This window comes from Streptomyces sp. NPDC001401, assembly GCF_042895385.1.
Taxonomy (GTDB): Bacteria; Actinomycetota; Actinomycetes; order Streptomycetales; family Streptomycetaceae; genus Streptomyces.
In genome coordinates this window covers 885,708-971,435 of record NZ_JBIAWI010000002.1, presented here as the reverse complement: position 1 = coordinate 971,435, position 85,728 = coordinate 885,708, and the positions used below count along the sequence as shown (strand labels likewise).

At 71.8% G+C, this 85,728-nt stretch carries 77 protein-coding genes and 3 pseudogenes (1 of these 80 cut by a window edge); 34 read left to right on the top strand and 46 right to left on the bottom strand.

Going from position 1 to position 85,728, the window contains the following annotated elements:
* Positions 1-86, top strand: a pseudogene (locus tag ACFY10_RS11925) (IS5/IS1182 family transposase); the annotation flags it as partial.
* A 75-nt stretch (positions 87-161) separates the two neighbouring features.
* Here the strand turns inward: ACFY10_RS11925 and ligD are convergent.
* The 3 genes from ligD to ACFY10_RS11910 are packed head-to-tail and all read right to left on the bottom strand — an operon-like array spanning position 162 to position 4,422.
* On the bottom strand, positions 162-1,100 hold the full coding sequence (gene ligD / locus ACFY10_RS11920; protein ID WP_390664909.1) for a non-homologous end-joining DNA ligase: 939 nt from the start codon (positions 1,098-1,100) through the stop codon (positions 162-164).
* The gene (locus ACFY10_RS11915) at positions 1,097-2,953 is read right to left on the bottom strand and encodes a transketolase (RefSeq protein ID WP_390664908.1); all 1,857 of its coding nucleotides are present in this window, start codon (positions 2,951-2,953) and stop codon (positions 1,097-1,099) included. The genes ligD and ACFY10_RS11915 overlap by 4 nt, the downstream gene beginning before the upstream one ends.
* Positions 2,950-4,422, bottom strand: a complete 1,473-nt coding sequence (locus ACFY10_RS11910) for an NAD(P)/FAD-dependent oxidoreductase (protein WP_390664907.1) — start codon at positions 4,420-4,422, stop codon at positions 2,950-2,952. The genes ACFY10_RS11915 and ACFY10_RS11910 overlap by 4 nt, the downstream gene beginning before the upstream one ends.
* Positions 4,423-4,581: 159 nt before the next feature.
* Here ACFY10_RS11910 and ACFY10_RS11905 point away from each other — a divergent pair.
* Both ACFY10_RS11905 and ACFY10_RS11900 read left to right on the top strand, forming a co-directional pair.
* Positions 4,582-5,704, top strand: a pseudogene (locus ACFY10_RS11905) (enolase C-terminal domain-like protein).
* 109 nt (positions 5,705-5,813) lie between these two features.
* On the top strand, positions 5,814-6,161 hold the full coding sequence (locus ACFY10_RS11900; RefSeq protein ID WP_390664906.1) for a VOC family protein: 348 nt from the start codon (positions 5,814-5,816) through the stop codon (positions 6,159-6,161).
* Positions 6,162-6,165: 4 nt separating this feature from the next.
* On the opposite strand, the gene ACFY10_RS11895 is transcribed toward ACFY10_RS11900, so the two are convergent.
* The 10 genes from ACFY10_RS11895 to ACFY10_RS11850 form a co-directional block, all read right to left on the bottom strand.
* Positions 6,166-8,094 carry a DUF5107 domain-containing protein gene (locus ACFY10_RS11895; RefSeq protein WP_390664905.1) on the bottom strand — a complete coding sequence of 643 codons (1,929 nt, stop codon included), beginning with the start codon at positions 8,092-8,094 and terminating at the stop codon, positions 6,166-6,168.
* Between the two features lie 184 nt (positions 8,095-8,278).
* Positions 8,279-8,860 (bottom strand): GNAT family N-acetyltransferase, encoded by a 582-nt coding sequence (locus tag ACFY10_RS11890; protein WP_390664904.1) that lies wholly within the window; start codon positions 8,858-8,860, stop codon positions 8,279-8,281.
* A gap of 19 nt (positions 8,861-8,879) precedes the next feature.
* Positions 8,880-9,125: a DUF1049 domain-containing protein gene (locus tag ACFY10_RS11885; RefSeq protein WP_390664903.1), complete on the bottom strand. Its 246-nt coding sequence runs from the start codon at positions 9,123-9,125 to the stop codon at positions 8,880-8,882.
* A 59-nt stretch (positions 9,126-9,184) separates the two neighbouring features.
* Positions 9,185-10,957: a CocE/NonD family hydrolase gene (locus tag ACFY10_RS11880; RefSeq protein ID WP_390664902.1), complete on the bottom strand. Its 1,773-nt coding sequence runs from the start codon at positions 10,955-10,957 to the stop codon at positions 9,185-9,187.
* Positions 10,958-11,105: 148 nt separating this feature from the next.
* Complete coding sequence (locus tag ACFY10_RS11875) at positions 11,106-12,029, bottom strand: LD-carboxypeptidase (RefSeq protein ID WP_390664901.1); 924 nt, start codon at positions 12,027-12,029, stop codon at positions 11,106-11,108.
* Complete coding sequence (locus ACFY10_RS11870) at positions 12,026-13,978, bottom strand: prolyl oligopeptidase family serine peptidase (protein ID WP_390664900.1); 1,953 nt, start codon at positions 13,976-13,978, stop codon at positions 12,026-12,028. The genes ACFY10_RS11875 and ACFY10_RS11870 overlap by 4 nt, the downstream gene beginning before the upstream one ends.
* Positions 13,979-13,995: 17 nt before the next feature.
* Positions 13,996-15,300, bottom strand: coding sequence for a M20/M25/M40 family metallo-hydrolase (locus ACFY10_RS11865; RefSeq protein WP_390664899.1), 1,305 nt, complete (start codon positions 15,298-15,300; stop codon positions 13,996-13,998).
* A complete protein-coding gene (locus tag ACFY10_RS11860; protein WP_390664898.1) occupies positions 15,293-16,126 on the bottom strand; it encodes a M55 family metallopeptidase in 834 nt (277 codons plus the stop codon). The genes ACFY10_RS11865 and ACFY10_RS11860 overlap by 8 nt, the downstream gene beginning before the upstream one ends.
* A gap of 49 nt (positions 16,127-16,175) precedes the next feature.
* Positions 16,176-16,931, bottom strand: a complete 756-nt coding sequence (locus ACFY10_RS11855; protein WP_390664897.1) for a dienelactone hydrolase family protein — start codon at positions 16,929-16,931, stop codon at positions 16,176-16,178.
* Between the two features lie 13 nt (positions 16,932-16,944).
* The gene (locus ACFY10_RS11850; RefSeq protein ID WP_390664896.1) at positions 16,945-17,667 is read right to left on the bottom strand and encodes an NADPH-dependent F420 reductase; all 723 of its coding nucleotides are present in this window, start codon (positions 17,665-17,667) and stop codon (positions 16,945-16,947) included.
* A gap of 94 nt (positions 17,668-17,761) precedes the next feature.
* Here ACFY10_RS11850 and ACFY10_RS11845 point away from each other — a divergent pair, with 94 nt between their 5' ends.
* A complete protein-coding gene (locus ACFY10_RS11845) occupies positions 17,762-18,352 on the top strand; it encodes a TetR family transcriptional regulator (RefSeq protein ID WP_390664895.1) in 591 nt (196 codons plus the stop codon).
* Positions 18,353-18,520: 168 nt separating this feature from the next.
* On the opposite strand, the gene ACFY10_RS11840 is transcribed toward ACFY10_RS11845, so the two are convergent.
* The 4 genes from ACFY10_RS11840 to ACFY10_RS11825 form a co-directional block, all read right to left on the bottom strand.
* Complete coding sequence (locus ACFY10_RS11840) at positions 18,521-19,246, bottom strand: class I SAM-dependent methyltransferase (RefSeq protein WP_390664894.1); 726 nt, start codon at positions 19,244-19,246, stop codon at positions 18,521-18,523.
* Between the two features lie 180 nt (positions 19,247-19,426).
* Entirely contained in the window at positions 19,427-21,922 is a 2,496-nt protein-coding gene (locus tag ACFY10_RS11835) for a SpoIIE family protein phosphatase (protein ID WP_390664893.1), read from the bottom strand.
* Positions 21,923-22,075: 153 nt separating this feature from the next.
* Positions 22,076-24,472 carry an MFS transporter gene (locus ACFY10_RS11830; protein WP_390664892.1) on the bottom strand — a complete coding sequence of 799 codons (2,397 nt, stop codon included), beginning with the start codon at positions 24,470-24,472 and terminating at the stop codon, positions 22,076-22,078.
* Between the two features lie 146 nt (positions 24,473-24,618).
* Positions 24,619-25,062: an SRPBCC family protein gene (locus tag ACFY10_RS11825; protein ID WP_390664891.1), complete on the bottom strand. Its 444-nt coding sequence runs from the start codon at positions 25,060-25,062 to the stop codon at positions 24,619-24,621.
* Between the two features lie 177 nt (positions 25,063-25,239).
* Between ACFY10_RS11825 and ACFY10_RS11820 the strand changes: the two genes are divergently transcribed.
* The 4 genes from ACFY10_RS11820 (at position 25,240) to ACFY10_RS11805 (ending at position 28,986) form a co-directional block, all read left to right on the top strand.
* A complete protein-coding gene (locus ACFY10_RS11820; RefSeq protein ID WP_390664890.1) occupies positions 25,240-26,283 on the top strand; it encodes an Rv2578c family radical SAM protein in 1,044 nt (347 codons plus the stop codon).
* Between the two features lie 135 nt (positions 26,284-26,418).
* Complete coding sequence (locus ACFY10_RS11815; RefSeq protein WP_390664889.1) at positions 26,419-28,005, top strand: alpha/beta hydrolase; 1,587 nt, start codon at positions 26,419-26,421, stop codon at positions 28,003-28,005.
* Between the two features lie 61 nt (positions 28,006-28,066).
* Positions 28,067-28,465, top strand: coding sequence for a RidA family protein (locus ACFY10_RS11810; protein ID WP_390664888.1), 399 nt, complete (start codon positions 28,067-28,069; stop codon positions 28,463-28,465).
* Positions 28,466-28,485: 20 nt separating this feature from the next.
* Positions 28,486-28,986: a GNAT family N-acetyltransferase gene (locus ACFY10_RS11805; protein ID WP_390664887.1), complete on the top strand. Its 501-nt coding sequence runs from the start codon at positions 28,486-28,488 to the stop codon at positions 28,984-28,986.
* Positions 28,987-28,993: 7 nt separating this feature from the next.
* Here the strand turns inward: ACFY10_RS11805 and ACFY10_RS11800 are convergent, their stop codons facing one another.
* Positions 28,994-29,569 (bottom strand): adenylosuccinate lyase, encoded by a 576-nt coding sequence (locus ACFY10_RS11800; protein ID WP_390664886.1) that lies wholly within the window; start codon positions 29,567-29,569, stop codon positions 28,994-28,996.
* Positions 29,570-29,970: 401 nt separating this feature from the next.
* Here ACFY10_RS11800 and ACFY10_RS11795 point away from each other — a divergent pair, with 401 nt between their 5' ends.
* The 9 genes from ACFY10_RS11795 (at position 29,971) to pssA (ending at position 40,926) form a co-directional block, all read left to right on the top strand.
* Complete coding sequence (locus ACFY10_RS11795; RefSeq protein ID WP_390664885.1) at positions 29,971-31,776, top strand: 3-hydroxyacyl-CoA dehydrogenase family protein; 1,806 nt, start codon at positions 29,971-29,973, stop codon at positions 31,774-31,776.
* A 142-nt stretch (positions 31,777-31,918) separates the two neighbouring features.
* Positions 31,919-32,749 carry a TetR family transcriptional regulator gene (locus tag ACFY10_RS11790; protein ID WP_390664884.1) on the top strand — a complete coding sequence of 277 codons (831 nt, stop codon included), beginning with the start codon at positions 31,919-31,921 and terminating at the stop codon, positions 32,747-32,749.
* 420 nt (positions 32,750-33,169) lie between these two features.
* Positions 33,170-34,507, top strand: coding sequence for a crotonyl-CoA carboxylase/reductase (ccrA, locus tag ACFY10_RS11785; RefSeq protein WP_390664947.1), 1,338 nt, complete (start codon positions 33,170-33,172; stop codon positions 34,505-34,507).
* A gap of 17 nt (positions 34,508-34,524) precedes the next feature.
* A complete protein-coding gene (locus ACFY10_RS11780; protein WP_390664883.1) occupies positions 34,525-36,573 on the top strand; it encodes a protein meaA in 2,049 nt (682 codons plus the stop codon).
* Complete coding sequence (locus ACFY10_RS11775; protein ID WP_099932428.1) at positions 36,570-37,535, top strand: CoA ester lyase; 966 nt, start codon at positions 36,570-36,572, stop codon at positions 37,533-37,535. The genes ACFY10_RS11780 and ACFY10_RS11775 overlap by 4 nt, the downstream gene beginning before the upstream one ends.
* A 5-nt stretch (positions 37,536-37,540) precedes the next feature.
* Positions 37,541-38,053, top strand: coding sequence for a MaoC family dehydratase (locus ACFY10_RS11770; RefSeq protein ID WP_062716551.1), 513 nt, complete (start codon positions 37,541-37,543; stop codon positions 38,051-38,053).
* Between the two features lie 2 nt (positions 38,054-38,055).
* Complete coding sequence (locus tag ACFY10_RS11765; protein WP_390664882.1) at positions 38,056-39,261, top strand: acyl-CoA dehydrogenase family protein; 1,206 nt, start codon at positions 38,056-38,058, stop codon at positions 39,259-39,261.
* 170 nt (positions 39,262-39,431) lie between these two features.
* Entirely contained in the window at positions 39,432-40,088 is a 657-nt protein-coding gene (locus tag ACFY10_RS11760; RefSeq protein ID WP_390664946.1) for a phosphatidylserine decarboxylase, read from the top strand.
* Positions 40,089-40,110: 22 nt separating this feature from the next.
* Positions 40,111-40,926, top strand: coding sequence for a CDP-diacylglycerol--serine O-phosphatidyltransferase (gene pssA, locus ACFY10_RS11755; protein WP_266525837.1), 816 nt, complete (start codon positions 40,111-40,113; stop codon positions 40,924-40,926).
* Positions 40,927-41,204: 278 nt separating this feature from the next.
* Here pssA and ACFY10_RS11750 read toward each other — a convergent pair whose 3' ends face one another.
* On the bottom strand, positions 41,205-42,323 hold the full coding sequence (locus tag ACFY10_RS11750; RefSeq protein WP_390664945.1) for a glycerate kinase: 1,119 nt from the start codon (positions 42,321-42,323) through the stop codon (positions 41,205-41,207).
* 193 nt (positions 42,324-42,516) lie between these two features.
* On the opposite strand from ACFY10_RS11750, the gene ACFY10_RS11745 reads away from it, so the two are divergent.
* Together ACFY10_RS11745 and ACFY10_RS11740 are read left to right on the top strand one after the other, a co-directional pair.
* A complete protein-coding gene (locus ACFY10_RS11745; RefSeq protein WP_390664881.1) occupies positions 42,517-43,590 on the top strand; it encodes an ADP-ribosylglycohydrolase family protein in 1,074 nt (357 codons plus the stop codon).
* A gap of 26 nt (positions 43,591-43,616) precedes the next feature.
* Complete coding sequence (locus ACFY10_RS11740; protein WP_390664880.1) at positions 43,617-44,111, top strand: NUDIX domain-containing protein; 495 nt, start codon at positions 43,617-43,619, stop codon at positions 44,109-44,111.
* A 12-nt stretch (positions 44,112-44,123) separates the two neighbouring features.
* On the opposite strand, the gene ACFY10_RS11735 is transcribed toward ACFY10_RS11740, so the two are convergent.
* Entirely contained in the window at positions 44,124-44,324 is a 201-nt protein-coding gene (locus ACFY10_RS11735; protein ID WP_390664879.1) for a type II toxin-antitoxin system VapB family antitoxin, read from the bottom strand.
* Positions 44,325-44,400: 76 nt separating this feature from the next.
* Here ACFY10_RS11735 and ACFY10_RS11730 point away from each other — a divergent pair, with 76 nt between their 5' ends.
* Complete coding sequence (locus ACFY10_RS11730; RefSeq protein ID WP_390664878.1) at positions 44,401-45,135, top strand: NAD-dependent deacetylase; 735 nt, start codon at positions 44,401-44,403, stop codon at positions 45,133-45,135.
* On the opposite strand, the gene ACFY10_RS11725 is transcribed toward ACFY10_RS11730, so the two are convergent.
* The 7 genes from ACFY10_RS11725 to ACFY10_RS11695 form a co-directional block, all read right to left on the bottom strand.
* Positions 45,132-46,367: a cytochrome P450 gene (locus ACFY10_RS11725; RefSeq protein WP_390664877.1), complete on the bottom strand. Its 1,236-nt coding sequence runs from the start codon at positions 46,365-46,367 to the stop codon at positions 45,132-45,134. The two genes, ACFY10_RS11730 and ACFY10_RS11725, sit on opposite strands and share 4 nt — an antisense overlap.
* 24 nt (positions 46,368-46,391) lie before the next feature.
* Complete coding sequence (locus ACFY10_RS11720) at positions 46,392-47,816, bottom strand: NAD(P)/FAD-dependent oxidoreductase (protein ID WP_390664876.1); 1,425 nt, start codon at positions 47,814-47,816, stop codon at positions 46,392-46,394.
* Positions 47,773-47,997, bottom strand: coding sequence for a ferredoxin (locus ACFY10_RS11715; protein ID WP_390664944.1), 225 nt, complete (start codon positions 47,995-47,997; stop codon positions 47,773-47,775). Before ACFY10_RS11715 ends, ACFY10_RS11720 begins: the two co-directional genes overlap by 44 nt.
* Positions 47,998-48,108: 111 nt before the next feature.
* Positions 48,109-48,747, bottom strand: coding sequence for a hypothetical protein (locus tag ACFY10_RS11710; protein WP_390664875.1), 639 nt, complete (start codon positions 48,745-48,747; stop codon positions 48,109-48,111).
* Positions 48,748-48,914: 167 nt separating this feature from the next.
* Complete coding sequence (locus ACFY10_RS11705; RefSeq protein WP_390664874.1) at positions 48,915-49,679, bottom strand: DeoR/GlpR family DNA-binding transcription regulator; 765 nt, start codon at positions 49,677-49,679, stop codon at positions 48,915-48,917.
* 42 nt (positions 49,680-49,721) lie between these two features.
* Complete coding sequence (locus ACFY10_RS11700) at positions 49,722-50,204, bottom strand: methylated-DNA--[protein]-cysteine S-methyltransferase (protein WP_390664943.1); 483 nt, start codon at positions 50,202-50,204, stop codon at positions 49,722-49,724.
* Positions 50,205-50,224: 20 nt separating this feature from the next.
* Positions 50,225-51,712: an AlkA N-terminal domain-containing protein gene (locus ACFY10_RS11695; protein ID WP_390664873.1), complete on the bottom strand. Its 1,488-nt coding sequence runs from the start codon at positions 51,710-51,712 to the stop codon at positions 50,225-50,227.
* A gap of 140 nt (positions 51,713-51,852) precedes the next feature.
* Here ACFY10_RS11695 and ACFY10_RS11690 point away from each other — a divergent pair, with 140 nt between their 5' ends.
* The gene (locus ACFY10_RS11690) at positions 51,853-52,998 is read left to right on the top strand and encodes an MFS transporter (protein ID WP_390664942.1); all 1,146 of its coding nucleotides are present in this window, start codon (positions 51,853-51,855) and stop codon (positions 52,996-52,998) included.
* A gap of 69 nt (positions 52,999-53,067) precedes the next feature.
* On the opposite strand, the gene ACFY10_RS11685 is transcribed toward ACFY10_RS11690, so the two are convergent.
* Both ACFY10_RS11685 and ACFY10_RS11680 read right to left on the bottom strand, forming a co-directional pair.
* Positions 53,068-53,955: a M56 family metallopeptidase gene (locus ACFY10_RS11685; protein ID WP_390664872.1), complete on the bottom strand. Its 888-nt coding sequence runs from the start codon at positions 53,953-53,955 to the stop codon at positions 53,068-53,070.
* A 92-nt stretch (positions 53,956-54,047) separates the two neighbouring features.
* Positions 54,048-54,431 carry a BlaI/MecI/CopY family transcriptional regulator gene (locus tag ACFY10_RS11680; protein WP_390664871.1) on the bottom strand — a complete coding sequence of 128 codons (384 nt, stop codon included), beginning with the start codon at positions 54,429-54,431 and terminating at the stop codon, positions 54,048-54,050.
* Positions 54,432-54,567: 136 nt separating this feature from the next.
* Here ACFY10_RS11680 and ACFY10_RS11675 point away from each other — a divergent pair, with 136 nt between their 5' ends.
* Genes ACFY10_RS11675 through ACFY10_RS11660 form a run of 4 tightly spaced genes read left to right on the top strand, consistent with a single transcriptional unit; the run spans position 54,568 to position 58,893 of the window.
* Positions 54,568-56,082 (top strand): hypothetical protein, encoded by a 1,515-nt coding sequence (locus ACFY10_RS11675; RefSeq protein WP_390664870.1) that lies wholly within the window; start codon positions 54,568-54,570, stop codon positions 56,080-56,082.
* Positions 56,079-57,095, top strand: coding sequence for a lysylphosphatidylglycerol synthase domain-containing protein (locus ACFY10_RS11670; protein WP_390664869.1), 1,017 nt, complete (start codon positions 56,079-56,081; stop codon positions 57,093-57,095). Before ACFY10_RS11675 ends, ACFY10_RS11670 begins: the two co-directional genes overlap by 4 nt.
* A 50-nt stretch (positions 57,096-57,145) precedes the next feature.
* Entirely contained in the window at positions 57,146-58,003 is an 858-nt protein-coding gene (locus tag ACFY10_RS11665) for a hypothetical protein (protein ID WP_390664868.1), read from the top strand.
* Complete coding sequence (locus tag ACFY10_RS11660; RefSeq protein WP_390664867.1) at positions 58,000-58,893, top strand: hypothetical protein; 894 nt, start codon at positions 58,000-58,002, stop codon at positions 58,891-58,893. The genes ACFY10_RS11665 and ACFY10_RS11660 overlap by 4 nt, the downstream gene beginning before the upstream one ends.
* Here ACFY10_RS11660 and ACFY10_RS11655 read toward each other — a convergent pair.
* From ACFY10_RS11655 to ACFY10_RS11630, 6 genes and pseudogenes are all read right to left on the bottom strand, one after another.
* Positions 58,874-60,259, bottom strand: a complete 1,386-nt coding sequence (locus tag ACFY10_RS11655; RefSeq protein WP_390664866.1) for a sensor histidine kinase — start codon at positions 60,257-60,259, stop codon at positions 58,874-58,876. The two genes, ACFY10_RS11660 and ACFY10_RS11655, sit on opposite strands and share 20 nt — an antisense overlap.
* Positions 60,256-60,918: a response regulator transcription factor gene (locus ACFY10_RS11650; protein WP_390664865.1), complete on the bottom strand. Its 663-nt coding sequence runs from the start codon at positions 60,916-60,918 to the stop codon at positions 60,256-60,258. The genes ACFY10_RS11655 and ACFY10_RS11650 overlap by 4 nt, the downstream gene beginning before the upstream one ends.
* Before the next feature lie 656 nt (positions 60,919-61,574).
* A pseudogene (locus ACFY10_RS11645) lies at positions 61,575-61,802 on the bottom strand (phosphatase PAP2 family protein); the annotation flags it as partial.
* A gap of 467 nt (positions 61,803-62,269) precedes the next feature.
* The gene (locus ACFY10_RS11640; RefSeq protein WP_390664864.1) at positions 62,270-62,404 is read right to left on the bottom strand and encodes a hypothetical protein; all 135 of its coding nucleotides are present in this window, start codon (positions 62,402-62,404) and stop codon (positions 62,270-62,272) included.
* Between the two features lie 63 nt (positions 62,405-62,467).
* The gene (locus ACFY10_RS11635; RefSeq protein ID WP_390664863.1) at positions 62,468-63,073 is read right to left on the bottom strand and encodes a phosphatase PAP2 family protein; all 606 of its coding nucleotides are present in this window, start codon (positions 63,071-63,073) and stop codon (positions 62,468-62,470) included.
* Entirely contained in the window at positions 63,070-63,735 is a 666-nt protein-coding gene (locus ACFY10_RS11630; RefSeq protein ID WP_390664862.1) for a DedA family protein, read from the bottom strand. The genes ACFY10_RS11635 and ACFY10_RS11630 overlap by 4 nt, the downstream gene beginning before the upstream one ends.
* 119 nt (positions 63,736-63,854) lie before the next feature.
* Here ACFY10_RS11630 and ACFY10_RS11625 point away from each other — a divergent pair, with 119 nt between their 5' ends.
* Both ACFY10_RS11625 and ACFY10_RS11620 read left to right on the top strand, forming a co-directional pair.
* The gene (locus ACFY10_RS11625) at positions 63,855-64,280 is read left to right on the top strand and encodes a BlaI/MecI/CopY family transcriptional regulator (protein ID WP_390664861.1); all 426 of its coding nucleotides are present in this window, start codon (positions 63,855-63,857) and stop codon (positions 64,278-64,280) included.
* 84 nt (positions 64,281-64,364) lie between these two features.
* Positions 64,365-65,318, top strand: coding sequence for a M56 family metallopeptidase (locus ACFY10_RS11620; protein WP_390664860.1), 954 nt, complete (start codon positions 64,365-64,367; stop codon positions 65,316-65,318).
* A gap of 18 nt (positions 65,319-65,336) precedes the next feature.
* On the opposite strand, the gene ACFY10_RS11615 is transcribed toward ACFY10_RS11620, so the two are convergent.
* From ACFY10_RS11615 to ACFY10_RS11600, 4 genes are all read right to left on the bottom strand, one after another.
* Positions 65,337-66,077, bottom strand: a complete 741-nt coding sequence (locus ACFY10_RS11615) for an alpha/beta fold hydrolase (RefSeq protein ID WP_390664859.1) — start codon at positions 66,075-66,077, stop codon at positions 65,337-65,339.
* Between the two features lie 162 nt (positions 66,078-66,239).
* Entirely contained in the window at positions 66,240-67,799 is a 1,560-nt protein-coding gene (locus ACFY10_RS11610; protein ID WP_390664858.1) for a hypothetical protein, read from the bottom strand.
* 52 nt (positions 67,800-67,851) lie between these two features.
* Positions 67,852-69,444, bottom strand: coding sequence for a serine/threonine-protein kinase (locus tag ACFY10_RS11605; protein ID WP_390664857.1), 1,593 nt, complete (start codon positions 69,442-69,444; stop codon positions 67,852-67,854).
* Complete coding sequence (locus ACFY10_RS11600) at positions 69,441-71,177, bottom strand: FHA domain-containing protein (RefSeq protein ID WP_390664856.1); 1,737 nt, start codon at positions 71,175-71,177, stop codon at positions 69,441-69,443. The genes ACFY10_RS11605 and ACFY10_RS11600 overlap by 4 nt, the downstream gene beginning before the upstream one ends.
* 101 nt (positions 71,178-71,278) lie before the next feature.
* On the opposite strand from ACFY10_RS11600, the gene ACFY10_RS11595 reads away from it, so the two are divergent.
* The 3 genes from ACFY10_RS11595 to ACFY10_RS11585 all read left to right on the top strand — a co-directional run bounded on the left by ACFY10_RS11595 (position 71,279) and on the right by ACFY10_RS11585 (position 75,006).
* On the top strand, positions 71,279-71,713 hold the full coding sequence (locus ACFY10_RS11595; RefSeq protein ID WP_390664855.1) for a hypothetical protein: 435 nt from the start codon (positions 71,279-71,281) through the stop codon (positions 71,711-71,713).
* A 6-nt stretch (positions 71,714-71,719) separates the two neighbouring features.
* The gene (locus ACFY10_RS11590; RefSeq protein WP_390664854.1) at positions 71,720-72,805 is read left to right on the top strand and encodes a hypothetical protein; all 1,086 of its coding nucleotides are present in this window, start codon (positions 71,720-71,722) and stop codon (positions 72,803-72,805) included.
* Positions 72,806-73,143: 338 nt separating this feature from the next.
* Positions 73,144-75,006 carry a M1 family aminopeptidase gene (locus ACFY10_RS11585; RefSeq protein WP_390664853.1) on the top strand — a complete coding sequence of 621 codons (1,863 nt, stop codon included), beginning with the start codon at positions 73,144-73,146 and terminating at the stop codon, positions 75,004-75,006.
* A 21-nt stretch (positions 75,007-75,027) separates the two neighbouring features.
* Here the strand turns inward: ACFY10_RS11585 and ACFY10_RS11580 are convergent, their stop codons facing one another.
* The 4 genes from ACFY10_RS11580 to ACFY10_RS11565 all read right to left on the bottom strand — a co-directional run bounded on the left by ACFY10_RS11580 (position 75,028) and on the right by ACFY10_RS11565 (position 79,928).
* On the bottom strand, positions 75,028-75,537 hold the full coding sequence (locus tag ACFY10_RS11580) for an O-acetyl-ADP-ribose deacetylase (protein WP_390664852.1): 510 nt from the start codon (positions 75,535-75,537) through the stop codon (positions 75,028-75,030).
* Positions 75,534-76,943 carry a phytoene desaturase family protein gene (locus tag ACFY10_RS11575; protein WP_390664851.1) on the bottom strand — a complete coding sequence of 470 codons (1,410 nt, stop codon included), beginning with the start codon at positions 76,941-76,943 and terminating at the stop codon, positions 75,534-75,536. The genes ACFY10_RS11580 and ACFY10_RS11575 overlap by 4 nt, the downstream gene beginning before the upstream one ends.
* A gap of 216 nt (positions 76,944-77,159) precedes the next feature.
* Positions 77,160-78,008: an inositol monophosphatase family protein gene (locus ACFY10_RS11570; protein ID WP_390664850.1), complete on the bottom strand. Its 849-nt coding sequence runs from the start codon at positions 78,006-78,008 to the stop codon at positions 77,160-77,162.
* Between the two features lie 105 nt (positions 78,009-78,113).
* A complete protein-coding gene (locus ACFY10_RS11565; protein ID WP_390664849.1) occupies positions 78,114-79,928 on the bottom strand; it encodes a gamma-glutamyltransferase family protein in 1,815 nt (604 codons plus the stop codon).
* A 274-nt stretch (positions 79,929-80,202) separates the two neighbouring features.
* Here ACFY10_RS11565 and ACFY10_RS11560 point away from each other — a divergent pair, with 274 nt between their 5' ends.
* The gene (locus tag ACFY10_RS11560; RefSeq protein WP_390664848.1) at positions 80,203-81,195 is read left to right on the top strand and encodes a phospholipase D-like domain-containing protein; all 993 of its coding nucleotides are present in this window, start codon (positions 80,203-80,205) and stop codon (positions 81,193-81,195) included.
* Between the two features lie 21 nt (positions 81,196-81,216).
* Here the strand turns inward: ACFY10_RS11560 and ACFY10_RS11555 are convergent, their stop codons facing one another.
* From ACFY10_RS11555 to ACFY10_RS11545, 3 genes are read right to left on the bottom strand one after another with little or no spacing between them, the layout of a single operon-like run.
* The gene (locus ACFY10_RS11555) at positions 81,217-82,047 is read right to left on the bottom strand and encodes a class I SAM-dependent methyltransferase (protein WP_390664847.1); all 831 of its coding nucleotides are present in this window, start codon (positions 82,045-82,047) and stop codon (positions 81,217-81,219) included.
* Positions 82,048-82,088: 41 nt separating this feature from the next.
* A complete protein-coding gene (locus tag ACFY10_RS11550) occupies positions 82,089-82,751 on the bottom strand; it encodes a response regulator (protein ID WP_390664846.1) in 663 nt (220 codons plus the stop codon).
* On the bottom strand, positions 82,748-83,851 hold the full coding sequence (locus ACFY10_RS11545; RefSeq protein ID WP_390664845.1) for a histidine kinase: 1,104 nt from the start codon (positions 83,849-83,851) through the stop codon (positions 82,748-82,750). The genes ACFY10_RS11550 and ACFY10_RS11545 overlap by 4 nt, the downstream gene beginning before the upstream one ends.
* A gap of 167 nt (positions 83,852-84,018) precedes the next feature.
* Between ACFY10_RS11545 and ACFY10_RS11540 the strand changes: the two genes are divergently transcribed.
* The 3 genes from ACFY10_RS11540 to ACFY10_RS11530 all read left to right on the top strand — a co-directional run.
* Complete coding sequence (locus tag ACFY10_RS11540; protein ID WP_390664844.1) at positions 84,019-85,020, top strand: carboxymuconolactone decarboxylase family protein; 1,002 nt, start codon at positions 84,019-84,021, stop codon at positions 85,018-85,020.
* Entirely contained in the window at positions 85,017-85,592 is a 576-nt protein-coding gene (locus ACFY10_RS11535; protein WP_390664843.1) for a class I SAM-dependent methyltransferase, read from the top strand. Before ACFY10_RS11540 ends, ACFY10_RS11535 begins: the two co-directional genes overlap by 4 nt.
* 122 nt (positions 85,593-85,714) lie before the next feature.
* Positions 85,715-85,728: the start of a hypothetical protein gene (locus ACFY10_RS11530; RefSeq protein WP_390664842.1), read on the top strand. It continues 646 nt past the right edge of the window; the window shows 14 of its 660 coding nt (coding positions 1-14); it begins with the start codon at positions 85,715-85,717; its stop codon lies off the right edge, out of view.

Here is an 85,728-nt window from a genome sequence, read left to right as displayed (position 1 = left end):
GGGGGATCTTCCGCAGATCCCGATGCAGTCCAAACCGCATGACGTCAATCGCCAAAGCCGTCCTCACCCTGGAGCGGCAACGCTGAAGAAGCTCAGTCATGGGCCCCCTCGAACTCCGCGTGACCCCAAGGGTGTTGGTCAAACATGCAGAATTACGTGCATCACTCACGCACCACGTCGAGCCGTCGTCGCGCCGGCCCCAGGGCGCGCCCCTTGCTCATCACCCCGGCCCAGGGGTTCGTGCGGACCTGTTCGACGGCGTCGGCGATGGTCCAGCGGCGGGCGGTCAGGGCCGGGTCGTCCAGCTGGGCCCAGGTGATCGGGGTGGCCACAGGGGCACCGGGGCGGGCCCGGACGGTGAGGGGCGCGACCGCGGTCTGTGCGTAGGCGTTGCGGCCCACGTCGAGGTAGAGCCGGTCGCCGCGCTCCTTCTTGCGTACGGCGGTGGTGAGCCGGTCGGGGTGGGCCTCGGCGAGGGTGTCGGCGACGTCGCGGGCGAACTCGCGGACCTCGTCGAAGCCGTGCCGGCCGCCCAGTGGCACGACGACGTGCAGTCCGCGCGAGCCGGTGGTCATCAGCCCCGAGGGGAGCTCGATTTCGTCGAGGAGTTCTCCGAGGAGCAGGGCGGCCTCGCGCACCGCCGCGAAGCCGTCACCGGCCGGGTCCAGGTCGAAGACCATCCGGTCGGGCCGGTCGAGGCGGCCGACGCGGGACAGCCAGCGGTGCAGCGTGAGGCCGGCCTGGTCGGCGAGGTACAGGAGGGTGGCGGAGTTGTCGCACACGGTGTGGCAGACGGTGCCGCCTTCCTTGGGCACCTCGACACGGGTGATCCACTCCGGGTAGCTGTCCGGGGTGTTCTTCTGCATGAAGTGCGGGCCGTCGACGCCGTCCGGATGCCGTTCCAGCATCAGCGGGCGGCCGCGCAGGTGGGGCAGCATGAGCGGGGCGGCGGACCGGTAGTAGTCGACGAGGTCGCCCTTGGTGTACTCCTTCGCGTCGCCGTCGCCGCTGCCGTTGCCCGGGAAGAGGACCTTGTCGGCCCGGTGGACCTCCACCGTGCGGCGCCCGGCCCGCACGGTGCGTACGGCGTCTTCGCTCACCGCACGACCGCCTCCTCCACCAGCAGTTTCCCGGCCGCCGCGATCGACTCGGCGTCGATGCCCGCGGCGTGCAGCTGCTGGTCCGGGGCGGCCGAGCCCGGCATCGTACGGACGGCCAGACGCACCAGCCGGGGCACGGGCCGTCCGTCGAGGAACGCGTCCAGGACGGCGTCGCCGAGGCCGCCCTCCTCGTGGTGGTCCTCCACGGTGACCAGACAGCCGGTGTCCTCGGCGGCGCGGCGCAGGGTGCGCCGGTCGACGGGCTTGACCGAGTAGAGGTCGATGACGCGGACCGGGATGCCGTCCCGGTTCAGCGCGTCCGCGGCGGCCAGCGCCTCCGCCACGGTGACGCCCGCCGCGACCAGGGTCAGCCGGTCGTGCGCGGAGGAGCGCAGCACCTTGCTGCCGCCGATGGGGAACTCCTCGTCGGGGCCGTAGATCACCCTGCTCTCCCCACGCGAGGTGCGCAGATACCGGATGCCCTCGCAGCCCGCCATCGCGGCGACGAGCTGCGCGGTCTGGTTCGCGTCGCACGGGTACAGCACGGTCGAGCCGTGCACCGCCCGCATCATCGCCAGGTCCTCCAGGCCCATCTGGGACGGCCCGTCCTGGCCGATGGCGACGCCCGCGTGCGAGCCGACGAGGTTGATGCCGGCGCCGCTGACGGACGCCATGCGCACGAAGTCGTACGCGCGCGTCAGGAAGGCCGCGAAGGTGGCGGCGTACGGCACCCAGCCGCGCGAGGCGAGCCCCACCGCCGCCGCGACCATCTGCTGCTCGGCGATGTAGCACTCGAAGTACCGGTCGGGGTGCTCCTTGGCGAAGAACTCGGCCCGCGTGGAGTCGCCGACCTCGCCGTCGAGGGCCACGATGTCGCCGCGCCCGGTGCCGAGCGCGGCCAGCGCCTGCCCGTAGGCGTCGCGGGTGGCAACCCCTTTCCCGTCGGATCCCTTGTCCCAGCGGGGCAGTTCGAGGTGCCCGGCGCGAACGGCGTGCAGCATGCGGGTGGCGGTCGGCTCGTGGACGTGGATGGACATGTCCCGGGGGCCGCCGAGTTCGGCGATCGCCTCGTCGGCGTCCGGCAGCGGCTTGCCGTGCAGCCCCTCGCGGTCCTGGACGGAGGCGACGCCCTTGCCCTTGAGGGTGCGGGCGAGGATCACGGCCGGCTGTCCGGTCGTCGAGACCGCCTCGCCGTACGCGCGGTCGACGGCATCCACGTCATGCCCGTCCACCTCGATGGTGTGCCAGCCGAACGCCTGGAAGCGGCGGGCGTAGGCGCCGAGGTCGTGCCCGTGCCGGGTCGGCCCCCGCTGCCCCAGCCGGTTCACGTCCACGATCGCGGTGAGGTTGTCCAGATGCTCGTACGCCGCATGCTCGGCGGCCTCCCAGACCGACCCCTCGGCCAGCTCGCTGTCCCCGCACAGCACCCACACGCGGTACCCGCTGCGGTCCAGCCGCTTGCCGGCCAGCGCGATACCGACGCCGACGGGCAGCCCCTGGCCGAGCGACCCGGTGGCCGTCTCGACCCACGGCAGCCTGCGCGGCGTCGGATGCCCCTCCAGCCGGCTGCCCAGCTTGCGGAAGGTGAGCAGTTCGCCGTCGTCGATGGCGCCGGCCGCCTTGTAGGCGGCGTAGAGGAGGGGCGAGGCGTGCCCCTTGGAGAGCACGAAGCGGTCGTTGCCGGGGTGGGCGGGCCGGTCGAAGTCGTAACGGAAGTGGTTCGCGAGCAGTACGGCCATCAGGTCCGCGGCGGACATCGAGGACGTCGGGTGTCCGGACCCCGCGGCGTCGGCCGCGCGCACACTGTCCACGCGCAACTGCTGGGCGAGCTCGACGAGTTCGGCGGTGTTCATGAGTCTCCTTCCACGGGGGTGCCGGGACGTCGCTCGACGGGGCCCGGGGGTTCGCTCGGTTCGCCGCCGGGTCGGTTCTCGGCGGGCTCGGAGGCCGGCTGCCCCTGGGCGGGCTCGCTGCCGGGCCGGCTGTTCGCGGGCTCGGTGGAGAGCTGTGGCTCCGGTCGGCCCGGTACCCGGGCCAGTTCCGGCGACGCCGTGTCCAGCGGGACCGACGCGGAGCGGACGAGCCCCAACTGGACTGCCTGGCGCGGCAGTACGGCGTCCAGGAGCCAGTCCGCGGCGACGCGGACGCGGTTGCCGGGCATGGCCGCGAGGTGGTAGCCGCGGGTGACCGCTCCGGCCAGCGGGCCGGGCAGGGGGACGCCGAGCGGGTCGGCGGCGGCCTTCGTGCCGCCCAGATCGACGACGAAGCCCAGGTCGCGGTGGCGGTAGGCGCGCCGTTCGCCGATCCCGAGGGACGCGGCGACGTTCTCAGCCGCGACCTTGCCGTGCCGCCAGGCGTGCTGCGCGGTCATCGGCGTGTACGTCCCGGGGTTGTTCAGATCCGGTACCGCGGCCGCGTCGCCGCACCCGAACACTTCGGGACGGCCCGGCACTCGGAGGTACGGGTCTACAAGGAGCCGGCCGCGTTCCAGCGGCTGCCCGGTGCTCTCGACAAGCGGATCGGGCCGTACGCCGACGCACCACACCAGCGTGCGGGTGTCGACGAACTCGCCGTCGGTCAGCAGGACTCCGTCCCGCGTGGCCTCCTTCACGGAGGTCCCCATGCGCACCTCGACGCCCCGCTGCCGCAGCACCCGGTCGGCGGTGCGCGAGAGCCGTTCGTGCATCTCGGGCAGCACGCGCGGAGCGATGTCGAGCAGCATCCAGCGCGGCTGCATGCCGTCCCGCAAGGGGTGCCCCCGCACCTGCGCGTCGGTGTACATCTGTCCGTGCGCAGCGACCTCGGTCCCGGTGTATCCGGCGCCGACCACCACGAAGGTGCACCGCGCCGCGCAGCTCTTCGGGTCGTCCGCAGCGGCGGCGAGTTCCACCTGCCGGGTGACGTGGTCGCGCAGGTACAGCGCCTCGGGCAGCCCCCGGAAGCCGTGCGCGTGCTCGGCGACCCCGGGGATGGGCAGCAGCTTGTTGACGCTGCCGACGGCGAGCACGAGCCGGTCGTACGCCAGCCGCCCGCCGCCGCCCTCGGGATCGGTGTAGTGCACGGTCCGCCCGTCGAGGTCGACGGAGTCGGCCTCGCCGAGCACCAGCCGGACGTGCGGCAGGGTGCCGGAGAGGGAGACGGACACCCGGCGGGGCTCCAGGATCCCGGCGGCGACCTGGGGCAGCAGGGGCAGATACAGGAAGTAGTCGGTCGGGTTCAGCAGAGTGACATCGGCCTTGTGCCGCACCAGCCGGGACAGGGTGCGAGCCGTCCGGTACCCGGCGAATCCGGCACCGACGATCACGATGCGAGGTCGACTCACGGCTGGCCTCCCGCGCTGTGCGGACGTCGTACGGAGCCTTCCGCGTCCCCCTGGCAAGGACCCCCAAACGTCGGCCGGTTTCCGCTCCGGGCGCCGGGTACCCGGAGCGGACCAGCCCGGTGCGCAAGCCGTGGTTCGACCAGTCGTGAGGGAACCGCGATGAAACTCCACCGCCCCGTCGTCTCCGTCTACACGGTGCCGACCGACGCTCCCGAGGCCGACTCCACGCCGGCCTGGGACTCCACGACCGTGGTGATCGCCGAGGTGACGACGGGTGACGAGACCGGCACGGGCTGGACGTACGGCCCGCCGGCGGTCGGCGACTTCCTGCGCGACCACCTCGCCCCGCTCGTCGAGGGCCGCTACGCCCTGGACATCCCTTCCGTGCACGACGCGATGTGCCGCTCCGTCCGCAACGCGGGCCGCCCCGGAATCGCCGCCTGCGCGATCTCCGCGGTGGACATCGCCCTGTGGGACCTCAAGGCACGCCTCCTCGAACTCCCCCTGGCCCGCCTGCTCGGCGTCTGCCGCTGGGGGTACCCCCACGCCTTTAAGGCAGTGGGGGAGGGTTCCGGTGTACGGCAGCGGCGGCTTCACGACGTACCACGACACGCACCTGGCCGCGCAGGTGAACGGCTGGGTGCACGGACAGCACATCCCGCGCGTCAAGATCAAGATCGGTGAGAGCCGGGGCCGGGCGGTGCCCCGGGACCTGGCCCGCGTCCAGGCGGCACGCCAAGTGATCGGCCCCGAGGCCGAGTTGTACGTCGACGCGAACGGCGCCTACACCCGCAAACAGGCCGTCCGCGTCGGCCGCGCCCTCGCCGAGCACGGGGTCGGCTGGTTCGAGGAGCCGGTCTCCTCGGACGACCTGACGGGCCTGCGCCTGGTCCGTGACGCCCTGGCGTGCGACGTGACGGCCGGCGAATACGGCTACGACCTCCCGTACTTCGCCCGCATGATCGCGGCCGGCTCGGTCGACTGCCTCCAGATCGACGCGACGCGCTGCGGCGGCATCACGGAGTTCCTGCGCGCCGCCGCTCTCGCCCAGGCCCACGGCCTGGAGGTCTCCACCCACTGCGCCCCGCACGCCCACGCCGCGGCGGCCGCCTCGCTCCCCAACCTGCGCCACATGGAGTGGTTCCACGACCACGTACGCATCGAGGACATGTTCTTCGACGGTGCGCTCGATCCGACGGGGGGCACCGTGCGCCCGTCGGCCGGGTTGGGCCACGGGCTGGCACTGCGGACGGACGAGGTGGAGGAGTACCGGGTCGCCTGACGGCCTGGCGGCCGCGGTGCGTAGGCCGTGGCGAAGTCCGATCAGGACGAGCTCCCGAAACGACTCGGAACTGATCTCCTCGCCCGGCTGCCCCAACTAGGCTCTGCGCATGGACATTCTGGGAGCCACGCTGCGCATCTGCGTCGACAACCTGGAGACCGCGGTCCCCTTCTACGAACGGCTGGCGGGCGGCAGAGCCCTCCGCTTCGAACGCGGCGGCGTCCAGGTGGCCGCGGTCGGCTGCTTCCTGCTGATGAGCGGGCCCGCGGCCGAGCTGGAGGTGCTGCGCAAGATCTCCGCGACGATCGCCGTCAAGGACGTCGAGGAGACCCACCGGGTGCTCACCGAGCTCGGCGCCCACATCGTCGCGGGCCCGGTGCCGACGCCGGGGGGCCGCAACCTGATCGCGATGCATCCGGACGGCATGGTGTACGAGTACGTGGACCGCAACGCGTAGGTCCCTACGCCTCCGGCGGCCGCATACGGAAGTCGTAGTGGGCCGGGAGCGGTTCGTCGGTCAGCCTCGACCACAGGCGGCCGATCGCCTCCGCTCCCTCCCGCAGATCGGCGACCTCGAAGCCCGCACGGAAGACGTCCAGGGCCTCCTCCCGCCGCCCCTCCGCGAGCAGCAGCCCGGCCTCGATCAGCCGGAACCGGCCGCGCTCCCGGGTGGCAGGGTGCAGCCGCTTCCAGACCCCGCGTGCCTGAGCCATGCGGCGCACGGCGAGCAGGGCCTCGATCGCCTCGCGGCCCAGTGCGGCCGTGGCCGCCGTCCAGCGTTCGCCGCCGTCGCGCCGCTCGTGGCACAGGTCGTCGAAGGCGTCGGCGTACCGGTCCGCGGCCCGCTCGTGGTTGCCGCTCTCCTGGTCGGCGACGGCGAGACAGCGGAGCAACGGCCAGAGCGACGGGGCGAGTTCGAGGGCCCGCTCCCAGCTGCGCACCGCCTGTGCCCGGTCGCCGGCGTGCCACTGGGCGACACCCAGGTGGTACTCGGTGAGCGGGGTCGCGGGCGCGCTCTCCAGCATGTCCCGCCAGTGCGGAGCGACCAGCGTCTCGCCGGGCGGCCGCACCCGGCGCGGCTCGGGGAGGGAACCGGCCCGCAGCAGCTGCAGCCAGGGCTCCTGGGCCTCGCCGAGCGTGCCCTCGTCGAACGGCGTGCCGGGCAGCTTCCAGTCCTCGCGCAGCACTTCGAGCGCACCCCAGCCGGAGCCGACGGCGAGGATCTCGCCGGGTTCGGTGTCGGCGTGCGGCTTCCAGGCGGCGTGGGCGGCGTCGACGTCGGCACGCGGGAGTGCGGCTTCCAGCCGCGCTTCCACTTCGTCGGCGGCCTGCGGAGAGCTCAGCGGACCGTAGGCCTCCAACCACGACACGTCGCTCTCTGCTTCCAGCCGTACATGCTCCAGCTGGGTACGGGCGAGCCCGGCCTGGATCTCGCAGTAGCCGCCCGTGCCGGGTTCGGTGAGCCACCGTTGCCAGCGGCGCCCGCCGGGCCCCTTCCCCCAGACGAAGAGCTTGCGTCCGCGCAGCAGGTCGGTGGAGGTCTGCACCAGCCCGTGCCCGTCCTCGTCGAGGGCGGCGATCCAGCGACGGCGCGCATCGGGAAGATCGTAGAAGTAGTCGGCGGCGTAAGGGAGCTGCTGAATCCGAGTGCACGAGGGTGCGGGCACCCTCCGCAAGCGCCGCTCGTACCCGAACTGCCAGGCCTCCTCCGCGGGCGCCAGCACCCGGCGCTCCTCCGGTACGGCGATGTTGGACCACCAGTAGGCCGGCACGGGCCGCTCGTGCGGATTGCGGATGCGGACGCCGACGTACAGGAAGTCGGAGTCCTCCGGCAGCCAGAGGTCGACCTGAAAGGGCAGGTCACGCAGGCGTTCCCACTCCCACAGCCGGAGCATCTCGCCGCCGTCGGGGGCGGGGACGCGGGCGGCGTGCAGCGGGGAACAGGACAGGGTGGTGTGACCGGTGGCGCCGATGTTCCATTCGATGCCGCCGGAGTACCAGGCGCCGTTGAGGGCGAAGTTCGCGGGCTGGAACACCGGGTTGCGGTAGAGGAGTTCGCGGCCGGTCGGCTTGTGGAGGAGGGAGGCGACACGGCCGCCAAGAGCGGGCAGCACGGTGGCACGCAACCGGCCGTTCTCGATCACGAGGGCGTCGAACTCACGGGGCTCGCGCGCCCGCCCGTACCCGTCCCTGACCCGCACCGGCAGCAGGCTGCGCAGGGGTTCGTGGCCCGCCTGCCGCGCCATGTCCCGCGGCAGCTCGTCCCGATCGCGGTCGTCGATGCGGTGAACCTCGTGCAGCAGCCGCAGCGGGGGCAGTGGATTGTCCGGCCCCAACTCCGCGGCGGGCAACGTCAGTACCTCACGTCGGATGGTCGTCACGATCACCATGGAAGCCGCTCACCGGTGAGCTGACCAGGGGACGTACCGGTCAGGATTCCGCAAAGGCCGCAACGCCTGAACGGCGGGAGCTGCAGCGCCCCAAAGGGGCGCGGGGCTGTGTCGATATGCGGCTCCGCCGCGTGGGCGCGACCAGCCACGACGGCGCAGCAGACACCGACAGCCCATCGCGGCACTACCCAAGCCGCGGCCCCAGCGAAGCGCCCCGCATCTCGGCGGTGATCGCCCAGCGTTCGTGGTCCCGCCAGGCCCCGTCGATGAAGATCATCTTCGGCGAGAACCCTTCGAGCCGGAAGCCGCAGGAGCGCGCCAGCGCGATCGACGCGGCGTTCTGCGGCTGCGCGTTGATCTCCAGCCGGTGCAGTCGCATCGGCCCGAACGCGTACCCCACCACCAGGTCCAGCCCCTCCCGCATCAGCCCGCGTCCGGCGGCGTGCGCGAAGGCGCCGTAGCCGAGGGCTCCGCACTGGAAGCCGCCCTCGACGATGTTGTTGATGTTGATGTACCCGGCGATGGCCCCGTCGCCCTGCGCGCCGTCCTTCTCGCAGACCAGGAATCCGGCCTTGGTCGGGTCCTCGATCAGCCGGCCCGCGTACGCGGTGTACGCGCCCGGGGTGTCCGGCGGGAACAGCCAGGGGTGGTGCAGGTCCTTGCTCTCGCGGGCACGGGCGGTGAACTCGGCGGCGTCCTCGTAGGTGAAGTGGCGTATACCCACGCGGGGGCCTTCGGCGAGGTAACCGGATGCGGTGTGCGGCATCCCGCCACCCTACGGCGGACTAACGCCGCCGCCTCATGAAATATGCCCCGAAGAACGAGCCGATGACCGCCGCGGCGAGCAGCGCCGTCGACAGCGGCATCGTGACCTCGGGGATCAGGAGGCGGATCCTGGTGTGACGGGTGTTCTGGAAGATGAAGATCAGGGCGAGGACGGCGAGCAGCAGGACGGCGACCCGGCCGGGCGTCACCGCTGGGCCCCGGTCGCCGCCGCGCCTGGCACCCCGCTCGGAGGTCTTCGGGCTCATGCAACCAGAATGCGCCCGAAGCCCCCCTTACGCACGGTGAGGGCTGCCCGTGGGGCGCCTCATCCGCCGAGCACGGGCAGCTCCAGCACCCCGGTGTTCCCGGGCGCGCTGACCACGGTCACCGGCTTGATCCCGCGGTTGCCGAAGTACGCGTCGTCGCTCGCCGCGATCACGAATTGCAGCCGGTGCCCCTTCTGGTACCGGTGCACGATGCCCGGCAGGGTCACGGTGAAGCTCTTGGTCACGTCCGGCACCCGGACCGGCGCGACCAGCCGGTGCACCAGCGTCTTGGTGCCGTCCGGCGCGACGTCGTACAGCTTGGCGAACAGGACGAGCCGGTCGGCGGCATTGTCGGAGTGCCGGCTCCGCGCGGCCTGCGGGGAGACGACCTGGAGCGTGGCCCGGGGCGCGCCGACGACATCGATGGTGCGGGTGAGCGGTTCGCCGGTCCAGCCGAGGTAGGTGCCCTCGGTGTCGTACGGCGCCGGGTCCTGCACCCCGGCGATCGCGGCCAGCGAGCTCTCCGAATGACTCGTGGGGGTCAGCCGATTGGTGTACGTACGGCTGCCGCGCGCCACCTTCGTGCTGTTGTCGACGAGCTTGCCGTCACCGGACAGGTAGAGCGTCCGGCTGGGGGCGGGGAGGCGGTCGGCCGTGGCGTATCTGTGGGCGGGGTCGGTGATCCAGTCGCGGTAGTAGGCGACGGCCGGTCCGGTGTCGGTGTGCTGCCTGCGCAGATAGCGGTCGAACCAGGAGAGGATCCGCCTGCCGACATAGCTTCTGTCCAAGTCGCCCTGGATCAGGTTGAGTTCACCGTCCGCCGGATCGGTGACGCCGCCGCTGTGCCCCCAGGACTGCCAGATCATCTTGGCGGGTGTGCCCTGGGCCTTGAGCGTCTTGTACGTCGCTGTCGCCTCGTTGAGGTTGAAGAGGCTGTCGACCTGCCCCTGGACCAGCAGGGTGGGTGCCTCGACCCGGTTCAGGTACGACGCCGGGGAGACGCTGTGGAGGTAGGCGAGCAGCGCGGCGGTCGGGCCGGCGCGGTAGCTGCCGGAGTTCAGCGTGCGGATGGCGGCACAGACCTTGGTCACGAAATGCAGACAGGTGAGGGAGTTGATCCGGGACGGGTCGAGGTTCGGCTGCGCCAGCAGCTGCCTCTCGCCCATGAGGTAGAACCCGTTGGTCCACTGCCATTTGAAGGCGCCGGGGACGGTGCCGTCGGCGTTGTTCGGGTCCAGTGCGTAGGCGAGGTTGTTCCACGTGTTCAGGGGGACCAGCGCGTCCACGCGGTGGTCGACGGCGGCCGTCGCCAGCTGGATGGCCCCGCCGTACGAGCCGCCGACCATGCCGACCCGCGGGTCGCCGGTGCCGTCCAGGGTGATGAAGTCGGCCTTGGTTCCGTCGTCGGCGGCGCGTCCGCCGCCCAGGAAGTCGATCAGCCGGGAGGCGGCCGTCCCGTCGATGCCCGGGTCGTCGAGCGAGATCAGGCAGCCGGAGTTGCCGAAGCCGAGCCCGGAGTAGATCAGGGCCACATAGCCGCGCGAGGCGAAGGCCTTGCCGATGCCACTCGTCGAGTTTTCGGACTTGCTCCCGCCGAAGCCGTTGGTGGCGAGCACGGCCGGGGCGCGGTGGGCGCTGTCGACGCCCGCCGGGCGGTACAGATCGGCGTCGACCGTGCAGCTGCGGCCGCCCGCCTGAACGGTGAACTTCAGCGCGGTGACGCTGTATTGGCCTGCTGCGGCCACGGGAGCGGTGAGTGCCTGGGGGGCGGCGAGCGCCGCGCCCAGGGCGAGGGCGAGCGGGGCTCGGGTTCTGAACACGCGTCGGGACACTGAGACCTCCACACTCAGGGGCCTCCACACTCAGGACAGCCCTCCTTACCGACCCGTAAGTTATGACCGGTTGTCATGGTGTGACACGTGTCAACCATGGTCAATCGCCCAGACGAGTGTTCCTGACGGATATTCAGTGAAGACGGTTTCAGCGGAGGGCGGGCCGGTCGAGCGTCAAGGTGCCCGCGTCGGCGTCGAGCTCGGCGGTCGCACCGAAGGGGATGGTCAACGCCCCGGCGCAGTGGCCGAATCCGAACTCCTCGACGACGGGGACTGAGAGGCCGCCGATCCTGTCGACGAGGACGGGACGCAGCGCCTCGTAGGGACCGCACCTGTCCCACGAACCGAGCGCGACGGCGGCGACACCGTCGAGCCAGCCGGTGCGCAAGAGTTGGGTGAGCATCCGGTCGATGCGGTACGCCTGCTCGCCGACGTCCTCGATCAGCAGCAGGCCGCCACGGGCGCCGGCCAGGGCGTGCGGCGTACCGAGGTCGGAGGCGAGCAGGCTCAGGCACCCGCCGAGCGTGATGCCCCGGGCCCGGCCGGGGACCAGGGCGGTGCCGCCGGAGGTGACGGTGCGGACCGACTCGGGAGTGAACAGGGTGGCCCGCAGGTGTTCCTGTGCCCGCGCGTTCTTGATGAAGTCGACGCCCGCGGCCGCCGGCCCGTACAGCGTGACCAGGCCGAGCCGCGTGGCGAACGCCTGGTGCAGCACGGTGACGTCGCTGAAGCCGACGAACACCTTCGGCCCGGCGGCCCGCATCGCCTCCCAGTCGAGCAGGTCGACCATGCGCTGCGCCCCGTATCCGCCCCGCGCGCACAGCACCGCGTCCACCGACGGGTCGCACCAGGCGGCCTGCAGATCGGCGGCCCGGTCGGCGTCCGTGCCCGCCAGGTAGCCGAACTCGCCGTGCCGGTCCAGGACATGGGGTGCCACCACCGGGTCGAGGTCCCAGCCCCGCAGCACGTCGAGCCCGGCCTGCACCCGCTCCTCCGGCACCGGCCCGCTGGGCGCGACGACGGCCACGCGGGCGCCGGGGGCGAGCCGGGACGGCCGCAGGAGTTCTCTCACTTGGTCAGCTCCAGTGTGGGGATACCGCGAGGATTCAGCCCGAAGACCTGGGCGTAGAGGGAGAGTTCGGACTCCAGGACACGGATCATGGTCTCCGCCCGCCGGAACCCGTGCCCCTCCCCCTCGAAGGCGATGTACGCGTGCGGCACCCGTCTGCCCTCCATCCGCGCCAGGAAGCGTTCGCACTGGGCGGGCGGGCAGATCACGTCGTCCAGGCCCTGCAGCAGCAGGAAGGGCGCGGTGATGCGGTCGGCGTGCTCGGCGGGCGAGCGCTCCGCGTACCGTCCGGGCACCTCGGCGAGCGGCCCGACCAGGGTCTCCAGGTACTGCGACTCGAAGTCGTGGGTCTCCCCCGCGCCCCAGCTCGCCAGGTCGAGGACGGGATAGATGATCGTGCCGCAGGCGTAGACGTCGGTGGCCGCGAGGGAGGCGGCCGTGGTCCAGCCGCCCGCGCTGCCGCCGCGGATCGCGAGCCGGTCGCGGTCGGCGGTGCCCTCGTCGGCGAGGGCGAGGGCGACGGCCGCGCAGTCCTCGACGTCGACCACGCCCCACTGCTCGCGCAGCCGGTTGCGGTACTCGCGGCCGTGCCCGGTCGAGCCGCCGTAGTTGACCTCGGCGACACCGATGCCCCGGGAGGTGAAGTAGGCGATCTCCAGGTCGAGCACGAGCGGCGCCCGGCTGGTGGGGCCGCCGTGTGCCCAGACGACGTAGGGCGGCAGTTCGTCGCCGGGCGAGATACAGCGAGGGTTGTGGGGCGGGTAGATGTGCGCGTGGATGTCGCGTCCGGCGGGTCCGGTGAAGGTGCGGATCTGGGGCTCGGGGTAGCAGGCGGGGTCGACGGAGTCCTCGTGCTCGGCGCCGATCACCCGGGCCCGGCCCGTACGGCTGTCCAGCTCGACCACCTCGTAGCCGGTGCGCGGGCTGGCCCCGACACCGACGACCCGCTCGCCGTGCACCGCGAGGGTGGACGCGAACTCGGTCCAGGGGCCGGCCGCGTCGACGACCTCGCCGGTCTCGGGGTCGAGCAGCCCGAGCGCGGTGGCGCCGCGGCCGTGCACGACGGCGATCAGTCCGCTGTCCAGCGGGGCGAACCAGCGCTGCCCGAGCTTCCACAGGGGCCCGCCGAACTCCTCCTCGCGCGGGCACAGCGGCAGGCCGTCGCGGTAGAGGTTCCACCAGCCGGTGCGGTCGCTCGCGTGGAGGAGGGAGCCGTCGGGTGCCCAGTCCGCCTGGGCGATCGACTCGTCCGGTCCCCCGGCGACCGTACGCGTCTGCCGCAGAGTGCCGTCGTCGCCGACGTCGGCGACGAGCAGCTCCGTACCGTCCCACGGCATGCGCGGATGATCCCAGGCCAGCCAGGCCGCGCGCCGCCCGTCGGGCGAGAGGCGGGGACCGGTGACGAACCGGTGCCGGTCGTCGGTGAGTTCGCGTACGGCATCCCGGGCCTGGGCCGCCGCACCGTCCAACGGCACCGCGGCCAGGACGCGGCGCACATCGGCGGGTCCGTCGCCGGTGAACTCCTCGAGCACGCACCACACTTCACCGCGTCCGGGCAGCAACTGCGGATCCACCCAGCGCAGTCCGCCGCCCACGAGCGACACCGGCGTGAGCGGACGCGGGTCGCTTCCGGGCTCGAACCGGTAGAGCCGCTGGTCGGCGAAGTTCACGAACACCACGAGCGGCCGTCCGTCCACGACGGTCCCGGCCCAGGGCTGTCCGCCGTACTCGATGACGCGGCTGCGGACGTTCCACGGTGCGTGCAGCAGCGGTTCCTCCCGGCCGTCGGCGCGCCGCCGCACCAGGGTGCGCCGGCCGCCCTCGGCGGGCCGTGGCTCGGTCCACCACGCCTCGTCGCCCACCAAGCCGACGTACTCGGGGCGCCCGTCGTGCACGGCGGCGAGCGCCGCGTCGATGGGCGAGGGCCAGGAACCGTACGGCAGTGTCTGCACGTTCTCCCCCAACTCGCCTAAGCCGTCCGCAGGAAGCGGTCGAGGACGCGGACACCGAAGTGGAGCGCCTCCACCGGAACCCGCTCGTCGACCCCGTGGAACATGGCCCGGTAGTCGTAGCCTTCCGGCAGCTTCAGCGGTGTGAACCCGTACCCGGTGATGCCGAGCCGCGAGAACTGCTTGGCATCCGTGCCGCCCGACATGCAGTACGGCACCACATGCCCCTCGGGCGCGAACTCCTCGACGGCGGCACGCATCTTCGCGTACGTCGGCGAGTCCACCGGCGCCTGGAGGGCCACCTCATTGTGGTGGAACTCCCACTCCACGTCGGGTCCGGTGAGCCGGTCGAGGGTCGTGCGGAACTCGTCCTCGCCGCCGGGCAGATACCGCCCGTCGACGTACGCGACGGCCTCCCCGGGGATCACGTTGACCTTGTAACCGGCGTCCAGCATGGTCGGGTTGGCGCTGTTGCGGACGGTGGCCTCGACGAGCTTGGCGGCAGGTCCGAGCTTCGCCAGCAACCCGTCCACATCGTCCAGGCCGTCCTCGATGCCGTACAGCGCGGCGAGTTCGGCCAGGGCCGCGCGCACGGTCGGAGTCGGCCGCAGCGGCCACTGGTGCTCGCCGATGCGGGTGATGGCGGCGGCGAGGCGGGTGACCGCGTTCTCCCTGTTCACCTGGGAGCCGTGTCCGGCGCGCCCGTGCGCGGTGAGTCTCAGCCAGCCCGTGCCGCGCTCACCGGCCGCGATCGGATAGATCTGCCGCCCGCTGCCGTCGTGGAAGGTGAACGCCCCCGACTCGCTGACGCCCTCGGTGCACCCCTCGAACAGCCCCGCGTGCCGATCGACGAGGAACCCGGAACCGTCCCGGGCACTGTCCTCCTCGTCGGCGGTGAACGCGACGACGATGTCACGCCGGGGCCGCACACCCTCCCGCGCCCAACTCCGCAGCAGGGCAAGGATCATGGCGTCCATGTTCTTCATGTCGACGGCACCGCGCCCCCACACCACCCCGTCGCGGATCTCCCCGGAGAAGGGATGCACGGTCCAGTCGTCGGCCTGGGCGGGTACGACGTCCAGGTGACCGTGGAGGAGCAGGGTGTCGGCGGACGGGTCGGTCCCCTCGATACGGGCCACGACATTGGCCCGCCCCTTGGTGCGCTCCAGGAGGGTGGGTTCGAGTCCGGCCCCCGCCAGCTGCTCGGCGGCGTACTCGGCGGCGGGGCGCTCCTGGCAGTCGCCGCCGCCTCGGTTGGTGGTGTCGATGCGGATGAGATCGGAGGTGAACCGGACGACCTCGTCCAGAGCCTGCTGGTCAGCCATACTGCTCCTCCACGGCGGCCGAGACGATCGTGGTGACCGCCTTGAAGGTACGGATCCCGTCGTACATCGTCTCGCTGGTGTACGCCACCTTCCGCTCCCCGATCCGGCCGACGCCCGGCACGACGGTCGCGGCCATGGCTAGATGCTCGGCGTCGAATTCGAGGGCCACGGTGAACGGCCCTGCCTGGACCGGCTGGTGACGGACCGCCAGCTGCGCCGCCTCCTTGGCGGCGGCCCGGATGTCGGCTGCGGTCCTGGCCGGTGTGCGGCACACGGCCGCGTACCGCGACACATGGTCCTTGACGGCGACCTTCAGCGCCTCGGGCGCGTACCCGAGGGCGTCCTCACAAGCCACGTCGTCGCCGGTGACGAGCACGACGGGCACCCCGTACTCAGCCACGACGTGCGCGTTGAGCAGCCCCTCACTGGCGCGTACGTCGTTCAGCCACACCCCGGTGATGGAGTTGGCGAGGTAGGTGTGGGCGAGGACGCCTTCCATCCCGGCACCGGCGTGATAGCCCACGAAGGCGATGCCGTCCACGTCGCCGTGCTGCACGCCCTCCACCATGGAGAGGGACTTGTGCCGCCCGGTGAGCATCTCCGTCCGCTCGTCGAGGTGCTCGAGGAGCAGGTTGCGCATGGTCCAGTGGGCCTCGTTGACGAGGACCTCGTCCGCCCCGCCGTCGAAGAACCCCAGCACGGCGGCATTGACGTCCGAGGTGAACATCGAGCGGCACCGCTCCCACTGCGGTGTTCCCGGCAGCACGTCGGCCGGCCAGGTCACCCCCGTGGCACCTTCCATGTCAGCGCTGATCAGGATCTTCATGGTGCGTCACGTTACGCGCCGCAGGGGGAACCGGCCAGGAAGCAGGGGGTCAGAGCCTGCGCCCGAACAGCTCCAGCAGCGCCGCCCAGTGCCGCTCCGCCGCCTGCGCGCCGTACATCGCCGTGTCGGCCTGCGTGAACCCGTGGTGGGCCCCGCCGTACACCTCGCCGCGATGGCGGACCCCGGCAGCGGTGAGCGCCTTGTCGAGGCGGTCGATCTGTTCGGCGGGGTTGGTGGCGTCCTGGTCGGCGTGGCCGAAGTAGAGCTCGGCGGTGATGCGGTCGGCGAGCAGATGGGGGCTGTCCGGGGCGTCGGTGGCGAGGTACGCGCCGTGGAAGCCGGCCGCGGCGGCGACCCGCTCCGGGTAGGTGCCGGCGGTGCGCAGGGTCAGGCCCGCGCCCATGCAGTAGCCGGTGATGCCGACCGGCCCGGCGGTGGTGAAGGGGGACGCGGCCAGCCAGTCCAGGTAGCCGGCGGCGTCCCGCATGGCGCCCTCCGGGGTGAGGGTCCGCGCGGCCGGGCCCAGGGCCTGGATGATCTCCGGACGCTCGGCGGGGTTGATGAAATCGGGCAGTTCGACCACGGGTGCGCGGCCATGGCGATAGAAGACGTTGGGGACGAGGACCGTGTAACCGGCCGAGGCGAGACGGTCGGCCATCGACCTGAGGTGCGGGCGCAGACCGAAGGCGTCCATGTAGAGCAGGACGGCCGGGTGCGGGGCGTTGTCGTCGGGGCGGGCGAGGTAGGCGTCGGCGGTTCCGTCGGGGGTGGGGATGTCGAGGGATGTTCCCTGTACGGCGGTCATGGGAGGGCGTCTCTCAGTTCTCGCGGGTGGCGGCGTCGGTCAGTTCCTTCACGCGGGCGGCGGGGATCGGGACGCCGGGCGTCTCGAAGAACCAGCGCTGCCCCTCCTCCTGGCTCAGCCCCTCCGGCCGCTCTCCCATGTACGGCTGTACGTACACCGGGGTGTCCGGCTGGCTGCGCCAGCTGTCGGCGAGCGTGCCGATGTCCACCGCGTCGTAGCCGAGGAGATCCAGCAGCTCGGCGGCCTCCGCCTTGGCTGCCGGGTCGTCGCCCGCGATGGGCAGGGCACTGCGGTCGGGGGCGCCGGCGGGGCGGGCGCTGGTGAACAGGCGCCGGAAGTCGATGTTGTTGAAGGCCTTGACCACCCGGGAGCCTGCAAGGTGCCGCTGCACCAGGGCGCTGGAGGTCAGCTCACCCGCGTCCAGCTCGGCGAGGCGGCCGTCGCGGTCCGGGTAGTAGTTCATCGTGTCGATCACCGTCCGGCCCGCCAGAGCGTCGGCAGGGAGACGGTCGTAGGCCTTCAGGGGAACGGTGGCCACGACCAGGTCACCGGCGCGCGCGGCCTCGGCGGGCGTGGCCGCACGGGCGTGTGCACCGAGCTCGCCGACAAGATCGGCGAGCGTCTCGGGGCCGCGGGAGTTGCTGAGGACGACATCCAGTCCGGCGCCGACGGCCAGCCGGGCCACCACACCGCCGATCATGCCGCTGCCGATGATTCCAAGGGTCCTGCTCGCCATGGCGCACCTCCGCGTCGTATGTGAAACTGAGTGTCACGCTAGCCACTGAGTTTCGACACTGCAAGCCAGGGTCGGCTGAGGTTAGGATCGGCGAGTGACCGCAGCAGCACGCACGAAGACGAGGGACATCGCCCGGGCCGCCGTGAGGGCCGAACTCGCCCAGGTGGCCTTCGAGTTGTTCCGCCGAGAAGGATTCGACAAGGTCACCCTCGACGACCTCGCAGCGGCCGCCGGGGTGTCCCGCAGCACCTTTCTGCGTTACTTCGGCACCAAGGAGGACGCGGTCCTCGGCGCCTTCGAGGGGCAGGACCGGCGGGTCGCCGACGCCCTGCGCGCCCGTCCGGCCGACGAGGACGAGTGGACGGCCCTGCGGCACGCCCTGGACACGGTGATCGAGCGGTATCACGTGGACCCGGCCGGCTCCCTGGAGACGACCCGGCTGGTCCGCGACACCCCGGCCCTGTGCGCGCGGCACCTGGAGAAGCAGTACAGCTGGCGCCCCGCCCTGTCCGAGGCCCTCGCCGAGCGCGCCGGTGCCGACGCGCCGACGCTCGCCCAGTCGGTGCGGGCGGCAGCCGCCCTGGACTGTCTGAACGTCGCCCTGGACCACTGGCTCGCCTCCGACGGCCGCCTGAACCTGGTCGAGCTGCTGGACGACGCGTTCGCGGCGCTCGCGGCGGGATGATCAGAGTGTGCCGGGCGTGCTGCTCACGACGATCAGGCCGCGGCCGTCAGGGGTGCCGACGACGCCGTTGGCGTTGTTGACGTCGGGCGTCTGCACCACGCGAGCCCATGCAGGCGTACGGCCTGCTGCCGATGGTGATGCCCTCCTGAACCCCGGCCACCACCTTCGTCACATGGTGCGCCCCGCCACCAGCCACTTGGACGGCAGCTCGATCCGCCTGCCGTCGGGGCCGAACTCCGTGGTGGTCAGCGGGAGTTCACCGCTCGCCAGGACGGTGAGGCCGGCCGTGCGCAGATACTCGGGCACGGCGTCGTCGGCCACTTCACCGGGGGCGATGCCGTGCTGGAAGATCGGCGCGAGCTTGGGCGGCGGTCCGGTGGGGCTCTGCGCCAGGCCCAGCAGGACGGGCTTGGCGGCCTCGGAGAGTTCGACGAGGAAGACCCGGCCGCGCTCGCCGACGAGCGCGGCGAGCCCGTCCACCATGGGCTGCCGGTCGTCCGGTTCGGCCTGGTGGAGGACGCCGCGCATATAGACGTTGGCGTCGCCGAGTTCGGCGTGCAGCGTCTCCGTCTCGCTCTTCTCCACGGCGTCCAGCACGCGGTACGTCGCCTGTCCGGCGGGGTCGGCGTGCCGGGCGTGGTCGAGGGCGGCGGCGGACAGATCCGCGCCGACGACGCGCCTGAAGCGGTCGGCGAGGAAACGGGTCTGGGTGCCGTTGCCGCAGCCGAGGTCCACCATCGCCAGGCCGGGATGGGCGAGGTGCGGCTCGAACAGGCTCAGGTGTATGCCGACGGTCAGGGCAGGCTCCGCGTCCCAGAACACGGCCCCCTGCTCCTCGGGGGCCTCACGCCAGAAGCCCTCCCAGGCCTCCCGGTACCGACTCGTCACGCTCATGACCGACTCCCCAGGGTGCGACGAACTGGCCCGCTTCAAGTGACGGGCGAGTACGGTCTATCGCGCCCTGGTCACAGCTACAAGCGCGTGGCGCATTCCTTCACTCCGCATTCGAGGGTCGTACGCCCCCGGGTCCCTCTCACACCCCTGATGTGCAGTCAGCACGCCCCTGTTGTGCGGTCAGCGCCGCGGCAGGGTCAGTTCGAACCAGACGGTCTTGCCCGCCTTCGTACGGCTGGTGCCCCACTCGCGGGCGAGGGTGCTGACCACGCGCAGTCCGCGCCCGAACTCGTCGGTCGGGCCGGCGCTGCGCAGGGTCGGCAGGTCGTGGTCGTCGTCGTCCACTTCGCACAGCAGGGTGTCACCGCGGACGAGCCGCAGGTCGACGGGGCGGCTGTGGGAGTGCCGTACGGCGTTGGTGACGAGTTCGCTGACCAACAGCTCGGCGTTGTGGGCGAGTTCGGCGAGCCCCCAGTGGTGGAGCTGCTCGCGGACGACGGCACGCGCGCGGCCGACCTCTATCGGGTCGAGGGCGAGCCGCCACTCGGCGACGTCGTCCGCGTCGATGCCGTTGAGCCGTGCCATCAGCAGGGCCACGTCGTCCTTGCGGCCGCCGCGTGTGTTGAGGGCGCGGATGATGGAGTCGCAGGCGTCGTCCATGGAGGCGGCCGGGTGGGCGGCGGACTCGCTGAGGGTCGCCAGGCCCACGCCGATGTCCTCGCCGCGCACCTCGACCAGTCCGTCGGTGCACATCACGATGCGGTCGCCGGGCTCCACGCGCACGCGTACCGCTTCGAAAGGCACTCCGCCGACGCCGATGGGCGCGCCCGTCGGCAGGTCGAGCAGCTCGCTGCGGCCGTCCTCGGCGCGGACCAGTACGGGTGGGATGTGCCCGGCGTTGGCGATGTGCAGTTCGCTCGCGATCGGGTCGTAGACGGCGTACAGACAGGTCGCGAGGTAGGTGTCGCCGAGGCGCTGGGCGAGGTCGTCGAGGTTGCGCAGCAACTGCGCAGGCGGCAGGTCGAGCGCGGCCATGGTCTGCACGGCCGTACGCAACTGGCCCATCATGGCGGCCGAGTTGAGGCCGTGGCCCATGACGTCGCCGACGACGAGGGCGGTGCGGGCGCCGGGGAGCTTCACCGAGTCGAACCAGTCGCCGCCGACCCGGCCGAGGAGCGTGCCCGGCAGATAGCGGGTGGCGATGTCGCAGCCCGCCATGCGCGGCGGGATGTGCGGCAGCATGCTGTCCTGGAGGGTCTCGGCGACGCTCTCCTGGTAGGTGTACATGCGCGCGTTGTCGAGCACGAGGCCCGCGCGGGCGGCGAGTTCGGCGCCGGTGACCCGGTCCATGTCGTTGAACTCGACGCGCTCCGGGTGGCGCAGCAGGATCATGAAGCCGAGCACCACATTGCGCGCCTTCAGGGGCACGATCAGCATGGAGCGGTTGTTGATGAGCGGCCGGATGTCACGCTTCTCGAACTGCGAGGCGATGGCGTGGCCCATCTCCTCGCTGATGCGCGGCACCAGGACGGGCTCGCCACTGGTCATGCACTGGAAGAACGGTGTGTGCGCCGGGAAGGGCATGGCCTCGCCGACCGGCACGACGTCGTCCCAGCGGCCGGGTTCGTCGGTGTGCTCGACGGCGACCCGGTGCCACATGGTGGTCGTGTCCGGTACACCGTCGGGGAACCCCTCGCCGGCGACGACCTGTTCGCGCAGATAGGTGCCGGCGACGTCCGTGAAGCGCGGGACGACGGCCTTGCTGACCTCGATGATGGTCGTGGACAGGTCCAGCGAGGTGCCGATCCTCCCGCTGACCTCGTTGAGGAACTCCAGGTGTTCGCGTACGGCCGCGTACTCGAGGTCCTCGGCCTCGTCGGCAAGCTCCTGCGGTACCGGCAGGCCCTCGGCCTCCGCCCGGGCGGCCCGCTCGCGACGTGCCCTGCGCTCGACGCGCCGGGGCACGCCCCAGTCGGGGGTGACGGGCACCCGGTCGTTCTGGCTGAACTCCAGGACCGGATAGCCCAGTTCGAGGACCTGCGAGACGATGCGGGCGCTCTCGTCGACGCTCATGCTGGGCAGGATCTCGGGCAGCCGGCGGGCAAGCTCCTCGGCGCCGGGGAAGTCCGTGTGCAGGGCGAAGCCGGGAGCGATCCGCTCGAACGCCAGGTCCCCTTCGCCGTCGTCGGGTTCGTCCTGGCGGAGTCCGGCGGTGTCGGCGGCGAGGACGAGCAGCCGCTCGTGTCCCGGGCCCACCAGGGGGTACGCCCACCACAGCACGTCCACGCGCGCGTGGACGTCTTCGTGTTCGGGGACGGTGAGGCGGGCGCGGCCCGCCGCCGGGTAGGAGAGCCTGCCGTCGAGGGACGATTCGAGGCCGGGGCCGAGACCGTCGTATGCCGCGTACGCCCCGTACGGGGTGATGTCCTCGTCCTCGGGCAGTGCGCCGGATACGGGCAGCAGGTCCACCGCCGCGCGCCCTATCGCGTCGTCCTTGGGGACTCCGAACAGCCGGCCCGCGCCCCTGCTCCAGTGGGAGACCAGGCCGTCACGGTCCACCACGACCACGGCCAGCGGGACACGGCCGGCCGTGGCGAGCTCGGTCGCCGCGCCGTTCCCAGCTCCGCGGCTGGGAGGTGCGTCCCTCTCGGTGCCACGGTCGGTGCCATATTCCATGGCCCAGGCCCTCTCTCCCCACAGCTCCGCAAGATCTGCGCCGCCTACTCCACCGTACGGCTCCGGCCGGTGGTGATGTGCGGCAATGCGGGAATTGGTGCGATGGGACGGCCCCCGCGCGCGGGGGCGCGCGCCGGAGCATATGACGCTGTGTCAGTCTTCGTGCCCCAACTGCAGATCCCGCTCGGTCCGGCCGCCTCCCGCCATCTGGAGCACCGTGGCGACCGGCGGGTAACCGGCGGCGATGACGGTGTACTCGCCGGAGGACAGGTCGACGAACCGGAACGTTCCGTCGAGGCCGGTGGTCAGCGTGTCCACCACATTGCCCGCCGCGTCGAGCAGTGTCACGCGCGCGTCCTCGACGGGGCGCCCGCCGCTCGCCCGCACGGTGCCGCGCAGCACGGCGCCGCCCGCGAGTTCGACGTCCTGGCGGGTCTCCCGGGAGGCCTGGACGGTGACGGGGAGCGCGGCCGGGCGGAACGCGGGCGCGCTCGCGGCGAGGGTGTACTCGCCGGCCACCAGGTCGGTGATGACGTAGCCGCCCTCGCGTCCGCTGCGGGTGGTGGCGACGACCTCGCCGTGCACGTTGGTGAGCGTGACGGTGGCGTCGCGCACGGGGGTGCCGTCGGCGGTGAGCACGCTGCCGGCAAGGCGTCCGGCGCCGCCCAGGACGACATCCAGCTCGACGGGGCGCTCGCCGACGGTGACGGAGACGGCCTGCGGCTGGTGGCCGCCCGCGGCCGCGATGAGGACGTACGCCCCCGAGCCGGGCGTGGACAGCGCGTACCGCCCGTCCTCGCCGCTCGCGCCGCGCCCGATCTGCTGTCCGGTCGCGTCGATGAGCGTGAGCGCGGCGCGGGGGACGACGGTCCCGTCGGGGTGCTGCACCGAGCCGCAGACAGGGACTCCGGCGGGGTACGGCGAACGGGCCTGCGGGATCGCGGCGTTCTCGGTCGCGGGCTCGGTTTCGGCGGCGTTGTGGGACACCAGTGGTTTCTCCTTGAGGAAGAACGCGATGAGCAGGCCGAGGGCGAGCACCGGCACCAGGTAGAGGAAGATCCGGGGCATGGCGTCGGCGTACGCCCGGATGTAGTCGTCGCGCAGCGGCGCGGGCAGTGCGTGGACGAGCTGCGGGGTGATGGACTCCGGGTCGGGAAGCTGTGCACCCGCGCGCGTGGGCAGCCGTTTCCCGAGGGCGTCGGTGAGCCGGTCGGCGAAGAGGGTGCCGAAGATCGCGGCGCCGACACTTCCCCCGATCTGCCGGAAGTAGTTGTTCGCACTGGTGGCGGTGCCGAGGTCGGCGGGGCGCACGGAGTTCTGCACGGCCAGGATCAGGACCGGCATCACCATGCCGATCCCGGCGCCGAGGACGGCCATCCAGATGCTGTAGTGCAGCCGGGGCGTGTCGGCTTCGAGGCGGGAGAGCAGCCACATGCCGACGACGGAGACGGCGCTGCCGAGGACGGGGTAGATCTTGTAGCGCCCGGTGTGGCTGATGAGCTGCCCGGAGACGATCGAGGCGCCGACGATGCCGCCCATCATGGGCAGCATCAGCAGGCCCGATTCGGTGGCGGAGGCCCCGTCGACCATCTGCAGAAAGGTCGGCAGATAGCTGGCGGCGCCGAACAGCGCGACGCCGATCACCAGGCCCACCAGACCGGTGACGTTGAAGACGGAGTCCCTGAACAGCCGCAGCGGGATGAGGGGTTCGGCGGCGAAGTGCTCGGCGACGAGGAAGAGGACGGTGGCGGCCGCCGCTCCTGCGCCGAGGCCGAGGATCACCCGCGAGTCCCAGGCGTACTCGGTGCCGCCCCAACTGGTCAGCAGCACAAGGCAGGTGGAGGCGGCGGCGAGCAGCAAAGCACCCAGGACGTCGAGCCGCGGCTTGGCCTGCGGCTTCGGGAGCTTCAGTACGACGGTGACGACGGCCAGGGTGACCAGGCCGAAGGGGACGTTGAAGTAGAAGCACCAGCGCCAGGAGAGGTGGTCGGTGAAGTACCCGCCCAGCAAGGGGCCGGCAACGGACGCGAGGCCGAACGCGGCGCCGATCAGGCCCATGAAGCGGCCGCGCCTGCGGGGCGGCACGATGTCCGCGATGATCGCCTGCACGCCGATCATGAGCCCGCCCGCGCCGACACCCTGGACCGCGCGGAAGGCGATCAGCTGGTCCATGCTCCGGGCCCTGCCCGCGAGCGCCGCGCCGATCACGAAGACGACGATGGCGAACTGGAAGACGCCCTTGCGGCCGAGCAGGTCGCCGAGCTTGCCGTAGACCGGGAGACCCACGGTGGCGGTGAGGAGGTAGGCGGTGATCGCCCAGGACATCCTGTCCAGGCCGTGCAGCTCGCCGACGACCTTCGGGAGCGCGGTGGCGACGATCATCTGCTCCAGGGCGGCGAGCAGCAGTGCCAGCATCAGCCCGAGGAAGACCAACCGCACCCGGCGCGGACTCAGTTCGACCGGTCCGCCCGACGCGGCGGAGGGAGCCTGCGGGGACGCCACGGCCGGTTCGCCCCGCAGTTCGCCCTGCGCCAGAGTCGTCCCGCCCACGTACCGCTCCCCTCGTCGCGCTGCCACACAATTCCGCTCAAGGCGGCAACTACGGGCAAGCGCGACGAGTTACGGCGGACCGGCGCGGCGCGAGGAGATCCACTCGATCCGGTGAGGGGCGTCAACGACCCCCGAGCGCCCGGGACTTACTTCGCGACCTCGGTGGCGAGCTTCTCGAGCACGGCGTCGTAGATCCGGCCGAGGCCCTTGGGCGCGAAGGTCTTCTCGAAGAAGCCGCCGATGCCGCCGGCGCCGTTCCAGACGGTGGTCACGACGACGCGGGACTTGCCCTCGCCGGCCGGGGTGACCCGCCAGGTGGTGACCATCGAGGAGTTGCGGTCCTTCTCGACGAGCTCGCCGTCGGTGGGCTCGCTGACCTCCAGGAGGCAGTCGCGGACGCGCTTGCTGGTGGCCTGGAGCTTCCAGTGGACGAGGGTGCCCTCGCCGTCGCCGCCCTCGCGCACCTCGTACTCGCTGAAGTGCTCGGGCAGCAGCTTCGCGCGCGTGCCGCTGTAGTCGGCGAGGGCGTCGAACACCTTCTCTGCGTCTGCCGCGACGACCCGCTCGGTAGTGGCCTCGACCTGCGCCATTGCTTCCTCCAGGACTTGCTTCTCTCGGGGTTGGGGCAAGCCAACCACCCCCGCCCACGGCCGCCCAAATCGGGGTGGCCCAAGGCGCCCCCGGGGCGCCGGGAGCGATCGGAAACAGGCCTTGCACGGGAATTCGAACACGTGTTTCACTCGGGGCAGCGCTACCGAGGAGGCGTCATGCGGTGGGAGAACCTCACAGTGGAGTCCGGCGGCCACAGCCGGGCGGCCGACGCCGCGCTGTTCGGCGCGGACGCGGTGGTCAGCCGTACCTTCGACACGCCCGAATTCCGTGGAATCACCTTCCACGAGGTGCGGGCCCGCTCGATCATCAACCGGGTGCCGGGCGTCTCGCGCATGCCCTTCGAGTGGACGGTGAATCCGTACCGCGGCTGCTCGCACGCGTGCGTGTACTGCTTCGCCCGCAAGACGCACACCTATCTGGACCTCGACTCGGGGCTCGACTTCGACTCACAGATCGTGGTCAAGGTGAACGCCCCGGAGCTGCTGCGCCGCCAGCTCGGCTCGCGCCGCTGGCAGGGCGAGCACATCGCGATGGGCACCAACGTCGACTGCTATCAGCGCGCCGAGGGCCGCTACCGCCTGATGCCGGGCATCCTGTCCGCCCTGCGCGACCACGCCAACCCCTTCTCGATCCTGACGAAGGGCACACTGATCCTGCGCGACCTCGATCTGCTGGTGCAGTCGGCCCAGGTGACGGACGTCGGCATCTCGGTGTCGGTCGGCTTCACCGACCCCGAACTGTGGCGCACGGTGGAGCCGGGCACACCCGCCCCGGAGCGCCGTCTGGAGGTCGTCCGCACGCTCGCCGAGCACGGCATCGGCTGCGGCGTCCTGATGGCCCCCGTGATCCCCTTCCTGAGCGACCAGCCGGCCCAACTGCGCGCCACCGTACGGGCGATCGCGGCCGCCGGGGCCACCTCCGTCACCCCGCTGGTGCTGCACCTGCGGCCCGGCGCCCGCGAGTGGTTCATGGCCTGGCTGGCCCAACACCACCCGTACCTGGTGCGCCGCTACGAGCGCCTGTACGCGGACGGCTCCTACGCCCCGAAGTGGTACCAGCGCCGGATCACCCGTCAGGTCCACGACCTGGCCCAGGAGTACGGGATCGGCCCCACGCGCGCGGGGATGCCACGGCGGATCCCGCCCCCCGAGGCGCCCGAGCCGGCGGTGTCCGAACCGACCCAACTCACGCTGATTTGAGAGCATACGAGCGCATCCCGCGACCCGATTGGGTCAAGTCTTGCCAGAACGAGTTCTTCCGGAGCGGCTTTCCGGGACTATGCGGCGAGGACCGTGAGACTCGCGGTCCGAAACCCTCCGTCCTGGGAGGACTTCATGAGAAAACGCGCAGCCGTGCTGTGCGGTGCCGCCGTCGTCGTGGCCGGGAGCTTCACGGCTCTCCCCGCCGGCGCGAGCACCTCGCAGAGCCCGGAGCCCGCTCCCGCCGCGAAAGTCACCTGGAAGAACTGCGCCACCACGAACTATCCGACGCTCCAGTGCGCGTCGCTCAACGTGCCGCTCGACCACCAGAACCCGCACGGGAAGCAGATCACGCTTGCGCTCTCGCGCGTGAAGCACACCGCGAAGAAGAGCCAGGGCCCGCTGCTGGTCAACCCGGGCGGTCCCGGCGGCAGCGGCCTCTCGCTCGCCGGGTTCGTCGCGTCCTCACTGCCCAAGGCGGTCGCGGCCCAGTACGACGTCATCGGCTTCGACCCGCGCGGGGTGGGCAAGAGCACGCCCGCCCTCGACTGCAAGCCGGGCCACTTCAACCCGGTGCGCCCCGACTCCGTGCCGAGCACTCCGGCCCTCGAGAAGACCAACCTCGACCGCGCCAAGTCCTTCGCCGCCGCCTGCGGCACCAAGTACGCGAGCCTGCTGCCGTACATCAACACCATCCAGGCCGTGCAGGACATGGACTCGATCCGCGCGGCCCTCGGCGCCGGCAGGACCAGCTACTTCGGCTACTCGTACGGCACCTACCTCGGCGCCGTCTACGCCAAGCTCTTCCCTCAGCGCGTGAAGCGGCTGGTCCTGGACTCGATCGTCGACCCGACCGGTGTCTGGTACGACGACAACATCTCGCAGGACTACGCCTTCGACGCGCGCCAGAAGGCCCTGATGGCCTGGATCGCCAAGTACAACTCGACGTACAAGCTGGGCACCGACCCGGCCAAGATCGAAGCCAAGTGGTACGCGATGCGGGCGGCGCTCGCCAAGAAGCCGGCCGGCGGCAAGGTGGGGGCCTCCGAGCTGGAGGACACGTTCGTCCCCGGCGGCTACTACAACGGCTACTGGCCGTACCTGGCCGAAGCGTTCGCCGCATACGTGAACAACAAGAACTCCGACCCGCTGGTCGAGGCCTACCAGAACTTCGCCGCCGTCGACGCGTCCGGGGACAACGGCTACAGCGTCTACGCCTCGGTGCAGTGCCGTGACGCCTCCTGGCCGCGCGACTGGAACCAGTGGCGCAAGGACAACTGGGCGGTCTACGACAAGGCGCCGTTCATGGTATGGAACAACGCCTGGTACAACGCGCCGTGCGCCTTCTGGCCGACGGACTCGCTGAGGCCGGTGCACATCGCCAATGACAAGCTGCCGCCGGTGCTGCTGTTCCAGGCGACCAACGACGCGGCCACCCCGTACGAGGGCGGCGCGACGGTCCACCGCCTGCTGGCCGGCTCGAGCTTCGTGGTCGAGCAGGGCGGCGGGAACCACGGCATCACGCTGAGCGGGAACGCCTGCCTCGACAAGTACCTTGCGACGTACCTGTCCGACGGCACGGTGCCGCGCAGCGGCGGCCCGATCGACGCGGTGTGCCCGAAGACGCCCGACCCCACGCCGCTGACCACCAAGGCCGCGTCGACGTCCACCGGGTCCACCGGCGGCGCGACGCTGCACGGACTGGTCGGCTTCCGCGGCTGAGCACCAGCGAAATCGAGGTCCCGTCGGGGGCGCTGTCAGACCCGTGGTCCACGATGGACGCATGAGTGAGCTGACCAGGATCACCGCCCCCGACGGGGTCTTCCCCGCCGCGCAGTACAGCCACGTCGTCATGGGCACGGGCCGTTTCGTCGCCATCGCCGGCCAGATCGCGCTGGACGAGGACGGCAAGCCCGTCGGTGAGGGCGACCCCGAGGCCCAGGCCCGCCAGGTCTTCGAGAACCTCCGACGCTGCCTGGCCGCCGCCGGAGCGACCTTCGACGACGTCGTCAAACTCACCTTCTTCGTCACGGACATGGCGCACATGCCCGCGATCCGCGCGGCCCGCGCCGCACACATACCCGACGACCGGCTCCCCGCCGCCTCCGCGGTGCAGGTCGCCGCGCTGGTCCGGCCCGATTTCCTGATGGAGATCGAGGCGTTCGCGGTCGTGGGCGAGTGAGCGGTCTCCGGATCCGGGAGATGACACTGGCCGACTGCGACCGCGTGGCCGAGATCCGCGTCGGCGGCTGGCAGACCGCGTACCGGGGGATCATCCCGCAGTCGTACCTCGACGCGATGAGCGTGACGGAGGACGCCGAACGGCGCCGCATGCGCTTCCTCCAGGGCAATCCCGGCGTGGTGAACCTGATCGCCGAACTGGACGGCGAGATCGCCGGCTGGGCCTGCCACGGCCCGTACCGGGACGGCGAAGTCACCACCGGGGACGCCGAGTTGTACGCGATCTACGTCGACCCGAAGCGGTACGGCGCCGGCATCGGGCCCGCCCTCATCCAGGAGTCCATACGGCTCTGCGCCACCGTCGGCCACGACCGCATGCTCCTCTGGGTCCTCGAGGAGAACGCCCGCGCCCGGCGCTTCTACGAGCGGTCGGGCTTCCGCACGGACGGCACCGAGGAACCCTTCGAGGTGGACGGCGTCGCGGTGCCCGAGGTGCGGTACGTCAGGGACCTCACGGACTGACGCGGCGTCACCTCTGTTTCGGAATCCGTTCCAACGCCCGGACCGCCGCCTCCGCCAGCGCCGGATGCGCCAGCGCCTCGTTGAGTACGGGTCTGGCGCGGGTGTCCTCCAGGTCGCCGAGGCCCTCCACGCAGGCGAGCGCCACCCGCCGGTACGGGTCGTGCGGGCGCAGCCTGCGCTCCAGGGTGGTGATCAGCGCGGGCACGGATTCGGGGGCGCGCAGCTCCGCAAGGAGCCGGACCGGGTGGAGGGCGTAGGCGACGCGGAGTTCGTTGGTGGCGAGGGCGGCCGCCGCGCGGGCGGTGCGCGGGTCGCCGAGGTGGGCGAGGGCGTGGGCGGCGGAGGCACAGCGCTGCGGATCGCGGTGGTTCAGGAACAGGACGAGGGCCTCGAAGGCACGGCGGTCGCCCGCGAGCCCCAGCCGGAACGCGGCCAGCTCCCTGGCCCACAGCGGCTGCCCGGGCTCGGTGAGCACCCGGGCCAGCTCGTCGGGGTCCTCGGTCGCCACGAGCCGGTCGTACGCGGCGGTCGCCCCCGACTCCGCCCGTAAACGCTCCGTGAGTGATCGCAACTCTTCGTCCATGGCACCGACATTAGAGGGGACGCCGATCTCTCGGGACGTACATCACAAACACGGGGACTAGCGCGCTCGTTACCCGCCGGTTAAGCTCAGACGAGCGAGTTACCCACTCGCACCTCCTTACGGCGGCCTGGTGACGCAGCCGTCGTGAGAGCAGTCGGTTCGGTACATCAGGTACCGCAGCACGACCCGGCCACGGGACAGGGCCGGTCGAATCACCACCGTTCGCTTCAGGCGTGTGCGCGCCCACGGCGACGGCAGGCACCGGGCGTGTGCGCTTGCAGCCCGGCAACACCCGCATCTCTTCAACGCACCCGGTGCGCCATGGTCCGGCCTTCGGTCGGGCTTCCCTCGGCGCACCCGGGCGCTCTCCCAGTCGTCACCCTCATGCCTGGAGTCCCGCGATGGCCACTCCCCTGTCCCAGACCCCTTCGTCTCCGCTGACGACCATTGCCGTCGTCGGCCTCGGCACCATGGGCACCGGTATCACCGAGGTGCTCGCCACGGCCGGCCGCGAGGTCGTCGGCATCGACATCAGCGAGGCCGCGACCGCCAAGGCCGTCGCCGCCCTGGAGGCCGCCACCGCCCGCGCCGTGGAGAAGGGCCGGCTGACCGAGCAGGAGCGCACGGACGCCCTCGCCCGCATCCGCACCTCCACCGATCTGCGCGCCGCCGCCGACGCCGACCTCGTCATCGAGGTGGCGCCGGAGTCGTACGAGATCAAGCACCAGATCTTCCGTGAGCTGGACGGGATCGTGCGCCCGGAGACCATCCTGGCGACCGGCACCAACGCCCTGTCCGTGACCCGCCTGGCCGCCGACTCGGCCCGCCCGGAGCGCGTGCTCGGCCTGCACTTCTTCAACCCGGCGCCGGCGATGAAGCTGGTCGAGATCGTCTCCTCCGTCCTCACCGCGCCGACGGCCGTCTCGGCGGTCACCAACCTCGCCCTCGACCTCGGCAAGGAGCCCGTCGCGGTCGGCGACCGCCCCGGATTCGTCGCCGACGGGCTGCTGTTCGGCTACCTCAACCAGGCCGCCGCGATGTACGAGGCGAAGTACGCCTCCCGCGAGGACATCGACGCCGCGATGCGGCTCGGCTGCGGTCTGCCGATGGGCCCGCTCGCGCTGCTCGACCTGATCGGCGTCGACACGGCCCGTACGGTCCTGGAGGCCATGTACGCCGAGTCCCACGACCGGCTGCACGCCCCCGCCCCGATCCTCAAGCAGCTCAGCGAGGCGGGCCTGACCGGCCGCAAGTCGGGCCGCGGCTTCTACACCTACGAGGCTCCCGGCAGCGCCACCGTCGTGCGGGACGTACTGACGCCGCTGGACGGCGCCACCCTCACCCCGGGCCGCGAGGTCCGCTCCGTCGGTGTCGCGGGCTCCGGCACCATGGCCTCCGGCATCGCCGAGGTCTTCGCCAAGGCCGGGTACGAGGTCGTCCTCGCCGCCCGCAGCGAGGAGAAGGCGCAGGCCGCCAAGGCCCGTATCGGCAAGTCGCTCTCGCGCTCCGTCGACAAGGGGCGGATGACGGCCGAGGCCGCCGCGCAGACCCTGGACCGGATCACCGCGGCGGGTTCCTACGAGTCCTTCACCGACGTCGACCTGGCCGTCGAGGCCGTCGCCGAGGACCTGGAGATCAAGCAGCAGCTGTTCGCGACGCTGGACAAGGTCTGCAAGCCGGGCGCGGTCCTGGCCACCACGACCTCGTCACTGCCCGTCGTCGCCTGCGCCCGCGCCACCTCGCGCCCGCAGGACGTGATCGGCATGCACTTCTTCAACCCGGCGCCGGCGATGAAGCTGGTCGAGGTCGTCCGTACGGTGTTGACGGCCGAGGACGTCCACTCAACGGTCCGCGAGGTCTGTGGACGGATCAAGAAGCACGCGGTGGACTGTGGAGACCGTGCAGGCTTCATCGTGAATGCACTGCTTTTCCCGTACCTCAACAACGCGATCAAGATGGTGCAGGAACACTATGCATCTCTTGACGACATTGACGCGGCGATGAAGCTGGGCGGCGGCTACCCGATGGGCCCCTTCGAGCTCCTGGACGTCGTCGGGCTCGACGTCTCCCTGGCGATCGAGAAGGTCCTGCACCGCGAGTTCCGCGACCCGGGCCTGGCCCCGGCGCCGCTCCTGGAACACCTGGTGGCCGCGGGCTGCCTCGGCCGGAAGACGGGCCGTGGCTTCCGCGAATATGCCCGCCGCTGACGGCGCCGGCGACGGGTTCAGAGGCGAGACGGACTGGGGCGGACTGCTCGAGCCGGGCAGTCACCCCGTGTCCTTCGGGCCCGGTGCACCCCCGCCCACCTCGGGCGGGGGAAACCCCGTACATGCGCATCAAGCTGCGCACATGCAGTACGTTCGGGTCATGTCCCAGCCCGCCAAGTCCTCACGTACACCAGCTACGCCCGACGCGCCGGAGAGTGCCGCAGGCAGTCGCGCGGCCGCCCAGCGGCTCAAGATGCGCCGCGAACTGGCGGCTGCGGCGATGGAGCTGTTCGCGACCAAGGGGTACGAGGCGACCACCGTCGACGAGATCGCGGCCGCGGCCGGGGTCGCGCGCCGCACCTTCTTCCGCCACTTCCGCTCCAAGGAAGAGGCGATCTTCCCCGACCACGACGACACCTTGATCCGTGCGGAGGCCGTGCTCAACGCGGCTCCCCCGCACGAGCACCCGCTCGACACGGTGTGCCGGGGCATCAAGGAAGTCATGCGGATGTACGCGGCCCGGCCGGAGATCTCGGTCGCCCGCTACAAGCTCACCCGCGAGGTGCCCACTCTGCGCGAGGCGGAGATCGCGTCGGTCGCCCGCTACGAGCGCCTCTTCACCCGCTATCTCCTCGGCCACTTCGACGAGCACGCGCACGACGACGACGCCAACGACGACCCGCTGCTGGCAGAGGTCGCCGCGTCCGCCGTGGTCACCGCCCACAACCACGTCCTGCGGCGCTGGCTGCGGGCCGGCGGCCAGGGCGACGTGGAGGCACAGCTGGACCACGCCTTCGCGATCGTGCGCAAGACGTTCGGGACGGGCATCGGGGCGGGGCGTTCGACTCCTCCGAAGCCGGCGGCCCCGGCGACGGTCTCCGCCCAGGGCGAGGTCCTGGTCACCGTCGCCCGCACCGACGCGCCGCTGGACGAGGTCATGCGGACCATCGAGCAGGCACTCAAGGAACGCTGAAGCCTCTCCACGCCCTGTGATGACGGCCACCCTTCGGGGTGGCCGTTTTGGCATGTCAGAGCCCCTTTTCAGGCACCTTTCAGCCGTCGTTCGATCGATCATCGCTCATTTGTTACGTAAAGATTTCACCTGAGGGCAATCTCTGGCACTCAGTGCCTTGCAAGGTGACACGCGGTGTCATACGTTGAAGGAGTCCGGGCGGCCGGCGTGCAGAGACCTTTCGTACGTCGGCTGTCCCAGCAAGCCAATGGCTTGCGCGCCCGGACGCCTGCGTCACAGGCAACCTCCTGCGCCACAAAGCGCTGCCGAACAGCATCACCGCCGAACCGACGGCACTTCCCAAAACCCTCAGCAGCACACCGACGTAACCCTCAGCGTCCCTCCCTCAGGACGCGTATCGCCGGAGGCAACACCGTGACCGTGAAGGACATCCTGGACGCGATCCAGTCGCCGGACTCGACTCCGGCCGACTTCGCCGCTCTGCCCCTCCCCGAGTCGTACCGCGCGATCACCGTGCACAAGGACGAGACGGAGATGTTCGCGGGCCTCGAAACCCGCGACAAGGACCCGCGCAAGTCGATCCACCTCGACGACGTGGCGCTGCCCGAGCTCGGCCCGGGCGAGGCCCTGGTGGCCGTCATGGCCTCCTCGGTCAACTACAACTCGGTGTGGACCTCGATCTTCGAGCCGCTGTCCACCTTCGGCTTCCTGGAGCGCTACGGCCGCCTCAGCGAGCTGACCAAGCGGCACGACCTGCCGTACCACATCATCGGCTCCGACCTCGCGGGCGTCGTCCTGCGCACCGGGCCGGGTGTGAATGCCTGGAAGCCCGGTGACGAGGTCGTCGCGCACTGCCTGTCGGTCGAGCTGGAGTCGTCCGACGGCCACAACGACACGATGCTCGACCCCGAGCAGCGCATCTGGGGCTTCGAGACCAACTTCGGCGGCCTCGCCGAGATCGCCCTCGTCAAGTCCAACCAGCTGATGCCCAAGCCGGGCCACCTCAGCTGGGAGGAGGCCGCCGCTCCGGGCCTGGTCAACTCGACCGCGTACCGGCAGCTGGTCTCCCGCAACGGCGCCGGCATGAAGCAGGGCGACAACGTCCTGATCTGGGGCGCGAGCGGTGGACTCGGCTCGTACGCCACCCAGTTCGCGCTGGCCGGCGGCGCCAACCCGATCTGTGTCGTCTCCAGCGACCAGAAGGCGGAGATCTGCCGCTCGATGGGCGCCGAGGCGATCATCGACCGCAACGCCGAGGGCTACAAGTTCTGGAAGGACGAGCACACCCAGGACCCGAAGGAGTGGAAGCGCTTCGGCAAGCGCATCCGCGAGCTGACCGGCGGCGAGGACGTCGACATCGTCTTCGAGCACCCGGGCCGCGAGACCTTCGGCGCCTCCGTCTACGTCACGCGCAAGGGCGGCACCATCGTCACCTGCGCCTCGACCTCGGGCTACAACCACGAGTACGACAACCGCTACCTGTGGATGTCCCTGAAGCGGATCATCGGCTCGCACTTCGCCAACTACCGCGAGGCCTGGGAGGCCAACCGGCTCGTCGCGAAGGGCAAGATCCACCCGACGCTGTCGAAGGTCTACTCCCTGGAGGAGACCGGGCAGGCCGCGTACGACGTGCACCGCAACCTCCACCAGGGCAAGGTCGGCGTGCTGTGCCTCGCCCCCGAGGAGGGCCTCGGCGTGCGCGACGAGGAGCTGCGCGCCAAGCACATCGACGCCATCAACCGCTTCCGCAACATCTGAGACACCCGAGGTCATAGATGACTGAGCGTCAGCCCGCCGAAGGCAAGCGGGAGAAGGACCGGCCGTGGCTCATGCGCACGTACGCCGGTCACTCCACGGCCGAGGCGTCCAACGAGCTGTACCGGCGCAACCTCGCCAAGGGCCAGACCGGCCTGTCGGTCGCGTTCGACCTGCCGACGCAGACCGGCTACGACTCCGACCACATCCTCGCCCGCGGCGAGGTAGGCCGGGTCGGCGTGCCGGTGGCGCACCTCGGTGACATGCGCCGGCTGTTCCAGGACATCCCCCTGGAGCAGATGAACACCTCGATGACGATCAACGCCACCGCCATGTGGCTGCTGGCGCTCTACCAGGTCGTCGCGGAGGAGCAGGGTGCGGACATCACCCAGCTCCAGGGCACGACCCAGAACGACATCGTCAAGGAGTACCTGTCCCGCGGCACTCACGTGTTCCCGCCGGGGCCGTCTCTCCGCCTGACGACGGACATGATCGCGTACACGGTCTCCCACATCCCGAAGTGGAACCCGATCAACATCTGCAGCTACCACCTGCAGGAGGCGGGCGCCACGCCGGTCCAGGAGATCGCGTACGCGATGTCCACGGCGATCGCGGTCCTCGACGCCGTCCGGGACAGCGGTCAGGTCCCTGCCGAGAAGTTCGGTGACGTCGTCGCCCGCATCTCCTTCTTCGTGAACGCGGGCGTCCGCTTCGTCGAGGAGATGTGCAAGATGCGCGCCTTCGGCCGCATCTGGGACAAGGTCACCCGCGAGCGCTACGGCATCGAGAACGCCAAGCAGCGCCGCTTCCGGTACGGCGTCCAGGTCAACTCCCTGGGTCTGACCGAGGCGCAGCCGGAGAACAACGTCCAGCGGATCGTCCTCGAGATGCTGGCCGTGACCCTCTCCAAGGACGCACGCGCGCGTGCCGTCCAACTCCCCGCCTGGAACGAGGCGTTGGGCCTGCCCCGCCCCTGGGACCAGCAGTGGTCCCTGCGCATCCAGCAGGTGCTCGCCCACGAGAGCGACCTGCTGGAGTACGAGGACATCTTCGAGGGCTCGCACGTCATCGAGGCGAAGGTCGCGAAGCTCGTCGAGGAGTCCCTCGCGGAGATCGAGCGGATCCAGGAGATGGGCGGCGCCATGGCCGCCGTCGAGTCCGGCTACCTCAAGTCGCAGCTCGTCTCCTCGCACGCCGAGCGCCGCGCTCGTATTGAGTCCGGTCAAGAGAAGATCGTGGGCGTCAACATCTTCGAGACCACCGAGCCGAATCCGTTGACGGCCGATCTCGATACAGCCATCCAGACAGTCGATCCAGCTGTCGAGGCCCGAGTCATCGCATCACTGCAGAACTGGCGCGACACCCGCTACCAGCCGCCCTTCAACCACCCGCGCCCGTGCAAGGCGCTGGAGAAGCTGAAGGAGGCCGCCAAGGGCACCGGCAACCTCATGGAGGCCACCCTGGAGTGCGCCCGCGCCGGGGTCACGACCGGCGAGTGGTCCGGGGCCCTGCGCGAGGTGTTCGGCGAGTTCCGGGCGCCGACGGGCGTCTCGTCGGCGCCGGTGGCGATCCCCGCCGAGGAGGGCTCGGCCATGGCCGACGTCCGCCGCAGGGTCGACCTGACGGCGAAGGACCTCGGCGTCGGCAAGCTGCGCTTCCTGGTGGGCAAGCCCGGCCTGGACGGGCACTCCAACGGCGCCGAGCAGATCGCCGTGCGGGCCCGTGACGCCGGCTTCGAGGTGGTCTACCAGGGCATCCGGCTGACGCCCGAGCAGATCGTGGACGCGGCCCTCGCCGAGGACGTGCACGCGGTCGGCCTGTCGATCCTCTCCGGCTCGCACGCCCAGCTGGTCCCGGATGTACTGGAGCGGCTCCGTGTGGCCGGTGCCACAGATATACCGGTGATCGCCGGTGGCATCATCCCCAATGGTGACGCCGAGCAGCTGCGAGCCGCCGGAGTGGCCGCCGTCTTCACCCCGAAGGACTTCGACATCACCGGAATCATCGGCCGCATCGTCGACGAGATCCGGAAAGCGAACAAGCTCGACCCCCTGGAGGTCCCCGCATGACCACGCCCGTCAACCGTCTGCGTCCGCGACGCTCCTGCCTCGCGGTCCCCGGAAGCAACCCCCGCTTCCTGGAGAAGGCGCAGGGCCTCCCCGCCGACCAGGTCTTCCTCGACCTGGAGGACGCGTGCGCCCCGCTCGCCAAGCCCGAGGCGCGGCACACCATCGTCAAGTTCCTCAACGAGGGTGACTGGACCGGCAAGACGAGGGTCGTGCGGGTCAACGACTGGACGACCGAGTGGACGTACCGCGACGTCGTCACGGTCGTCGAGGGTGCCGGCCAGAACCTCGACTGCATCATGCTGCCGAAGGTCCAGACGGCCCAGCAGGTCGTCGCCCTCGACCTCCTGCTGACCCAGATCGAGAAGACGATGGGCTTCGAGGTCGGCAAGATCGGCATCGAGGCGCAGATCGAGAACGCCCAGGGCCTCAACAACGTGAACGAGATCGCGACGGCCTCCCAGCGCGTCGAGACGATCATCTTCGGCCCGGCCGACTTCATGGCGTCGATCAACATGAAGTCGCTGGTCGTGGGGGAGCAGCCGCCCGGCTACCCGGCGGACGCCTACCACTACATCCTGATGAAGATCCTGATGGCCGCCCGCGCCAACAACCTCCAGGCGATCGACGGCCCCTACCTGCAGATCCGCAACATCGACGGCTACCGCGAGGTCGCCCAGCGCGCCGCCGCCCTCGGCTTCGACGGCAAGTGGGTGCTGCACCCGGGCCAGGTCGAGGCGTCCAACGAGATCTTCTCGCCCTCGCAGGAGGACTACGACCACGCCGAGCTGATCCTGGACGCGTACGACTACTACACGTCCGAGGCGGGCGGCAAGAAGGGCTCCGCGATGCTCGGCGACGAGATGATCGACGAGGCCAGCCGCAAGATGGCCCTGGTCATCTCCGGCAAGGGCCGCGCCGCCGGCATGCAGCGCACCAGCAAGTTCGAGATCCCGGAGGCCTGAGCGCGATGCAGTTCGGACGCACCTACGAGGAGTTCGAGGTCGGGGCGACGTACAAGCACTGGCCGGGCAAGACGGTCACGGAGTACGACGACCACCTGTTCTGTCTCCTCACCATGAACCACCACCCGCTCCACATGGACACCAACTATGCGGAGAAGACGACGGACTTCGGCAAGAACGTCGTCGTCGGGAACTACATCTACTCGCTCCTGCTCGGCATGTCCGTCCCCGACATCTCCGGCAAGGCGATCGCCAACCTGGAGATCGAGTCGCTCAAGCACGTGGCGCCGACCTTCCACGGCGACACGATCTACGGCCAGACGACCGTGCTCGACAAGTGGCCGTCCAAGTCGAAGAACGACCGCGGCATCGTCTACGTCGAGACCAAGGGCTACAAGCAGGACGGCACGCTGGTCTGCGTGTTCCGCCGCAAGGTGATGGTGCCGACCGAGACGTACATCAAGGAGCGCGGCGGCGAGCAGCCGGGCCGCCCCGAGCTGAAGCAGCAGGAGAAGTAGCCATGGCCCGTCTCGCCCAGACCGCCGGTCTGACGGACATCCAGCAGGAGATCCTCTCCACCGTCCGCGACTTCGTGGACAAGGAGATCATCCCGGTCGCGACCGAGCTGGAGCACCGCGACGAGTACCCGCAGCAGATCGTCGACGGCCTCAAGGAACTCGGCCTGTTCGGCCTGATGATCCCCGAGGAGTACGGGGGTCTGGGCGAGTCGCTCCTCACCTACGCCCTGTGCGTCGAGGAGATCGCCCGCGGCTGGATGTCGGTGTCCGGCATCATCAACACCCACTTCATCGTGGCGTACATGCTCAAGCAGCACGGCACGCAGGAGCAGAAGGACCACTTCCTGCCGCGCATGGCGGCCGGCGACATCCGCGGCGCCTTCTCGATGTCCGAGCCGGGCCTCGGCTCCGACGTGTCGGCCATCACCTCCAAGGCGGTCAAGGACGGCGACGAGTACGTCCTCAACGGCCAGAAGATGTGGCTGACGAACGGCGGAACGTCAAGTCTGGTCGCCGTACTCGTCCGAAGTGATGAAGGACACCCCGAGGGGACCGCGCCCCACAAGTCGATGACGACCTTCCTGGTCGAGAAGGAGCCCGGCTTCGGAGAGGTCCGCCCCGGCCTCACCATCCCCGGGAAGATCGACAAGATGGGCTACAAGGGCGTCGACACCACCGAGCTGATCATGGATGGCCTGCGGATTCCGGCCAATCGTGTGCTCGGCGGCGAGACGGGCCGAGGTTTTTACCAAATGATGGACGGAGTGGAGGTCGGCCGCGTGAACGTGGCGGCGCGTGGCTGCGGCGTCGCTCAGCGTGCGTTCGAGCTCGGCGTCCAGTACGCCCAGCAGCGTCATACTTTCGGCAAGCCGATCGCCCAGCACCAGGCCATCCAGTTCAAGCTGGCCGAGATGGCTACCAAGGTCGAGGCCGCCCATGCGATGATGGTGAACGCGGCACGCAAAAAGGACTCTGGGGAACGAAACGACCTTGAGGCCGGGATGGCGAAGTACCTCGCCTCCGAGTACTGCAAGGAGGTCGTGGAGGACTCGTTCCGGATCCACGGCGGCTACGGCTTCTCCAAGGAGTACGAGATCGAGCGCCTCTACCGCGAGGCTCCGATGCTGCTGATCGGTGAAGGTACCGCCGAAATCCAGAAAATGATCATCGGTCGCAGGCTGCTCGAAGAGTATCGGTTCCAGGGTTAGATGTCCGGATACGGGGTGTTTTCTTGGAGAAGAAGATCACACCCCGTCAGCACTCTTCGGTCGCCGACTCGGCTTCCTGGCTTGCCCAGTTGCGGCCCGCGACCGGTACGATCCCGGGAAAGCCGCCGTCCCCCGTTACAGCGCGGCATCATCCGCTACGAAGGTCATCCATGCCCCACAGCCAAACCTCTGCACCACGCGACAGCCGGGCCGGCGTACGCCTCGCGCGCGGAGCATCGCCGTGGCTTCTGCCGACCGTCGCCACCGCAGCCCTCAGCCTGGCCCGTGCGCGCCGCTCCGGCGTCGCCAAGGCCGTGGCCGTGCCCGCCACCGCGCTCGCGGCGGGCATGCTGTGGTTCTTCCGCGACCCCGAGCGCGAGATCGCCCAGGGCCGGGTCATCTCGCCCGCCGACGGTGTGGTGCAGAGCATCATGCCGTGGAAGGACGGCCGCACCCGCGTCGCGATCTTCATGAGCCCGCTCAACGTCCACGTCAACCGGGCGCCGCTCTCCGGCTCGGTCACGTCGGTCGAGCACATCCCCGGCGGGTTCGTTCCGGCGTTCAACAAGGAGAGCGAGAACAACGAGCGCGTAGTCTGGCATTTCGACACCGAACTCGGCGACATCGAGATGATCCAGATCGCCGGTGCGGTGGCCCGCCGCATCGTCCCCTACATCCCGCAGGGCACGAAGGTCGAGCAGGGCGACCGGATCGGTCTGATCCGCTTCGGCTCGCGCGTCGACATCTACCTGCCCGAGGGCGTGGACGTCGCGGTCGAGGTCGGTCAGAAGACCGTGGCTGGGGTGACTCGCATTGACCGTGATTGATCCTGATACCCAGGCGGGCTGGGTGCCCGAGGCCGACGAGGTGGACGAAGAGGAGGAGATGCCCCTCTCTCTCCGCCTCTCAATAGCGGACACCCTCACCCTCGGCAACGCCACGTGCGGCTTCATGGCGGTGTACTTCACCACCACCGGCATCCTGATCCCGCACCTCACGGGCGACCAGGAGACCGGCATGGCCCGCCACAGTGCGGCCACGGCGGTCATCCTGATGCTGTGCGCCGCGGTCTTCGACCTCTTCGACGGCCTGGTGGCGCGCAAGCTGCGCTCCTCCCCCATGGGCGCGGAGCTGGACAACCTGTCGGACCTGATCAGCTTCGGTCTGGCACCGGCGTACTTCGTCCTCGTCTACGGCATGGTCGCGGACGACGCGCATCAGCGGGTGGCTGCGGTCGGGGCAATCGTGGTGCTCTTGGCCGTGGTACTGCGTCTGGCCAGATTCTCGTGCGTGACCGTCCCGAACGGCATGTTCCAGGGCATGCCCTCGCCGTTCGGTGCGCTGACGGTGGTCTCGATCGTGCTCCTCGAGCTGCCCTTCGTGGCGACGCTCCTGGCGATCCTCGGTACGGCCTGGCTGATGGTGAGCCGGGTCGAGTACCCGAAGCCGCGGGGGCGTCTCGCGGTGGCGATGCTGTCCTGGATCGTCGTGTCGATGGGCCTGCTGGCGGCCTGGGCGTTCGACGCCCCGAGCGGTCAGCTGCTCCTCCAGACGGGGTGCGCGCTCCAGCTCGTCACCGGTGCGGTGATTCCCCTGTTCGCCACGGCTCGCCGGGTGAACAACTTCCGCGACAACCGGCGTGAGGCGCGGGCGGCTCAGCCGTAGCACTGCGTTGGCTTGGGCCCCGGACCCGGTTGGGTTCGGGGCCCTTTGCTATGCCTGCGCCCGGCGCTGGTGCGACCGCCCCTGGGGGCTGCCGCCCCCAGACCCCCGCTTTCGGCCTGAACGGCCTCGTCCTCAAACGCCGGACGGGCTGAAGTGCACTGACCGGCGCTGAGAAGTGCAGGCAAAATCAGCCCCTCCGGCGTTTGAGGAGCGGGGGTCCGGGGGCTGGCCCCCGGGACGGGACGGGTAGGGGCGGCGGGGGCGAGAAAAGCCCGGCCTCAGCTCAGGAAGTCCCGCGCGATCTGCTCCGCCACCCGCTCCAGGATCGGCCCCGCATCGGCGATGCACTTCGCCACGTCCGGCTCGACAGACGTCAGCGGGTACGCCCGTCGGATCCCCGCCCGCCCCAGCGCCTCCGGCTGCAGTGCGAGGCGGCCGCACACGGCGACGACCTCCTTGTCCGCGGCGCGTGCGGCGGCGGCGACGCCCGCCGGGGCCTTGCCGTGCAGGGTCTGCTCGTCCAGGGAGCCCTCGCCGGTGATCACCAGGTCCGCCCACTCCAGCGCCGGCGCAAAGCCGAGCACGTCGAGCATCACCTCGATGCCGGGGCGGAAACTGGCGCCGAGGAGCAGGGCGCCGTAGCCGATGCCGCCCGCCGCGCCCGCGCCCGGGGAGGCGGCGAACTCCGCCGCCTTCGCGCCGACCGCTTCCTCCAGCACCTTCGCGTAGTGCGCGAGAGCGGTGTCCAGGGCCTCCACGTCGTCCGGGGAGGCGCCCTTCTGCGGGCCGTAGACGGCGGGTGCGCCCTTCGGGCCGGTCAGCGGGTTGTCGACGTCGCTCGCCAGGACCAGTTCGACCGAGGCGAGACGGGGGTCCAGGCCGGACAGGTCGACGGAGGCGAGCTCGCTCAGGCCGCCGCCGCCCGGCGGGACCGGCTCCCCGTCGCCGTCGAGGAAACGTGCGCCCAGTGCGGACAGCATTCCGGCGCCGCCGTCGGTGGTCGCGCTGCCGCCGACGCCGAAGACGATCGTGCGCGCGCCCGCGTCCAGCGCGGCCCGCAGCAGTTCGCCGGAGCCGTACGTGGACGCCGTGAGCGGTGCGAAGACGCCGGCCGGCAGTCGCTGCAGCCCGCTCGCCTCCGCCATCTCCACGACCGCCGTGCCGCCGCGCAGCGCGAACGCCGCCGTCACCTCGTGGCCCAGCGGCCCCGCGACGCGCACCTCGCGCCGCTCGAAACCGGCCGCGACCGCCGCGTCCACGGTCCCGTCGCCGCCGTCGGCCACGGGCAGCGACTCCACCGGGAGCTCCGGGACGACCCGGCGCAGCCCGGCCGTCACCCGCTCGGCGACCTGCACGGCCGTCAGCGACCCCTTGAACTTGTCCGCGGCGATGAGCACGCGCTGTGTCACCTGTTTCCCCTTGCTCTCCGGGCCTCGCGCACGTCAAGGCCAGTCGCGCCGCTGCGACCTTAACCGGAGGACGCCCCCGCCGTCATGCCGTGACCGGAGCCTGGGACGCCGCTGGGTGCCTGCTGTGCGTGCCTTGCCGAACCCCGCGCAGTCGGCGCCCAAATTGGGTAAACCTTCAGCTATGACCCCTGTGGGCACTGAGTCAGAGCTCGCGGACCGCATCCTCGGGGGCTGGCTGGGCCGGATCTCGGGCAACATGCTCGGCAAGCCGGTCGAGCAGGGCGACCTGTGGACGCGGGACCGTATCGACCGCTATCTGCGGCAGGCCGCCGCCCTGCCCCTCACCGACTATCTCCCCGAGCCCGCCGACGAGAGCGACGGCTTCGAGCTGCGCCCGGAGTGGCGCCAGTGCGTGCGCGGCCGTATCCACGGCAGCTGCCGGGACGACGACGTCGACTACGCGATCCTCGGCCTGGACCTCCTGGAGACGCACGGCTTCGGCTTCAGCACCGAGCAGGTCGGCGAGCTGTGGCTGCTGCGGCTGCCGTATCTGCAGACCTTCACTGCGGAGCGGGCCACGTACCGCAACCTCACCAACGGGCTCAAACCGCCGCTGACGGCGACGTACGACAACCCGTACCAGGAGTGGATCGGCGCCCTGATCCGCGCCGACATCTACGGCTGGACCAGCCCGGGCGAACCGCGCCGCGCCGCCTCCCTGGCCCGCCGGGACGCGGTGCTGTCGCACACCGGCAACGGCGTGTACGGCGCGATGTGGGCGGCGGCGCTGATCGCGGCGGCCTTCACCGCGCCGACCGTGCGGCACGCGGTGGACCAGGCCCTGGCCGTCATCCCAGCGAGCAGCCGGCTCGCCCGTACCGTGCGGCGGGTCGTCTCCCTCCATGACACGCGGATGACCTGGGAGGACACGCTCACGACGGTGGGCGAGGAGACCGCCGGGCTCGGCTGGATCCACACCATCCCGAACGCCGCCGTACTCACCGCGGGCCTTCTGTACGGCGACGGCGACTTCACCCGCACCATCACGCTCACCGTCCGCGGCGGCCTGGACACCGACTCCAACGGGGCGACCGCCGGCTCGGTGGCCGGCGTACTGACCGGCGCGGACGCGATCCCGGCGCAGTGGAAGGAGCCGCTGGAGGACACCGTCCGCAGCGCGGTGTTCGGCTTCGACGGGGTGCGGATCAGCGAGCTGGCGGAGCGGACGGTGCTACTGGCGGAGGCGGAGATCTAGCTGCGCGAGCTGGTTACCCTTCCTCAATGACCACCACGCCAGACTTCGCCACGTACATCGCCGGTCTCCCCCGCATCCTCGCCGGCGCCGCCGCCCTCTTCCGCGACGCCGAGGGCCGGGTGCTGCTCGTCGAGCCCAACTACCGTGAGGGCTGGGCGCTTCCGGGCGGCACGATCGAGTCCGACGACGGCGAGACCCCGCGCCAGGGCGCGCGCCGCGAGACGCTCGAGGAGATCGGGCTCGACCGCGAACTGGGCCGGCTGCTGGCGGTGGACTGGGTGTACAAGCCGAGCTGGCCGCCGCTGGTTGCCTACCTGTACGACGGCGGAGTCCTCGGCGAGGACGACCTCAAGGCGATCCGCCTGCAGGAGGAGGAGCTCCTCTCCTGGCGCCTCGTCCCCCGCGAGGAGCTCGACGACTACCTGCTGGGCACCCTCGGCCCCCGCGTCCTGGCCGCCCTGGACGTCCTGGCGGAGGGTTCGGGTACGGCCGAGCTGGAGAACGGGCAGCGGGTGGCCTGACCGGGCGTCGGCTCACCCCTCGGGATCGCGGGGCTTGACGTCCACCTCGCGCAGACCCTCGTCCCGCGCGGCAACCCGGGCCTCGGTCCGGTGGCCGCGCTCGATGTAGTCGCGGACGACGAGCTCGACGGCGTCCTGGGGGTTGCCGACGCCCGCGAGGACCATGACTTCCACGACAAGTTCGGCATCGAGCGAGACGTTGACCTTTGCCATGGCCGGACGCTAGCACCTGAGGCCGCGCACGAATATCCGTTCGCCCCACTCGGTGGGCCGCCCTACCCTCGGTGACATGACCAAGCCCCTCGTTGCCATCCTGAGCGGCGCCGGGATCTCGACGGACTCCGGAATCCCCGACTACCGCGGCCCCAACGGCCTGTGGCGGCGGGATCCCGAGGCCGAGAAGCTCGTGACGTACGAGTACTACATGGGCGATCCGGAGATCCGGCGGCGGTCCTGGCAGATGCGGCGGGGGAACCGCACGCTCAAGGCCGAGCCCAACGCCGCGCACCGGGCCGTGGCCGAACTGGAGCGGACCGGGGTGCCCGTGCGGGTGATCACGCAGAACGTCGACGGGCTGCATCAGCTCGCCGGAATGCCCGCCCGCAAGGTGCTCGAACTGCACGGCAGCGCACGGAGTTTCGTGTGCACCGGGTGTCATGCCAGGGGGCCGATGCAGGACGCGCTCGCCCGGGTCGAGGCCGGAGAGGAGGATCCGCCGTGCCTGGAGTGCGGAGGGATTCTGAAGTCGGCGACCGTGATGTTCGGGGAGCGGCTCGATCCGGTGGTGCTGGGTGAGGCTGTCGCGATCACCAAGGCGTGTCAGGTGTTTGTCGCTGTGGGGAGCAGTCTGCAGGTGCAGCCCGCGGCCGGGCTCGCCGGTGTCGCCGCCGATCACGGGGCCCGGCTCGTCATCGTCAACGCCGAGGCGACGCCGTACGACGAACTCGCCGACGAGGTGATCCGGGAGCCCATCGGCACGGCGCTGCCGACGCTGCTGCGCCAACTCGGCTCGGCACAGTCCTAAGGGCGGATCCCGTCGCACGAGATGGGCAGCTGCCGCGGCCCGCGCAGCACGGCGTTCTGGCGGTACGGGGGCGGGTCCTCCAACAGACGTGGGTTTTCCAGCCTCCGGGCCAGTTCCGACAGGGCGAACTGGGTCTCCAGCCGGGCGAGCGGTGCGCCGAAGCAGCTGTGGATGCCGCTGCCCAGGCCGAGGTGCTGGATGTCCCGGCGGTCCGGGTCGAAGCGGTCGGGGTCCTCGAAGCGCTGAGGGTCGCGGTTGCCGGACGCCAGGACCAGCCAGAGGGAGGCGCCCTTGGGGATGGTGACGCCGCGGACCTCGATGTCGGCGAGGGTGGTGCGCTGGGGCACCAGTTGCACCGGCGGCTCGAAGCGGAGCAGCTCCTCGACGAGGGGCACGGCCAGCTGCGGATCCGTACGAAGTCGCTCGAGGACTTCGGGATGGCGTAGCAGGGTCAGCATTCCGTTGGTGATGAGGTTGACGGTGGTCTCGTGCCCCGCGATCAGCAGCAGTGCCGCGGTGCTGAGCAGTTCCATCGTGGTCATCGGGCCGTCCTCGCCCTTGGCCGTGGCCAGTTGGGAGAGCATGTCGTCGCCGGGATTCCTGCGGCGTTCCTCGATCAGGCCGGCCAGGTACATGCCCAGCTGCATCCGGGCGTCGTGCGCGCCCTTGCCCCGCTCGGTGGGGTCCGCGTCCGGGTCGGGGTCCAGGCTCGCTGCCAGAGTGTCCGCCCAGGTGTGGAAGCGCGCCTCGTCCTCGCGCGGCACCCCGAGCAGCCGGCAGATCACGGTCACCGGGAAGGGGTACGAGAACTGCTCCACGAGGTCGATCCGGCTCGGGTCGGCGATGCCGTCGATGAGGCCGGAGACGATGTCGCGCAGCTCTGCGCGCATCCCGTCGACGCGGTGCGGGGAGTGCGGCGGGCCGAAGGGCCGGTTCGTCATGCGGCGCATCCGGTCGTGTTCCGGCGGGTCGAGCCGCAGGAACCCGGGGGGCAGGGCGCTCTCCTCCTGGGCCGGCTGGGCCAGCGGGTCGCCGGTGGTCGAGGCCAGGTTGCGGGCGTCGGAGCTGATCCGCGGATCGTGCAGGAGGCTGCGGATCTCGTAGTAGGTGCTGATGACGTACGGCCCGTCGGCTTCGTGGTGCACCGGCGACTTCCGCAGCTCTTCGTAGAGCGGGTACGGGTTGGCGCGGTTGGCGTAGTCCAGGATCTGGTGCAGCAAGGATTGCGTCATGGCGGGTCCTCGTGGCCGTACGGGTCAGTGCACGGGGGTGAACGTCATCCGGCGGTCGGCCGGCGCATATCCGCCGAGGGTCACGGTGGGGCCGTGGGTGGGGACCGACGGGTCCGGGAAGTCGGCGTCGAGCGGCCGCTGTCCGTCCGGGCGCCGGTCGACCGTGGGGAACGGCGGCGGGAACGGCGCGGTGGTCTCGATCAGCTCCTGGTAGAACGGCAGCCATCGGCCCTGGTCGAAGGTCACCGCGCCGATGACGCGCCCCTGGTACCCGTAGACGCCGACGAACCGGTGGTCCTTGAGGGATCCCTGCGAGATGAGGATCTCCGTCCCCAGCGACGGCACCCCGACCGACTTGATGTTCACCCCGAACTGCGAGGACCAGAAGGCCGGCACCTCCAGGTGGGGGATGCGGTCGGCGCTCTCGCTGAGCATGTTGTGCGCCGCGATCCGGGCCTGGGAGACGGCGTTGCCCCAGTGCTCCAGGGACAGGAACTGGTAGCCGAACAGGGGGTGCGGGCAGCGTGCGACGTCGCCTGCCGCGTAGATGTCGTCGGTGACGATTCCGCGGATGTCGAAGGCGCGGCAGCCTGCGTCGCAGGCGATGCCTCGGGGGCCCGCCCCGAGTCCGGATCCGGCGAGCCATTCGGTGTTGCGGGTGGCGCCGAGCGAGACGATCACCACGTCGGTCTCCACGGTGGAGCCGTCGGACAGATGCGCGGCGCGCACCCGTCCCGAGGCATCGCCCTCCAGCGCGGTCACCATGACCCCGCACCGCAGGTCCACACCGTGCTCGCGCTGCATCTCGGCGGCGACCGCGCCGGTCACTCCGCCGAGTGCGCCGACCAGGGGTGCCGAGCCGCGCTCGGCGACGGTGACGGCAAGGCCTCGTTCGCGGCAGGCGGAGGCGATCTCCGAGCCGGTGAACCCGGCCCCGATGACCAGGATCCGCTTGGGGCCCGCGTCGAGCCGCCGCGCGAACGCGGCGCTGTCGTCGGCGGTCCGCAGCACGAAGACGCCGTCGAGTTCCGCCTCGGCCTCATGCGGCCACGGTCGCGCCTTGACCCCGGTGGCGATCAGCAGCCGGTCGTACGGCACCTCGTCACCGTCGGCCAGCCGCACCCGCCGTGCGGCCATGTCCAGGCCGGTGGCCGGGACGCCGAGTCGCCAGGTCGCGTCGACCGAGCGAAGCCTGGGCAGCGCAGTGTGGTTGGCGGCCGCCCTGCCCAGCAGCACCTGCTTGGAGAGCGGGGGCCGGTCGTACGGCTCGTGGGGCTCGTCGCCGATCATGGTCAGGGAGCCCGCGAAGCCCTCGGCCCGCAGGGTTTCGGCAGCGCGCAGGCCGGCCAGCGAGGCGCCTACGACGACGATGCGGCCCTCGCGTTTGAGGCGTTCCAGGGATCCGTCACCGAGCACCGGACACCGCCTCGGCCGGTACGTCCACCGCATCGACGAGGATGGCCTGGACCGGGCACGCCGCGGCGGCCTGGGCCAGCTTCGCGCGCTGCGACTCGTCGGCCTCCGGGTCGTACAGCAGCGCCTCCTCGCCGTGCATGGCGAAGATCTCGGGGGCGAGGAACGCGCACTGCGCATACCCCTGACAGCGGTTCAGGTCGACGGCAATCCTCACCACGGGATCGGTCCTCTCCAACGGCCCGGTCGGCCCCCTGCGACCACCCTCGGTGGCCGGACGGGATGCGGCGACGAGAGGGAGACCGTTCGAGTGAGCGGTGCGGTCGACTCAGGTCGATGTGGCCGGCTGTGTCCGGGCGGGCCGCCGGCCCCGCAGGATGTTCACGCTGAGGAGCAACGCCCAGGCGGGGAAGACCAGTTCGGACCAGGGCACGCTCGCTCCCACCACGAGCAGCGCAAGGCCCGCCAGATAGCCGACGGCGATGAGCGGGCGCGGAAGGGCGCCGCTTCGGCGGCCGATGGTCGAGGTCGTGATGATGAACACCGCCGCCATCCTCAAGGCGTACGTGGTCAGCAGCACGTAGACGAAGTGCCGGCCGAAGGGAGGGTGCTGCTGACTCTCGTCGAGCACGGTTCCGGCCGCCGCGGCAGCGCCGAACAGGGTGGCGACGAAGACCAGGCCGCTGCCCAGGAACACGGTGGAGAAGAACCGGTCCTCGCCCTCACCGGCCTGCTCGCGCAGTGCGCCCATGAACCACAGGAAGGCGATCCCGGCGAACGGGAGCAGCTCCAGCGCCGTCCGCACGGCGCTCCGCTGTGCGGCATCCACGGTCGTCTCGCCCCCGGCGGTGCCGTCGGGCAGAGCGATGCGCATCAGCACGATCGCCGCGGCCAGCAGGACCGCGAACACCACTCCGGCCACCCCGGCGGCCCAGGGTGTCGCGAGGCGCTCGTGCTTTCGCTGCATGGTCTCCCGCTTTCTGCCCGGTCCCCCTTCCTACAGACACCAGCGATCCAGGGACTCGCGCCACCGGGGTCACTCGGGAGGAAGACCGCGGTGCGCCATACAGGCCATGGCTGGTGCTCGGATGCGGGCCGCAGGCGGCTGCACCGGCCGAGCGCGGAGAGCGGCCTCTAGGCCCGGCCGACGTCCACCTGAACCACCCGCACGCCCGCTTCCTCCAGCGCCATGCAGGTCGCCGCGTCCGACGAGCCGTCGGTCACGACGATGTCCAGGTCCTCGGGACCGCAGATCTTGACCATGCCCGTGCCGGGGAACTTGGTGCTGTCCGCGAGGAGTGCCACCTTGTCGCCGGCGGCGATCATCGCGCGCCTGGCGGGCACCTCGGCGACCGTCGTATCCATGACCTGACCACCGGCGCGGACGCCGCAGGCGCCCATGAAGAGCCAGTCGGCGTGGACCTGGCGGAGGTTGTCCTCGGCCATGAAGCCGTCCAGCATGCGCGATTCGCGGATGACCATGCCGCCGAGCAGCATGAGTTCGATGTTCTCGTCCGGGACGAGTTCCTCGTACACCACGAGGTTGTTGGTGATCACGGTGATGCGCCGCCCGTGCAACTGGCGGGCCAGCCGGTGGACCGTCGTGCCCGAGTCGAGGATGACCGACTGGCCTTCCTCGATCATCTCGGCGGCCCGGGCAGCTATCGCGTCCTTCTCGCGCACCTGCGCTTCGGCGGCCTCGGCGAACGGCGCGGGTTCCTCTTCGATGACCGCTCCCCCGTGGACCCGGGTGAGCAGTCCGTCCACTTCCAGCTTGAGGAGGTCACGACGGACGGTCGCGGCACTGGCCCCCAGCCGGCCGGAGAGGTCCGTCACGGTGACGGTACCGCCGGATCTCAACGCCTGCATGATGAGTTGGTGTCGTTGTTCGGCCAGCACGCAACGGACACTACACGGCACCGCGTCGGCGCGGTTGAGCAGCTAGAACAGGGCCGCTGCGCTCTCGAAGTCCAGCAGGCGCTGCTTGCGGTCCAGGCCGCCGCCGTAGCCCGTCAGGCTGCCGTTGGCGCCGACGACGCGGTGGCAGGGGACGATGATGCCGATGGGGTTCCTGCCGTTGGCGAGGCCTACGGCGCGGGAGGCTGACGGGTTGCCGAGTGCGTCGGCCAGGTCGCCGTACGAACGGGTCTCGCCGTAAGGGATCTTGCGGAGTTGGTCCCAGACGCTGCGCTGGAACGGGGTTCCGTGCAGGCGGAGTTCGACGGTGAACTCTTTCAACTCGCCTGCGAAGTAGGCCTTGAGCTGCTCCTCCGATTCGTCGAAGAGCGTGTCGTCCCGGAGGCCGAAGGTCTCCTCCGGTGGGCGGTGGCGCTGGTCGGTCATGTAGAGGCCGCACAGAGTGCCGTCTTCGGCTACCAGGGTCAGGGGTCCGTACGGGCTGTCGATCACGGTGTGATGCTTCATGGCGGTCATGGTGAACGTCCTTATACCGGAAGGAAGTTGATCGGGTGGCTGTCGGTCGCCCAGAGGTACTGGACCGCGTAGGCCCGCCAGGGGCGCCAGGCCGCCGCGCGGGCGGTGAGGGCCGCAGGGGTGGAGGGGAGGCCCAGTTCCTGGGCGGCGCGGCGGATTCCGAGGTCGGTGGGGAGGAAGGCGTCGGGGTCGCCGAGGGCGCGCATGGCGATGACGTCGACGGTCCAGGGGCCGAAGCCGGGGAGGGCCAGGAGCTTGGCGCGGGTTTCGGGCCAGTCGCTCTCCGGGCCCAAGTGGACTGTTCCGTCGGCGAGTTGGCGTACGAGGGTGGTGAAGGTCGTGCGGCGGGTGCGGGGCATGGCCAGGGTCTCGGGGTCGAGGGCGGCGAGTGCCTCGGGGGTGGGGAAGAGATGGGTGAGGCCGCCCTCGGGGTCGTCGAGCGGGTCGCCGTGTGCCGTGACCAGGCGGGACGCGTGGGTGCGGGCGGCGGCCGTGGAGACCTGCTGGCCGAGTACGGCTCGTACGGCGAACTCCGCCTCGTCGACCGTGCGCGGGACGCGCCGCCCGGGGGCCTTGTCGACCAGCGGCGCGAGGAGGGGGTCCGTGCGGAGCTGGTCGTCGATCGCGACCGGGTCGGCGTCCAGGTCGAGCATGCGGCGGCAGCGGCTGATGGCGACGGGCAGATCGCGCAGGTCACTGAGGGTGAGGCGGCAGGCGATGTGGTCGGGCTCGGGGGTCAGCGTCGCGATGCCGTGGCCGTACGGGAGGCGGAGGGTGCGGCGGTAGGCGCCGTCCCGCCACTCCTCCACTCCGGGTACGGCGGTCGCCGCGAGGTGGCCGAAGAGGTTGTCGGGGTTGAGGGGGGTGCGGAAGGGCAGGCGGAGGGTGAGCGTGCCCGGGGTGGCGACCTGCGGGTTCTGCTTCTTGGGCAGCCGGGCCCGCAGTTCGCTCGGGGCCAGGGCGAAGACCTCGCGCACGGTGTCGTTGAAGGAGCGGATCGAGGAGAAGCCGGCGGCGAAGGCGATCTCCGCCATCGGCAGTGGGGTCGTCTCGATCAACAGGCGGGCCGTTTGGGCGCGTTGGGCGCGGGCCAGGGCCAGGGGGCCGGCGCCGAGTTCGGCGAGCAGCTGGCGTTCGATCTGGCGGGTGCTGTAGCCGAGGCGGGCGGCGAGGCCGGGTACGCCGTCGCGGTCGACGACGCCGTCGGCGATCAGCCGCATCGCGCGGGCCACGAGGTCGGCGCGCTGGTTCCACTCCGGGGAGCCCGGGCTGGCGTCCGGGCGGCAGCGCTTGCAGGCCCGGAAGCCGGCCTGCTGGCAGGCGGCGGCGCTCGGGTGGAAGACCATGTTCTCGGGCTTGGGCGGTACGACCGGACAGCTGGGCCGACAGTAGATCCGGGTCGTCAGGACCGCCGTGAAGAACCATCCGTCGAAGCGGGCGTCCTTGGACTGGACGGCGCGTACACAGCGCTCTCGGTCGGTGTGCATCCCGTTCTGCATGCCTCCAGCATCGGCGATGGGCGGGACCCGGGCTGGCGAGAATCCGACATCAACCTTGTGTGGGCTGGAGCGGTCCGGATCGCCCTACGCTGCCTTCCATGACCCATGAAGGGCAGCAAGGGCGGCAGGGGCGGCAGCGGATGTGGCCGCTGTACGCGGCCGGGTTCACCACCGCGTTCGGCGCGCACGGTATCGCCGCGAACCTCGGGGGTGCCGGGAAGGGCGCGGTCACCTCGCTGCTCGTCCTGGGCGGTCTGCTCGCGCTCTACGACGGGGCGGAGGTGCTGCTGAAGCCCGTGTTCGGCACGGTCGCCGACCGGGTCGGGGCGCGGCCGGTGCTGCTCGGCGGGCTGGTGGCGTTCGCCGCCGCATCCGCGCTGTACGTGCTCGCGGACAGCCCGGAGTGGCTGTGGGCCGCGCGGCTCGGGCAGGGGGCGGCGGCGTCCGCGTTCTCGCCGGCCGCGTCGGCGCTGGTGGCCCGGCTCAATCCGGCGGCCAAGCACGGGCGGGTCTTCGGGAGTTACGGCTTCTACAAGTCCGTCGGCTACACGCTGGGGCCGCTGCTGGGCGGGCTGCTGGTGTGGGCGGGCGGGCTGCGGCTGCTGTTCGCCGTACTGGCGGTGCTGGGTGCCGTCGTCGCGGTGTGGGCGCTGGTCGCCGTGCCCGTCGTACCGCCGCTGCCCCGCGCCCGGCAGACCGTGCTGGATCTGGCGCGGCGGCTGACGGACCCGGCGTTTCTCGTGCCGACGGCGGCGCTCGCGGGGGCCACCGCCGCGCTCTCGGCCGGGGTGGGTTTTCTGCCGGTGTCCGGTGCGGTGGCGGGGCTCGGGACGGTGGCGACGGGCGCCGCGGTGTCGGTGCTGGCCGGGTGCGGGGCGGTCGTACAGCCGCGCGCGGGGCGGGCGTTGGACGCGGGGCGGCTCACCGCGGGCGCCGGGCTCACCGCCGGGCTGCTGCTCGCGGCGACCGGCCTGGTCTGCGCGATGCTGCCCGGCCTGACCGGCGTCCTCCTCGCCGCCGCCCTCATCGGCACCGGCACGGGCCTGATCACCCCGCTCGGCTTCGCGACCCTGGCCTCGGCGACCCCGCCGGAACGGCTCGGGCAGACGATGGGCGCGGCGGAACTCGGGCGCGAACTGGGGGATGCGGGCGGGCCGTTGCTGGTGGCGGGGGTGGCGGCGGCAGCGACCCTGACGTATGGCTTCGGGGCGTTGGCGGTGGTGTTGGGGTGCGTGGCTGTGGGTGTTGCGGCGGGGGTACGGAGGGGGATGGCCGGGGCGCGTTGACGCGGGAGCCGGGCCGACCGCATGAGGGAAACAGCTCGCAAACGCCGTCTGCCTGGCGCAGCTCCCGCCTTACGTCAGCACGCTCCGCAGAAGCTGCAGCAGATCCCCCGTCGCGTCCGCCGCGCCGAGTGCCGGGAGGACCCCGAGGGCCAGTACCGCCACGGCGATCGGGCGCAGGTGGGGCGGCGGGGCCGACTGCAGGGCGGCGACGCGGCGGGTGACGGCGCGGTCGGAGAAGTGCAGTGCGCAGCCGGGGCGGTGGGCGACGAGGGCGGCTCGGGCCAGCGCCCGGGCCGTGGTCCGGCGGTCACCGACCGTGCTGGCGGCCTGTTCGTCGGCCCAGCGTTCCACCAGGTAGGCGACCGTCGTACGCACCGGCCCGAGCAGCGGGTTCGCCGCCGCGGCAAGGGTGACGGCGTGGACGAGCAGGGCGTGACGGTGGGCGAGGTGGGCGCGCTCGTGGGCGAGCAGGACGCGGCGTTCGGCGGGGCGCAGCGCGGCGAGCATCGCGGAGGTGACCAGGATCCGGCCCGGGGTTCCGGGCACCGCGAACGCCTGCGCGGTCGGCGAGGCCGCGACGACGAGTTCGGTGCCGTCCGGGTGGCCCTCGCACAGACGGCGCAGGGTGCGGCGGGTGGCACGTTCGGCGCGGACCGCCCGCAGGACCCGGCAGGCGGCGACCACGAGAACCGCGAAGGCGGCGAGCGCGACGATCTCGGGGACCGGATCGGGCAGCACCTGGCCGTCCTCGCGGGCGTCGGCGACGACCGGCGGGGCCTCGTCAACGAGCGTGACGGTCAGCAGGACCAGCGCCCAGGTCGTGGCGCCCGCGGCGAGTACGGCGGCCGCGGTCAGGGCCCGGGCCGCCGGAGCGGGCGCGAGGCGCAGGCCGACCTGCGGGCTGACGACGGCGAGCAGCAGGGACAGCAGGAGCGGGGTGTAGACGTCGATCCTCATGGCCCGCTCCGCCTCCTTCGTCTGCTGCTTCTGCGCCTCCTGGTGAAGCCGGCGCGCCTCATGAACCCCCTGCCGGTGTCGCTGCCGCCGCCTCACGCACCGCTCTCGCCGAGGAGTGCACGCAGCGCGGCCTCCTCCGCCGGGCTCAGGCCCGTGACGAACTGCTGGAGGGCGGCTATCGGGTCGGGGCCGCGGTCCAGGGCCTGGTGCATGGCCTCGGCGGTCATCTGTGCCGCGTTCTTCAACGGGCGGTAGGCGCCGCGCCGGCCGTCGGCGTCCCGCAGGACGAGGCCCTTGTCGTGCAGTCGCCGCAGGATCGTGTGCACGGTGTTGTAGGCGAGATCGCCGCCGAGGTCGGTCTGGATCTCGGCCGGGGTGAGTGCCCGGTCCGTCGCCCACAGGGTGGCGAGGACCTCGCTCTCCAGCTCGCCGGGGCTGCGTCGCTCGCCCCTGCCGCGAGGAGTCGTGCCTGCCATGGCCACCACCTTACGGTGCGTAGGGTCCGGCGGTCACCAAGTCGTACCCGACCCTTACCCGGCTCCGGTTTCACCCCCACCTACACCCTGTAGGGTCGGATCAACCCTACAACTTGTAGGGCTGGATGGGTGAACGATGACGAGGATTTCCGACGCCGCCCCGACCCGCGTCACGGAGCACGGGCCACCGCCGGCCGCCCGGCCGCCGTGGCGCACCGCGGGCGAGTGGTGGCCGGCGGCCGTGGCGGCCGCCTTCACACTGCTCCAACTCGCCCTGGTACGGCCCGGAATGGGCCTGGGCTGGGACGAGACGGTGTACGTCAGCCAGGTGAGCACACACGCCCCGGCGGCGTTCTTCAGTGCTCCGCGCGCCCGCGGCATCACTCTGCTGGTCGCCCCCGTCGCCTCCTGGTCGTCGTCCACCGCGCTGCTGCGGGTGTACCTGGCGGTCCTGTCGGGGCTCGGTCTGTACTGGGCCCTGCGAGCCTGGCGGGGACTGTTCTCGGTACGGGTGCTCGCAGCCGGCGGCGCGCTGTTCGCCTCACTGTGGATCACCCTCTTCTACGGCCCGCAGGCCATGCCCAACTACTGGGTGGCCGTGGGCGCGTCGGCCACCGTGGCCTTCTTCCTGCACGCCCGGGCCGACCGTACCCGGCGCGGCGCGCTGTGGGGCGTGGCCGCGGGCGCGGCGCTGATGGCGTGGATGCGGCCCACGGACGCGGTCTGGGTCACGCTTCCGCTGCTCGCGCTCCTGCTGTTCGTCCGCCCCCGCCGCCACCTGCGGCTGCTGCTGGCCCTGGTCACGGGCCTCGCGGCGGGGGCGACCGAGTGGATCGTCGAGGCGTACGTCGACTACGGCGGCGTCGGCGCCCGGCTGTCCGCCGGCTCCCGCATCCAGGGCGGCCTGGGCCTGCACAACGCCGTCACCGACCAGCTGCGCAGCCTCGGCGGACGTGCCCTGTGCCGCCCGTGCACCGGGGCGATTCCGAGCGCGCCGGTGATCGCCTGGTGGTTCGTCCTGCCGCTGCTCGCCGCCGCCGCGCTGGTGATCGCGGTACGGGCCCGCCGTACGGCCGCCACGCTGCTGCCGCTGGCCTGTGCCGTGACCGCGGCGGTGCCCTATCTCTTCCTGATCGCCTATGCCGCACCCCGTTTTCTGCTGCCCGCGTACGCCCTGCTCGCGATCCCGGTCGCGGACGCCCTGGCCCGCCTGGTCACCGCGCCGGCCGGGCGTCTGCGGGCGGTGACCGTGACGCTGGTGGCCGTGGGGCTCGCGGGCCATCTGGCCGTACAGTTCGCCGTGTTGGAGCGCGCCGTGTCCCGGACCACCGCCGACCACCGGGTCTGGGGCCGTACCGCCGCGGACCTGCGCCGTCTCGGCATACGCCCACCGTGCCTGGTCACCGGCGCCCAGTCCGTGCCGGTCGCCTTCGACGCCGGCTGCGCCTCCGCCCACACCGGCGGCCACGACGCCAACACCACCGGCCCGGAACTCGCCCGGACCGCGAACCGGATGCCGGTCGTCCTCCTCACGACACACCTCGTCCACCCGCCGCCCTACGCCCGCAACTGGCAGCCCCACAGCCTGACGGGCGGCTATGCCTACCTCGCTCCAGCTGCCGTACAACCAGCAGAACGGCACCACCCATGAGTGCCCAGGTTGCAGCGCCCAAAAGGGGCGCGGGGAACTGCGCGACCAGCCACGACGGCGCCGCAGACGAAAGACGACGGATCGCGGCACAACCCGCGGAGCGCTTCGCGCCGTGGCAGACCGTGGTCGCGCTCGTCATGGCCGTGGGCGCGGTCGGTCTCGCCGCCCGGCACTGGCCCGTACTGGACTCGGGTGTCGACCGGCTGGCCGTCGCCGACCGGTCCTGGCTGCTGCTGGCGGCCCTGCTCACCCTGCTGACCTGGGGGTGCGCGGCGCTCGCGCAGCAGGGCGCGGTGGGGGAGGTGCTGCCTGCCGGGCGGCTGGTGACGGTGCAGTTCGCGGCGTCCGCGGCGAACCATCTGCTGCCCGCCGGACTCGGGGCGGGCGCGGTCAATCTGCGGTTCCTGATGCGCTGCGGGCTGGCATCCGGCCGGGCGGCCACGGCCCTCGCGGTCAAGTCCACCGCGGGGGCCGTCGTGCGGATCGCCCTGATCGCGGTGCTCGCCCTGGCCTGCCCCGGCGTTCTGCGGCTGCCGTCGGTGGGCGGGCCGAAGCTGCTCGTCGGTGCGCTGGCGGCGGGAGCGGCCGTGCCCCTGGCCGTCCTGCTGGCGCGGCGGACGAGGCTGCGGCGCGCAATGGCCTGCGCGGCGGCCGATGTACGTGCCGTCCACGAGAACCCTCGACGCGCGGCGGCCCTGTGGGGCGGCTCGCTGGCCTTCGCGACCCTGCACACGGGGGTGGTGATCGCCGTCGTCCACGCCCTGGACGTACCGCTGCCCGCAGGGCGGGTCGCGCTCGCCTACCTCGCCGCGAGCAGCGCCGCCGTCCTGCTGCCGACCCCCGGCGGCCTCGGCTCCCTGGACGCCGCGCTCGCCTGGGCGCTGACAACGGCCGGTGCCCCGGGCTCGGCGAGCGTGTCGGTGGTGCTCGGCTACCGATTGCTGACCGTCTGGCTGCCGCTGGTGCCGGGGCTGCTGGTGCTGGCCGGACTGGTCCGTTCGAGAGCCCTGTGACGGCACCGCAGTCAGGATGCGTTCAGGTTTCCAGTGACAGCGTCGGCCGCATGACATCAGATACGTCTGGGACAACTGAGGCCACTGCGGCGTATGCGCACGGCACCGCCGACGCGCCGCCCACCCGCCGCCGATCACGCCTGCGTTTGAACAAGGTTCCCGAAGTCACCGTATATTTCTGGGTGATCAAGGTGTTGTGCACCACCGTGGGCGAGACGGCGGCCGACCTGCTGAACGAGAAGGCCGGGCTGGGCCTGACCGGTGTGTCGCTGCTGATGAGCGCGCTGCTCGCGGTGGTGCTGGTCGTCCAGTTCCGCACGAACGCCTACCGGGCCGGTGTGTACTGGCTCGCCGTCGCCCTGATCAGCGTCGTCGGCACCCTCGTCAGCGACAACCTGACCGACAACATGGGCGTGCCGCTGGAGACCACCACCACGGTGTTCGCGGTCCTGCTGGCAGTCGTGTTCGTCGCCTGGTACCGCAGCGAGCGCACCCTGTCCATCCACAGCATCGACACCACCCGCCGGGAGTCCTTCTACTGGCTCGCGGTCCTGTTCACCTTCGCCCTCGGCACATCGGCCGGTGACCTGGTCGCCGAGCGCATGGACCTCGGGTACTGGATCTCCGCCGTGCTGTTCGCGCTGGCCATCGCCGCGGTCGCCGTCGCGCGTTTCGCGCTCGGCCTGAACGCGGTGTGGAGCTTCTGGATCGCCTACGTCCTGACCCGCCCTCTGGGCGCCTCGGTCGGCGACTACCTCTCTCAGCCCACCGGGGACGGCGGACTGGGCCTGGGCACCGTGGTGACGAGCGCGCTGTTCCTCACGGTGATCCTCGGCCTGGTCGTCTTCCTCGTGATCACCCGCAAGGACGTCACCAAACCCGACGAACAGGAGCTACAGGCCGCATGACCCACCAACCCCCCACACAAGCGGCGGAGTCGACGGTCCTCACCGACGTCGACGCCGCCGCCGGCCGTCGCGACGTACTCAAGAAGCTCCCGGAGGTCACCCTGGCCTTCTGGATCATGAAGATCGCGGCGACCACCCTCGGCGAGACGGCCGGCGACCTCTTCTCGCAGACCCTCAAGCTCGGCTACTTCCTGACCACGATCGCCCTGTTCGTGGTCTTCGTCGTGACGTTGGTCGTCCAGCTCAGGTCGCGGCGCTACAACCCGTTCTTCTACTGGACCGTCATCCTGTCGACCAGCATGGCCGGCACCACGATGTCCGACTTCATGAACCGCGACGCCAGCGCCAAGTACCTCTCGGGCGGCGCCACTTCGCTGGGCTGGGGGCCGCAGGGCCTGGGCATCGGCTACCCGGCGGGCGCCGCGATCCTGGTCACGATCCTGATCGTCATCTTCGCCGTGTGGAAGCTGACCGGGATGACGTTCGTCATCCGGGACATCGTCAGCTTCCGCGGAGAGGCGCTGTTCTGGTCGGCGATCCTCGTCTCCAACACGCTCGGCACCTCCATGGGCGACTTCCTCTCCGACAGCTCCGGCCTCGGCTACGCCGGTGGCGCGCTGCTCGTGGCCGGGGTGCTCGCCGTCCTCGTCGCTCTGATGAAGGTGCCCGCAGTGCCGAACGTGCTGCTGTTCTGGTTCGCGTTCGTGCTCACCCGGCCGCTCGGTGCGACGGCCGGCGACTTCCTCACCAAGCCCGTCGCCAAGGGCGGCCTCGACCTCGGCACGGCGGGATCGTCCGCCGTGCTGCTGGCCGTACTGGTCGGGCTGATGGGCTACGCCCACGCGCGCGAGCGGCGTCCCGCGGGCGGGGTCAGCCGGACGGCAGTCTGACCACGAAGCGTGCACCAGGGGTGAGTTCGGGGTCGTAGGAGACCTCGCCCCCGGCGGAGCGGGCCAGGCGCCGCGCCAGCGGCAGCCCCAGGCCCGCTCCGCCGTGTCCGTCGTCCGGGTCGGCGCGTCGGCCGGGCTGGAAGAGCTGTCCGGCGAATGCGGGCGGCACGCCCGGTCCGTCGTCCGTGACCCAGATGCGTACGCCGCCTCCGTCCCGGTCCGCGCGCAGGGTGACGCTCGACCGGGCGTACCGCAGGGCGTTGGCCAGGAGCGGGCTGACGATCCGTTCCAGGAGGGCGTCCTGCACGCCGGCCTCCAGCCGTGCGTCCGTGCCATCGGCGACATACGTGCCTGCGCCCTCGACCGTGACCGTCACGTGGTCGGGGGCGTCCGACTGTTCGGCGAGGCGGCGCAGGGTGGGCAGGACCGGGGCGGTGCCGGGGGCGGAGGTGGTCGCGTCCTCGCGGGCGCTGTTCAGGAGGGTGTCGCAGATGGTGCGCATCGACTCGGCGGCATCGGCGATCGTCTCGTGCACGGCCCTGGTCTCGGCCGCCGCGCGCGGGCGCGAGCGGTACCAGTCCAGCTCGGCGACGATCCGGCTGAGCGGAGTGCGCAACTCGTGCGAGAGCTCGCCGGTCAGCTGCCGCTCGTGCCGCAGCACCGCGCGGATACGGTCCAGAAGAGCGTCCAACGACGCGCCCAGACGGGCCAGTTCGGCGGGGCGCTCCGCGCTGCCGAACCGTTCCTCGGAAGCCACCGCGCTCCACTGGGTCGCCTGGTCGGTCATCGTCCCGACGGGACGCAGCGCGCGTCCCACCGCCAGCCGGGTCAGGGCGTAGGTGCAGGCGAGCATCACTGCGTCCAGGGCGAACGAGCCCAGCAGCAGGGCGTCGGCCGAACTGCGGTACGGGGACAGGTCCAGGGCCGTGACGATGGTGGCCGCGTGCTGTGCGCCGGGGACGGGCTCGGAGCACAGGCGGACGGGACTCGTGCCGTGGCCCGAGGCGGTGACGCACTGCCGTCCGCCTTGGCGGGCCAGTCCTTCGGCGACCTGGGTGAGCCGGCCGGCGGAGGGCGGTCGTTCCAGCAGCCGCGAGCCGGCGTAGATCCACACGTTCGCGTCCAGGAGCCGGTCGTTGACGGTCTCCAGGACCCGCACCCGCGGGCCGCCGGTGTCGACGGTGGTGGCGACGGCGGCGGCCCGGGTGCGCAGTTCGTCGTCCGCCTGGCGCTGCAGGTGGTGGCGGACCACGGTGTTGAAGACCACGGTGAGGATGACCATGAGGAGGGCGGCGGTGGTGAGGGCAACCAGGGAGAGCCGGCCGCGCAGGGTGCGGGGGACGAGACGGGGACGGAGCGCGGTCATGACAGCCGATGTCCGATGCCGCGTGCGGTGCCGATCGTCACGTCGCTGCCCGCCTCGCGCAGCTTGCGGCGCAGCCGGGTCAGGTACTGGTCGAGGGTGTTGTCACTGACCTGGGCGCCCTCCGGCCAGCCCGCCCGGACGAGTTCGCGACGGCTCACGATCTCGCCGGGGGCTGCCATCAGGGGGGCCAGCAGCCGGAACTCCGTGGGAGTGAGGTCCACCTCGGTTTCGCGCACGCGCAGGCAGTGCCGCACGGCGTCCAGTACGAGGTCGCCGGTCGCGGGGCGGGACGGGGGCGCGGCGCGCTTGAGTGCCGCGCGCAGCCGGGCGGCGAGCTCCACCAGGTGGAAGGGCTTGGGCAAGTAGTCGTCACCGCCCGCCGAGAACCCGGACAGCCGGTCGGTCAGGCCCTGCCGTGCGGTCAGAAAGATGACGGGCGCCACGAACCCGTTCGCCCGCAACGCCTGACACACGTCCCGCCCGTCCGCATCCGGCAGCCCGACATCCAGCACAGCCGCGGCCACCCCGTCCCCCGCCAGCCGCAGCGCGGTCGCACCGTCGGCCGCCGGCACCGTGGCAAAGCCCTCGTCCCGCAGGCCGCGCAGCAACACATCACGCAGGGCGTGATCGTCCTCGACGACCAGGATCTTGGGGGGCATGGTCCTCCATCGGGGGGCGTGCGTCGGCGGTTGTGGGGTGGGCGGGCGTTGTGGGTGGGGCGTGGGGCGTGGGGGTGGAGTTTCTTAGGGCGGGGGCGGGGCGGGGGTGTCCGAGGGTGGGGGTGAGTCCGGGCCCGCAGCATCCGTAGGTGGGGGTGGTCGGCAGTGTTCGCGGGCGAGGACGAACCGGAACCGTCCGCAGACGGGGACAGGCCGGAAGTGCCCGAAAACGAAGCCGCACCGGAGCTCCCCGCAGGCAAGGACGAGTCCGGACCGTCCACAGACGAACACACACCAGAAGCACCCGAAGACGAAAGCGCACCGGAGCTGCCCGCAGGCAAGGACAGGCTCGAAGCGTCCATAGACGAACCCAGGCCAGGACAGCCCGCCGACGAACGCAGACCCGGGGTGTCCGAACGCAAGGGCGGGCCGGAAGCGTCCGAGGGCCGGGGCGGCCCGGAAGCGTCCGAAGGCAGAGGCGAGTCGGGAGCACCCGAAGGCAGAGGTGAGCCGGAAGCCTCAGGCGCCGTAGCCGCACCGGGCGCCCCACGGCCACCGCGCCCAGTCGACTCCGCGGGCAGCCCCCGTGCCAAGCCCCACCACCACAGGCTCAGCCAGGTGGCGGCGAGCAGCCAGCCGCCGATGACGTCGCTGGCCCAGTGCACCCCGAGGTACACGCGGGTGACGCCGACCGCGGCCGCCCAGCACACCGCGAGCGTGCAGGTCGTGCGGGCGAGGTCCGGGCGGGCGCGGCGGGTCACCGCCCAGCACAGCAGGCCGGCGGTGAGGGCCGATGTGGTGGCGTGACCGGAGGGGAACGCGAAACCGGACGCATGCGTCGCCCAGTCGGCAGGGGCCGGGCGGGACCGCGCAAACAGTTCCATCAGCCCGGTGCGGACCAGTTGACCGGCGATCAGCACGACCAGGGCGCCGACGACTGCGCGGAGCCGCTCACCTGCGGTGCGCCCCGCGATCAACCCGGCGATCACGACGACCACGTACGGCCAGGGGCCCGTACCCGTCGCGGTGATCCCGCGCGCAAGCGCCACCGCCTCCGGGGGCCGGTGCGCGAGCCCCCACGCGTGGGCCGCCCCGTCCCCCGGCAGGGGAGCGCCGTGGCGCACGGCCACCGCGGTCGCGAGGGCGGCGAACAGCAGGGCGCAGACGGCTGCGAGCAGCACCGGGCGTCGCCCGGTCCGGTTCACCATGGGGCCTTGTCCGCTGCGGTCGGCGCTCGGCTCTCGTCCGCTCGGGTTCGTGCGCGGCCGCCCGGCAGGATCGCGCGCCTGCGCATGGTGCACCGCCCACCGCCGCCCCTCCCCGGCGGCCGGCCCTCGAGCCGAACGCCGGGCTACTCGCGCAGCCTCTCCGCCGTGCCCGGCGCCTCCACCGGATCCGACAGCAGACCCGCCGCGCCCAGCACGCCCACCGCGCCCAGCAGCTCCACCAGCCCCGACAGCACCCCCACCTCCCCCAGCACTGGCATCACGCCCAGTAGCACCGCCAGCCCCGACCCCACCCTGCCCGTACCGCTCCCCCTCCGGCCCCGTCATGAAGCCGTCACCAGCGGCCTGAGCCGGGTGTCGGCCATGCGCTCGACGAGTGGGGCGGCGCGGTCCGCCAGGAGCATCAGGAACCAGGCGAGGCCGGCCCCGAACGCCAGCCCCACGGCCACATCGTGCGGATAGTGCACACCGATCCATATCCGGGAGGCGGCCATCAGGACGGCGGCCAGGGCCGCGATCCGGCCGAGGCGGTGGTGCGCGAGCGCCAGCGCCACCGCGGCGGCCCCGGCGATCACCGCATGGTTGCTGGGGAACGACCAGTCACCCGCGGCAGGGCACGCCTCGACCGTAGCGGTGTGCAGTGTCCGGCAGGGTCTGCGCTCGGCGACGGCCGCCTTCAGCACCAGGTCGACGGCGTAACAGACCACCACGACCACGGGTGCCGCCAGCGCCCGGACCATCCGCGCATCCCCCGCGCTGCGAGCCCACCACCAGGCGATGAGCATCAGCACGCCGAACAGCGCAAGGCCGTAGTCGGACCAGACGGCGATCACGGTGTTCACCGGGTGCGGGGTGTCGCGGGCGAGGCCGGTGATCCAGGTGTACAGGCCACCGTCCACCGAGGCGCCGCCGAAGGCGAGGCCAGTCACGAGGGGGTCCCCTCGGAGGCGCGGCGGGCACGCGCGCGCCGGGCCTCGAGAGCGATCGGGGTCAGGGAGAGGACGACCACGAGAGCGACCAGCGGCAGCAGGTAGCGGTCGACGTTCGGCACCGAGGAACCCAGCGCGTAGCCGCCCAGCACCAGACCGATCGTCCAGACCAGACCGCCGATCACCTGCCACAGGGTGAAGACCCGCACCGGCACGTCGAGCGCCCCCGCCAGCGGGTTCAGCACGGTGCGCACGACCGGCACGAAGCGGGCCAGGACCACCGCCTTGGCGTGCCCGTAGCGCGCGAGCAGTTCCTCGGCCCGCGCCGCGCCCTCGTGCAGCTTCTTCGCGCGGCTGCGGGCCAGCAGCGCGCGGCCGCCCCGCCGCCCGATCAAGTACCCCGTCTGGGCACCGAGCAGCGCGCCGACCACGGCGGCGGCCAGCACCTGCGGAAGCGACAGGTGCACGGATCCGTGGACACCGGGGACGCACAGCAGCCCGGCCGTGAACAGCAGGGAGTCGCCGGGCAGGAAGAAGCCGACCAGCAGGCCGGTCTCGGCGAACATGGCGACGGCGATGCCGAGCGCGCCGAAGGCGGACAGCAGGGATCCGGCATCCAGGACGTTCACCGCTTGGGCTACGGCGAACTGGGCAGCTGCCACGGAGGCGACCCCTCTCATACTGGGACGTGGACGGAGCGGGCACGGACCCGCACCGAGCGACTACAGTCATGTAGACCGTCTACTGAACTGTAGACGAATGAGAGCCGAGGAGCGTTCCCATGCCCGAGGGGCGGATTGACGAGCCGGCCGACGGCCCGGTCGACGGGCGCACGGACCGGCGGCCGGCCGGCGAGCTCGAGGCGAGCGTGCTGGCCGCACTGTGGGCCGCCGGCGCCCCGCTCACGCCCGGCGCCGTCCAGCTGGAGCTCGGCGGCGGCCTCGCCCGCACCACGGTCACCACGATCCTCACGCGCCTGCACGCCAAGGGCGCGGTCACCCGTGCGCGCTCGGGCCGGGGCTACGCGTACGCCCCGGCCCAGGACTCCCCCGGCCTCACGGCCCGCCGTATGCACGCCGAGCTCGACAAGGACGAGGACCGCGGCACAGTCCTCGCCCGCTTCGTCTCCGATCTGAGCCCGGAGGACGAACGGCTCCTGCGCACGCTCCTGGAGGGCGGCCCGGCGGCGGGTGCCGACACCGTCTGAACATTGCCGTAACGATCTTGCTGACGGCTGCACCGCGTAGGCTGGTCGACTAAGGACCGGACCGGCGGCCCCTGGAGGAATCCCGTGATCTACGCCGTGTGGCTCCCGCTGCTCGTGCCGTTCCTCGCCGTGCCCGTGGCCCGGCGTGGTGCCGAGCACTTGGCGCCGCGGACGGCCGCCTGGGTGCTGACCGCTCTGGCGCTGGTTCTCGCCCTGTCCAGTACGGCCGCGCTGGGCATGCTCGCCCTTGCCGGCGCCCTGCGTCTGTCCGTCGTGGCCCAGGCCGCCCACCTGTCCCCGCATCTGCTGGGCGACGGCTCGCCCGCCACCGTGCCGGCCGCGCTCCTGGCTGCCCTCGCGCTGACGGGTCTCGGTGTCCTGGTGCTCGACCGGACCCGCCGCCACCTGCGTGAACTGCGCGCCGCGCACCGGCAGTTCGGCAGCGGGGCGAGCGCCGGCGACCTCTGTGTGCGGCACGACGACCGGCCCGACGCCTACGCCCTGCCCGGGCGGCCCGGCCGCATCGTGGTGACGACCGGAATGCTGCGCGCCCTCAGCGCGGGGGAACGCGAGGTGCTGTTCGCCCACGAGCGCGCCCACCTCAGCGGCCGCCACCACGTCTTCCTCGCGGCCGCCGAGCTCGCCGTCGCGCTGCACCCCGCCCTGCGCGGCCTGCGCGCGCCGCTGTCGTACGCCCTGGAGCGCTGGGCCGACGAGTCCGCGGCGCAGGCGACGGGCGACCGGGCGCTCACCGCCCGCGCCGTCGGCCGCGCCGCCCTCGCGGCCCGTGCGACAGGCCCTTCGGCGCGCCCCCGCCTGTCGCTCACGGCCACGGCGGGCCCCGTACCCCGCCGCGTCACCGCCCTCCTGAGCACGTCCGCGCCCGCCGCCCGCCGGCTCCCCCGCGCCCTGGCCTGTCTGCTTCTGGCCTGCGTGGCCGTATCGGCGACGGCGGTGCTGGACGCGGCCACGGATCTGCACGCCGGCATCGAGATCGCCCAAGGGGAACAGGGTCCCGCCGTCGCCGACGGCGACTGAACCGCGCAGGTCCAGCGGTCACGAAGACCGACGGACCCCTTCGACGAAACGGGTCACGAGGTCGACGTAATCGTCGGGATGGGTGACATGGGGGATGTGTCCCGCGCCCTCGAAGGTGTGCGTCCGCGCCTGGGGCAGGGCCCCGGACAACCGGGTGATGATCGTGGCGAACCACGGCGGGCTCTCTGTGCCTTTCGACAGCAGGGCGGGCCCGGTATAGCCGGAGAGGCGATCGAGGTCGAGGAAGGCCCAGTTCGGATCGGTCTGCTCGTCCACGAAGGTGGGGGCGTTGCGCAGGAACGTCTCCTGGACCACGTCCGGCAGCTGTTCCCACATGCCGGGGCCCAGGGCGACCTCTTCCACGAACTCGCGTGCTCCCTCCAGGGTCTCGCCCGCGCGCAGGTGGGCGAGCACGGATTCGATCTTCTTCCCGGTGGCCGTCATCAGCGGCTGCAGCTCGGGAACGTCGGCCACGATGTCCATGAGCGGGGGCTCGTGGGCGATGAGACCCCGGAAGAGCCCGGGACGTGTGGCGGCCAGGCCGAGTGCGGTCGAGGCTCCGAAGGAGTTGGCTGCCACGTACGCCGGCGCGAACCCCAGCGTGTCCATCAGCGCCGCAAGATCCTCCTCGTCCTCCAAGCGGCTCCCCTGACCCGGCGGGCGCTCGCTCAGGCTGTGCCCGCGCCGGTCGTAGACGAGGACCCGGAATCGCTCCGCGAGTGCGTCGAGGACCGGGACCCAGTTGTAGTGGTCACCCACGATCCGTGCACCAGGACCAGCGGATCGCCGTCCCCGGCCGCCTCGTAGAAGAGCTCTGCACCGTTCACTCCGACCCGTGCCATGCCCTGTCCTCCTGTCGACGGGCGAAAACTGCCGCACAGGCCCATGGTCCGTCCCTTTGGCGGCGATTTCCCGACGACCTCAGGGGCAGGAGTAGCGGACGGTGCCCTCCGCCTCGATCGGGGCGCTCGTGCCGTCCTGGTGCAGGACCTGGAGGCGGGCGGTGCCCCGGAAGCGGCCGGGGCCTCGGACCGTCCAACGGAGGTGGACGGTGATCGTCGAGTCGCCACGGCCGGCCTCGTGGACCAGTTCACCGGAGTCGTGTCCGTCGCTGCGCAGCCATCGGTAGGTCACCGGACCGCCGTGGCCGTCGGTGGTCAGGACCCCGATGACGTCGGCGGTCTGGCCGCAGTGCAACCGCCCGGCGGGCGCCCGGACCTCGGCGGCTGTGACGGACGGCCCGGCGGACGGGCGCAGGAGGAGCAGCCAGACCACGACGGCCATGGCTGTCAGGACCACGGTCGCCCCGATCCACGCCCGTGGTCGGCGACGGCGGACCGGCGCCGCGGGGACAGTCCGCTCCCACAAGGCGCGGAGGGTCTCCTGCTCGTCGACGGGAACGCCGGGTCCGAAGCGCAGCAGGATGTCGTCGTCCCCGGCTGTCGCCGCGGTCGGCGCGGGCCCTGGGCCGGGAGTGCGGTTCCGCCTGCCCAGGACCGTGGCCTGGTCGTCCGGGGCGGCGGGGCGCGGGACGTTGTCGAGCCGCCCTGGGAGCGTGGCCGTCGCGTCGATCCGGGTGTCGGCCGATACGTCCTCCCGTACGGCGGCCCGTACGTCCGTCTCGGCGGGGCGCGCGGCGTCGTCGCCCCGCACCGGGGCCGTGGTCTCGGCGCCCGGTGCCGGGGGCTTCGGTGTGCCCGTCGCCCTTGCCGCGGGCGGCGCGTCTTTCGTCGCCTGCAGGGTGAAGTCCGCAAGCGCCGCGGCCGTGGCAGCGCGGAGGGCGGTCCGTTGCAGGAAGTCCGCGGGGAGCACCGTACGCCCGGCGACTAGCACGGCACGGGCGGCGGCGAGGCCTCCGGACTCGGCGGTGGCGGCGCACCGGGCGAACAGGTCCGCCGCCGGTGTGCCGGCCGCCGCCCAGGTGGTGCCGAGTGTCCGGGCGAGGGCGGCCCACGCCGTGATGTCGGCACGCCCGGCGGACGCCGCGGGCGTGTCGTCGCCCAGCGCGGTACCCAGCGCCGCCTCGGCGAGCAGGGCGGTGCCGTCCGGGGCGAGGACGACGCTGTCGGGTGCGAGCGATCCGTGGGCCAGCCCGGCCGCATGCAGGGCGAGCAGCGTCTGCGCGGTCTCGTTGAGGACGCTCGCCACGCTGCCCGCGTCCGGCCGGGGGCCGTCGGCGGCCGCGATGTCGGCGAGCGTGGGAGCAGGCGGGCGGGCGCTGATCAGCCACACATCACCGGCCTCCGCCACGAGGTCGACCGTGGCCGGCACACCGGGCAGCCGGAGCCTGGCCACGGCGAGCACCGCGGTCGCCAGCCGCTCGCGCGCGCCCTCGGGTGCCAGCAGGGCACGGTCGATCCGCAGCGCCCCCGGCGACGGCGCGTCGTCGTGTTCCGGGCGCAGGGCGTACCAGGTGCCCCAGCGGGCGTCACGGGACCAGCCCGAGAACGGGCGCCCGGCGACCCCGGCGGCTGTCGTCATGTCGGTCTGCTCTCCTCGGTGCACGGCAGGGGCCTGCGGCTGTCGCGGATGCTCAGCACGGTGGTGCGTCCATGGCGGCCGTCTGCGTCCCGTTCGCGGACCCCGGGCTGCTCGTGAGGGCGACGTTCCATGTGCCACGACACGGGTGGTTGGAGAAGTCCGCCGTGAAGCTCACCGCGTACTGAGTGCTGCCCGACAACGGTCGCGACTGGGAACCGTAGGGCTCGTCGGGCGTGCCGGCGTAGAAGTCCGCCGTCAGTGTCAGGGGTCCGGTGCCGCTCGTCGTGACCGTGACGTCGGCGATCATCGTGCTGGGGTTCTGCCCGCGGTGCCAGGAACCGATGACGATCGTGACCGTGCCCGGCGTCGATGGATCCGGAGCCGCGGTGGTCGGAGGCGAGGAGGTCGTCGGCGGTGTGGTGGGCGAGGACGGGACGTCCGACGGGTCGCCCGGCGGCGGGTCTGTCGAGGGGGTGCCGGAGGGCGATGCGCCGGCCGTCGGCGCGGTCGGGTCCGGCGAGGGGGACGCCGAAGGGGATGAGGCGGCGGGCGAGCCGATGCCGCCGGATCCCGTCGGCGTGGAACTGGCCGCCGTCGTGGTCGTGTCGTGCGTACCGGCCGTCGCGGCGGTCACCCCGCCGACGATCAGCGCCAGCGCGGCCGCCCCGGTGGCCGCCTTCCAGCCGCCGTGCTTGAACCGGCCCAGTACGGTCAGGGCGCGCGCGGCCTCGTAGACGGCCGGTGCCGTGGCGAAGGGGAACAACAGGGCTGCCAGAGCGGCGAGTTCGGCGAGCCTTCGGCGTCCGCGCTCCTCCCAGCCGGCGCCGTACCCCTCGATGGCGGACCGCTCCAGCTCGGCGAGGAACGCCTCGATGCCGGGGCGGTCCGCCGGATCCTTGGCCATGCCCTGGCGCAGCAGGCCGCGTAGCGGGCCGGGTACGTCGCCCAGTTCCACGGGTGCCCGCAGGTGCTGCAGGCGCAGCGCCGTCACGTCGTCACCGGTGAACGGCCGTCGGCCGGTGAGGCATTCGAAGAGCACCGCCGCCGCCGCGTACACGTCGCCCGCCGGTCCCGCGGGCTCACCGCGCCACTGCTCGGGCGCCATGTAGGCGGGCGTGCCCGCGGCTTCCGTCACCCGGCCGACCCGCACGGCGATACCGAAGTCGGCCAGCGCGCTCGAACCGTCGGCACGGACCAGCACGTTCTCCGGCTTGTAGTCGCGGTGGACCACTCCGGCCGCATGGGCCGCGCCGAGTCCCAGCAGTGCCCCCTTCAGCAGGACCAGGGCGGCCTCCGGACCGGTCGCCCCCTGCGCGCGCAGCAGCTCACGGAGACTGACCCCGTCCACCGCCTCCATGACGATCGCGGCACCCCGGCGCGCCTCGACGTACTCGTAGAGGCTTACGACACACGGGTGCCGGAGGTCGCCCAGCAGCCGTGCCTCGGCCCGGAAGCGGGCCAGGAACTCCTGGTCGCCGCGGAGCCGGTCGCTCAGGTACTTGATCGCCACGGGTACGCCCGTCGCCGCGTGCCGGGCCAGTACGACGCGTCCGCCGGCGCCCTCGCCGAGCGTCCGCACGGCCGGGTAACCAGGCACGGCCCAGCCGTCGTCCTGTGCCCCGGCGCCGTCCGCGATCCCCGTCATGCCACACCCTCCACGGCAACGGCGGACACGGGACCGCCACCGGCCCGGCGCCGCCGCCTCAGCCGGCGTATCAGCCGCCGCATCGGCGCGGCCCACACCGGGAACGCCACCAGGCCGACCACGACCCCCACGATCACCGTGTCCCACGGCGGGGGCACCCGCCCCTGCAGCAGATCCCCGAGCCGGGAACGCCAGGCCAGCAGGGCGAGGACCAGGAAGCCGTACGTCCCGAGGACGACCGCGAGGCCGTAGGCGGCCATTCCCGTCTGGCGCGGTCCGGGGCGGCGGCCCGCCCGCAGGTCCTGCCAGAGCCCCTTGCGGAAGTAGGCGCTGGCCTCCTCGCGCAGCCGTGGCACACGCAGCGCGTCGGTCAGCGCCTGGTAACCGTCCAGCGGCATCAGGGGGTTGAAGTTGTAGAGGGTGTTCAGATACAGCCCGAAGGCCAGCTGGAACAGTACGGCCGAGGCCGGGCCGGCCGGGAGGTAGGCGGCACCCACCGCGCACCAGCCGGCCAGCGCAGCCGTGGAGACCGGCCCCGACAGTGCCACCACGACCCGTGACCAGCGGGAGCCGAACCACATGTCGCTGGTGTCCACGAAGGCGAACGGCATCCCCATCATGAGCAGGAACCCGCCGCGCCGGACCTTGCGGCCGTACGACTTCACGGCCAGGGCGTGCGTCAGCTCGTGGATCACCAGGGCCGAGACGTATCCAGCTGCCAGCGTGACAGGGCCCCAGACGCCGGCGCCGCCGAAGTCCAGCAGGTGCTGGCGTCGCTGTGCCCTGAAGAACGCGACGAGACCTCCGACGACCGACAGCCAGACGAGCGTCACCCCGGTTCTGGTGAACAACCGCCAGCCGAACGCGCCGTACAGGCGGGTCACGGCGCCGTCGAGGCCCGGTACGGAGATCTCCAGTTTCAGCAGGGTCCGGTACAACGCCCGCCCGGCCCGCCGCCAGCCCCTGGTCTGCTCCTGCTCGGGGCGGCCGGGCAGGCCGCGCAGCAGTCCCGCGTCCGCGAACGCCGCCAGCGCGGCCTCGATCCGCGGCAGCGCCAGCTCGCCGAAGCGGTCCGCGTAGGCGAACAGCAGGTCCCGTACGGTGTTCTCGCCGTCGACGGCGTTCCAGAGGAAGACCTCGCGCTCGTCCAGCCGCAGATACACGCCGGTCCGTGTGTTGCTCAGCACCCAGCCGGGTTCCCCGCGGTCCGTGGGCACTTGCTTGAGCGCCCACCCTGAGCGGCGGCGGGGTCGCGCGGTGAGGGGGCCGGTCGCCTCCGGCACCTCCTCGTCGACGGTGGTGGGCAGTTGGGTCAGCTGAGTGCCGACGATCATGGTGCGTGAGCCGACCCGGGCGTCGCGGGGCTGCTCGAACACCAGGCGGACGTCACCGACGGACAGCTCGGTGCCGTCGGCGAGATGCGCCGCGCCTCCGTGCAGGTCCACGCCGCCGACCGCCGTGCCGTTGAACGAGTCCAGGTCCTCGATCCGGAAACCCGCCCCGGTCCGGACGATCCGGGCATGCCGGCGTGACACGCTGCCGTCGGACAGGACGACGTTGTTCTCCGAGCCGCGGCCCAGCGTCGTCACCGGGCCGGTCAGCGGTACGAGCAGCGCGGGGTCGTCGACGCCGCGCAGCTGGGGCGCGGCGAACGACGTCGGCGCCGCACCACGGCGGAGCGTGCCGCAGTGCAGGCAGTACGGGAAGTCGCGCCGTACGTGAACGCGACACACATGGCACAGCATCAGGGTCGGCCCGCTCAGGAGCCGCTGGTGAACGTACCGCCCGAGAAGCCGCCGCCGGGCGCGGCGGTGCCGGGGCCGGAGGGCGACAGATGCGTACCGATGCCGTCGGCGCCGGGGGTGGTCACACCGCCGCGGACGCTCTCGGAGCCGCCGAGAATGCCTCCGCGGCCACCGCCTTCACCGCCACCGGGCTCACCGCCACCGCCGGGGCGCCGCCCCGTGTTCTCCTGGCTGCCGCCGCCGTCGCCTTCACCGCCGCCTCCGGGTTCACCACCGCCACCGGGCCGACGGCCGGTGTTCTCCTGACTGCCGCCACCGCCGCCTTCACCGCCGCCTCCGGGCTCACCACCGCCACCGGGGCGCCGACCGGTGTTCTCCTGGCTGCCACCACCGTCGCCTTCACCGCCGCCACCGCCGCCGGAGGGGCCGCCGCCGTGGCCGTGACCGGAGCCCTCCTCGCCGCCACCGCCGTCGCCACCACCCCCGGGGCCACCGCCCTCGCCACCACCGGACCCACCGGATGACCCGCCGTGTCCGTGGCCGGAGCCCTCGTCACCGCCGCCTCCGCCGCCACCTTCGCCGCCGCCACCTTCACCGCCACCGCCGCCTTCGCCCCCGCCGGGCCGCCGGCCGGTGTTCTCCTGGTCGCCGCCACCGCTGCCGCCTTCACCGCCGCCGCCCTCACCGCCGCCGCCTTCGCCCCCGCCGTCTCCGCCTTCACCGCGGTCGTAAATGCCGCCATGGCCGAACTCACCGACGTCGCCGCCACCATGACCACCGCCGAAGCCGCCCTCGCTCCCGCCGTGGCCCCCGAAGCCGCCGAAGTCCCCTTCCGAACCGCCCCCGCCGCCGAAGCCCCCAAAGCCCCCAGAGCCGCCGAAGCCGCTTTCAGAGCCGCCGCCGGAACCCCCGAAACTCCCGAAGTCCCCGAAACCGCCGTCGCTCCCGCCGAAGCCGTCCGCGCCCCCGCCGCCGGGACCTCCGAAGTCGCCCGATCCGCCTTCGCCGCCGCCGAAGCCGCCCGGGCCTTCGCCCCCAAAGCCCCCGAAGTCGGCCCCGGTGGGGCCGAACCCGCCACCGTCATGCCCCACGCCGCCCACGGAGGCGCCCGGGTCGTCGAACGACCCGAAGTCGCCGAAGCCGCCCGAACCGCCGGGGTGGCCCACCGGGCTGTCCCCGCCGCCCAGGGCCGTGTTGTCGAGCTGACGGCCGATGAGGCTGACGCTGTCGGACGCACCTCGGTCGAGCGCGCCCGCCTCGGCATCATGGGCCCCGTGCTCGACCGGCGCGTGGTCGACGGACACCTCGTGCTCGGCCGGAGCATGGTCGACCGACACGTCGTGGTGCGCCAGTGCGTGGGCCGCGCCACCGAAGAAGAGGGACGACTTGGACAGCCTCGCGTCGAGTGCGGCCGGTCCGTCCGCGGTGCCGGATTCGACCCGAAGCGCGCGGAGCTCGACGACCTGCTCGGTCGTCAGGCCAAGTCTTCGTGCCACCTCGCCGGTGTCGCCGTCGAGTTGGTCCCGGAATGCCGGGTCGACAGCAAGGCGGGTCATGGCATCGCGAAAGGCGTGGTCGGTCATGTCCTCAAATCTCCGTCGGTCTGGGCGTGTTGATGCCGATTCCGGCGGAGTCGGGGACCCCCCTGGCCGGTGGCAGAGTGCCATTTCCAGCCATCCCCACCGAAGCATGCAGGAAGGTTATAGACGCGGCACCCCGACCCGCGCAAGGCCTGGACCGGCGCATCCCTGCTGGACAGGGCGTCGGCGCGGCGACCACCCGCACAGCAGGAAGCGCGTACTTCATCCATCACATGGCATGCCCCCGCCAAATCTGTCACGCTTCAGCGATCGCGCCAGCGATACACGCACCCCACTGCCGCCCCCAGGCGCACCCCAGCCGACCGGGCGGCACCGAGCAGGCCGGAATCCCGGCCGCCGCAAAGGAGTTTCGCGTGAGAAAGACCCCCCACAGATCCATTGCCCTGCGCGTACTGGCCGTCGCCGCGCTGGCCGCCGTGTCCCTGCCCGCTACCCCCGCGGCAGCGGCGCCGCCCGCCGCCCCGTCCGCGGCCGCGGCCTGCACCCCGGCCCAGGTGGTCACCAACGGCGGCTTCGAGAGCGGCACTTCGCCCTGGACCCAGTCGTCGACGAGCGTCATCACCAGCCGCTCCGGCCAGAGCGCCCACGGCGGCAGCAGCTTCGCGTGGCTGGACGGAACGGGCGGCACCCACACCGACACCCTCTCGCAGAGCGTCACGATCCCGTCCGGGTGCAGCACCGCCAGCCTCTCGTTCTGGCTCCACATCGACACCGCCGAGACCACCTCGTCCATCGCGTACGACAAGCTGACGGCGAAGATCGGCGGTACGACCCTGGCGACGTACTCGAACCTCGACAAGAACACCGGGTACGTGAAGAAGACGCTCGACGTGTCCGCGTTCGCGGGGCAGACCGTGAGCCTCGCCTTCACCGGCACCGAGGACTCCAGCCTGCAGTCGAGCTTCGTCCTCGACGACATCGCCCTCGACACCTCCGGGGGCAGCACCCCGCCGGCGGACTCCACGCGCACGCCCGCCGCGCCCTCGTACACCGTCAGCCTCAGCAGCAACACCAGCGGCACGGTCTGGACCGGCCACGAGAGCGCGACCTTCACCAACGCCTCCGCCACCGCGCTCAGCGAGGTGTACCTGAGGCTGTGGGACAACTACCACGGCACCTGCGACGCGATGCCGATCACGGTCACCAACGTCACCGGCGGTACGGCCGGATCGCTGTCCGTCGGCTGCACGGCCCTGCAGATCACCCTGCCGGCGCCCCTGGCGCAGGGGCAGTCCGCCACGGTCGGCTTCGACCTGGGCATCACCGTGCCGAGCGGCGCGGACCGGTTCGGCCACGACGGGGCGTTCAGCTTCATCGGCAACGCGCTGCCCGTCCTCGCGGTCAAGGACGGCGCGGGCTGGCACCTGGACCCGTACACCAACAACGGCGAGTCGTTCTACTCCCTGGCCGCCGACTTCAAGGTGACCCTCGACCACCCGAGCAACCTGCTGGTACCGGCCACGGGCACCTCGACCGACACCCCCGGCTCCAGCGGCCGCACGGTCACCACTGCCACGGCCTCCAAGGTGCGTGACTTCGCCTGGGCGGCCGGCCCCTTCACCAAGATCTCCGGCACGTCGACCGCCGGGACCGCGATCAACGTCTACTCCGTCTCAGGCATCAGCTCCTCCGACGCCCAGTCGATGCTCTCCACCGCCAAGTCGGCCGTGGACGCCCATGCGGGGCGCTTCGGTGCCTATCCGTACGGCGAGTTGGACGCGGTGATCGACAACAACTACTGGTTCGGCGGCATGGAGTACCCCGGGTTCGTCCTCGACCTCGTCAGCACCACCGCGCTCACCCACGAGATCGGCCACCAGTGGTGGTACGGCATCGTCGGCGACGACGAGTACACCAGCCCCTGGCTGGACGAGGCGTTCACCGACTACGCCACCGACCTGGCCCTGGGCAAGACGGGCACGAACTGCTGGAACAGCGTCTCCTGGGCCTCGTCCGCGGAGAAGATCACCAACTCCATGGCCTACTGGGACGCCCACTCCTCCCGCTACTCCACCGTCGTCTACGGCTACGGCAAGTGCGCCCTGCACGACCTGCGGCGGATGCTCGGCGACACCGCCATGACCAACCTGCTGAAGAACTACGCCAGTTCACACTGGTACGGCGTCTCGACCACGGCCGAGTTCAAGGCGGCCGCGCAGGCCGCCACGACCACGGACCTGACGTCGTTCTGGAGCACGCACCGCATCGACGGCTGACCAGGCCGGCCTGATGCTCCGTCAGCGGGTCTGCGCGGCGAACGCCACGTAGGCCCGCTCGTCGAAGAGCACGAACCGGACCTCCTCGACCGCCGTGTCCGCGGCCCGCACCGTCTCCACGGCGATGCGGGCCCCGTCGTCGATCGGCCAGCCATAGATGCCAGTGGAAACGGCCGGGAACGCGACCGTACGGGCGCCGAGTTCGTCGGCGACGCGCAGTGACTCCCGGTAGCAGGAGGCGAGCAGCCCGGAGCGGTCCTCGGTGGCCGACCATACCGGGCCCACGGTGTGGATCACCCAGCGCGCGTCCAGGTCGCCCGCCGTGGTGGCGACCGCCTGGCCGGTGGGCAGGCCCTTGCCGTACTGCGAGGCGCGGAGTTTGCGGCACTCCTCGAGGATGGCGGGGCCGCCGCGGCGGTGGATGGCGCCGTCGACGCCTCCGCCGCCGAGCAGGGAGGAGTTCGCCGCGTTGACGATCGCGTCGACGCTTTCGCGTGTGATGTCGCCCTGGACGAGCGTGATGGTGGTCATGTCTGCCTCAGCCTCCTCCAGACGGCCTTCGCGGCGTTGTGCCCGGACATACCGTGTACCCCCGGCCCGGGCGGGGTGGCCGACGAGCAGATGAAGACGGCCGGGTGGGGGGTGCTGTACGGGGACAGGGTCAGTTTGGGGCGCAGCAGGATCTGGAGTCCGGAGACCGCGCCGGAGGCGATGTCGCCGCCGACGTAGTTGGCGTTGCGGGCGGCGAGTTCGGGCGGGCCCGCGGTCGCGCGGGCGAGGACGCGGTCGCGGAACCCCGGGGCGAAGCGCTCCAGTTGGCGCTCCATGGCGTCGGTGAGGTCTCCGGTCCAGCCGCTGGGGACGTGGCCGTAGGCCCAGAAGACCTGCTTGCCATCCGGTGCCCGGGAGGGGTCGACCACGCCGGGCTGGACCGTGATCATGAACGGCTTCTCGGGCGCACGGCCCTCCCGGGAGGCCGCACGCAGGGCAGCGCCGACCTCCGCGCTGTTCGCGCCGATCTGCACTGTGCTCGCGACACGGGCCTCCTCTGCGGTCCACGGCACCGGGCCGTCCAGCGCGTAGTCGACCTTGAAGACCCCGGGGCCGTACTTGTAGCCCTCGTAGTAGCGGCCGAAGCCCGCGATGCGGGCCAGGGCGGTGGGCGAGGTGTCGAAGACGTACGCGCGGGCGGGCGGCAGGTCGTCGAGGCGCTTGACCTCGTAGTCCGTGTGGACCAGGCCGTCCAGGTCCTTGAGGTACGCGGTGAGCGCGTCGGAGATGGACTGGGAGCCGCCTCGGGCCACGGGCCAGCCGCGGGCGTGCGCGGCCAGGGCGAAGATCAGACCGACGGCGCCCGTGGCGAAGCCGCCGAGCGGGGCCATCACATGCGCGACGAGGCCCGCGAACAGGGTCTTCGCCCGCTCGTCCTGGAACCGGCGGGTCAGCCAGGTCGACGGGGGCAGGCCGACCAGGCCGAAGCGGGCGAGGGTCACCGGGTCGCGCGGGAGCGCGGTGCGCGGCAGGGACATGAAGTCGCGGGTCAGGGTGTCCCACTTGGGGAGGAAGGGCGCAACCAGCCTGCGGTACGCGCCCGCGTCCCGCGGACCGAAGGACGCGGCCGTCTCGGCGACCGACCGGGACAGCACGGCGGCGGTGCCGTCGGTGAAGGGGTGCGCCATGGGCAGCTCGGCGTGCAGCCACTCGAGGCCGTACCGCTCCAGGGGCAGGGCGCGGAACGCCGGAGAGTTGATGCCGAGGGGATGGGCCGCGGAACACGGGTCGTGCCGGAAACCGGGCAGAGTGAGCTCTTCGGTGCGGGCTCCCCCGCCGACGGTGTCACGGGCCTCGAACACCGCCACGGAGAAGCCACGCCGGGCCAGCTCCACCGCGGCCGTCAGTCCGTTCGGCCCCGCACCCACCACGACAGCATCGAGCATCGACGGCACCCCTTCGTCAGCCGACGGCCAGTAAGGATCAGGATATGCGGGGGGCCTGACAGCGCTGGGGGCAGGGAATGAGGTTCGCCCGGCAGCTCGGGCGCAGCGGTCGTACGCGGCTGCAGGTCGTGGGGTGCTTCGCGCCCACGCGGCGGAGCCGCATATCGGCCGTGACATCAGCCGCTGCCGCGGCGGGGCCCCGCGCCCCTGGGCGGGTCAGGCCGACCCTTGTCGCAGAAGTGCCGCCACCCTCTCTGCCGTCTCGGCGTCTCGGGCCGTCGTGAAAGGGAGGGCGTTGCCGCCGGTTATGCGGAACGGTTCTCCTGTGAGCGTCTGGTGGGCGCCGCCCGCCTCCTCGACCAGCAGGATGCCTGCCGCGTGGTCCCACGCGGCCTCCCAGGAGAAGGCGACGGCGTCCAGTTCACCGCGCGCTATGGCGAGATATTCCAGGCCGGCCGAGCCGCAGGCGCGGGGCGCGACGCCGTCGGTCCACAGGCCGAGCAGGGCGCGCTTCTGCTCGTCGGTCGTGTAGTCCGGGTGGGAGGTGGCCACTTGGAGGTCCCGGCCGGGCGCGGTCGGGCCCGCGTACAGCCGCTCGCCGTCGAGGAAGGCTCCCTGGCCCCTTACAGCCGTGGCCAGTTGGTCAAGCGCGGGTGCGTATGTCCAGGAGGCGAGCAGCACTCCGCGGTGCGCGAGTGCGACCAGCGTGCAGAATCCGGAGTCGCCGCGCACGAACTGGCGTGTGCCGTCGACCGGGTCGACTATCCAGACCGGGGCGTCGCCCTGTATCGCCTCGTACGTCACCGGGTCGGCGTGCACCGCCTCCTCGCCGACCACGGCGGAACCGGGCAGGAGAGCGCCGAGGACGTCCGTGAGGTACTGCTCGGCGAGGCGGTCGGCGTCGGTCACCAGGTCGTGCGGTCCGCTCTTCTGGTCGACCTCGTGTGCGGCCAGCTGGCGGAAGCGGGGCATTATCTCGGCCGCGGCGGCCTTGCGGACCGCCTCCTCCACGTCGGCCGAGTGGCGGGCGAGAAACTCGTCGATGGTTTCCTTGTCTTCGATCATGACTCCATGAGAGCACGCGCCTCTGACAATCCCCACCCTGCCGGTGGAGCCCCGATGGAATCGGCGTGAACTCGGCGTGCTCGGTCAGTGGCCCGGTGTGCGCGTTCAGCGACCGACCGCGTACCCCTGCATGCCCCGCGGGTTGGCGGCCGCCGACAGGACGCCGGTCTCCGGGTCCCGGGCGACCGCGCACAGCCGGCCTTCCGACCAGGGGTCACCGACGGTCACGTCGTGACCTCGGCGCCGCAGCTCCTCGACGACGCCGGCATCCATGCGGGACTCGACCGTCACGCTCCCCGGCCGCATGCCGCGCGGGTAGAACGACCCCGGGAAGCCGTCGTTGTGCCAGTTCGGGGCGTCGATCGCGCCCTGCAGGTCGAGGCCGCCGCGGATCTCTGCGCGCAGGGCGACGGCCAGGAAGAAGTGCAGCTGCCACTGGTCCTGCTGGTCCCCGCCGGGCGTGCCGAACGCCATGACCGGGAGGCCGTCACGCAGGGCGATCGAGGGCGTGAGGGTGGTGCGGGGCCGGCGGCCGGGCGTCAGCGAGTTCGGCAGGCCCTCCTCCAGCCAGGTCATCTGCAGCCGGGTGCCGAGCGGGAAGCCCAGCTCGGGCACGACGGGGTTGGACTGCAGCCAGCCGCCGCTGGGCGTGGCCGCGACCAGGTTGCCCCAGCGGTCGACGACGTCGAGGTGGCAGGTGTCGCCACGGGTGCTGCCGTCGGTCGCGGCCCCGGGCTCGCCCGGCACCCGGGCCACGGTCGGCTCGCCGGCCCCCATCGGATCGAACCCGGGGTCGTCGGCGGCGACCACGTGCGCGTGCGTGCTGAGCCGCGGGGTGCGTCCGCCGGGGCTGCCGGGGCGGAGCTCGTACGAGGCCTTGTCGCCGACGAGGCCTCGCCGGGCCGCGTTGTAGTCCGCCGACAGCAGCTCGCCGAGCGGGACCTCGGCGGCGTCCCCGTACCAGGCCTCCCGGTCGGCCATGGCGAGCTTGCAGCCCTCGATCAGCAGGTGGACGTAGTCGGCGGACCCGTACTCGGGAAGTTCGGGCGGGAGCAGAGCGAGCTGCTGGAGGAAGGCCGGGCCCTGGCTCCACGGGCCGGCCTTGCACAGGGTCCAGCCGTTCCAGTCGTACGTCGCCGGTGTCTCGTAGGCCGCGGACCAGCCGGCGAGGTCGGCGGCCGTGAGGGTGCCGGTGTGACGCTCGCCGCTGGTGTCCATGGTCGGCCGCTGCGCCTGCCGTATCAGGGCCTCGGCTATGAACCCGGAGCGCCAGACCTCCCGTGCCGCCTCGATCTGTGCGACCCGGTCCCCCGCACCGGCGACCTCGGCGAGCAGTCGCTTCCAGGTGGCGGCGAGGGCGGGGTTGCGCAGCAGCTCGCCGGGGCGCGGGGCCTTCCCGCCCGGCAGGTAGAGGTCCGCCGAGGAGGTCCACTCCGTCTCGAAGAGCTCCCGTACCGCCTCGACCGTCGCACCGACGTTCTCCACGGGCGCGTGCCCGTGCTCGGCGTACCCGACGGCGTACTTGAGGACGTCGGCGAGGGACTTGGTGCCGTGGTCGCGCAGCAGGAGCAGCCAGGCGTCGAACGCGCCGGGCACGGCGGCGGCGAGCGGCCCGGTGCCGGGCACGAGGTCCAGGCCGAGTGCCCGGTAGTGCGCGACCGTGGCCCCGGCGGGCGCGACGCCCTGCCCGCACAGCACTTGCACCTCGCCGCCCGCCGGAGCGAGCAGGATCGGCACCTCGCCGGCCGGCCCGTTGAGGTGCGGCTCGACGACGTGCAGCACGAACGCCCCCGCCACGGCCGCGTCGTACGCGTTGCCGCCGTCCTCCAGCACGGCCATCGCCGACTGCGAGGCCAGCCAGTGGGTGGAGGACACCATGCCGAAGGTGCCCTGGAGGGTCGGCCGGGTCGTGAACTGCATCGCTCACCTCTCTGTTCGCCTGCCTCGCTCGGTCCGAAGCATGCACAGCTACGGAGCATTGCATTCCACCGCGGGCGCCCTACGAAAATTTTGCGAACTCGCGGGGACCGCATGAACCGGCTCCCACCTGTATGAAGTCCTCTTTGTCCACCCGTGCTGCGGGCCGGTAATCCCGTGTTCACCGAGCTTCTCTTCCTCGGCGTTCTACGCGCGTGGTGTCATGCCCACGCTCACCCACCCCCCACGTGGGCATCAACTCGACTAGGAGTCACGCATGCTGTGGAAGGTCCTCGCCCGCGCGGGTGTCGCCCTGACCGCCGGCGCCGCCGTCCTCGCCACCGCCGTCCCCGCCAACGCCGCTAGCTACTCCGCCTTCGCCTTCTCGCAGAGCGGCGGCCAGCCGGACATCTACAACTTCATCAACTCGGCCACCACCTCACTCGACATGACCATGTACGAGCTGGAGGACACCACGGCCGTCAACGACCTCATAGCCCTGGAGAACAAGGGCGTCACCGTGCGGGTGATCCTCGACCGCCAGCACAAGACCGCCAACAACTCGGCGTACACCGCGCTGACGAACGCGGGCGTGGGGGTGGTGTGGTCGTCGTCGAGCTTCGTCTACACCCACCAGAAGACGATCACGGTGAACGGCACCAAGTCGCTGGTGCTGACAGGCAATCTCACCTCGCAGTACTACGCGACGGGCCGCGACTACGGCGTCTTCACCGACGACACCCGTGACGTCGCCGCGATCGAGAAGGTCTTCAACGCCGACTACGCCGGCACCTCGATCACCCCGACCGACGGCGACCACCTGCTCTGGTCGCCCACCGACTCCCGCAACCGTCTGCTGTCCGTGGTCAACGCCGCCACCAAGACCCTCGACGTCGAGGAACTGGAGTTCAGCGACAGCACGGTGGTCGACGCCATCGCGGCGAGAGCGAAGGCGGGCGTCACGGTGCGGGTGGTGCTGGAGAGCCCGTCCAGCTACTCCAGCGAGGTGTCCGAGATCGAGGCGGCCGGCGGCACGGTCGTCGGATACTCCGACCCCAACGGCTTCTACATCCACGCCAAAGCCATGGTCGCCGACTACGGGCTGTCCACCCAGGAGGTGGAGGCGGGTTCGATGAACATCAGCAGCAACTCGCTGTCCAACAACCGGGAGTTGGGCATCATCCTCACCGGCACCGGGGTGGCCCAGTCGGTGGCGACCACGGTCGAGACCACGTTCAACAGCGACTACGCGGGCGGTACGGCGGCCTAGCCGGCCGGGCAGACGGCCGCCTCAGGGCCGCCGTCTGCCCACCGTGAGCAGGTGTCCGCTCGCACCGAGGAGCGTCGGCTCGGACTCGACACGCCGGGTCGCCGCCAGGACGACCTCGCGGCGCTCCGGATCATCCAGCCACTCCTCGACGCCGCCCATCAGCCAGACGACGCCCTCGACGCCGTACTGGCCCTCGGCGGTCAGCCCCGCGTCGGCGAACTCCGGGGGCACCTCGCCCGGTTGGGCGAAGTGGGCGACGGTGAAGAACCCCTCGTCGTGGTAGGGGTGCCGGCCGTCCGCCAGGACCGCATCCGTCCGTTCGCGGTGCAGGGGCGTGAAGTACCGCTCCTCACGCAGCAGGTCGTGCAGCTGCGCGAAACGGTTGATGGTGGCCGCCACCACCGGCCCGCCCGGCCGCACCACTCGACGCGCCTCGGCCAACGCCCTTACACGGTCCGCCCGTTCGGGCAGGTGGTACAGCGGGCCGAGCAGCAGCACCGCGTCGAACGCAGCGTCCTCGTCCGTCAGGGACCGGGCGTCCCCGCACCTCGCGCTCACTCCGGGCAGCCGGCCCGCCTGCTCGACGTGCAGCGGTACCGGATCGACGAGCTCGACCTCGTACCCGTCCCGGACGAGCCACTCAGCGTGCACCCCGCTGCCGCCGCCGACATCCAGCACGCGCGCGGGGGCCGCGGGCAGGACCCGCCGCAGGACGTCCTGGGTGCGCCAGAACTCCAGCCTTCCGGCAGGTGCGCCGCCCTCTCTGAGGCGGGCGTCCTCCTTGCCGCGTGCGTAGTAGTCGAGGATCTCCTCGTGGACGGTCGGTCCCTGCGCGCGTGTCGTCTCCGTCATCGCCCCCATGGTGCTGACCTGCACGCGCTTCGCACAACGGGTTAAGTTCCCCGCGGCGCCACCAGCCCCGACTCATACGCGAACACCACCAGCTGGGCCCGGTCCCGCGCCCCCAGCTTCGTCATGGCCCGGCTGATGTGGGTCTTCGCCGTGAACGGGCTGATGACCATGTGCGCGGCGATCTCCTCGTTGCTCAGCCCCCGGGCTGCCAGGGCCGTCACTTCGCGTTCGCGGCGTGTGAGGCAGTCGAGTCCGGGAGCGGTCGCCCGGTCCGGCGGGCGGGAGACGAACTCACCGATCAGGGTGCGGGTGACCGACGGGGAGAGCAGGGCTTCCCCATGAGCCACGACCTCGATGGCCTGGAGCAGGTCGGCCGGTTCGGTGTCCTTGAGGAGGAAGCCGCTGGCGCCCGCCCGCAGGGCCTCGAAGACGTATTCGTCGAAGCCGTAGTTGGTGAGGATCACGACGCGTACGGCCGACAAGGCGGGGTCGGCAGCGATCCGGCGGGTCGCCTCGATGCCCGTCATCACCGGCATCTGTACGTCGATCAGCGCGATGTCCGGCACCTGCGCGCGGACGAGCTCCAGGCCCTGTTCACCGTCCGCCGCCTCGCCGACCACCTCGAGGCCGTCCTCGGCCTCCAGCAGCGCCCGGAATCCGGCGCGCATGAGCGCCTGGTCGTCGACGAGGGCGACCCGGATCATCCCGTCTCCCCCAGCGGCAGCCGGGCCCGCACCTCGAAGCCGCCCTCCGCGCGCGGTCCGGCGTGCAGGGTGCCGCCGAGCGCCGTCACCCTCTCGCGCATGCCCATGAGACCCACGCCTGGTGCGGGCGGGTGGTCCGGGTCGGCGGTGCCGTCGTCCTCGACTCGTATCGTCACGTCATCGTCCCCGTAGCTGAGTTGGACGCCGACCTTGGCAGCTCCCGCATGCCGGGCCGCATTGGTCAGGGCCTCCTGGACGATGCGGTACACCGCACGGTCGACCGTCGCCGCCAGGGGCCGTTCGTCACCGGTCACCGTCAGCTCCGCGTCGAGGCCCGCCGCGCAGGCCCGCTCCACCAGCAGCGCGGGCGTGCCGGTCGGCTCGTCGGTGCGCAGTATCTCCAGGGTGGCGCGCAGTTCGCGCATGGCTTCGCCGCTCGCGTCCTGGATGGCGAGCAGCGCGGGCGGTATCTCCTCACCGCGCTTGCGGGCGAGGTGCACCGCGACTCCCGCCTGGAGCTTGACGATCGAGATGCTGTGGGTGAGCGAGTCGTGCAACTCGCGGGCTATGCGCAGGCGTTCCTCGCCCGCACGGCGCAGGGCCGCCTCCTCCCGGGTGCGCTCGGCCTCCAGGGCGCGCTGTTCGGTCTGGCGCAGGTACGCCTGCCAGTTGCGGTCCGCCATGCCCGCGACCACCGCGGACAGGAACCAGCCCGCGAGCAGAGCGGTTCTCTCGACGACGTCCTGGGTCGTCGGCCCGGTCGCGAGGTATGCCGCCAGGAACACGCCGCTCGTAGCGGCCGCGTACCCGCGGTGGCCCAGGCGGACCGCCGTGAGCGCGGCTGCGAAGACGGGCAGGGCGGAGACCGGTCCCGGGTGGGCGTGCAGGACGTACGCGCCGCCGCTCGCCGCCGTCACGGACAGCACCGCGCGCGGGGCAGCACGGTGGAACGCCAGGGCGGCCGAACTCACCGCGATCAGCGCGTAGTCGACGGCGGTGGTGTCCGAGTCGTAGGCGGCCACGGTCATGACGAGGGCACCGACGACGACCGCGAGGGCCGAGTCGGCGAGGTACCTGCGTGTGACCGGGTGCCCGCCCATGCACGCACAGTAGACGGCGGCACCGACAACGGCGTCAGACCTGTGGACGGCTCTCCTGCTACTCCTCCCGTAGTAGTGCCCGGGCCCGCCGCGCCCCGCAGGCGCAGTGCGGACTGTCTTCGGTCGTACGACGACCGCACCCGGCCCCGAGGCGCACGCTGCTGCCCATGTCCACACCCTTCCGCTTCACCGAACCGCTGCCGCCCAAGGCGGCCACCGGCCGCGTCGCCGAGGTGTACGAGCAGCTCGCCCGCGACTTCGGCATCGACAGGGCGGCCACCTTCGTGGTGCTGTCCTCCGCGCCCGAAATCCTCGCCCCCACCTGGGCGTTGATGCGCGAGTCGCTGATCGCCGGCCCGGGCAGCCGCACCGGCAAGGAGCTGGCGGCCTACGGGGTGTCGCGTGCCAACAAGTGCCCGTTCTGCGTGGACGCGCACACGGTCCTGCTGCACGCCACCGGCGACCACGCCCTCGCGGAACGGCTGGCCCGGGGCAAGCGGCCGGAGCGCGAGGAGCACGCGCGCGTGCTCGCGTGGGGGCAGCACACGCGCGTGCCGGGCGCCGGCCTGCTGCCGTACCCGTTCCCGCGCGAGCACGCCCCCGCCTACATCGGCACCGCGCTCGCCTTCCATTTCATCAACCGGATGGTGTCGGCCCTGTTGACCGAGCAGTTGCTGCCGGGCAACGTGCAGCGGCTGCGCCCGGTGCGGAGCCTCGCGGGCCGCTCGCTGGCCCGGACGGTGCGCCGCTCCGCCGTGCCCGGCGCGGCTCTCGCCCTCCTCGACGATCCGGCGCCGGGACCGGCGTGGGCGGCGGGCACGACCGTCGGCCCGGCGTACGCCGCACTCCGGTCGGCGACCGCGGCCGGTGCGGGCCTCCTCGACGCCGACGACCAGGCCCTCGTAACGGAGACCCTGTGGGACTGGGACGGTTCGCACCCGCCCCTCGCGTGGGCCGGACTCCCGGACCGCCGAGAGCGCCCCGGCGCGCGGCTCGCGCTGCTGGCCGCCCTCGCGCCGTACCGCATCACGGAGGAGGACGTGACGGCCTGGCGCCGGCCGGAGCACACCGACCACTGCCTCGTCCACCTCGTCGCCTACGGCGCCTTCGCCGCCGTGGACCGTATGGAGAGCTCGTTCAGTCTGCACACCGCCCGGGAGACGTCATGACCGCGATCGCCGGCATCCGCCGGACACACACCTGCAAGGGCCCCGCCGGCTCCGACTGGACCGACTGGACCGACGACCAGCAGCGCTGCGACGCGCTGTTCGCAGCGGCGTGCATCAGGCCCGCCGATCGCGTCCTGGACGTCGGCTGCGGTACCGGGGCCGCGACCCGGATCGCCGCCCGGCTGGCCTCGCGCGGGCACGCGGTCGGCGTCGACATCTCGGCGCCGCTGCTGCGCACGGCCCAGAAGCTGACGGCCGCCGAGAAGCTCGCGAACGCCTCGTACCAGGTGGCGGACGCGCAGGTCCACCCGTTCCCGCCATGCGGCTATGACGTGATCGTCAGCCGGGGCGTTGTGCTGTCCTTCGCGGACCCTGCGGCAGCCTTCCGCAATCTGGCGGGGGCCCTGATGCCGGGCGGCCGACTGGCGTTCGTCTGCCCCCGGTCCCACTCCGACCTCAACGGCATCCGGGCGGTACTGGACGGCTGGGAGAACGTCGAGGTCGAGCTGCGCGGCAGCGTCCGGCTCGCCACCGCCGACCGGCCCCGCCGCGTACCCGCCGACCTTGACTGAACAGTAACCGCGCGGGCACGGAGCGAGTTGACACTTCCGTCTCACAGGGACTCATGTGAGACTGGCGCCCCGTCCGCAGTGCGGACCCCCTCCGCACACCGTCCCCCACCGAAAAGTGTGCCGTGCGCGATTTTCC

Coding starts and splice junctions, on each gene's coding strand:
- ACFY10_RS11760 (WP_390664946.1), top strand. CDS start 39,432: ATGCCCCACAGCCAAACCTCTGCACCACGCGACAGCCGGGCCGGCGTA.
- ACFY10_RS11570 (WP_390664850.1), bottom strand. CDS start 78,008: ATGATCGAAGACAAGGAAACCATCGACGAGTTTCTCGCCCGCCACTCG.
- ACFY10_RS11680 (WP_390664871.1), bottom strand. CDS start 54,431: ATGGCAGGCACGACTCCTCGCGGCAGGGGCGAGCGACGCAGCCCCGGC.
- ACFY10_RS11595 (WP_390664855.1), top strand. CDS start 71,279: ATGCGTACCGATGCCGTCGGCGCCGGGGGTGGTCACACCGCCGCGGAC.
- ACFY10_RS11545 (WP_390664845.1), bottom strand. CDS start 83,851: ATGGGCGGGCACCCGGTCACACGCAGGTACCTCGCCGACTCGGCCCTC.
- ACFY10_RS11805 (WP_390664887.1), top strand. CDS start 28,486: ATGACACTGGCCGACTGCGACCGCGTGGCCGAGATCCGCGTCGGCGGC.
- ACFY10_RS11790 (WP_390664884.1), top strand. CDS start 31,919: ATGCAGTACGTTCGGGTCATGTCCCAGCCCGCCAAGTCCTCACGTACA.
- ACFY10_RS11730 (WP_390664878.1), top strand. CDS start 44,401: ATGACCAAGCCCCTCGTTGCCATCCTGAGCGGCGCCGGGATCTCGACG.
- ACFY10_RS11565 (WP_390664849.1), bottom strand. CDS start 79,928: ATGCAGTTCACGACCCGGCCGACCCTCCAGGGCACCTTCGGCATGGTG.
- ACFY10_RS11915 (WP_390664908.1), bottom strand. CDS start 2,953: ATGAACACCGCCGAACTCGTCGAGCTCGCCCAGCAGTTGCGCGTGGAC.
- ACFY10_RS11840 (WP_390664894.1), bottom strand. CDS start 19,246: ATGAGCGTGACGAGTCGGTACCGGGAGGCCTGGGAGGGCTTCTGGCGT.
- ACFY10_RS11685 (WP_390664872.1), bottom strand. CDS start 53,955: ATGAGGATCGACGTCTACACCCCGCTCCTGCTGTCCCTGCTGCTCGCC.
- ACFY10_RS11885 (WP_390664903.1), bottom strand. CDS start 9,125: ATGAGCCCGAAGACCTCCGAGCGGGGTGCCAGGCGCGGCGGCGACCGG.
- ACFY10_RS11720 (WP_390664876.1), bottom strand. CDS start 47,816: ATGCGGTGGACGTACCGGCCGAGGCGGTGTCCGGTGCTCGGTGACGGA.
- ACFY10_RS11670 (WP_390664869.1), top strand. CDS start 56,079: ATGAGTGCCCAGGTTGCAGCGCCCAAAAGGGGCGCGGGGAACTGCGCG.
- ACFY10_RS11625 (WP_390664861.1), top strand. CDS start 63,855: ATGCCCGAGGGGCGGATTGACGAGCCGGCCGACGGCCCGGTCGACGGG.
- ACFY10_RS11815 (WP_390664889.1), top strand. CDS start 26,419: ATGAGAAAACGCGCAGCCGTGCTGTGCGGTGCCGCCGTCGTCGTGGCC.
- ACFY10_RS11575 (WP_390664851.1), bottom strand. CDS start 76,943: ATGCTCGATGCTGTCGTGGTGGGTGCGGGGCCGAACGGACTGACGGCC.
- ACFY10_RS11820 (WP_390664890.1), top strand. CDS start 25,240: ATGCGGTGGGAGAACCTCACAGTGGAGTCCGGCGGCCACAGCCGGGCG.
- ACFY10_RS11890 (WP_390664904.1), bottom strand. CDS start 8,860: ATGCCGCACACCGCATCCGGTTACCTCGCCGAAGGCCCCCGCGTGGGT.
- ACFY10_RS11675 (WP_390664870.1), top strand. CDS start 54,568: ATGACGAGGATTTCCGACGCCGCCCCGACCCGCGTCACGGAGCACGGG.
- ACFY10_RS11690 (WP_390664942.1), top strand. CDS start 51,853: ATGTGGCCGCTGTACGCGGCCGGGTTCACCACCGCGTTCGGCGCGCAC.
- ACFY10_RS11540 (WP_390664844.1), top strand. CDS start 84,019: ATGTCCACACCCTTCCGCTTCACCGAACCGCTGCCGCCCAAGGCGGCC.
- ACFY10_RS11900 (WP_390664906.1), top strand. CDS start 5,814: ATGGACATTCTGGGAGCCACGCTGCGCATCTGCGTCGACAACCTGGAG.
- ACFY10_RS11655 (WP_390664866.1), bottom strand. CDS start 60,259: ATGACCGCGCTCCGTCCCCGTCTCGTCCCCCGCACCCTGCGCGGCCGG.
- ACFY10_RS11810 (WP_390664888.1), top strand. CDS start 28,067: ATGAGTGAGCTGACCAGGATCACCGCCCCCGACGGGGTCTTCCCCGCC.
- ACFY10_RS11775 (WP_099932428.1), top strand. CDS start 36,570: ATGACCACGCCCGTCAACCGTCTGCGTCCGCGACGCTCCTGCCTCGCG.
- ACFY10_RS11795 (WP_390664885.1), top strand. CDS start 29,971: ATGGCCACTCCCCTGTCCCAGACCCCTTCGTCTCCGCTGACGACCATT.
- ACFY10_RS11710 (WP_390664875.1), bottom strand. CDS start 48,747: ATGCAGCGAAAGCACGAGCGCCTCGCGACACCCTGGGCCGCCGGGGTG.
- ACFY10_RS11765 (WP_390664882.1), top strand. CDS start 38,056: ATGGCCCGTCTCGCCCAGACCGCCGGTCTGACGGACATCCAGCAGGAG.
- ACFY10_RS11770 (WP_062716551.1), top strand. CDS start 37,541: ATGCAGTTCGGACGCACCTACGAGGAGTTCGAGGTCGGGGCGACGTAC.
- ACFY10_RS11895 (WP_390664905.1), bottom strand. CDS start 8,094: ATGGTGATCGTGACGACCATCCGACGTGAGGTACTGACGTTGCCCGCC.
- ACFY10_RS11855 (WP_390664897.1), bottom strand. CDS start 16,931: ATGACCGCCGTACAGGGAACATCCCTCGACATCCCCACCCCCGACGGA.
- ACFY10_RS11850 (WP_390664896.1), bottom strand. CDS start 17,667: ATGGCGAGCAGGACCCTTGGAATCATCGGCAGCGGCATGATCGGCGGT.
- ACFY10_RS11835 (WP_390664893.1), bottom strand. CDS start 21,922: ATGGAATATGGCACCGACCGTGGCACCGAGAGGGACGCACCTCCCAGC.
- ACFY10_RS11745 (WP_390664881.1), top strand. CDS start 42,517: ATGACCCCTGTGGGCACTGAGTCAGAGCTCGCGGACCGCATCCTCGGG.
- ACFY10_RS11550 (WP_390664846.1), bottom strand. CDS start 82,751: ATGATCCGGGTCGCCCTCGTCGACGACCAGGCGCTCATGCGCGCCGGA.
- ACFY10_RS11660 (WP_390664867.1), top strand. CDS start 58,000: ATGACCCACCAACCCCCCACACAAGCGGCGGAGTCGACGGTCCTCACC.
- ACFY10_RS11700 (WP_390664943.1), bottom strand. CDS start 50,204: ATGAAGCATCACACCGTGATCGACAGCCCGTACGGACCCCTGACCCTG.
- ACFY10_RS11535 (WP_390664843.1), top strand. CDS start 85,017: ATGACCGCGATCGCCGGCATCCGCCGGACACACACCTGCAAGGGCCCC.
- ACFY10_RS11735 (WP_390664879.1), bottom strand. CDS start 44,324: ATGGCAAAGGTCAACGTCTCGCTCGATGCCGAACTTGTCGTGGAAGTC.
- ACFY10_RS11640 (WP_390664864.1), bottom strand. CDS start 62,404: ATGCCAGTGCTGGGGGAGGTGGGGGTGCTGTCGGGGCTGGTGGAGCTG.
- ACFY10_RS11860 (WP_390664898.1), bottom strand. CDS start 16,126: ATGAAGATCCTGATCAGCGCTGACATGGAAGGTGCCACGGGGGTGACC.
- ACFY10_RS11555 (WP_390664847.1), bottom strand. CDS start 82,047: ATGACGGAGACGACACGCGCGCAGGGACCGACCGTCCACGAGGAGATC.
- ACFY10_RS11825 (WP_390664891.1), bottom strand. CDS start 25,062: ATGGCGCAGGTCGAGGCCACTACCGAGCGGGTCGTCGCGGCAGACGCA.
- ACFY10_RS11650 (WP_390664865.1), bottom strand. CDS start 60,918: ATGCCCCCCAAGATCCTGGTCGTCGAGGACGATCACGCCCTGCGTGAT.
- ACFY10_RS11560 (WP_390664848.1), top strand. CDS start 80,203: ATGCTGTGGAAGGTCCTCGCCCGCGCGGGTGTCGCCCTGACCGCCGGC.
- ACFY10_RS11800 (WP_390664886.1), bottom strand. CDS start 29,569: ATGGACGAAGAGTTGCGATCACTCACGGAGCGTTTACGGGCGGAGTCG.
- ACFY10_RS11665 (WP_390664868.1), top strand. CDS start 57,146: ATGACATCAGATACGTCTGGGACAACTGAGGCCACTGCGGCGTATGCG.
- ACFY10_RS11610 (WP_390664858.1), bottom strand. CDS start 67,799: ATGACGACAGCCGCCGGGGTCGCCGGGCGCCCGTTCTCGGGCTGGTCC.
- ACFY10_RS11580 (WP_390664852.1), bottom strand. CDS start 75,537: ATGACCACCATCACGCTCGTCCAGGGCGACATCACACGCGAAAGCGTC.
- ACFY10_RS11605 (WP_390664857.1), bottom strand. CDS start 69,444: ATGACGGGGATCGCGGACGGCGCCGGGGCACAGGACGACGGCTGGGCC.
- ACFY10_RS11725 (WP_390664877.1), bottom strand. CDS start 46,367: ATGACGCAATCCTTGCTGCACCAGATCCTGGACTACGCCAACCGCGCC.
- ACFY10_RS11780 (WP_390664883.1), top strand. CDS start 34,525: ATGACTGAGCGTCAGCCCGCCGAAGGCAAGCGGGAGAAGGACCGGCCG.
- ACFY10_RS11695 (WP_390664873.1), bottom strand. CDS start 51,712: ATGCAGAACGGGATGCACACCGACCGAGAGCGCTGTGTACGCGCCGTC.
- ACFY10_RS11865 (WP_390664899.1), bottom strand. CDS start 15,300: ATGGCTGACCAGCAGGCTCTGGACGAGGTCGTCCGGTTCACCTCCGAT.
- ACFY10_RS11740 (WP_390664880.1), top strand. CDS start 43,617: ATGACCACCACGCCAGACTTCGCCACGTACATCGCCGGTCTCCCCCGC.